Here is a 113166-nt window from a genome sequence, read left to right on the forward strand (position 1 = left end):
GAGGACGGCTCGACCTCCTGGAGCCTGGAGCGGCTCGCCGCCGACCTGGGCGGCGGGCCCGGCCGCCTCGGTCAGTCGGTGCAGGACGGTTGGTCGAAGTGCCCCGGGGTGCCCGGGAAGGCCGCACCGGCCCCCTGATCCTTGTTGTCCCGCGGGTAGACGTAGGACAGCTCCAGGAAGGCGGAGGTGCCCGCCGTGGTCACGTCGGAGGCGCTGCGACCCGCGCCGGTGGCCCAGGCCAGCCGGGTGAGGAAGTCCTGCATCGCCGGGCTGTGCTGGCGGATGTCGTTGAACCCGCCGTACGCCGAGTTGCAGTGGGTGAACAGGTTGTACGCGCCGTTCCAGTCGAAGAGCCGGTCACCGTTGTTCGGGCCGTTGGCGGTGACGTCGCCCTGGAGCACGTCCCGGTCCCAACCGCCGTAGATCCAGTCGGTGCCGTGGTGGTGCTGGTTGTCGGCCACGTCGTCGTTGTCCAGGTTCGTCATCTCGAACCAGCGGCACGGGTCGATCGTCCCCGAGGCGAGGTCGGTCGGCCAGGCTCCGGCCGCGCAGTTGTCCGGGTAGGAGCCGCGCGGACGGAAGTCCAGCAGGTCGGAGCCGAGCACCGCGGTCACCGCCGGGCCGCTGGTCGCGCCGGCCCCGCCGAAGAGGTGATCGACGTACTGGTCGTGGTCACCGCGGGCGGCGGCGCTGAAGGTACCGTTCACCAGGCACTGCGGGTTGGTCGCGTCGAGCACCGGGTCGCAGCCCTTGCCGCCCCAGAGCACGTCCGAGCCCTCCCCGCCGAACACCTCGTCGCCGCCGCTGTCGCCGTTGGCGACGTCGTCGCCGTAGCCGCCGTGGATGTTGTCCGCGCCGGCCCCGCCCCGGATGTAGTCGCCCGCGCCGGCGGTCAGCCCCGCGTGCGGCATGGGCGCCGAGGTGGAGCTGCCGATCCAGGCGTCGCCGTCGGTGTCGTGCAGCAGGTCCACGCGCCGGTCGTACTCGCCGGCCCGGAACCCGGTGTACGTCTCCTGCGGCGGCGAGTTCAACGTGACGGTGAAGCCCAGCGCGGCCACGTCGTCGGCGTTGAGGTACTGGTTCACCACCCCGCCCCGGTCGCCGAGGATGGCGTCGGCGCCGTCGTCGCCGTACAGGGTGTCGGCACCGAGCTCACCGAAGAGGTCGTCGTCGCCGGCACCGCCACGGATCAGGTCGTCGCCGTCCTGGCCCCAGACGCCGTCGTTGCCGCCGTCACCGTAGAGCTGGTCGTTGCCGAAGGCACCGGCCGGCTCGCAGGTGGCCTGCGCGGTGGTGCAGAACCGGGTGGACGGGCCCGGCAGGGCCGGGTCGTGGGTACGGACCACGGTGGCGTCCGCCGGCACCGCGCCGGTCGGGTACCGCTCGGTGTACACCCGCTCGGCCGGCTTCCCGCCGACCGTGGTCACGGTCCGCAGCAGCGAGCCGTTGTCGCCGAGGATCACGTCGTCGCCGCCGTTGCCCTCGACCACGTCCCCGGTGTCCCGGAAGCCCGCCGCCGAGCTGCCACCGATCAGGTCGTCCTGCCCGGCCGGGGCACCGGCCCCGACCAGCTCGGCCGCCGGCGACGGTCCACCCGGCCAGCCCGGGTCGGGCAGCGGCGTGACCGCCCGGCGTCCCGCCGCGCCGAGGGCGCTGTCGCCGCGGAGGTTGTCCGCGCCGCCGTTGCCCTCCAGGTAGTCGCCGTCGCCGTCACCGGTCAGCGCGTCGTCGCCGTCCTGGCCCCAGAGGGCGTCCACGCCGTCGCCGCCGCTGAGCCGGTCGCCGCCGTACCGGTTGGCGGTGGCCGCCGCCCGGTCCAGCAGCACCACGATCCGCGGGCCGAACGGGCTGCCGTCGGCGCCGAGCCGCACGGTCACCGCGGTCGGCTGTTCACCGGGGAGCGGGCGGAGCACCGCGCCGTTGTCGCCGATGATCGCGTCGGACCCGGGTCCGCCGAAGACGGCGTCCGCGGTGTCCGGCTGGCCCGTGGTGGTCGCCCCGGTTCCGTCGTACGCGGTGCTGGATCCGCCGACCAGGTCGTCGTCGCCGGCGTTGCCCTCGACCCAGTCGGAGCCCGGGCCGCCCTCGGCGTAGTCGTTCCCGGCGTCGGCGTGCACCCGGTCCGGTCCGCCCTGGCCGAAGATCACGTCGTCGGCGTCGCCACCGGAGATCAGGTCGCCGCCGCTGGTGCCGGCCGTCGGGGTGAACCCGAGGTCGAGCAGGGTGACCTTCCGCGCCGGGCCGGTCCGGCCCTGGGTGACCCGGGTCGCGTCGGTGGTGGCCGGCGTGAACCGGGCGTTGTCCCCGGCGATCAGGTCGGCGTCGGCGTCGCCGTGGAGCTGGTCGCCGGTGTCCGGCCGGCCGACCCCGGCGGCGGTCTCCTGCGAGGAGCCCCCGATGATCTCGTCCCGGCCGAGGTCACCGTGGATCAGGTCGGCGCCGTTGTTCCCCTCGAGCTGGTCGTCGCCGGCGTCGCCGTTGATCCGGTCGTCACCGAGCCCGCCGTACGCGATGTCGCCGTCGGGGCCACCGGAGATCACGTCGCCCGTGCCGGTCCCGGCCACGTCCCCGGCCAGGTCCAGCGGGTACGGCCCGACGTCCCCGATCCGCGGGGTGCCGTTGTCGCCGACGATCCGGTCGGCGCCCTCCTCGCCGTAGAGGAAGTCCCGGCCGTCGTTCGCGCCGGCGACGCGCGAGCCACCGTAGAGCACGTCGGCGTCGGGACCGCCGAAGACCTGATCGTCGCCCGCGTTGCCCTCGGCGGTGTCCTGGCCGGCGTCGCCGTAGAGGCCGTCGTTGCCGGTGTTGCCGAAGAGCAGGTCGTCGCCGTCGTCGCCGTGCAGCTGGTCGACGCCGGCCCCGCCCCAGGCCCGGTCGTTGCCGCCGCCCAGGTGCAGGGTGTCGTCGCCGAGCTGGCCGCAGGCGCGGTCGTCGCCGCCACCGAGGTCGGCCCGGTCGTCGCCGCTGCCGGCGGAGACCACCTCGGTCCCCGCGCCACCGAGGATCAGGTCTGCGGCGCCCTGGTCGGCGGGGGCCGGCTGGGCGTCGGCGAGGGTGGCGTCGGCGCAGGTCTCGGCGGGCAGGTGCCGGTCACCGAAGATCGTCGCGCCGCCGTCGCCGCCGATCAGGTGGTCGCTGCCGAGGCCACCGACCAGCAGCTTGGTCTGCGACTGCGTACCGGCCGGCAGCGGCTGGTGGGTGACCTGACGGAACCGGCCGTACCCGTCGCCCGCGCCGGGCTCGCCGACCTGCGACGGCTCGGCGATCACGTAGTCGTCGCCGGGGCCGCCGAACAGTTCGTCGGTGCCGTAGCCGCCGACCAGCACGTCGTCGCCGCCGTATCCGTAGAGGTGGCCGGTCTGGCCGTTGGCGGAGTGGGAGACGACCAGGTCGGTGCCGGCGCTGCCGTACACGGTGTCCTGGCCCGCGCCGGTGTCCACCTGGTTGGTGAGCCCGACGTCGCCGCTGCCGGCCTGGTCGACGTCGGCGGGCACGGTCTGGTCGTACGTGTGGATGGTGTCGTCGCCCCGGCCACCGTTGATCGTGTCGCCGCCCGGGCCGCCGACCAGGGTGTTCTTACCGTTCGGCCGGTTGTCGACCAGGACGCCGAGCACGTCGTCGCCGCCGTCGCCGTAGACCCGGTTGCTGCCGTGCCCGACGGTGACATGGTCGTCCTGGCCGGGAATGGCGGTGGTGGGTTCGGTCAGCGTGGTCCAGGAGATCAGGTCGGTGAGGGTCTTGTCGCCGACCGAGGTGTGCACCGTCGTGGGACCCCGGTTGCTGCCGCCGAGGCCGCTGTCGCCGGCCACCACGTTGTTGCCGTCACCGGTGGTGATGGTGTCCTTCCCGGGGCCGCCGGCCACCCAGCTGACCACGCCCGGTGCCTCGGCGGTGACGATGACGTCGTCGCCGCCGCGTCCGTCCACGTACGCCGGTCCGGTGCCAGTGCGAATCCGGTCCCGGCCGTCGGAGCCGAGCACCACCGCGGCCTTGTCGAAGGTGGAGGTCTTCGTGCCATCGCCGCTGGTGTCGCCGTCGCCGAGCAACAGCACCGACAGCGAGACCAGGTCGGGGTCGGCAGCCTGGTAGCCGCGCCCGTCGACCACCACCCGGGTCAGGGACGGGTCGAGGAACTCCTGCTTGCGGCCGAGCGCCTCGACCGCGAAGCCGTCGAAGTCGTCGCTGGCGCCCTCGGTGCCGGCATCGGCGTAGTGCAGCGCGTACACCTTGATCACGTCACCGGCGTAGGTGTCGGCGGTGTTGTCCCAGGCCTTGTGGCCGCGCTGGTCCTTCGTGCCGAACTTGCCGGCGAAGACGACCAGGGTGTCCCCGACGGTGCCGCCGAGTTCCGGAGGCGGCGGAGAGCAGTCGGGTTGCGCCCGGAAGTCGAGCAGGGCCGCGTCGACCAGGGTGAAGTCGAAGGTCTTGGAGAACAGGAACAGGTCGATGGTGACGTAGACCTTGAGGAAGACCGAGAGCTGGCCGCTGGTGGTGAACAGGCAGATCGGGTTCAGCAGCAGCGCCTGGAGGAACTCGCTGGTGCGGAACTTGCCGTCGTTGTTCGGGTCGTTCCAGCTGAACCCGACGGTCAGCCGGATCCCGCCCTGGATGCCCACCTTGACGATCAGCACGCTGACCTCGGCCCCGGCGCCGATCTCGCCGCGCAGGGTGACGACCGGTACCGGCTTGCCGGTGCTGTCGGCGGTCTTGAAGTACAGCCCGTCGAGCAGGCTGACCGCGTCGAGCTTGTCGCCGTCGGTGGCCGCCTCGACGGCGTGCCGGATGCCCGCGGTGTCCAGTCCGGCGATGAACCGGGCGGTGACCGAGGCGCTGCCGGAGAGGGTGACCAGCACCGGCGGCGGGGCGTAGACCGGGCCGAAGGACTGCCGCCAGCTGAAGCCCAGCGCCAGCGGACCGGAGTCGAAGCTGATCAGCTCGACGTCCTGGCCGAGCAGCAGCCCGAACAGCGAGCCCGGGTTGTCGAAGATCGGGAAGCTGAAGCCGGTCTTCTCCGCGTTGGACTTCTCGCCCGGGTTCTTCGGGGTGAACAGCTTCTCCCCGTCGTCACCGGCGGCGGTGTCGACCGCGGACTTCACCTCGCTGGCGGACTTCGCCCGGGTGAACGGGTCGTCCCGCTTGATCAGGCTCTCCGCCGAGGCGGGCGACACCTCGGTGGTGAGGGCCTTGGCCGGGTCTACCAGGAACTGGCCGAGCGGGATCGAGCAGCCGGAGTCGCAGTCGGGTATCCGGTTCACGAAGGTGATCACCGCCCGCACGGTGTCCACGAAGTCGAGCTTCGGGCCGCCGTTGAGGGTGCTGAAGGTCTTCGCGAGCCAAACCAGGGTGATGTCGGGCCCACCGGTGGCCTTCGACAGGTCCGACAGCACCGGGATCGGCGCGTACAGGGTGTCGATGACCGGTTGGAGCGGGCCGGTGACCGTCTTGAGCTTCGCCACCACCGGCTTGAGGATCTTGTCGAAGAAGGCGCCGGCGTCCAGCGCGATGTCGGTGAAGGTCACCTTCAGCGGGGTGGTGACGCCGTCGCCGGTCGCGGTGAGCGCGCCCTGCTTGTGCTCCAGGCCCCAGCTGAGCCCGAAGCGGGCGCTGATGCCGGGCAGGGCGGAGCCGACCTCGTCGCCGGTGTTGACCGTCGCCGCCAGCTTCCAGTCGATGTCGACCTTGGCGGTGAGGTCGGTGGCGAGCAGCGAGCCCAGGTCACCGAACTCGGCGAGGGTGAGCCGGGCGTCCGGGTCGGCCGCGCAGTCCGCGGTGACCGTCGGGTCGAAGCAGCTCTTCTCTCCCGGCGAGCCCTTGACGTCGATGCCGAAGTACGCCCGCACCAGTGGTGGGCGCGGCGCGGCGCCCTGCTTGGTGGCCTTGACCTGGATGAAGGCGAGCTGAGCGGCCAGTTCGCCGGGGGTGCCGTCGGCATTGTCGGACAGGTCGAACTGCCCGCCGATCTGCAGCTCCGGACTGGTGTCGCCGTCGTGGGTGGGGACGTAGAACCCCTCGTCCCGGTCGAGGACCAGGTCCAGGTGCAGCTTCCAGCCCAGCTTGGCCGTGATGCCGTCGGCGGCGCCCTTCCGCGCCTTCAACGACAGGCCGGGGATGCCCAGGTCGAGCGGCACGTTCGCCTCGGCGCAGCCGGTCTGGCAGCCGGCGGCCGGGGACGGGTCGCCCTTGGTCGAGGTCAGCTTGATCCGGATGGACTGGAAGTCCTCCGGCTGGCAGGGGGTGCTCGCCCCGCTACGGCAGGTGACCTCCGCGGCGACGTTGTCGTCGACCGGCTTGAGCGCTTCCTTCAGCGCGGCGTTCAGGCCGGAGCTGTCCAGCTTGGCGTCGGCCAGCGCCGGCCCGATCGCCGCCTTGATGTCCTCGCGCAGCTGCGCCACGAACCGCTGGCCCTGCTGCAGGTCGTCGCCGACCAGGGGCAGCTTGCCGTCGAAGCTGGCCAGCCGCAGCGCCTCCTCCACCTTGGCCAGGTAGCCGTCGATGCCGACGTTGAAGTCGGTGAGCTTCATGGTCAGGTTGGCGAAGCAGGAGTCCAGATTCGGTGTCTTCACCGTGGGCGTGAGGTCCAGGCCGACGGTGAAGGTGAGCAGGTTGGTGGGGTCGGCCGGCTCGCAGTTGTCGACGAAGAGCGGCGCGCGGGCGCAGAGCGGCACGTCGGCGTCGCCAATCCCGCCACCGCAGTCGACGCCCGCGGTGGTGAACTGCGGGGTCACCCCGAGCAGGCCGCTGATCGGCCCGTCGGCGGCGAGCCCGCCGAGGCCGACGGTGAGGTTGGTCTTGACGGTGGCGAAGTCGTCCGGGGCCTTGCCGAGGTCGAGGGCGAGCGGGCCGACCCGGGCGGCGAGGGCCCCGTCGGTGACCCCGCCGGCGATGGTGACGCTGGCCGAGGAGGTGTGGTCCAGCAGCGGCGCGGCGTCGAGCCGCAGCGGCAGCAGCAGGCCGAGCTGGGCCCGGGCGTTGACGTCGAGGGCAAAGGTGCCGGAGCTGTCGAGGCTGATCAGCTTCTTGCCGCCGCCCCAGTCGAGGGCGAGCGGACCGCCGGTGTGGAAGTCGCGCTTCCAGTCCAGCCCGATCCGCAGGAACGGGCCACCCGCGCGCTGGTCCAGGGTGAAGGTGACCCCGCTGCCCGCGCCGATCGACTTGTTGAGCAGGTCGAGGGCGTCCTGGAGGTTGTCCGGCGGGGCGGCGAGCAGCCGGTCGAGCGCGTCGGCCAGCTCCGGGCGCAGGGCGTACGCGCTGCCGTCCTCCGGCTTCGGGGTGCCCGCCGCGTCGATCCGCAGCGTCTGCCCGTCCACCCGCGCCAGCACCCGGTACGCCTTGCTGCCGATCACCACGGTCCGTCCGGCGAGCCGCGCGTCGAACCCGGCGTCGCCGCTGCGCGTACCGTCCTTGAGCAGGAAGTTCGCCCCGTCGGCGACGAAGGTGACGTCCTTGCCGACGCCGCTCTCGTCGGCGCCGAGAAGCTGCCGGGCGGAACGGCCGAGCAACGGGATCGGGGTGTTCAGGGGGCCGCTGCCGCCGTCGGGCTGGGACAGCGCGGCGTTGACCAGCCGCAGCGCCTCGACCACGACCGCGAAGAGCGCCTTCGGGTCGTCGGGGTTGAAGTCGACGGCGAAGAGCCCGCTGAGCCCGGAGGTGTCGACCTGCGGCTGCCCGCCCGCCGTCCAGCTGACGTCGACGCCGACGCCCTGGCCGAGCACGCCGGTGTCGCCGGGGACGCTGACCTTCACCTGGCCGGTGGTCTTGACCGAGGAGGCCACGTCCAGCAACTTGCCCGGCTCGGACTGCAAGCGGCTGAAGAACGCCCCGAGGCTGATGTCCGGGTCCTCCTGGGGCTTGAACCGCACCTCGATCATCCGCTTTCCGGCCTGGGCCGAACCGACGGCCAGCGAGCCGCCGAGCTTGACCTTGAGGAAGCCGGCGGTGGCGTAGAAGTCCACGCCGGTGGTGATCGGGAAGTCCGCGGCGAACAGCGGCACGGCCGGGTCGGTACGCAGCAGCACGCGGTTGGCGTTGGCCTCCGGGCTGCCGAGGTCGTCGCGCAGGTCGAGGACCAGGGTGACGGCGGCGCTGTAGCTGGGCTTCACCTTGGCGAAGCTCGCCTGGGCGTTCGCGGCCCGCAGGCCGACCTTCCGGTCACCGCCGGCGGGTGCGGTGAGCGTGCCGGCCAGCTCGACCGCGCCGATGTTCGGGCTGGATCCGCTGATCACCCAGACGCTGTCGTCGGCCGGCTGGCCGCCGATCCAGTTCTGCGCCAGGGTGACGGAGTTGGCGGTGTTGGCCGCGACGGTGCCGGCGGAGGTGCCGGCCACCACCCGCTGCCCGACGAGCTCGCCGGGGGTGAACCGGTTGCCGTTGACGCTGAAGCCGTTCGCGGTGAAGGCGGCGCCGCGACCGGAGAGCGAGGCCGCGCCCGGGTCGAGCGGCACCTCCACGGTGGACTCCCGCTCCAGCTTGACCCGGAACACCAGCTTCGCGTCGGCGAAGGAGAGGTTGTCGACGGGCAGGCCCTCGGCGGCGAGCAGCGCGAGCAACTGCTGGAGGGAGCTGAACTTCGGCTGCCCGGCCAGGGCCGGGTCGTCGGTGGCGGGGTCGAACTGCGGGTCGTCCGGCCGCGGGTGGACGTACTTCTTGAGGAAGTCGGTGAGCTTCTCGTTGACCTTGACCGCGTCGGCGAAGGTGCCGCGCAGGAACGGCAGGTTCAGGTTGCCCGCCGGCCCGCTCTGCTGCACGCCGCTGAGCAGGGTGGCGAGCTGGGCGAGCCCGGAGGCGAGGTCGAGCGGGCTCATGTTGCGGAACTTGGCGATCGTCTCGTCCAGCCCGGTGGTGGTGACCGTCGGCGTGCCGGCCGAGATGTCGTTCCAGTCGATGTTCACCGTCGCCGCGACCGCGGGCAGGGCGAAGGGCGCGCCGGCGGTGGCCGCGCCCAGCTTGATCACGCCGTGCACCGAGCCCGGGCCCGGCTCGGTCTCGGTGTCGGAGATCCGGCCGCCGCCGGAGCCGTCCAGCGCCACCTGTACGAGGCCGGCGAGGGAACCGGCCGCGGCGAGTTCGCCGGTGCCGGCCCCGGCCGGCGTGTCGAAGGCCAGCCGGCCGTCGCCGTTCGGGTCGGTGAGCGTGACCTTGAGGTGGGTGCGGGCGGTGAGGGTGCTGCCGGCGGTGAGCGTGACGCCGAGGATGCCGACAGAGGCGGTGGCCTGGTCCAGGTCGCCACGCAGCCGGGCGGCCGCGTCGATGTCGATGCGCGGGGTGTCGCCGTCACGGACCAGGTAGGTCTCCCCGGCGGCGGTGTGCCGGGCCCGCAGGTGCAGGGTCGCCCAGCCGGTGACGCTGACCGCCTTGGCGAGGGTGACGCCGTTGACGGTCAACTCCTTATCGGTCACCTCGCGTTTCGTGGTCAGCAGCACGTCGAGCAGGTGGTCGCCGTCGCTGCTGGTCACCGAGCTGGTGAGCCGGGTGCCCCCGCCCAGGTCCACGTCGTCCTTGGTCAGGCCGCCGGCCAGGGCGTCGGACGCCTTCCTGGCGAGCTTGTCGGCGTCGACCAGCGCGCCCGGGCTGACCCCGAGCAGGGGCAGCGGCCTGCCGAGCAGCCCGATCTGGCCGAGTCCACCGTCCGCCCAGGTGGCGGTGCGGGACATCAGGGACTTGAGCGCGGTCTCCCACGCCTCGTCGGCGTGGGCCGGCGCCGCCGTCCACACCAGCGCCAGAGCGGCCGTCACCACTGTCGCGATCGCTGCGGCCAGCAGCCGCCGTAGAGCCACCATGAGCCACCTCGTTCTGATCGATGGCCGTCACCGACGGCGCTGGTCCGCGCCAGCACATCGATCGCGGAGATGACTCACAACTGCAGTGTCGAGATGGTGACAGCGCGTCAACCCGAACGGTCGGAAGGTCCACCGGGACGGACGCAACGATCGTGCGTGGGGCCGGAGCGCGCCGGCCGGACGGCCGTACGGCCGGTTCGAGGCGCGGATCAAGATCCCCCGGGGGCAGGGGCTTTGGCCCGCGTTCTGGATGCTGGGCAACGACATCGCCACCAACCCGTGGCCCAACAGCGGTGAGATCGGCATCAGGGCGAACATCGGCCGCGAGCCGTCCACAGTGCACGGTAGCCGGCAAGGGCCGGGCTACTCCGGCGGCAACGCCCTGACCGGCCAGACCTCGCTGCCCGGCGCCCCGTCCGGTGACCCCGACGGCCGACATCCACCCGGCCCGGCCCCGGGTCGGGCCGGGTGGTGTGTGCGAGGATCAGCGCTCGTGGAGACCAGCGGTGCGTCGCCGTCCGCCGCACGCGAGGTTCGCTCCTCCCGGTACGCCAGGCCGAACTCGTCCGACGCGACGGCCCGCCGCCCGGGCTCAGATCCCGTGGCGGCGGTCGCCCGTCACCAGCTCGCTGATCCGCGCCTCGGATGACCCGGAGAACGGCTCCCGGTGGGCGGCGACCGCCTGCCGGGTCTCCTCGGCGACCAGGTCGGCGTTGATCGCCGCCGCGGCCATGGTGCCGGCCGCAGCGGCGGCACCGACCTGGGCGGCCGGATCGGTGACGTTGCCCGCCGCCCACACCCCGGGCGCCTCGGTACGGCCGGTCGGGTCGGCCGGGATGTGCTCCCCGACCCCGGCAGGGTGCGCCGCCGGCCGCAGCCCGAGCGCCGCCAGGAAGCCGGCGCGGGCCGTCATCCGCGGCGCCACCGCCACGGCGTCCCGGTGAATCAGCCGGCCGTCGCCGAGCCGTACGCCCGTCAGACGGTCCTCGACGATCTCCAGGGACGCCACCTCGCCGCCCACCACGCGGATGCCCCGGGCGGCCAACTGCTCCGCCTGCTCCGCGTCCGGCGGCGGCTGGGTGTGGGTGAAGAAGGTGACATCCTCGCTCCACTGGCGGAACAGCAACGCCTGGTGCACCGACAACGGCCCGGTGGCCAGCACACCGATGGCCCGGTCCCGCACCTCCCAACCGTGACAGTAAGGGCAATGAAGCACATCCCGCCCCCACCGGTCGCGCAGTCCCGGCACGTCCGGCAGTTCGTCCACCAGCCCGGAGGTCACCAGCAGCCGGCGGGCCCGCACCGATCGGCCGTCGGCAAACGCCACCGCGAACCCGTCGTCCCCGCGCGCCGCGGCGGCGACCTCGCCGGAGATCACCTGGCCGCCGTAGCCGCGCACCTCCGCCCGGCCCCGCTCCAGCAGTTCGGCCGGCCGGATCCCCTCCCGGGCCAGCAGGCCGTGCACCCCGTCCGCCGGGGCGTTGCGCGGGGCGCCGGCGTCGACCACCAGCACCGACCGGCGGGCGCGGGCCAGCGTCAGCGCGCCGCTCAACCCCGCGGCGCCGCCGCCGATCACCACCACGTCGTAGCTCTCCCTGAGCTCGGTCATCCTGACCACCTCCCAGGGCAACCATCCGGACCGGCCGCAAAAGTGGCAAGCTATGTTGCTGTTCTGGCAAACTGGGGAGATGGACGACGACCTCAACCAGGCGCTGGACGCCGTCGGCCCCCGGTTACGCGCGCTGCGCCAGCAGCGCAACACCACGCTGGCCGAACTGTCCGCGGCGACCGGCATCTCGGTGAGCACCCTGTCCCGGCTGGAGTCCGGCACCCGCCGGCCCACCCTCGAACTCCTGCTCCCCCTGGCCAGAGCCCACGGGGTCACGCTCGACGAACTCGTCGACGCCCCGCCCACCGGCGACCCGCGCATCCACCTGCGCCCGGTCACCCGGCACGGCATGACCATGCTGCCGCTGACCCGCCGGGCCGGCGGCATCCAGGCGTACAAGCTGGTGATCCCGGCCGACAGCCACCGCCGCCAACCGGACCTCCAGACCCACGAGGGCTACGAGTGGCTCTACGTCCTCAACGGGCGGCTCCGGCTCGTCCTCGGCGATCACGACCTGGTCCTCTCCCCCGGCGAGGCGGCCGAGTTCGACACCCGCGTGCCGCACTGGTTCGGCGCCGCCGGCACCGAGCCGGTCGAGTTCCTCAGCCTCTTCGGCCAGCAGGGCGAACGCGCCCACCTGCGCGCCCGCCCGGCGCCGGGGACCACCGCGCGGTCACCCTGAGCTGTCCACCCTGATGCGCCAGGCCGTCACGCGGGGCGGCAGAAGGCCTCCGGGGGGTGCACACCCGTCGGGTCGGCCTGCCCGGCCGCCCCGACGGGTGTGCTCGCGTCAGAGGGCGCGGGCCCAGGTCAGTCGGGTGCTGTAGTCGTACTCGTCGCCGGGGATCCACCACGACGCGCCGAATCCGTCGGTCGCGACGATGATGTTGCCGCCGTCCGGGTACGGGTTGGTCTCCGGGACCGACAGCGCGGCGCAGTACCGCCCGTCGGGCGAGTACACCGGCGACATGTAGAACCGGGTCTCGTCGGTGAGCCGCTTGAGCCCGGTGCCGTCCACGCGCACCGAGGCGAGCGCGGCCCCACCCGGCACGTCGGTGTCGCGGGTCCACCGGTTGGTGCAGAACACCACCCGCTGGTTGTTCGGCAGGAAGGCCGGCCAGCCGAAAGTCTCGCCGGCCGCCTCGGGCAGGTAGATCCGCCGCATCTTCCCGGTGGCCAGGGTCAGCGTCCGCAGCTGCGGCCCCTCCGAGCGGCTGCGCCACCAGAAGGCGAACATCGAGCCGTCCCGGGACCAGTCGGGCCGGGAGATCGGGTGGCCGCTGATCACCTCCTCGGCGGCCCCGGTGGCCACGTCGATGATGTCGAGCGCCTCGCCGTTCCGGGTCACCGCGACCCGGGTGCCGTCCGGTGACCAGGTCGGCCACTGGTGGCGGACGCCGGCGCGGTCGGTGACCTGACGGACGGCACCGGTGGCCAGGTCCATCAGGAACAGGTCGCCGGCGACGAAGGCCAGCCAGCGCCCGTCGGGCGAGGCGCTGAACTCGTCACCCCAGGAGAGCAACCGCTGCGGCGTCCGCCGGTCCGGGTCGATCCGGAGAACGCCCTGGCCCACGCTGACCAGCCACGGTCCGTTGGCGACGTCGGTGGAGTCCGCGGCGCCGGCCGGCGCCGCCGTGGTCAGCCCACCGGCCAGGCCGGCCGCCGTGGCCATGCCGGCCAGCGCGGCGGTACGCAGCAGGGCACGTCGGTTCAGCTCAGTCATGTGCACACCCCCGTGGTGGATGACGATCCCGTCCACCCTCCTCAAGGGACGGTCATCGCGCATCCGACGATCGGACCAGACCGGGTGGGCCGATCGGGCCACCCGGCGGCTGCCGGGGGGTTCGGCAGCCCCCGCCGCCACGGCCGTCGCACCTGCGGCGTCACGTCGCCGACCCGACCTGCCTCGATAGGCTGACCGGGCAGGTCGGCCGCCGGCGCCGACCATGTTCCACGAGGAGCCGACGGATGACCGGTGCTGCCCGGCGGACCGGCCACGGTCCCGCCGCCGCGTCGGAGCGCGACGCGTGCCTGGCGGCGATCGCCCGGGCCGCCAGCGCCGACGCCGGTGGCGTACCCGTGGACCTGCTCGGCGACTACCTGTGGCTGCTCGCCGAGGCGGCGGTGACCGGGCGCCGGCCCCGGCGGGCCGAGCTCGACGCCGTGGGCGTGCTGGGGCGGCGCGCCGCCGAGCAGGGGGTGTCCGCGGGGCGGGCGGTCCAGCTGTACCTGTCGGCGGCGCGGCGGCTGTGGCAGCAGCTGCCGCAGCTGACCAGCTCCGCCGACAGCGAGGTGGTGCGCGCGGCGGCCGACGCGGTGCTGCACGTCGTCGACAGCGCGGTGGCCACCCTCGCCGACGGCTACGCCCTGGCCCGCCGCGAGCTGGTCCGGCGGGAGGAGACGCTGCGCCGGGAACTCGTCGACGACCTGCTGCGCGGCGACTCCGACCTGGGGGGCCTGGTGGAGCGCGCCGAGCCGTTCGGGCTGGACCTGGCCCGGGTGCACCAGGTGGCGCTGGCCGCGCCGCGCCGGCGTCTGCCGGACACCGAGGCGGCGATCAGCGCGCTGGAAGGCGTCATCTTCGATCGTCTCGGCGACCGTGACGTGCTGGTGGCGACGAAGGAAGGACTGCTCGTGGTGATCGCTCCCGCCGACGCGGTGCCGCCCGACCGGGGTGGTGCCCGTGGGCGGGAGTCGGCCGGCGACCTCGGGCGGCTGATGCACGCCGAGCTGGATCGCCTGCCGCGCGGCGGCCCGTGGCAGGTGGCGGTCGGCCGCCCGCACCCCGGCCTGTACGGCATCGCCCGTTCCTACGAGGAGGCCCGGGAGGCGTTGCTGACGGCGCAGCGGCTGAACGCCGACACACCGGTCATCGACGCCCGCGACCTGCTGGTCTACCGCGTCCTGCTGCGGGACCAGCCCGCCATCGTCGACCTCGTCCAGGCGGCGCTCACACCGCTGCGCCACGCCCGCGGCGGTGCCCAGCCGTTGCTGGACACCCTGGACGCGTACTTCGCCACCGGCGGGGTGGCCACCGAGGCGGCCCTCCGGTTGCACGTGTCCGTCCGGACGGTCACCTACCGGCTGGACCGGATCAGGGTGCTCAGCGGTTACGACCCGAACGACCCGCGCGACCGGTTCACGCTGCAGGCCGCGGTGTACGGCGCGCGGGCGCTGGACTGGCCGCGTCAGCCGCTGCCCGGGCCCGCCTCGTAGTGCGCGGGCCGGGCGGCGTCAGTTCCGGTCGTCGACGGCGACCACGTCGAGCAGGCCCAGCAGGCCGGCCAGCGTGACCGCCTCGGACCGGGTGAGCCGGAGGCCGCAGGTGCTGTCCGGGTCGTCCGCGTCTTCGTAGAAGACGTCCCGGCGGTCCAGCCCGCGGTACTCGACCACGCCGACCCGGCGGCCCTGGGCGGTGATGAAGCTGTGCCGCACCCCGATGCCGGGTAACGGCGTGTGTTCGACGTTCATGTGTTGCTCCGTACGGGAGGGGTGGTGGCGGGCCCGCGGGGTGCGGCCGATCGGCCGGCGACCCCGGCCGGTGGCGCGGGGCGGGCGCGTACGGGTTGGTGGGGGTGTCGGGACGGCGCGCTCAGGCGGCGGGGCCTGGCGGCGCCCGGTCGGCCGACCAGGCCGGAACACATCCCGGGACGGCCCTCGCCAGCCCGCCCGCGATGCACCCGGCCAGCGCGTGGCCAGCCTGCCGGACCGTGGTGAGCACGACCACGACCACGAGCATCGCCCACGCGGTACGCGAGGCGACGTCAAGTCGGAGCCGAAGGTCTGCCATGCGGTCACCATAGCCCTCGGGCCGGCGCCCGTCGCCACCGTCGTCGCTGCGGGTCACCACCGGCTCGCCCGAAGCTCCGCAGGCCGTGACAGGTCGCCGGTGGCCGGCAACCTAGACGCCGGAAGTTGGCCGACGGCAGGCCATGTCGGTCCGTCGCTTCCGGCCGACTCTGGAGGTCCGACACGGTTCCCGACCGGCGAGGAGGTGCGTGATGACGACCAGCGAGGTGGCTCTGCCACCGCTGCCGGCCGGTCGCCGCGGCCTCGCGGCCCGCTCCGGGGGCACCGCGACGTTCCGGTGCCGCCGGCGCAGCCGCCGTCCCAAGCTTCGGCCGCTGTCCCGCCGGCCCGCGCTCCGCTCCCGGTCGGGCCGCCCGGCACCGATCGGCACCACGGGCACGGCCAGCGGCTGACCAGAGCCGGTCGAGCACCGCGCCGCTCAGGTCCACACGCTTCCCCTGTTTCCCACGCCGCCCCCGCCTCGGGGCGGCGCATCGTCATATCCACCGAGAAGAGGTCGGTATGCCCGTCGCCCAGGCCCCCACCGGTCGCCCGCTGGGCACCGCCGGCAGCGTCTCCGCACACAGCGGCACCAACGGCGCGGCCACCACCCGCCCCAGCCCGGTCGCCGTCGACCTCGGCAGCGGCCAGCTGCGGATCCGGCTGGGCGGCCACGAGCCGCTCACCACCCTGGTCACCGACCGGTCGGCCCGGCGGTATCCGCTGGTACGCCGGGGCCGGATCGTCGACGGCTCCGGATGCGCCACGGCGCTGACCCAACTGCTGCGGCACCACCAGGTCAGGGTGCCGTCCCGGCCGCTGGTCGTGGTGTGCCGACCGTTGCTGGCGACGGCCGCCGACCAGGAGGCCACCCGGCGAGTCCTCGACGCGGTCTTCGCGCCCACGCGACTGCTGTTCATCGACACCGTGCGGGCCGCCGCCATCGGCGCCGGAGCCGGTGCCGGCACCCTGCTCGTCGCCGACGTCGGCGCGCAGATCACCGAGGTGGCCGTCCTCCGGGACAGCCAGGTCATCGCCGGCCGGCGGGCGAACCTCGGCACCGGCGACCTCGCCCAGAAAGCCACCGTCGGCATGCTCGCCGACCGGCTCGCCCGCCTGGTGCGGGAGCTGACCCAGGGGGCGGGCGCGGCGCCGGCGGCGGCGACCGCCCTGGCCCGCGGGATCGTCCTGGTCGGGGACGGTGCCACCCGACCCGACCTGCGGGAACGCCTCGCCGCCACGACGGGAGCCCCGGTGCACCGCGCCGCCGGGCCCCGCACGGCCGCGCTGACCGGTGCGAGCCTGGCCGCCGCGGCGGCGGCCCGTCACCCGGCCGGCGACTGAGCCGAGCCCCGACCACCCATTCCCTCCCGCCCGGAAAGGCAGCCACACCATGACCGACACCCTGCGCAGCCGCACCGCGGCCCTGCGCGACATCCTCGAGCGGCAGTTCCAGGCGCACACCGGTCAGCTCATCGAACTCACCGCGCACAGCCGGGAACCGGGGCACGGCGGCCACGACCCCGACACGCTGCGGGCGCTGATGGAGACCGCCCGGCAGGGCATCGCGGACAGCGCGGGGGCGCTGCGCCGCATGTCCGAGGGCACCTACGGCAACTGCGAGGGCTGTGCCGGCCAGATCCCGGTCGCCCGGCTGGAGGTCCGCCCGTCGGCCCGGTACTGCGTACCCTGCCAGGAGCGGCAGCGGTGAGGTCCGACCCCGCCGGTACGGAGGGCGGGGTGGGTCAGCGCGACGAGCCCGGGTGCGGCGTTGACGGACGACGAAGACGGCGTCGCTCCCCGGTCACGGCAGTCGGTCCAGGGCGTCCGGCAACATCGCCAGGGTGGGCGCGACCTGCGAGTGCAGCGGCGTGGGCAGCGCGTCGCGGGTGTACCAGCCGATCCGGTCGAACTTGTGCGGCTCGCCGATGGCGACGGTCCCCGGGTCGACCCGTACCGCGAACACCACCGCCACCCAGTGCGACGGCGGATCGTCGCGCAGCACGTTGCGTACCCCGAGCAGGGTCATCGCCAACGGCGAGCTGTCGTACTCCTCGCGCAGCTCGCGGGTGACCGCGGCCTCGAACGTCTCGCCGAACTCCAGCGCGCCCGCGCCGGTGTCCCAGGTGCCGGGCTCGTCGCGGGCGCCGGCTCCGCGCCGGGCCAGCAGCAGCCGGCCCGCACCGTCGTGGCAGACGAAGACACAGGACACCGAGGGGATACGGGGAGGCACCGGATCATTCTGCCCGATCGATCTCCGTGACCGGCCAAGCACCGGCGATCAACGCCTCGGCGGCGCTGCTCCGGGCGGCCTCCGCCGCTACCCGGTGGTGGTCTCGGGTGTCTCGTAGATCCAGGACTCGGCCGCGCCCTCGGGCGCCCGTTCCACCCGGCGGTACTCGACGTTTTCCGTCACTTCATGGGGCCCGTGCAGTTTCAGCTCGTACGTCATCGGCGGGTCGTCCGCGTCCGGCACGTCCCAGCTCACCGCCACCCCGTCGTACGGCCCGCCCCGCAGCCGCACCCTCACGATCGCCACGCTACTGACGGTAGCGAAGCGACGGGCCGCGCGGGCGCGTTAGCGAACCGCGATCCCGCCGGTGCATCACCGGTCCAAAGGTGGCCGGGGCACCTGAGCGGAGGGACCGGCGCCCACCCCCGTAGGGCGCCGATCGGTTCAGCCCTTCACGCAGACCACCTGCTTGAGGTGTGCCACCACCTCGACCAGGTCCTCCTGCTGCGCCATCACCTGGGTGATGTCCTTGTACGCACCGGGGATCTCGTCGACCACCCCGGCGTCCTTGCGGCACTCCACGCCGGCCGTCTGCGCCACCAGGTCCGCGGTGCTGTACGTCCGCTTCGCCTGCCCGCGCGACATTCGCCGCCCGGCCCCGTGCGATGCCGAGCAGTACGCGTCCGGGTTGCCCTTGCCACGCACGATGTACGAGCCGGTGCCCATCGACCCGGGGATGATGCCAAGATCGCCCTTGCCAGCCCGGATGGCACCCTTGCGGGTCACCAGCACCTCCACCCCGTCGTACGTCTCCTCCGCCACGTAGTTGTGGTGGCAGGAGGTCGGCTCGTCGAAGGTGACGTGCGGGAACCGGTCGCGGAAAACCCCGCAGAGCAGGGCGAGCATGACGGCCCGGTTGCGGCGCGCGTACTCCTGCGCCCACCAGAGGTCCCGGCGGTAGGCGTCCATCTCCGGGGTGCCGGCGAGAAACACGGCGAGGTCCCGGTCGGGCAGGTCGACGTTGTGCGGCAGCCCGCGGGCCACCGCCATGTGCCGCTCGGCCAGTTCCTTGCCGATGTTGCGGGACCCGGAGTGCAGCATCAGCCAGACCTGGCCGTCGTCGGGGCCGCCCTGCTCCAGGCAGACCTCGATGAAGTGGTTGCCGCCGCCGAGGGTGCCCAGCTGGCGCTGGGCCCGGGTCTCCAGTTGCGCGACCTTCCGGTCGAGGGTGGCGAAGCGCCGCCAGAAGTCGGCCCAGCCGCCCTGCTCCAGGCCACGGATCCGGCGCGGGTCGACCGCGTCGTCCCGCATCGCGAAGCCGACCGGGATGGCCGCCTCGATCGCCGTACGCAGCGGGGCGAGGTCGTCGGGCAGGTCGGCCGCGGTGAGCGAGGTGCGTACCGCCGACATGCCGCACCCGATGTCCACGCCGACCGCGGCCGGCGAGACGGCCTGGCGCATCGCGATGACCGAGCCGACGGTGGCGCCCTTGCCGAAGTGCACGTCCGGCATGACGGCGACCCCGTGCACCCACGGCAGCGCACCGATGTTGCGCAGCTGCTTGGCCGCCTGCGCCTCGATGGCGTACGGGTCGGTCCAGACCCGGACCGGCGCCCGGGTGCCGGCCAGCGGGGTGAAACCCATCGTCTTCTCCTTGATCTCGGGTGATGTCCGAGCGGCTGGCCGGATCCGAACCGGCGATCTTCACCACGGCGAGGTGAGGCGCTGCCTGGCTGCGCTACAACCGCGAGGTGGTCCCAGACGCGGGACCGGCGTAGGCCGTACGAACGAAAAAGCCGCCCGATCCCCGGTCGCGGGGCGGGCGGATGCGCGTGTGTGTCGCGCCGGCGCTAGTCGCGCCACCACCCCGGTTGCCACCGCTGCCGTCGGCAGGGGCCCGAGCCGAGTTCGGCCAGCAGGGCACCGCCGCGCGGCGTGGGCCGCTCGGCCTGGGTGCGGTTCTGCTGCGACACGGTGCGCTCCCGGAGTGGTGGAACCGGTTGACGTTGCCCCGCTCACGGTAGGCGGACCGGCGGGCGGACCGCAATGGATATTCGTCCGCCCCGCGTCGGCCGGCACGAGCGCTCAGAGCGGCACCAGCGCTCACGCTTCGCGGGAGAACCGCATGTCCATCCAGTCCACCCAGGTCGCGCCGTCGGGCGAGCGCTCCCACCTCGCGACCATCGTCCTACCGTCCGAGCCGATCGTCAGCGACGCGCGCATCGTCTCCCCGGCGAACGTCCAGACACCGGCCCCGTCGACGCTTGCCCGCATCTCACCGTATCCGCCCTGGTTGTCGAAAGCCCGCATCCGCAGCCGGCCGCCGTCGGTGGGCTCCGGGTCGCCGATCATCTCGATCAACTGCACCCGATCCTCGCCCATCTGCACGTCGACGTGGTGCACCAGGAACCCGCCGCCCGGGAACCACTCGTAGACGTCCGTACCGGCGATCTGCACGCCGTCGACCGTGCGGCCGCTGGACCGCCACCGTCCGACCAGGGGTTCAAGCCGCTCGATCACCAGACTCACTCCCAACACTCGTGTAAGCTCGTAAGCACAAGCTAACACCGGGAGGTGCGGATGGACGAGGTGCTCATTGCCGTGGCCGACCCCACCCGCCGCGGGATCCTCCTTCTCACCCGGGACCGCGAGGTCGCAGCCGGCGAGATCGCCGCGCAGTTCCCGATGATCAGCCGGCCGGCCGTCTCGCAGCACCTGCGCGTCCTGATCCATGCCGGCCTGCTCCACGTGCGACGCGAGGGAAGCCGCCGCCTCTACCGGCTGCGAGCCGAAGGTTTCGCCGAAGCGGCTGGCTTCCTCGACACCATGTGGGCGGCCCGGCTCGACCACCTCAAGCGAGAAGTGGAGAAGGACCAACAGGGATGATCGAGCGCAGCATTCACATCGAAGCCCCGCCCGAGGTGGTCTGGCGCTTCTTCACCGATCCGGCGCGCATGGCCCGCTGGCTCGGCCCGGCCGACCTCGACCCCACGCCGGGCGGCGAGCTGACGTTCCAACTCGCCGCCGGCTCGCGACCTGTCGTGCGCGGCCGCTTCATCGAGCTTCGGCCGTACGAGAGGATCGTCTTCACCTTCGGCTGGGACCGGGCGCCCGGCGTGCCCGACCTGCCGCCTGGCTCCTCCCGAGTCGAGGTGACCCTGTGTGCGCAAGCCGGCGGCACCCTGCTGACCCTGCACCACACCGGCCTGCCGCCCACCCTCGTCACCAACACCCGGACCGGCTGGGCCGGCTTCCTCGACGCGCTCAAAGCTGAGGCCGCGAACGCCTGATCCTGAGACCACCGGCTCACGTCGCGGCCGTACTCGCGCGGACGGTTCGGCGGACACCGAAGAGTGCACCGCCTAGCCTTCCGCCGGTACGGAGGGGAAGGAGCCGGGATGGAGTTGCGGCGCCGGGTGGCGGAGCGGTTCCGCGAGGTCAACGGGGAGCACCCGATGACGGCGGCGGACGACGCGTACGTCAGTGGGCAGTTCGTGGTGCTGGAGGAGTTGTGCGCGGCGACCGGGCGGGACCCGGACGACGTACGCCGGCTGATGCTGGACCGGCGGCTGCCGCTGCCGGGCTATCTGCGCTCGGACGGCGCGGAGATGGTGCCGGCCGACCTGTTCGCGCTGGCGGAGCGGGCGGGCGGCCCGGAACTGCTGGCGGAGTGGTTCGTGGGGCAGTGGGCCGACCCGGCGCAGGGCGCGGCCGAGTGGGACGCCTATCTGAGCGGCCGGTACGTCTGCCTGCACTCGGTGACGCCCGGAAACATCCGGCGCAAGGACGAGCTGACCGCGGCGATCCAGGCGGCACCGGCCGCACCAGACGCGGGGTCGGTGGGCTGGTGGGACCGGCTGCACGCGCTGGTCGACGAGCTGGACGCGCTGGAGCCGGCGTTCACCGGGTACGACCGGCTCCGGTTCGGCGGACCGACCTCGCGGGACACCTGCATCGACGCGGTGCGGGCCCGGTACCCGTGCCGGGTCACCGTCCGGGAGGAGCGGTGACCCGGCGTGCCACGGCGAGCAGGTACTCCTTGCGGTTGAGCGGGTCGTGGTCCCAGCGGGGCCGGCTCGGTTCCGGTCCGCGCACCGGCCGGTAGTGGTCGAACTCGGCCTCCAGGGTTCCCTCGCCCCGGGTCAGCGACGGCAGCCGCTGCTCCAGCGCGTGCACCCGGCCGGCCGGCACCTCCCCCTCGATCAGGTAGGTCGCACCGTGCAGGGTGGACGCCCGGGGCACCGCGTCGAGGCCGGCCAGCACCGGCAGCACGGTGCCGAACAGGTCGGCCGGCACGTCCAGGCGGAACCGGTGCACCGGCTCGTGGACGCGGGTGCCGGCGCGGCTGAGCGCGGCCATCAGCACCAGCGGGGTCAGGTTGCGGAAGTCCCCTGCCGTGCTGGACATGCTCTTGTCGAACACTCCGTGCGAGTGGCTCTGCCGGGCCCAGTAGCCGCCGTGGGTGAGGGTCACCACGCAGTCGATCACCTCCCAGCCGCGCAGTCCCTGCCGCAAGGTCTCCCGGACGGTTTCCTCGATGGCCTTGAGGAAGGCCAGGGGCATCGAGCCGAGTTCGATGCCGAGCCGGAACTCGACGCCGCTGCCGAGCGGCCCGGGTTCGACGCGCAGCCCGACGGTGCCGAGGAACGGGTTGGGTTCCCGGCCGATCCACTCGACGGCGGCGCCGACGCCGACCGGCCGTTCCACGCAGACGGTGGTGGTCTCGCGGAAGCTGACCGGGAGGCCGTGGTCGTCGACGAGGGTGGCCTGGATGACCTCCTTCTGCACCTCGCCATAGAGGGACACCGTGATCTCCTGGCGCAGGTCGTCCTGGCGCAGGTTGATCAGGGGGTCCTGCTCGGCGAGCTGGGCGAGGGCGGCGTGCAGGGCCGGCCGGTCGGCCGCCCGCACCGGCACGACCACGGTCTCCAGGGTCGGCGGGGAGAAGTGGTGCCGGCCGGCGGGCCGATCCGGCGGAACGCCGAGCTGGTCGCCGACCCGGACGTCGGTCAGGCCGCGCAGCCGGGCGATCCGGCCCGCGCCGGCCGAGTCGCGCGGCACCGGGTCGCCGCCGTCGTAGACGTCGATGCCGGTGACCCTCGCCCCGTGGTCGCCTCGGTAGCGGATCCGGTCGCGGACCCGCACGGTGCCGGCGAAGATCCGGGCGTACGCGATCTTCTCGCCGGCCGGGCCGCGCTCGACCTTGAAGACGGTGCCGGAGAGCGGAGCGTGGTCGTCGCCGTCGGCAGCGGGGAGCAGTCCGGCGATGGCGGTGATCAGGTCGTCCACCCCGGCGCCGGTGATGGCCGAGCCGGCCTGGACCGGGTGCACGCGGGCCCGCGCGGTCCAGGTGGCGAGCGCCGCGCGCAGGCGGCTCGGCGTCACCGCCCGCTCGTCCGCGACGTACGCGGCGAGCAGCGCGTCGTCGTGCGTGGTGAGCAGGTCGACCAGCCGTACGCGGTGGTCGGGATCGTCGGGCGCGAACGGCGCCCAGCGGGCGGCCCGGGTGCCGGCGGCCTGGACCCGGCCGAGGGCGACGGCGGCGGGGGTGAGCCGGTCCACGATCTGGCCCAGCACCCGGTCCAGATCGGCCCCGGCCCGGTCCACCTTGTTGACGAAGATGAGGGTGGGGATGCCGAGGCGGTGCAGGGTGCGGGCCAGCACCCGGGTCTGGGCCTGGACCCCCTCGACGGCCGAGACCACGAGCACCGCGCCGTCGAGCACGCCGAGGGCGCGTTCCACCTCGGCGATGAAGTCGGGGTGGCCGGGGGTGTCGATCAGGTTGACGTTGACCCCGGCGACCACGAAGGAGACGACGGCGGAGCGGATGGTGATGCCACGCTGCCGCTCCAGCGCCATGGTGTCGGTGCGGGTGCTGCCCGCGTCGACGCTGCCGAGCTCGTCGATGACCCCGGCGCTGAGCAGCAGCCGTTCGGTCAGGCTCGTCTTACCGGCGTCGACATGGGCGAGGATTCCGAGATTGAGAGTCTTCACGCAGCGTCATGTCCTCTGGGTAGGCGATCGTTCCCTTCTGGTCGGACATCGACGCGGCTCGCATTCTCGGGCTCCTTCTCGGTTGGCGGTCGTCATCGGATTGCAGCAAGGGACCCCGAGGGCCGGCAACCGGTTAACTCGGACGGGTGACGGTCCGGAGCGCCCGTCGGCGGCTCCCGGGGCGCGCACGCCGCCTGCACCTGCTGCTGGCGGAGGTCGAGCAGGACGGCGCCAGAAACGGCACAGCCTGGGCGTCCTCCTCGGTGAGAGAGACGCCCAGGCTGGCGCGATGCGCACGCCGCAGGGTGGCGGTCTGCGGGATCGAGAATCTTCCGGTGGGTGCTCGCTCTAGCCGGCCTGTGCGACCGGGTGGCGCTTCACCGCCTCCATGAACACGAACCGCTCGGTGAGTTCGGCGAGGGTGGCGCCGCCCCGCCAGGCGTCAGCCACCTGTGCCACCTGGACCAGGTCGGTGGCGTCCCCCCGGGCCTGGACCTGCCCGGACACCCGCACATCGATCATGAAGTAGCGGGCCTGGGAGCCGAGCCCCACGCACACGACGCCCTGCTCGGAGCTCAGCTCGGCGCAGGTGAACCGGGCGCGCCCCTGCTGCGGGGCGGTCACCTGGCCGATGTCGAGCTGGTGTCGGGCGGCCGTCTCGGCGAGCGCGGGGGCGAGACCGCCCCGCTCGACCAGGTCCGGGTAGAGGCGCACACCCAGCGCGCTCGACACGTCGCTCATGACTGACTCCCACTTCCTCGTGACAGAGAGCAGCAGCACGCGGGTTACGGGGAGGTTTCCAGCGCGCCTCGCCATCCTGTCCCTCGCGGACCACCCACGGCAATAGGAAGGGTCGATTCGACCGCTATCGGGGGGCGGCGCGTACGATCCGGCCCCATGGCGCGGATCCGGTGTGACTTCTTCTCCGAGGCCCTCGGCATGGGCACGTCGATGACCGTGCTGCTACCCGAGCGGGCTTCGGCCGGGATCGGCATGGCGGGCAGCGCCAGCGCCGGCGACCCGCCGGTGCTCTACCTGCTGCACGGTCTGAGCGACGACGACACCATCTGGACCCGGCGCACCTCCATCGAGCGGTACGCGGCCCCGCTCGGGCTGGCGGTGGTGATGCCGCAGGCCGGGCGCAGCTTCTACACCGACGAGGCGCACGGCAACCGCTACTGGACCTTCCTCAGCGAGGAACTGCCCGAGGTCTGCCGGTCGTACTTCCGGCTCTCGCCGCACCGGGAGGACACCTTTGTGGCCGGTCTGTCGATGGGCGGCTACGGGGCGGTGAAGTGGGCGCTGCGCCACCCGGACCGGTTCGCGGCGGCGGCCAGCCTCTCCGGCGCGCTGGACGTGGCACGACGGCGGGACCACCCGACCAACCCCATAAACCCGGCGGTGTGGCACACCGCCTGGGGCGGCCGGGAGGTGCCGGGCACCGACGACGACACGGTGGCGTTGCTGGAACGGGCCGGCGACGACCTGCCCGCGCTCTACGTCGCCTGCGGCACCGAGGACTTCCTGTACGAGGACAACGTCCGCTTCGTCGACACCGCCCGCCGCCACGGGGTGCCGGTCACCGTGGACTTCTCCCCCGGCGACCACGACTGGGCGTACTGGGACGCGAAGATCCAGGACGTGCTGGCCTGGCTGCCGCTGCGCCCCGACAGCACCGGCTGAGCGCAGGAACGGCACCAGACTTGTCAGCCTCGAACGGCGCTCAGCGCAGCGAGGACCGGGCCACCGGGAAGTCGAAGTAGGTGTCCGGATACGGCTCGGCGGTGTAACGGTAGTGCCACCACTCCCGGGGGTAGTTCTCGAAGCCCTGCGCGGTCATCAGCCGTTTGAGCAGCTCGCGGTTGTCCCGCGCGGCGCCGGTGATCCGACTGTCTGCGGTGTGGGCGCGCGGGTCGAAGCAGTCGAACCCGGTGCCCATGTCGACCGAGTTGTCCGGGAAGCGACGCCCGGCGGGCGCGGTGCAGGGGACCAGCCGCTGCCCGGGGGCGTACGCGGGTTGGTCGGGGGTGGGTACCGGGACCAGGGTGAGGTCGAGGGTACTGCCCCGGCTGTGCGCGGTCGGCGCCCCGATGTAGCCGTCGGTGAAGAGGCGATCCTTGGGCTCGTCGGGGTAGAACTCCCCCTTCATCTGCTGCTCCCCCGGCAGTTTGGCCCAGGCGACGAAGTCGTCGACCGCCCGTTGCGGGCGGTAGCAGTCGTACACCTTGAGGCTGCGCCCCTGGGCGAGCGCCGCGGTCTGCACCCGGTGCAGCGCCTCGGCGGCCTGCCGGGTCAGCAGGCAGAGCGGTTCGGGGTATCCGGTGATCGGCCGGCCGACGAAGTTGTGCGCGGTGGCGTACCGGATGTCGGTGCGGATGCTCGGGTCGACGACGGCGAGATCGACGAAGCCGGCGGGGGCGCGGGGCCCGGACGGCGTGACCGACGGCGACCGGGGCGACGGCGGTGCCGACGTCGGCCGCGGGGGTGACGGCGACGCCGACGGCGGGGGTGACGGGGCGGGGCTCGGTGCGGGCCGCTGGCACGCGGCGGTGAGCAGCACCGCCGCGACGGCCAGCGCCGCCGTCGCGCGGTCCACCGCTCGCCTGCCGGTCTCCACCCTGCCGTGTCTACCAGCACCGGCGGGCCGTCGGGTCGGCAACCCGGTGACGGGCGGGCCACCGCCGCCACGGCCCGGTCGGCGGCGGCAGCGTGGCGGGATCAGCGATGAACGCGCCCGGGCAGACTCCCGGTACGTTTCCGGAACTCGGGGGAACGCCAGAACGGGCCCGATCTGTCGTCAACCCCAGGGGTACGGCAAAATGAGCCGCGGAACGGGCAGGCGCTTCCGGGGCTTCGGCGACAAGGTTTCGGTCGATCTTCCGGCCGATGGAGGAGGCACGGGTGAAGGCGGACATCGGGGGCAGGGTGACGATCACCGCGATCGCGCGGGAGGCCGGTGTCTCGGTGCCCACCGTATCCCGGGTGCTCAACGGCCGCTCGGACGTGGCTCCCGGCACCCGCGAACGGGTCGAGGAGCTGCTGCACCACCACGGTTACCGGCGCCGGGGCAGCCGTACCGTCCGCCGGGCCAACCTGGTGGACCTGGTCTTCAACGACCTGGACAGCCCGTGGGCCGTGGAGATCATCCGGGGCGTGGAGGACGTCGGCCACGCCGCCGGAGTCGGCACGGTCGTCTCGGCGATCCACAGCGAATCCACCTCCACCTCGCAGTGGCTGCAGAACCTGCGAGCCCGCGCCTCCGACGGGGTCATCGTGGTGACCTCGCACCTGAGCTCGCCGGTGCAGGCGCAGCTGCGCCGGCTCAACGTGCCCGTCGTGGTGGTCGACCCGGCCGGCGTGCCGGCGACGGACGTACCCACCATCGGCGCGACCAACTGGGCCGGTGGGCTGTCCGCCACCGAGCACCTGCTGGCGCTCGGGCACCGCCGGATCGGCTTCGTGGCCGGCCCGGCGCACCTGCTGTGCAGCCGGGCCCGGCTGGACGGCTACCGGGCCGCGTTGGAGGCGGCCGGCATACCCGTCGACGACCGGCTCGTGCAGTCCGGCGACTTCTACCACGCCTCCGGTTTCGCCGCGGGATCGACCCTGCTCGACCTCGACGACCCGCCCACCGCGATCTTCGCCGCCAGCGACCAGATGGCCTTCGGCGTGTACGAGGCCGTGCGCCGGCGGGGGCTGCGCGTCGCCGACGATGTCAGCGTGGTCGGCTTCGACGACCTGCCGGAGGCGCGATGGGCATCCCCGCCGCTGACCACGGTGCGGCAGCCGCTCGTCGAGATGGGGCGGCTGGCCGCCCGGACGGTGCTGCGCCTGGGGCAGGGCGAGAAGATCGAGTCGCCCCGCTTCGAACTGGCCACGGAGCTCATGGTGCGGGACAGTTCCGCGGGCCGCTAGCCGCCCGCCCCGCGGACTGGTTCTGCGGCGGGGAATGCGTACCGCATGACGTGCTGCACGGTCGATGGAGGACCGCCGTCAACGATGGTGTGGGTGCCCACCATCGCTGACGACCGTCACCGCTGGCTGCGCCGCTACCTTCGGGCTGGCGTGCGGCGGCGCGGGCCCACCCCGGCGGACGGCCGGCCCACGGCGGCTCCGGCGTCGCGCGCTCGGCGCGCCCGCCGGGCCCGCACCGTCACCAGCGCGGCGACGAGCACCGCGAGCAGCGCGAGGACAGCGGCCGTGCGGTCGAGCGCCGGCCGGAGCGGGGCCGCCGAGACGCGTACCGGCGCGGCGGGGCCGGCGGGCACCAGCCAGGGATGGGTGTCGCTGACCGGCGGCAGGCCGTCCCGGAGCACGGTCACCCCGATCCGCCACTGCCCCGCGGAACGGATGTCGTCGACCGCCACCACCCAGCCGTCGGCGGTCCGGGTGACCGGGCGGACGACCCGTTCCCCGTTCGGCCCGGTGAGCAGCAGCGACACCCCGGTCACCGGGCCGGGGGCGGGCCGGCGGGTGTCCCCGATGCTGATGCTGACGACGTTGCGTCCCGGCCGGTTGGGGCGTACGGCCACCGTGTCGACGAGGTCCGCCACCTGGCCGCTGACCTGCGGCACGGACCGCCCGGCGGCGGCCACCGGGAAGGCGGGGCCCCGGGCCGGGCCGGCGGCGGCCAGCGCCCCGGCCAGGCCGAGTACGCCGGCGAGGAGGCCCGCCTCGGCGAGCAGGCCCCGCCGGGGCAGCTCGGCCCGCCGCAGCCGCCGGGCGGTCCTGGCGCCCAGCAGCCCCGCCCCGCCGACCGCCGCGACCTTGGCGAGCAGCAGCAGCCCGTACGGGGAGCCGAGCAGCGCGTCCACGGTGGCCACCTGGGGGCCGGTGAGCAGCAGCCCGGTGAGCAGGAGCAGGGTGAGGCAGCCGACCGCGAGCGGGGCGAAGGCGCGCAGCAGGGCGCGTGCCTCGGCGCCCCGGTCGGCGGCCCGGCGGACCACCGGCAGCAGGGCGAGGGCACCGGCCAGCAGCGCGCCGGCCCAGCCGCCGGCAGCGAGCACGTGAGCCCCGCCGACCAGCGCGGTGCGCGGCGGGCCACCCATCGGGTGGCCGAGCAGCGCGGTGCCGGCCGCGGCGGCCAGCGCCCCGAGCAGCCCGACGACGAGCGTGCCCCGCGCGCCGCGTACCGCCTCGTCGCGGGCGGCGGCCGGCGTGCCCGGCCCGAGGTCACGGACGGCAGCCGGCGTGCCCGGCTCGAGCGGGCGGGCGGCTGGCCTGACCGGCCCGAGGTCGCGGGCCACCGCCGGCCGGCCCGGCCCGAGCCGGCGGGCGGCGGCCAGCACGGCCGCGAGCAGCAGCGCGGTGCCGGCCTCGCGGAGCAGCCAGCGCCCACTGGTGAGCTGGTCGGCCAGGAGCCACCACCGCCGGCCACCCGCGGCGGAGAGCTGAATGGCCAGTTGCAGCGGCGCGGCGAGCAACGCCACCACCCCCGCGTACCCGGCGACCAGGAGCAACCGACGACGCAGCGCGAGATCCGCGCTGGATCTTGACGAGTTCCCGTTCGTGGCGGACGGCGACTCGCCAAGATCTCCTCCAGCCCGCCTCGGGCGACGGGCGCCGGCCGCGTGCAGCAGGGCAAGGGCGGCACCGCCGATGAGGACGGCGAGGCCGAGCAGCCCGATGGCCCGGGCGGTGGTCTCCCGGGGGCCGGGGCCGACCGGTCGGGCAGCGCCCTCGGCGGTGACCTGCCGGCCCACGCCGAAGACCAGGGTGCCACTGGTGGTGTGCAGGTCGTCGGAGGAGAGGGTCCGCCAGGCGACGTGGTAGGTGTTCGGTGGCAGGGCCGGCAGACCGGCGACCAGCGTGACCGGCTCCTCGGCGCCGGCGTCCGCGCCGGGTACGCCGTCCGCGCCGCGCAGCGCCAGCCCGGTCACGGCCCACGGCCGGCCGTCGCCGTCGACCAGGCTGATCCGGGCGGCGGAGAGCTCCACGTGCTCGGTGAAGGCCAGCGTGAGCGTCTCGGGGGCCCGGTCCAGCACCGCGCCGTCGGCGGGCGCGCTGCGCAGCAGGTACGCGTGGGCCTGCGCCGGCGCGGGCCCGACCAGCACGGTCAGGCCCACCACGGCGAGGGCGGCGAGCAGGCGGCCCAGCCGGCGCACGCCGCTCACCGCACCGGGACGTGGGCCAGGCGGCGCTGGCCGGAGGTGATCTCGATCTTGTCGCCACGCTTGATGGCGTTGTCGTTGTTCAGGTAGAGCAGGTAGTAGCTCTGGCCGGGGCGCAGCTCGTGGCCCTGCTTCATCAGGGTCGCCCGCCAGGCCAGCTTGCCGGAACGCTCGTTGCGCAGCCGGGGTGGGTGTTTGGTGTCGTTCTGGAAGGCCGACGCCTTCTGGGTGTCCAGTACCACGTAGCGCAGCTCCACCAGGCCACCGTCGCCGACCACGGCGGCCTGGGTGAAGCGGATGCCGAGGGCGCTCTCCAACTGCCCGTCCTGCGGGACGGCGTAGCCCTGCCGGGCGTCGGCGTACCCGCCGAAGCGGACGAACGACACCGCGACCAGCGCCAGGACGAGCAGCGGGAGCAGCACCCGGCCAAGGCGGGGACGCGGGAGACGGAACGGGATCGCGACCACAGTCAGGACTCCTCGGGGAGGGTGGGGGCCGGGCGCGTACCCGGCCCCCACGAGGCGGCTCAGGGTGCGGTGTAGCGGGTGGCGGCGTAGTTGTCGAAGCTCAGCGAGCCGGTGGTGGTGGCGGTACGGGCGACCAGGCCCAGTGCCGCCGACTCCACCGAGTAGCCGCTGGTGTCGCCGGTCAGCGTGCCGACCGTGACCGTGCCGACCTTGAGGGTGGCCGAGCCCGTGCTGGCCGACGTCCAGTCCAGCCGGATCGTGCCACCGCCCGCGTTCACCCACGAGGTGTACGCCCAGCCCGCCGGCCGCAGCAGCCCCAGCCGGAACTGGTTGACCCCGTTGCTGCGCCGGTACTGCACCACGGCCACGGCGCCGCCGGAGGCGTTCCGGAGTTCGTGGACGGTGACCACGGCGGTCTGCGGGTTGAACGTGCCGAGGGTGACGTCGGCCCGGGTGTGGATGGTGCGCTCGGCGGCCGGGGTGTCGTCCACGACGTAGCCGACCGTGCCGGCGACCAGCTGACCCGAGCTGACCGACACCGTGCTGGACACCCGCGACCAGGCGCTCGTGCCGCCGCTGAAGGCGTCGGAGAAGATCGCGTTCGGCGGGTCCACGTTGACCGTCACGGTGCCGGCCGGGCCCCAGTTGCCCAGCGCGTCCCGGGCCCGGACGCGCAGGGTGTGGTTGCCCTTGCTGAACCCGTTGAGCGCGACCGTGGTGGTCACGGCGGTGCCGGTGACCGTCATCGGCCGGCCGTGCCCGACGCCCGGGTCGGTGCCCTCGTACCACTCGGCGGCGGTGACCGCGGAGATGTCGGTGGCGGTGGCGGTCAGGGTGAGCGTCGCCGCCCGGGCGGTCGGGTTCGGGGTCGCGCTGACCGCGGTGACCGCCGGCCCGGTCCGGTCGAGCACGAAGGTGAGCGCGGCGAGCGGCCCCCAGTTCCCGGCCGAGTCGCGGGCGTGCACCAGCACCCGGTGGGTGCCGTCGGCGACCCCGGTCAGCTCGCTCAGCGGCAGCAGCCCGTAGGTGTTCTCGGTGCCGCTGTTGAACGACCCGTCCAGGGCGAGGAAGGTGAACCCGGTGCCGTCCGCCCCGCCGACGTCGAGGAAGCCCTCCGCGTCGGCGATCGTCGAGTGCACCCCGCCCCCGACGGGGTCGGTGAACGCCGCGGTGATCCGCAGGTCGTTCGGGTCGGACGCGGAGCCGGTACGACCGTTGGTGACGGCCGGTTCCACCGTCCCGGAGAGCAGGGCCGGCACCGTCCGGTCCACCACCAGGTCGGCGGCGGCGTACGGGCCCCAGAAGCCGAACGAGTCCCGGGTGTGGACCAGTACGGAGTGCCGGCCCTCGGCCAGGGCGGCGGCGACCACCGCGGGGATGCTGCCGGACTCGGCGCTGATCGCCGCGCCCGGGCTGCCCAGGCCGAGCGGGGTGCCGGTGCCGTTGGGCCCGCTGGTGTCCACGAAGTACTCGGCGTCGGTGACCGTGCCGCCGAGGCCGCGGTCGTCGCCGGTGGCGGAGATCGCGATCTCGCCGGTGCCTCCGGTCGGGTTCGGGCTGAGGGTCACTCCGGTGGTGACCGCGCCGGTGACCGCGAGGTTCAAGGTGGCGCTGCCGACCACACCCCAGTTGCCGGCCACGTCGTGGCCGCGTACCCAGATGGTGTGCTTTCCCTGGGCCAGCGTGAGGAGCAGGTCGGCGGGGAGAGTGGCGGTGGCGCCGGTGACGGTCGGGCCGGCGCCGAAGCCGGCGGCGGTGAACGGGATGCCGGTGCCCTCGGCGACCCGCAGGTCGTCGACGACCGCCTCGGCCCGGTCCACCACCGAGTTGCCGTTGCGCTCGTCGGTGAAGTCGGCGGTGATGGTGATCGTGTTCCGTACGCTGGCCGGGTTCGGTGCGACCCGCACGTTCGCCGAGGTCGGGCCGACGTGGTCGCCGCTGACCGGCGGCGGGTTGGTGTCCAGGAAGGTCAGCATGCCGCCGAAGGCCTGCTGCGGGCTGACCCCGGTGACCGTGCTGCCGTAACGCTGGCCGTCGTTGTTGAGCTGCCCGCCCGATTCGAACAGCGGGAAGCGCCGGCCGTCCGGCACGGCCGGCACGCCGACCACGGCGTCGACCGCCTGCCCTGGTTGCAGCGGCACGGTCACCGCCGCCTCCGGGTACGCGGCCGGCCGGGCGTCCTGGCCGACGACCGCCTGGTCCAGCCCGAGCAGGGTCATCGGGTGTGGCTGCAGCCCGGCGGCGACGTAGCGCAGCAGCACCGTACGGCCGGCGTCGGTGGCGACCACGTCGGTCTCCGGGAACGCCTTGCCGTTGACCAGGCGGTAACGCGGGGCGTACGCGCGCAGGTCGTAGGTGCGCGGGGCGGCGTTGAAGGCCGGGTCGACCTCGGTGAGCACCAGCACCGCCTCGTCGTCGTAGGTCGAGGCGGCGTCCCCGTACGCGCTGGGCCGCCCACCGACGGCGGGGGCGCGGACGACCAGCGCGCCGACCAGGCCCATGGCCACCTGGCGGGCTCCGAACGTGGTGTGGCCGGCCTCGTAGAGGTAGGTGCCCGGCCGGACGGCGGTGAAGGTGTAGCTGCGGGTGCCGCCGGGGGCGGCGCCGGTGCGGTCGGGGGCGAGCCCGGTGACGGCCGGGAACGCCAGCGACAGGTTGTCGGTGAGCCCGTTGTGCACGGTGATGGTGACCCGGTCGCCCTGGTCGACCACGAGCACCGGGCCGGGCAGCGTGGCGGGGGCGGAGTCGGCCGAGGCGAAGCCCCAGATCGGCACCGGCGCCGCGGCGCCCGGCAGCACCACCGAGCCGGGCTTGGCCCACAGGTCGCAGGTCGCCGTGCCACCGGCGAGCTGGCAGCCGGTCTGCGGCAGGACGCCCTGCGGCGGGCCGGGCGGTCCGGCGACGGTGGCCGGCGCCCGGTCGGTGGGGGCCGCCGTCTGCGGGGCCGCGGCGTGAGCCGGGGCCGGGCCGAGCGCCAGCAGCGCCGCCGCGATCCCGGCGACCAGCCGAGGCGTACGGATCGGAGTCATCGTCGCCCTCCCCTGCCGTGTCATGCCGGACACCCGGCGGGCGGGTCGATGCGGATCAGCGTCATCATTCCGCCGAAGCTCGCCCCGTAGTTGGTGGCCTGTTCCAGCGCGTGGCTGTGCGCCACGTGGTAGTACTCGCCGCACTGGTTGTTCTGCACCACGCCGGGCGGCAGCTCGCCCAGCTCGCCGCCGAGGTACGGGTTCTCCGCGAACCAGGTCTCCGGCCCGGGTCCGACGATCTGGTCCTGCAACGACGGCAGCGGCACCGGGATCGGGTTGGTGCTCGGGTTCCAGTGCTCGGCGTCCTTCCAGACCATCAGGGTGTCCACGGTCTGGCCGGGCGCCACGTCGATGAGGAAGTTGGAGAACGAGAGGTCCTGTCCGCCGGGGCCCTGTGCGGGCCGGCCGTCCCGGGCGATCAGCTGCTCGTCGCTGCCGTGCGGGTGGAACGGGTAGCTGACCGTGCCGGCGTTCAGGTAGCGGATCAGCGCCGGCTTGGGGTTGAGCACCGGGTCGTACGGCAGGATGTGGATCAATGCCCCGTACGGCTGGTCGGGCAGCCAGTCGGCGTGGTTGGGCGCGATGGTGTCCGGCATGCTGCGCCCGTTGATGGTGAAGTAGCGGGCCTTGTACTTCGTGAAGTCGTACGCCCGCCTGCGCTCGACGGCCAGGTGCAGGTCCGGGTCGATCTCGCCGAGCAGGTAGAGGTACTCGTGGTCGGTGTCGAAGGTCGAGTCGGCCCGGTCGTTCTCCCGGTCGGGGTGGCCGGCCGGGCGGACCACCAGGGCACCGTAAAGCCCCATCTGCACCTGCTTCTGCACGTCGGTGCCGGACTGGTAGAGGTAGGTGCCGGGCGGGCCGGCGGTGAAGGTGTAGGTGACCGAGCCGTTGCCGGCCGCGGCGGTGGTGGTGAGCGAGGTGAGGGTGCCGGCGGCGTCGGTCTCCGGCTGGGCCGGCCGCCCTTCCGCGAGCACCTGGACCTGCCCGGGGAAGGTGATCGAGGTGGGCTCCGGCAGGCTGTTGTGCAGCACGACGGTGACCCTCGCCCCGGAGGTGACGCAGAGCGTCGGGCCGGGCAGCTGGAAGTCGCCGCCGCTGGCGGCGTAGCTCCACATGTAGATGGTGTTGCCGTCCGGCATGGCCGCGTACCCGCCGGTGGCGGTGAGGTCGAAGCCGTTGTCGCCGGACGTGCGGCACTCCAGGCCGGCCGGCGGACTGGCGGCCACCTCGTGCGGCCCGGGAACGAGGAGCACGGCGACGATGGCCGCGACGAGCGGCAGCGCGCTCAGCCGCTTCCACCGGCCGCGGTCGAGACGAAGCATCGGTACCCCCATCTCAGGCGTTCGCCCGGGTCTGCGCCGCGAGCGTGCCGGGCCGCGAGATCCGGATCTCGGTCAACTGCCCGCCCCGTCCGCCACCGGCGTTGGCCAGGGACATCAGGTCGCGGTCGTAGAGCAGGTACGTGCCCGCGTCGGGCGCGGTGAAGATGACGTCGCGGCTCTCCCCCGGTCCGATCTCGACGGTGCTGGTCACCTGGTACTCGGCGCTGCCGTCCCGGCCGCGCAGCAGCGCGGCGTCCTTGCCGACCACCAGCAGGTCGATGCCGTCCACGGTCAGGGTGTGGTTCCAGTAGCCGAGGTTGGCCAGCCGCAGCAGCACCCGCTCCCCCGCGTTCGCGGTGATGAGCGAGGAGATCGGCTGGTAGCGCAGTCGCCCGGCGGCGGGGCTGAGCGGGTCGCCGTTGGGGGCGAGGGTGTCCGGGTAGCAGCGACCGTTGAAGGCGAAGAAGGACGGCTTGTAGTCGGTCCAGTCGGTGGTCTGGATGTGCGCATCGCGGTAGTGCGCCTCGGCCCACACCTCGGTCAGCATCAGTGCGAACTCCCGGTCGTACCCGGTGCTGCCGTCGCCGTCGTTGTAGACGTACTTCCCGGGCGGGACGGCGGAGGTGCCGGCGTTCTGGGTCGGGCGTACGTAGACGATGCCGGTCATGCCCATCTGCACGTGCTCGACGTCCTCGAAGTGGCAGTGGTACATGTAGGTGCCGGCGTCGTGCGGCCGGAAGAAGTAGGTGAACTCGCGGCCGATCGGCACCGAGATGGACAGCTCCGGCACCCCGTCGAAGAGCGGGATGGCGTTGCGGAAGCCGTGCCAGTGCACAGTGTGCCCGTCGACCAGGTCGGGCCGCTGGGCCAGGCCGAGGTTGGTCAGCTTGAGCTTGATGTCGGTCTCCTGGTCGAAGCCGAGCAGCGGGGCGGTCATCTGCGCCTTGCCGCGCTGGGCGGTGACCTCGGTGGCGGACAGGCCGGTGACGTCGCGGAAGCCGAAGACGTACAGGTCGGTGTCGGGCGGTGCGAGCGGGTCGGGCCAGAACGGGCTGATCGCCGGGGAGCCCTGCGGCATGGAGACCCAGCCGTCGGTGGCCGCCAGGTGCAGGGACACCGTCGGATTGGGCACCGCGCGGGGCAGCACCGCCGCCGGGCGGCGCGGCTGGGCGTCGGAGCCGCTCTCCGGCAGGACCGCCCAGGTGCCCAGACCGGTGAGGCCGGCCAGCAGGGCACGCCGGCTGATGCTCGGCTGCCGTACGGGATCGGTCACGATCTCCTCCTCGATGGGTGGGACGGGCGGGGCCCGCGGGCGGCCGGTGTGGGCCGGCCGCCCGCGGACGTTCAGGACAGTTCGTCGGCCCCGGCGTCCGGACGCGTGGCGCTGCGCGCCTGGCCGTCGATGTCGACTGTCGGGGCGGTGACGGTAAACGTGCCGTAGGTGCGGGAGAGCACCCCCAGGTCGCTCGCCGACGAGGTGGCGCCGGCCAGGTGCCAGTCGCCCATCGCGGCCAGCGGGACCTCTTGGAGCACGATCACCGCCTGCCGGAACGACGGGAAGGTGCGCGAGGTGAGGACCTGCACCGACACCGGGAACGGGCTGCGGAACCTCGGGTCGAGGCCGACCCGGTTGGTGATGTTCGGCGCGGTGCCGGTGGTGTCCTGGAGCACCGAGTTGGTCGGGGTCAGCGGGCCCACCCCGTCGACGGAGCCCATGTCCCAGTGCCGGACGGCGTCGCCGGCCGGGGCGTCGGCGGCCCCGATGCCCTTGACGTACTCGCCGGTCCACTTACCGGCCCGGTTGTCCCAGAACACGTTGTTGAACAGCTTCGGCTTGCTGAACGAGGGCGCGTCCGACCGCAGGGTGGCCTGCAGCTGGGCGCTGTTGGCGGTGGTGGACAGGCCGGCCGGGGCGGCGCGCCCGTCGCTGGTGGCGGCGGTCGCGGTGGTGATGTTGCCGGCGACGGTGTTGTTGACGAACCGCACGTCCGGCGCGTCGTCGAGCGCGATCCCACCGCCCTCGTGGGTGGAGATGTTGTCGACCAGCATGTTGTTGGTCACGTCGATCGGCGCGTTGCCGGCCTGGAGCAGCCGGATGCCGCCGCCGTCGTCGTTGGCCAGGTTCGCCTCCACCACGTTGGCGTCGATCTTGACCGCGCCCGAGCCGGGCGACAGCTTCGTCGGATCCGACGGCAGCTCGCCGGCGATCATGACGCCGCCGCCCTCGTCGTACGACTGGTTGAGCCAGATCCGGTTGTTCGCGATCCGGCCGCTGTAGGACTGGCCGTAGTGGCTGACGCCGCCGCCGTACTCGGCCGAGAAGTTGCCGCAGATGGCGTTGTGGTCCACCGAGTACGCGTTGCTGCCGGCGAAGATGCCGATGCCGCCGGCCAGGTTGGTCCCGCCGTTGTCCCGGATCTGGTTGCGGGCGATGGTGACGTGGTCGTTGCCGGTGTTCAGGTAGGGGGTGCCGACCCGGATCCCGCCGCCGTAGGAGCCGCTGTTGGCGACGATGACGTTGTCGGTGATCCGGGTGTAGCGGGCCGCGGCGTGCAGGTAGATGCCGCCGCCCTGGGTGACCACCGCGCCCGGCGCGCCGTACGGAGTGCTCACCCCGCCGGTCCACTGGTTGATGTTGCCCGGGAAGTCGGACTGGTTGCCGCCGGTGATCCGGAACCCGTCGATGGTGATGGCGTTGCTCGAACTGAGCTGACCCGGACGGGGCAGGACGGTCACCACCGCCCCGTCCGGCACCGCCGCCGGCGCCGCGTGCGGAAGGGACCCGATCAGGTTCAGCCACGCCGTGCCGCTCGGGTTGTCGATGCCGAACGCCCGGCCGTCGAGGATGGACCCGGCGACCACGCTGCCGTCGGCGTACCGGCCGCCGGGGCCGACGCCCTGCAGCCGCACCGCGGAGTGCACGACCACGTTCTCCAGGTAGGCGCCGGCCGGATTGTCCGGGCCGGGGGTGTTCGGCCAGACCGCGACGGCCACCGTGTCGCTGAAGCGGGCCGCCGCCTCCAGCGCCGCCTGCACGCTGGAGTAGGTGGTCTCCCCGGTGCGTACCGCCCAGGCGGGCGGTTTGACCTGGAACAGCCGGGGGTTGCCCGCGCTGCCGAGGCCGCTGCCGGTGGTGAGGCCGAGGTTCTGGAAGGTGAGGCCGTTGACCGTGTGCCGGCCGTTGGCGGCGGTGACGCTCACGTCCATCGGGCCGACCGAGCCACCGCTGACGGTGACCTCGATCCGGCGGTCGGACCAGGAGTTGACGGTCACCCTCGGGTCGGTGCCTGCCGAGTCGAAGACGACGGCGCTGCCCGTACCGCGAGCGCCGAACCCGGTGCCGGTGATGGTGACCCGGCGGTCGGTGTCGTTGCTGCGCAGGAAGGGCCGGGAGATCGCGAACAGCTGCGGGTCGTCCCCGGCCGGATCGCAGACCACCGCGCCGAGCTGCCCGGAGCCGGGCGAGATGCCCACCGCCGCGACCGCGGTGGGCGCGGTGTCGGTCACCGTGTAGAGGCCGGGCCAGGCCTGGAAGTTGGTGCCGATGGTGCGGTAGCGGGGGTTGTAGTTGGCGTTCAGGTGCCCGGGCTGGCCGGGGTCGTTGCCGACGAAGCGGTACATGTTCGGGCACGGCCCGGCCGGCAGCGGGCAGTTGTACGTGCTGGTCGACGGCTCGATCGCCTCGTACATGCCGTTGAAGTCCGTGTCGACGGTGTCCACCAGGCGGCCGGCCCAGTCGTACAGGCCGACCGGGATGTTCGGGATGCCCTCGGCCTCGCCGTAGTTGACGCTGCGCTTGTCGCGGCTCAGGCCGAGGTCGTTGATGACCAGGCCCCAGAAGTGGGTGGGCAGTGGCACCGGGGTGAACAGGTTGAAGTTGGGCGCGCTGGCCTGCCCGGCCCGGACCTCGACCAGCTTGGTGTCGCAGAGCGGACGCCGCTGGCCCTCGAACGGGCTGCCGCCGCCGTCGAGGAAAGCCGGGTTGGTGACGTGCACGGTGTGCAGCGCGCCGGCGCACGACGAGTTGATGCCGTTGCCCTGCGACGGCGGCTCACCCGGGTCGGGCTGCGGGTCGGGCGGCGCCGGCTGCTCGGTCGCCTGGTCGGGCGCGGGCGGAAAGTTCTCCTGGGGCAGGAAGCCGTCGCCGTCGAAGACGTTGACGTCCTCCTCCCGGGTGGGCAGGTACATCGACCCGCCGCCGACCGGGTTCTCGTCCAGTTCCACCGACACCAGGTAGTCGTCCGGCACCAGCGGCTGGGTCTGGCCGTCGGGCAGCGGCGCGTACAGCGGCAGGTCGTGATCGGGGCCGGGGTTCGCCGGGTGGCCTGGCGGGATCAGGTTGAGCTTCGAGTCGGCGAACGCGTAGTTGCCGTTGACGGTCTGCCCGAAGTTCGTCGGGTCGTTGTCGGTCGGTGCGGTCTGGAAGCCCATCATCGGCGCCTCGACGCACATCTGGTCCGCCTCGGTGCCGAAGTCCGGCAGGGCGAGCTGGTCGGTCAGCGGGCGCCCGTCGAACATCCGCGCCGTGCAGCCGCGCCCGGGCTCCCAGGTCTCCGAGGTGTACGCGTCGTTGAGCTCCGGGCCCTTCTTCAGCGAGCCGTCCTCCTCGCGGACCGGGTCGCCGTTCGCGTCGCGGACCACCGCGTACAGGTGCAGCTTGAGGCCGGGGATGCCCGGCTGGTACGGCTCGGTCACCGCGTACGCCGGGTCGAGCTCGTTGCGGGTGGTGTCGTAGGTGACGGTGCCGGCGATGCCGCCGTTCTCGGTGCCCCGGTACGGCTGCACGCCCCAGTCCACCCGGCCGGCGAGCCCGATGATCGGCAGCACGTCGACGTCGACGGCGGCGCCGAGCAGGGTGGTCGGTGCGGGGTCGTTGGGCGCCTGGTAGGTGATGCCGGTGGTCCGGTAGCGGGTGTGGAACGCCTCCAGCACCAGCCACTTGCTCAGTGGGTACACCTCTTTGATCGAGTAGTGGCCGTTGCTGTCGGTGACCACGCTGTTGGTGGCCTGGTCCATCAGGGAGTTGTCGCGTTCCTTGACCACCAGCGGGAAACGGGGCACGCCCTTCTCGCCGGGGTCCTGCCGGCCGTTGCCGTTGGTGTCCACGAAGACGGTGCCGGTGATCTCGGTGAACCAGCCCGCGAGCGGCTTGGTGCCGACGTGGACGGTCTTCCCTCCGCTGACCGTGACGTTGAACGAGTCGAGCAGCATCTCCTGGGGGCCGTCCCAGAGGGTCAGCTGGTAGGTGCCGTCGGGCACGTTCGGGATGCGGAAGGAGCCGTCGGCGCCGCCCCGGTCCAGGTAGATCATCTGGTCGCCGTCGCCGAGGTCGGACAGGGCCACCCAGGGCCGGCTCACCGGGCCGGCGATCTTCCCGCCGGCAACCCCGGTCTCCGGCACCGTCACGCCGCCCTGCCCGCCGATGTAGGTGTAGATCTGCACCACCGTGCCGGTGATCGCGCCCTTGGCGGAGCCGGTGAGCGCCTTCGGGGCGACGAAGCCGAAGTCGACGTACGGCACCGTCTCGCCGCCGAGGCTCTGCTCGGTGTCGTAGCCGGTGTCGTTCTCCTGCACCCAGACGTCCCAGTCGTGGCCGCCCTCCAGGGTGGTGGTCTGCACCCAGGTCTGCCCGCTCGGGGCGACGACCGAGGCGGCGTACCGGTTCGGGCCGAGGTTGGGGATGACGATGTCACCGTTCGCGTCGCTGCGGCAGCCGGTGGACTCGCTGGCGATCACCGGCCGGCCGTCGTCGTCGAAGATCACCTGCCCGGCGGGGTGGTTGGCGTCCGGGGCGCTGTGCTTGTACTCCGTGCAGAGCGGGTTGCCGTAGTAGTCGACGGTCACCTCGCCCATCACGTCGGCGAGGTGGGCGGTGAAGCCGGCCAGGCCGCGCTCGGCGCCGACCTCGTACGTGCCGTCGACCGGGACGCTGTCCTCGAAGATCCGGAGCCGGACCGTGCCCAGCGGCAGCGGGTACGGCTGCATGCCGACGGTCACCGGGGTGGTCCGACCCGGCGTGACCGTGAAGTGCTCACCGTCGATCTTGTAGCCGTCGGCGGTGACCGAGATCAGGTAGCGGCCGTCCGGCAGGCCGGCCAGCCCCGTGCCGGCGGCGAGCGTCTCCTGGTCGCCCTGGGCGACCACCGGCACCGCGCCGGGGGTGTTGCGGATGGACGGCCAGCGGCAGTGGTCGGCGAAGTCGGGCGGGCTGGCCACCCTGGCCCGGGCCGGCAGGCAGTGCTCCGGCGCGTCGTGCGGGTCGCCGGCGTCGTCCGCCGTGATCATCCAGCGGTAGTCGGTCACCGGATCACCCTGCTGGATCTGCGGGGCCGCCCCGACGGTCCGGGCGCTGACCACCTTGAGGGTGATTCCGCCCGTGGTGGGCTCGGCGGCGGCCGGACCCGGCGGTACGACGAACCCGACGAGCAGTAGGCAACTGGCGGACACGAACCAGCGTGGCCAGACGGAACGGCGCGGCATGCCCTCACCCCCTCGGTCAGCGGAGAACGGCCGCGGCGGTACGCGGCCGGGCTGGTGTGAGGAGCATCGGCGGTGGCGGCGCACCGGCGACGGTTTATGACGGCCCCGTCATGCGACCGTCATCCGGCCGCCGACCTGCTGTGTCGGAAGCGCGACAGAAAGGCCCGCCGTTCGGCGGTGGCGTGAATGAACGCGAGGCGCGCTTCATAGGGACACCGGAAAGGCACCGACGTCTGTGGGGGCACGGTGGGGCGAGTACTGGTGATCGAGGACGACGAGCGGATCGGACGGTTGGTCACGCGGGCGCTGGAGGGCGGTGGCCTGCTGACCGAGCGGGCGGCTTCCGGCACGGCCGGGTTGGACGCGGCGCTGCGCCGGGACTTCGACCTGGTGGTGCTGGATCTGATGCTGCCCGGCCTGGACGGCCGCCAGGTGCTGGAGCGGTTGCTCCAGCGGCGGCCCGAGCAACCGGTGCTGGTGCTCTCCGCGGTGCCGGAGATCAGCACCCGGGTGGCGGTGCTGGAGGCGGGCGCCGCGGACTTTCTCGGCAAGCCGTTCGCGGTCGCGGAGCTGCTGGCCCGGGTCCGGGCCCGGATGCGCGGGGCACCGGCCGGGGACGCGGGCCGGTGGTTGCGGGTCGGCCCGGTGCAGCTGGACCTGCATCGGCGCCAGGCCACCGTCAACGGGGCACGGGTGGAGCTGCCGCTGCGCGAGTTCCTGCTGTTGCAGCACCTGATGAGCCGCGCCGGCCGCCCGTGCAGCCGCGAGGAACTGCTGGCCGACGTGTGGGGCCTGCACTTCGATCCGGGCAGCAACGTGGTCGACGTGTCGGTCCGCCGGCTGCGTGGCCGGCTGGACCGGCCGGACCGGATCGAGACGGTGCGCGGCGTGGGCTATGCGTACGCCGCAGAATAACCGCCTGCTGGCCGGTGTCTGGGTCGTCTTCGCCGCCGTCAACGTGGCGTTGATGTGGTTCCTGCCCGGGCAGGAGACCGTGCCGTTCCACCTGGTCTGGATCAGTCTGGCCCTGGTCTACGGCTTCACCACCTGGCCGCTGTCCTGGATCGTGGCCACGCTGGTGGCGACGACCACCACCACCGGGGTGATCCTGGCCCACCACGCGGCCGTCGGGGAGATCCGCTGGGAGGAGACGGCCGAGGAACCGCTGATGGCGGTGATCTTCGTCGTGATGGCCTGGCACGTGCACCGCCGCCACGTGCTGCTGCACGAGATGCGCCGGATCAGCGAGGCCGAGCGGGACCGGGCACACCGGCAGGAACTGCTGGTCCGGCTCGCCTCGCACGAGCTGCGGACGCCGCTGACCATCGCCCGCGGCTACACCGAGCTGCTGCGTACCGCCCACGACGACCCGTCGAGCCTGGCGGACACCGCCGTGGTGCTCGACGAACTGGACAAGGCGGCCCGGATCACGCATCGGCTGGTCACCCTGATGCAGTTGGAGCAGCAGCACCCGGTGCGCCCGGTCGACCTGGACACCGAACTGGTCCGGATCGTCCGCCGCTGGGCGCCCACCGCCGACCGGGAGTGGTCCTGCCGGTCGGCGATCGGGCTCACCCGGGTCAGCCCGGAGCGGCTGGAGGCGGCGCTGGACTGCCTGATCGAGAACGCGGTGAAGTTCACCGGGCCCGGGGACCGGATCGCGCTGGTGGGCCACCGGGACGCCGCCGGGTGGACGGTCGAGGTGACCGACTCGGGGGCGGGCATCCCACCGCAGGTCGTGCCCGAGCTGCTCGCCGGCGGGCCCGGTCGCCCCACCGCGACCGGCACTGGTCTCGGCCTGGCCATCGTCCAGGCGGTGGCCGCGACGCTCGGCGGCCGGGTCACCGTCGGGAGCGGGCCCGACGGGGGTGCCCGGATCGGGCTGCGGGTGCCGGAACTGTCGCCCGCCGACGCGGCCCGGCCGGAACCCGCCCGTCCGGCCGCCACCGGCGACCCGGTCCGGCTGGCGTCGGGCTGACCGCCGACGGACGGGCGGCGATGAGTCCCCGGGACGCGGGGAACCAGCGTCCGCCGGCACCCGCGGCGGCGGACTCAGCGGGCGGTGGCCCGCGACGGGGTGCCGGCCAACCAGACACCCACCACGATGGCGGCCACCGCAGCCACCACCAGGACGCTCCGCGCCCCGCCGAGCGACAGCGACTCGCGAAAGGCGGTCGCCCCGACGACCACGCCGGCCACCGGCTCGGTGAGGGTGAGCGCGGTCAGCGGGGCGGCGATCCGCCCGCTCTGGAACGCGTTCTGGTTGACCTGCACGCCGACCAGCGAGACCACCACCAGCGCCGCCAGCCGCGGGTCCGTGACCAGCGCGAGCAGATCGCCGTTGAACCGGGCCACCACCGCCTTGATCAGGGCCGAGGCCAGGCCGTACAGGATCCCGGTGGCCACGCCGAGCAGCGCCCCGCGGGCCGCGCCGGTGCTCGGCCGGGCCCCCACCAGGCAGGCGACCACGGCGCCACCGGCCCCGGCCGCCACCCACCACCAGTCGGCCGCGGGCGGGTCGTCGATCCCCGCCGACGGGGCCGCGGTGGCCAGGAAGGCGGCCAGACCCGCCGTACCGAGCAGGGTCGCCACCAGGTCACGGCGCTGCACCGGCCGCCGGTCCCAGACGGCCTCGATCAGGACGGCCATGAACAGCCCGGTGGCCAGCAACGGCTGCACCACGGCCAACGGGCCGTGGCGCAGGGCCACCGCCTGGGCGATGAGCGCGGCCGCGCTCGGCGTCCAGCCCAGCTGCCACGACCGGGTCCGCAGCAACCGCCACAGCAACCGCAGATCCCACGCTCGCCGTGGTGGCTGCCGCTTCGCCGCCCGCTGCTGGATGGTGGTGGAGAGCGCGTAGCAGAAGGCCGCGCCGAGCGCGGACACCAACGCGATGATCACCTGGCCACGTCCCGGTGTGGCCCGAGCGGGCCGACCATCCAGCCCTGGCGGCGGCACTCGACCAGCAGCCGGGGCAGGGCGGCCAGCCCCGCCCGCCAGGCGCCCGGCGCGGCGCTGCACGAGGAGTCGTGCAGCAGGATCGTGCCCCCGCCGGAGAGCCCCGCCCGGACGGTGTCGTACACCGTGTCGGCCGTGGCCGAGGCGGTCCAGTCCCGGCCCCAGGTGCTCCACAGCACCGGCTCCAGCCCCAGCCGCCACGCCGCCATCAGGGCCGCACCGGTCAGCAGCCCGTACGGCGGGCGCAGGAACCGGGGCGCCCGGCCCGTGACGGCGGTGATCAGCGCGCGGGCGCGGGCCAGCTCGCGCACGGTGGCCGCCGGCCCGCGCAGCAGCAGGTTCTCGTGCCGCCAGCCGTGCACCGCCACCTCGTGGCCGGCGGCGACGATCTCCCGCCCGAGGTCCGGCGACCGCTGGAGCATCGTGCCGAGCAGGAAGAAGGTGGCCCGGACCCGATGCTCGGCCAGCACCTCCAGGAACCGCGGCGTGGACTCCGGGTCGGGGCCGTCGTCGAAGGTGAGCGCGACCCGATGCGGCGGGCCGACCCCGTGCAGGCCGGGAAAGAACCGGCGCCGGACGACCGGCAGCACGGTCACCGCCGGCGCCAGCTGCAGCGCCGGCAGTGCCGCCGCCAGGTGCAGCGCCGGCAGCACCCCCGCCCAGCGGGCCCCCGCCGGACCACCGCTCACCGGGGCCCGCCCGCGGACTGGAGCAGCGCGGCGACCACCGCCGCCGCGTCCCCGACCGAGTCGACGAGGGCCAGCCGGCCGCGCTCCTCGCTTCCCGCGCTCCCGGCCCGGCTGGCCGCCTCGGCGACCACGCCCGCCAGGTCGACGTCCGGCTCGACAAGGTCGGCGCCGACCCGGCGGCCGGGCTGCCCGGCACCCGCGGCGCCCTCGACCGGAGGGGCACCGGTCAGCGCGGCCAGGACCGGGCCGAGCTGCTCACGGTCGGGCACCCACCGGGTGAGGCCGGACCGGGCCAGGATCGAGGCGTTCGCCCGCCCGTGCCCCGGGATCGGGCGGTACGTCACCACGGGCAGCCCGCAGACCAGCGCCTCCTGGCAGGTGAGTCCGCCCGCGTTCTCCACCACCACGTCCACCGCGCGCATCAGCGTCGGCATGTCGTCCACCCAGCCGAAGACGTGCTCGTGGTCGGCCCGCAGCCGCTGCCGCAACTCCTCGTTCCGCCCGCACACCACCACCGGTCGTACGCGGCCGGTCGCGGCCACCTCCGCCACGGTGGTCGCCAGGTCACCCGCGCCCCAGGCGCCCGCCACGACCAGAGCCAGCAGGTCGTCCGGCGGAAGGCCGAAGCGCTGCCGGGCGTGCCGGCGGTCGAGGACCGCCGGGGTGGTGAAGGCCCGGGACACCAGCGGCTGGACCACGGTGACGTCGACACGGCCGGCCACCCGGGCCGGTTGCACCTCGGCGTGCCGCACCGCGCAGTAGACGTCCACGCCCGGGGCGAGCCAGGTGGGATGGACGACGAAGTCGGTCACGTAGGTGATGAGCGGGACGACCAGTCGCCCCTGCCGGCGCAACGGCCCGAGAAGCTGATTGGCGTACGGGTAGGTCGTCACCACCGCCCGGGTGTCGGCGGGGATGGCGCGGCGCATCCGGTGCCGGAACGGTCGAAGCGCCGCCCGGAGCATCGGCACGGACGATCGGGACCGGCTGCCGAGCCCGTACAGCACGTCGTAGCCCCACGGCAGCCACCGGAGCATGCCCCGGTACACCTCCTTGAAGGCCCAGTGGGCCGGGCGGGGCAGCACGTCCAGGAAGTTGACCTGGTCCACCACGAAACCCCGGCCGCGCAGCCGCCGCGTCAGCTCGGCGGCAGCCGTGTCGTGGCCGGCGCCGACATCCGCGGAGACCACCACGATCCGTCCCGGGGACTCCATGCCGCGGCGCATACCCAGGGTCACGCCATCCACGCCGGGTACCGGTCAAACAGCGTGCCGGCGCACCAGCAGGCGCAGTGCCACGTACCCGGGCAGCACCGGCAGCCAGAAGGTGGCGAGCCGGTAGATCAACACGCCGGCGACCGCGGTGTCCGCCGGGACGCCGTAGAGCAGCAGGCCGGAGACCAGCGCGGCCTCGGTGGCGCCCAGCCCACCGGGCGTCGGCGCCGCCGTGGCCACCCCCTCGCCCAGCACCGAGACCAGCACCACCGGCGCGACCAGGGCCGGCTCGGCGGGCAGCCCGACCGCGAGCAGCGAGAGCCAGAACGCGGTCGCGTACGCCAGGGTGAGCGCCAGGCCCACCGGCAGCAGCTGCAGCAGCCGCCCGCTGCGCAGCAGCAGGCGGAGCGCGTCCACCGCCTGGCTGCCGGCGCGCCGGGCGCGGGCCCGCCAGCGGGGCGTGGCGATGACCACGACGGCCAGCGCCACCAGGCCGAGCCCGACGAGCAGCACCATCCAGCCCCGGCCGGCGACCCCGGCGCGGAGGTGCTCCGCCGAGCCCCGCGCGAAGGGCAGCAGGGCCGGTAGCATCAGGGCGACGGCGACGAAGCCGGCGGCCCGGTCGATGGCGACCGTGGTGGCCGCGAGCGGCAGCGGCAGGCCCTGTCGACGCAGGTAGCGCAGGCTGAGCGCGAACCCGCCGACGGCGCCCGGTGCGACCCGGTTGACGAAGCCGGCCGCCACCTGCACCGACACGGTGGTGCCGAAGGGGATCCGGCCGGCCGCGGCAAGGCGCAACGCCAGGGCGCTGACCGGGTACGTCGCCGCGGCGGCCAGCAGCGCACCGACGACCGCACCCGGATTCGCCCGCCCCAGGGCGCCGATCGCCAAGGTGACCTTGCCGAACTCGGTGACCAGGAAATACCCCAGGACGCCGAGCATGACCAGCAGGAAGAGGTCGCGGGCGCTGAACCGGACGACCCGGACGGTGCGTACCGGCCGGCCGGGGCAGTGGTGGGCGATCTCGGCGCGCAGGTCGTCGAGCAGGCCGGGCCGGGCGGCCGACGCCCGCCGGGCGGGCCGGGACAGCAGTGCGGTCTGCAGCCAGGGCAGGGCGTCGGCCACCGACGCGGCGCCCAGGTGGTCGACGGCGGCGGCGACGGTCTGGCGTACGCCGGCCAGCCCGGCGAGCAGGACGAGGGGCTCCACCAGGTCCCGGGCGCGCTGCTCCGGGGTGGCCCGGTCGGTGCCCTCGGCCAGCCCGACGAGTCGGGCCGACGCGTCGGCCACCAGCACGTTGGCGCCGCGCAGATCGCAGTGGGCCAGCCCGGCCCGGTGTAGCGAGGCCAGCTGCCGCCAGACGTCGGCGAGGGCGTCCGCGCCGAGTTCGTCGGGGTGGAGGGTGTCCAGCGGCCGGCCGGGCACGAACTCCTCGACGAGCAGTCCCTCGCCGGCCGGGCCGGCGGCCTCGGTCAGCAGGCGCGGCACCCCGACCCCGGCCCGCGCGGCGAGCCGCAGCAGTTCCGCCTCGTGTCCGGCCTTCCGCACCGCGCTGTCGTACGCCGGATGGTCACCGAGGTGGCGGTACCGCAGCCGCCGGCCCCACCGGTGCAGGCGTCCCGCCTCCCGCTGCCGCCCGGCGGACAGTTTCACGAACAGGTCGTGGCCGTCGGCGGTGGTGACCCGCCACGGCTGCGACCCGCGGCCGTCGCCGGGCAGCGGTGCCACGGCGCCTACCGGCACGCCCTTGTCGGCGAGGAGCAGGCGGACCCGCACGGCGGCCCCGGCCCCGCCGCTGTCCCGCATGCTCCGACCATAGGTCGATTCCGGCGTCCGCCGGGCGGCAACGCCGCCGCTCCGCCCGCCGGGCGCGGCGGCGGACCTAGGCGCGGCGGCGGCCCCGCTCCGCCCGGCGGGCGCAGCGGCGGACCTAGGCGCGGCGGCGGCCGACCCGGCGGGACCGACCGCGGCGTACGACCAGCGCCGTCACGAGACCGCCGACGGCGAGGGCGAGAATGCCGGCGGCCGGCACGATGATCCGCCAGTCGCCGTCGGCCATCCGGCGCAGCGCGGTGCCGGCCGGTCCCCGCCACTGCGGCGGCGGGGTCGGCGTGGGCGCGGCCGGCGGCGAGCTGCCCGCCGCCGCCTCCGCCTCGTCCAGCTCGCCGGGCTCGACCAGCCGACCCACCGACGCGTCGCGAGGCAGCGAGAAACCCCAGTCCAGCAGCTCTGCGCCCTGCTGCCAGCCGCGTACCGGGCGGGCCTCGGCGCCGAGCAGGGCGACCACGAGCCGGCGCCCGTCGCGCTGGGCGGCGCCGACGTAGCTGTGCCGGGCCAGCTGGGTGAAGCCGGTCTTGCCGCCCAGTGCGCCCGGGTAGCGGTAGATGAGCTGGTTCTCGTTCTGGATCTGGAAGCCGCCCTTCTTCAGGGCGGGCTGGGCCGGGATCCGGGTGCGCTCGGTGAGCGCGTACCGGCGGAACAGCGGGTTCGCGAAGCAGGCCCGGGCGATCAGCGCCAGGTCGTACGCGCTGGTGAACTGTCCCTTGCCGTCGAGGCCGGACGGGGTGACGGCGTGGGTCTGCCGGGCGCCGAGCCGCCGGGCCTCCTCGTTCATCGCCCGTACCCCGCCGGGCACGCCGTCGGCACCACCGCCGAGCCGGGCCAGCACGTTTGCGGCCTCGTTGCCCGAGTTGAGCAGCAGGCCGAGCCACACCGTCTCGACGGTGTACTTTCCGCCCACCAGCAGGCCGACGGCGGAACTGCCCGGCTCGATGTCCAGATCGCCGCGGGTCACGGTGACCACCTGCTTCGGGTCGAGCCTCGGCAGCATGGTGGCCGCGAGCAGCAGCTTCTGGGTGCTGGCCGGGGTGCCGTACTCGTGCGGGCCGCAGGCGCCCAGCACGGCCCCGGTGTCCAGGTCGGCGACCAGCCAGGACGTCGCCGTGACAGCCGGCGGCGCGGGTGCGCCGTCGGGCGCCACCAGCCCGGGAGTGTCGAGTTGCTCGCCGCCGACGACCCGGTCCGCCGGCACGTTCGGCGGTGGGACCGGACGGGGCGGGCGGGACACCTTGGGCCTGGGCGCCTTCGGGCACGGTACGGAGGCCCGGGCGGCCGCGGCGGCGGGCGCGAGCGGCGCGGCCGGTCTCGCCAGCACGGGGTGCGCCAGCGTGGCCGACGCGACTCGTCCGGCCGGCGCGGCCTGGGCGGCGGGGGCCGCCGTCCCGGTGCCGAGGAGGACGGCGGCGGTGAGGACGGCCAGGACCCGAGCTCTCATGACCAGGGAGACTAACCTGCAAGATCGTGTCGCGGTGACACCCGCCGGATGCGCCACGCCGCGTCCAGCGGCCGGTCGCGCCGGGTCACCAACCGATCCCCGACCGGCAGCGGAGAGGTCCCTCCGGGTTCACAGCCGGCGCAGCCACCGCCGCTGCCACGGGGTCTCCACCGCGCGCGAGTGGTGGTGCGCGCGCACCCAGGCCACCGCGCGTTCCGGGGCGAGCCCGTCGAGGACGGCGAGCGCGGCGAGGGCGGTACCGGTCCGCCCGACGCCGCCCCGGCAGGCGACCTCCACCCGCTCCCCCGCGTAGGCCCGGCGCCACGCCTCCCGCAGCGCGTCCAGTGCGTCGGCGGTGTCGACCGGCACCCAGAAGTCGGGCCACCGGATCCGCCGGTGCGGCCAGGCCGGAATCGGCCCGGCGGCCAGGACGAGCGCGAAGTCGGCCGGCGTGGCCGGGTCGACGAGGCGGCGCCCGCGTACCGCCGCCCCGCGGGGCAGCACGACGAGCCCGGTCCGGTCCGCCCACCACTGCCCCGCGTCCATCGGTCCATTGTGCGCCCCCGCTCCGGTCACCGGGTGTCCCGCGCCGCAGGGCACCAGTGAGGTTCGCCGGGGCAGCGGTGAGCTCCGCCGGGGAACCGGTGCGGTCCGCCGCCACACGTGGGTGCCCGCCGGACGGTCGTCCGGCGGGCACCCGTTCGGTGGTCCGGGCCCTGCCCGGCGTGCCGAGGGTCAGCGCGAGCCCATCCCGAAGCGGCCCCGACGACGCCAGGCCACGGAGAGCAGCACCAGCAGGGCGCCCACCCCCGCCAGGCCGCCACCGAGCTTCATCGGCGTGCTGAGGCTCGAGCCGGTCACCGGCAGGTGGCCGTCGTGGTGCGGCGGCTTCGTCGGCCGGGGCGGAAGGACGATGCCCGTGGCACTGGCGGTCCGGCCCGAGGTCTCCCCCTCGGCGGTGAAGGTGTAGCGCCCCGGCCGGTTCGGCCGGTACGTGACGGTGAAGCTGCCGCTGCTGTTCGCCTTCACGGTGAACTCCAGCGGCGCCGGCTGCGGCGCGGCGGACAACGGCTGGGCGTAGGCCACCGAGGCCATCGCCACCGTGCTGCCGTCGCTGCGCCGGGCCGTGCCCTCGGCGGGCGCGGCGACCGGCAACGCCGAGATGGAGACGTCGATCTCCACCGTCTCGTTCGGTGCGAAGCCGCTGCCGTGGAGCGTGAAGGTCTCGCCGAGCCTGATGGTGGTCGGGTGGACGGTCAGGGCGGCGACCGGGGGCGGGTAGACCGGTGGCTGCGGCTGTGCCGCCCCGGCCGCGGTCGGCACGGCCGCTCCGGCCAGACCGACCGTGAGCGCCATGATGATGCGGGATAGCCGCATGATGGATTCCCTCCTACTGTTCACAGCTTGGTGCGGTAACAACTTGGGTGGTCCATGGGGTGACGGTGGGCGTGAGCATCAGTTCTGCGCTGCCGCTGGCGGTCTTGCCGGTGAGCAGCGAGACGTCGAGGGTCCGGGTCCGCCCCGGCTTGACCTCCACGTTCGCCACGGTCACCTGGCGGCGACGGTCGGTCCCGCTGCCCATCGCGGTGTCCCGACCGTCCAGCCGGCCGCCGAGCACCGCCCCGCCGGTCGGCGTGTACACCGACACGAAGGTGCGGGCGCTGTACGGGTCGCCGGAGAGGGCGAGCCCGGTGACCGACTTGTCCAGGCCCGACTGCGGGGCGGTGGAGTGCACCGTCACCCGCAGCCGCAGCTCCCGGCGCCCGTCCGACTGGCAGTCGCCGACGGTCAGGGCGGCGGAGAACCGCAGGTAGTAGCCGAGCTTCGCGCCGCTGCCGTCGTTGAGGAAGACGCCGACCGTCGGCACGGTGTCCGTCTCGGGGAGCGTCCCGGTCAACCGGCTGTTGCCAAGAACGCGCTGCTCCTCGGTGCGAGCACTCCAGAACAGTATCCGGCGTTCCTCCACAGAACGGTTAAAAACGGTCAAAAGCTCCCGAGGGTTTACGGCCTTGGTGAAGAACTCGGTGAAGACGGCGGCGGCGGCCTTCGCGAAGTACTCGTCCTGCGCCTGCTCACCGAGGGTTCGGTAGGAGTCGCTGAGCAACGTCCGGACCGCCGTGTCCGCGGAGAGCGCGGGCCGGCCGGGCACGGCCACCGGCCCGATGACGCCGAGCAGGTACGACAGCGCCACCGGATCCACCGCCAGGACGCCGTCGACCGTCGTACCGGTCTTCCGGCGGACCATCTCCCGGTACAACGCCGCGGCGGCGGGGAAGTCCGGGCTGAGGTTGACATCGGCCGGAAAGGTCCCCGGCAGGTCGGACCAGAGGCCGCGCATCTCCTGGTTCACGCGCAGCGGCGGCTCGAACAGCCCAAGCCCGGAGCTGGCGCCCTGTTGGGTCATCCGGATCCGGCCGTTCTCGGCGCTGAGCACGGCGTACGCGCCGAACATGCCTCCGGTGGACCGCAACTCGGCGGGGTTCTGCGAGACGAGCAGGTAGCGGCGGGGACCGTCGGCGCCGAGCAGTGGCGGCAGCAGTCGGGCACCCTGGTCCGCTGCGGCGGTCAGGCCGGCGAGCCGGTCCAGTTCGGTCCGCAGGCCGGTGAGGGCGTCCCGCACCTGCCCGACCAGCTGGCCGGTCGGCACCGCCCGCAGCCGCTCGCCGGTCTCGCGAACCGCCCGGTCGGCGGCGGAGACCTCGGCGGACACCGCGCGGAGCCGGGCCAGGTCCAGGTTTCCCTCGCGGGGCACCAGGGAGGCGACGTCGATCCGCAGCAGCGTCGGGAAGGCGAGGCGGGCGAGGTCGTCCACCGCCACGGCGATCTGGCGCACCGCGGCCAGGTCGTCCCCGGCGTACGGCGCGCGCTGGGCGACCCACCAGGCGGGATCACCCGTCGCACCGCGGGCTGCGCCGGCCTGCTCCTGAAGGGCGGCCAGGGTGCGCTGGGCCCGATCGGCGTCACCGCCGACGACCTGCGAACTCAGCTCGCGGGCCAGACCCGCGGCGTTGAGCAGGTGCGCCCGGGCCTGCCAGCCCCGGAAGGCGACCCAGCCGCCGCCGGTCAGCAGCAGCGAGACGACCACCAGGCCGGTGAGCAGAACCCGCCGCACCCGGGCCCGGGTGCGGCGCCGGGAGCTTCGCCGCCGGCGGCGCGACACACCGCTGTTCGTCACACCACTCCCCCACTCCACAATCGGACAGACAGCATCATTGATCGCTTTCTAGCATGAAACGGCTGATGGAGTGCGCTAACGGGTGTTTTGGGCGATTGGGCGTCCAGCGAATCCCGCTCGGCGTTACCGACGCGGCTGGGCGACTTGCGCGGTTACGTCGCGCAGCATTTCCTCGATGCGGTCGACGCCGGCCCGCAGCGACATCTCCCGCAGATAGGCGTCGCGCCCCCGCCGGCCCATGTCGACCCGCGCGGGCGGCGGGATCGCCGTGGCCAGCCAGAACCGGTCGGCCAGCGCGGCCCAGTCCTCCGGCGGGCAGGAGAGCCCGGCCCGGGCCTGCTCGACGACCGCCACCGTGTCGCCGCCGGCCGAGGCCACCACCGGCGAGGCGCAGGAGAGCGCCGCCTGCAGCTTCCCGGGCACCATGCCGCGCAGTTCCGGCAGGTCCCGCAGCATGACGAGCTGGTAGTCGGCCGCCGCGTAGAGCTCCGGCATGTCCAGCGGCGACCGCCGGTCGACGAACCGCACGTTGTCCGCCCCGAGCTCGGCGGCGAGTCCCCGCACCCGCCGCTCCTCCGCTCCGGAGCCGACCAGGACCAGGTCCATCCGGTCGCCGAGCGCCGCCACCGCGCGTACCGCGGTCTCCAGACCCTGGCGTACGCCGATGGTCCCGGCGTGCATGACCACGCACCGGTCGTCCCGGCGGATCAACCGCCGGGCGGCCCGGCTCGGCTCGGTCGGTCGGAAGATCCGTTCGTCGGTCCAGTTGAGCACCGTCCGCACCCGGTCCCGCTCGGCACCGGCGGCCACCACCAGGTCCCGCATGGACGGCGCGCTGACCGCGATGCCGTCGGCCTCCTGGTAGATCCGGCGCAGGGTGGCACCGAGCCGCCCCGAGAGCCGGCGGGCCTCCCCGTCCCGGACCGGATCCTCCTCCGGCCAGACGTCCTGCACGTGCAGCACGGTCGGCACCCGGCCGAGCAGCCGGAGCAGGCCGGCGGCGGCGAAGGCCACCGCCGGAAGCTGGAAGACGTAGAGGGCGTCCACCTCGCCGAGGTAGCGCCGGCCGATCAGCGCCACGCTGCCGGCGAAGGAGAGCCAGCTGGCCATCCGCGTCCGGGCCGAGCCGTCGCCCCCGGCGTACCGGGGCACGCGACGGACGGTCAGCCGCTCGCTGTGGGTCTGGTGCCGCCAGCGCTGCCGCCAGCCCGGATACACGTGCCCGCCCGGATAGTCCGGGAAGCCGGTGAGCACGCGTACCTCGTGGCCCCGGGCGGCCAGCTCCTCGGCGAGGCTGCCCGGGATGAACGCCGGCTCCGGCGGGAAGTGGTACGACAGTATGCCGATCCTCATGGCCGGGCTCCCCGCGCGACCAGCCGCCACCCGACGCGGCGCACCCCGTACGATGCCCTCATCCCCTCCGCGTCCGGCCGCGTCCGCCGGAACACCGCCGTCGCGGCGCTCCGTCCCGCGACCGTGTCCACGAGAGGGGTGCAGATGGTCGACGGGGTGCTCTTCGTCTGCCACGCCAACATGTGCCGGTCCCCGATGGCGGAGTACATCGCCCGCCGGCTCCTCGCCGACCTGCCGGTCACCGTGGCGAGCGCGGGGACCGACGCCGTCGACGGGGCACTCATGCACCCGTACGCCACCGAGGTCGCGGCCGGGACCGGCGCGGACCCGGCGGCCTTCCGCACCCGCCGGCTACGCGCCGAGCACCTGACCAGGGCCGCGCTGGTGCTGACCGCGACGCGGCGGCAACGTTCCGTCTGCACGGCGCTGGCGCCGGCGGCGCTGCACCGGACCTTCACGCTCCGCCAGTTCGGCCGGCTGGCCGCCGCGGCCGAAGCCACCGGCACCCGCGACCGTTCGCCACTGCGCGCCGCGGTCGAGGCGGCGACCCGCGCCCGGGGGCGGCTGCAACCCGCCGCCCCCGACGCGGACGACCTGAGCGACCCGATCGGTGGCTCACCCGCCGACTTCCGGCGCTGCGCGGAGGAGATCGAGCGGTCCATCCGACCCGTGCTGGCGCTCATCGGGACAGCCGGGTGAGTTCCTGGGTACGGTCGCCGACCCCGGCGGTGGACCCGCGCCGGGCGGCCCGGGCCCGGTCGGTGGGCACGGACGGCGCGGGCGGCACGACCACCTTGTACGCCTCGTACTGGTAGGCGTCCGCCTTGGCGACCTTGGCCATGTTGAGCACGCAGCCGAGCAGGCGCACCGAGACCGCGTGCAGCGCCTGGGCGGCCGCGGCCACCTGACCACGCGAGGTCCGCCCCTGCTGGGTGACCAGCAGCGCCCCGTCGGACTGCACGGCCACCACCACCCCGTCGGTGACGGCGAGCAGCGGCGCGGTGTCGATGATCACGATGTCCGCCGACTCGCGCAGCGCCACCAGCAGGTCCGCCATCGCCTTGGAACCGAGCAGCTCGCTGGGGTTGGGCGGGGTGGCGCCGCTGGGGAGGACCAGCAGCGACTTGTCGCCCCACCGCTGCACCACGTCTCCGACCTGGACGTCGCCCACCAGCACGTCGGTGAGGCCCACGCCGCCGTCGACGCCGAGGTAGTCGGCGACCTTGGGCCGGCGCAGGTCGGCGTCGATGAGCAGCACCCGCCAACCCGCCTCGGCCAGCGCGATGGCGGTGTTGCAGGCCGTGGTGGTCTTCCCCTCGCCCTGCAGGGCGCTGGTGACCGCGATGACCCGGGCCGGCTCGTGCACGTCGACGAAGCGCAGGTTGGTGCGCAGCTTGCGGACCGCCTCGGCGCGTGACGAGCTGGCCGCCTCGCCGACGATGAGCGGGGCCGCCTTGGCCCCGGCCTCGAACGGGATCTCGCCGAGCAGTGGGCTGCCGGTCACCCGCTGGAGCGCGGCTGCGTCCCGCATCCGGACGTCGGCCAGCCCGCGCAGCACGGCCAGTCCCGCGCCGACCAGCAGGCCCAGCAGCCCACCGACGACCAGGTTCCTCACCGGCTGCGGGGACACCGGGCTGGAGGTGACCCGGGGACCGCCCACCACCTCTATCTTGATCGGCGGCGACTTGCCGTCCGACGGCGTCTCCACCTTCTGCACCAGCTCGACGAACTTGGCCGAGAGGGTCTCGGTGGTCTTCAGCGCCCGGGTCTGGTCGGTGTCGGTGAAGGTGGCCTTCAGCAGCACCGTGCCGGCCTCGGTGGCGGTGCTGATCCGCTCCTTCACCTGCTCGGCGGTCAGACCGAGCGGGCTCTCCGCGACCACGCTCCGCGCCAGCCGGTCGCTGGTCAGCAGGTCGGCGTAGGACTTGACCCGCTGCTGAAGGAAGAGGCCGCCCTGGTAGGCGTCGGTGACGCCCTGGCTGGGAGTGGTGACGAAGAACGTCACCGAGGCCTGGTACCGGGCCGGGGCGCGGACCGTGACCAGGGCCGCGGTGCCCAGGGCGAGCATCACGGCGACCAGAACGATCCACCAGTGCCGTCGGATCAGGCGCAGGTAACTGAGAGCCCCCATCACGTTCCCCCTCTCGACACGCGGATCAGCCCATGAAACTGCACGAAAGCCCCCTAAACCGCCTAAAGCACGTGTCAGGATCCATTACGCCTATCCCTCGCGGTAAGCGCCTTGATGAATGTAAACGACCGGAAGCGCATAGACGGCACAAATCCTTCCGTTTCCGGATTCCATGCGAAGGGCAACCATGGATCGCAGACCCAGCACCGCCGAAGTCGCCGCCCGACCCCGCGACCGGCTCACCCACCGAACGGCCGCCCTTTCCCTGTTAACGCTGGACACCGCCGCGTGGTGCGGGGGATTCCTGGCGGCGGCCTGGACCCGCTACGAGTTCCAGCTCACCGCCGACGACTGCACGCGGGTGCTCGGCGTGGCGCTGGCCTGCGCGGCGATCCACTCGGTGCTCACCCTGCTGCGGTTCCGGACGCACGGCCGCCACCCGATCGGCAGCGCCGGCGAGGCGCGCCGGCTGGCCATCACCGTGGCGATCGCCGCCCTGCTCACCCTGGCCGGCCTGCTGCCGTGGGAGCAGCATCCCGCGCCGGCCACCACCCCCCTCGTGGGTGGCACCGTCGCCCTGGTCCTCATGGCGGCCGGGCGCGCCACCTGGCGGTCGCGGCGGGAACGGCACCGCCGGCCGATGCGGGGCGCCGAGCGGTGCCTGATCTACGGCGTGGACGCCGCCAGCGAGCGCCTGGTAAGGCTGCTGCTCGGCGACCCGCACGGCCGGTACCGGCCAGTGGGCCTGCTCGACGACGACCCGGACAACCGGGGGCTGCGCGTGGACGGGCTGCGCGTGCTGGGCGGCCGGGAGCAGCTCGGTACGGCGGTGCGGGCCACCGGGGCGCGTACCGTCATCTTCTCGATGAGCGGCGCGGACCCCGAGCTGCTGCGCGACGTGCGCAGCCAGGCCATCCAGGCCGGTGCCGCGTTCAAGGTGCTGCCCCCGGTACGTGAGCTGCTGGACCGTCCGGTCGCGGTCACCGACGTCCGGGACCTGCAGATCACCGACCTGCTCGGCCGGGCGCAGCGGGTCGCCGAGCTGACGGTGGAGCGCAACGGCCTGGCCGGGCGCCGGGTCCTGGTCACCGGGGCCGGCGGCTCGATCGGCTCGGAGCTCTGCCGACAGATCGCCCGCTGCGAGCCGGGCGAGCTGATGATGCTGGACCGGGACGAGTCCGCGCTGCACGCCCTCCAGATGTCGCTGCACGGCCGGGCGCTGCTGGACAATCCCGAGCTGATCCTGGCTGACATCCGGGACGCGGAGGGCATCGCCCGGATCATCGCCGACCGGCAGCCGGACGTGGTCTTCCACGCGGCGGCGCTCAAGCACCTCACGCTGCTGGAGCGGCACCCCGGCGAGGCGATCAAGACCAACGTCTGGGGCACCCTCAACGTGCTGGAGGCGTGCCGCGACGTGGCCCAGTTCGTGAACATCTCCACCGACAAGGCGGCCAACCCGACCAGCGTCCTCGGCTACTCCAAGCGGATCACCGAGCGGCTCACCGCCCATTACGCCAGCCAGCTCGGCGGGTCGTACCTGAGCGTCCGGTTCGGCAACGTGCTCAGCAGCCGGGGCTCGGTGCTGACCGCGTTCCAGGCGCAGATCAGGGCCGGGGTGCCGATCACCGTCACCCATCCCGAGGTGACGCGCTACTTCATGACCGTCCAGGAGGCCGTGCAGCTGGTGCTCCAGGCGGCCAGCATCGGCCGCGGCGGCGAGGCGCTGGTGCTCGACATGGGTGAGCCGGTACGCATCGCCGACGTCGCCCGCCGGCTCGCCGCCGAGGCGGACACCCCCGTCGACATCGTCTACACCGGGCTACGACCGGGCGAGAAGCTGCACGAGCACCTGTTCGGCGCCGACGAGACCGACGTCCGGCCGCTGCACCCGCTCATCTCGCACGTCCGCGTGCCGGCGCTGGCCGCGGAGGAGGTACGCGGGCTCGACCCGTACGCCGACCCGGACGAGCTGAGCAAGCGGCTGGCGGCGCTCTGCCAGCGCACCGGCGTACCGCTGACGGTGCTGCCCGGCCAACGCTGACGCGGCCGGCGCGCCCAGCCGACGAAGGTCCCACGGTTCGATTCGCAGCGGCAGGCCGGGGTCGGATAGGGTCGGAAGCGGTGTGCCGGGAAGTCTGGTCGGCGATGTTCAGGACGACCCGACTCCCCGAGGTGACACTGCATGACCAACCGCGCGCCGGCGTCCCGCCGGCCACCGCGCCTGCTCTCCCGCCGGTCCTGGCCGGAAGCCCGGTTCCTGGCCGACGTGCTGCGTACCGAGACGGTCGGCGGCGGGCTGCTGCTGCTCGGCGCGGTGCTCGCCCTGGTCTGGGCCAACTCGCCCTGGCGGGCCGGGTACGCCGCACTCGCCGACTGGGTCCCCTGGCCCGGCGGCGCGTCGCTGCACCTGGACCTCAGCCTGGCTACCTGGGCCGCCGACGGGCTGCTGGCGATCTTCTTCTTCGTGGTGGGCCTGGAGCTCAAGCGCGAGTTCGTCGCCGGGGACCTGCGGGATCCCCGGCGGGCGGCGCTGCCGGTGGTGGCCGCCCTGGGCGGCATGCTGCTGCCCGCCCTGTGCTACCTGGCGGTGACCCTCGCCGCGGGCGGGGCGGGGCTGCGCGGTTGGGCCATCCCGACCGCCACCGACATCGCGTTCGCCCTGGCCGTGCTGGCCGTCGTCAGCTCACACCTGCCACAGGGCCTGCGCGCGTTCCTGCTCACCCTCGCGGTGGTCGACGACCTCTTCGCGATCATCATCATCGCGGTCTTCTACACCGCCGACTTCCACCTCCTGCCGCTGCTCGGGGCGCTCGTGCCGATCGCCGTGTTCGCCCTGCTGGTGCAGCGACGCCGCACGTGGTGGTGGGCGCTCCTGCCGCTCGCCGGGCTCGCCTGGGCCCTGGTGCACGCCTCCGGGGTGCACGCCACGGTCGCCGGCGTGCTGCTCGGCTTCACCGTGCCGGTGCTGGCCCGGCGGGGCGGCGGACCGGGGCTGGCCGAGCGGCTGGAGCACCGGTGGCGGCCGGTCTCGGCGGGCCTGGCGGTGCCGGTCTTCGCGTTCTTCGCCGCCGGCGTGTCGCTGGTCGACGTGGACCTGGCCGGCGTGCTCACCGACCCGGTGGTGATCGCGGTGGTCGCCGGGCTCGTGCTCGGCAAGACCGTCGGGGTGTTCGGCTCGACGTTCCTGCTCGCCCGGTTCACCCGGGCGGAGCTCGACGAGGACATCACCTGGGCGGACCTGTTCGGGCTGTCGCTGCTGGCCGGCATCGGCTTCACCGTCTCGCTGCTCATCGGCGAGCTGGCCTTCGGCGCCGGCAGCCCCGAGGACGACCGGGTGAAGGCGGCGGTCCTGCTCGGGTCACTGCTCGCCGCCCTGCTCGCGTCCGGGGTGCTGGTGCGGCGCAACCGGGTCTACCGGCGGATCTCGGAACGGGAGAGCCGGGACAGCGACGGCGACGGCGTGCCGGACGTCTACCAGGAAGAGCTCCGGTAGCGCCGACCCGCCGGTCAGTGCTCGCGCTCGGCCGGGCGCTCCTCCCTGGGCCCCTCGGTCTCCTCCTCCGCCGCCTCGACGTACGGCTCCATCAGGTCGTCGGCCGGCACCGCGACCCACTCGGTCTTGTCCCGCTCGTCGGGGCGCCCGCCGGGTGGCGGCTCGGGAGCCGTGGGGTCACCGGCGAAGCCGTACTCGTTGGGCTCGTCGTGCCTGCTCATGCGCTGAACCTCCCGGTCGTGCCAGTGTTCGCCTCTCGTGGGTCACGCTAGGCGGTGCTCGTCACCGCCGCAGCGTGCCGTGCGGTTCATACCCAGGCGCGGCAGCCACGATCACCCGCGCCGGGCATCGTTCCGCCGCCGCGACCCGCGCCGCGGCGGCGGAACCGCGCGCGGGTCAGGTCAGCTGGGTGACCGCCTCGAAGATCAACCAGAGGCCGGAGATGGCGAACAGGACCGCCGCGCCGTACCGGATGGCCTTCTCCGGCAGGTGCCGGCCGAGCAGCCGTCCCACCACGATCGCCAGGGCGTCGGCGGCAACCATGCCGAGGGTCGAGCCGAGCCAGGTGCCGAACCAGCCGTACTTGGTCGCCAGCGTGATGGTGGCCAGCATGGTCTTGTCGCCGAGCTCGGCCAGGAAGAACGCGACGCCGACGGCGATGACGGCGTTTCGGCTGCTCTTCTCCGCCTTGCGCTTCTCCTCCTCGGTGAGCTTGTCGCCGCGCAGCGTCCACGCGCCGAAGCCGAGGAACGCCAGACCGGCGATGAGCGAGATCCAGGTGGTGGGTAGCGCGGCGTGCAACCCGTACCCGATCGCCACCGACGCCAGGTGCACGATCGCGGTGGCGACGGTGATGCCGATGAGCACCGGTACCGTCTTGAACCGTGTGGCAAACGTGAGGGCCATGAGCTGGGACTTGTCGCCCAGCTCGGCCACGAAGATGACGCCGAAGCTGACCACCAGCGCGACGAGGAAACCGTCCATCCGAACCTTCCCGATCAAGCCGGGAGGAGGTACGGGGCACCCTCGACCCGGCTGCGACAGCCTGAGTCGAAGGTCTCGCCCGCCCCGGAGACCGGGGCCGCGTGGCCGGATGCGGAGGCATCAGTATGTCGACCACGACATTGCGGGCTACTCCCCTTCGCGCCGCAAGCTTAGCCCACCGCGCCACAGGCCCCGCGCGGGGGAACCGCCCACCCACCGCGCCCGCTCAGTCGGCCCGGGCGAGGTTGACGCCGAACAGCCCGTCCGGATCGGTCCAGAACGCCAGCCGCTCGAACCCGGCGTCGGCCAACTCCGCCGCGATCCCCTCCGGCCGGAACTTCGCCGAGATCTCGGTTCGTAGCTCCTCGCCGGCGGCGAACTCGACGTCCAGGCCCAGCACGTGCGCCCGGATCGGGCGCTCGGCGCGCAGCCGCATCTCGATCCACTCGTGCTCCGGATCCCAGATCGCCACATGGGCGAACGCCTCCGGGTCGAGGTCCGTGCCCAGCTCCCGGTTGATCACGCGGAGCACGTTGCGGTTGAAGTCGGCGGTCACTCCGGCCGCGTCGTCGTACGCGGGCACGATCACCTTCGGGTCCTTCACCAGGTCGGTGCCGACCAGAAGCCAGTCGCCGGCCTCCAGGGCGGCGCGCATGGCGGCCAGGAACTCGGCCCGCTCCACCGGGAGCAGGTTGCCGATCGTGCCGCCGAGGAACACCACCAGCCGCCGGCCGCCGGTGGGCAGCCGGTCCAGCTGCCGGGTGAAGTCGCCGACGATCCCGCGTACCCGCAGACCGGGATACTCGGCGGCGATCTGCCCGGTGGACTGGCGCAGCGCGTCGACCGAGACGTCCAGCGGCACGAACGTGCCCAGCTCGCCGTGGCGGGTGAAGGCGTCCAGCAGCAGCCGGGTCTTCTCCGACGAACCGGAGCCCAGCTCGATCAGCGTCTTCGCGCCGGTCAGCTCGACGATCTCGTCGGCGTGCTCGGCCAGCACGGCCCGCTCGGCCCGGGTCGGGTAGTACTCCGGCAGCCGGGTGATCTCCTCGAACAGTTCACTGCCCCGGGCATCGTAGAACCACTTCGGCGGCAGCCACTTCGGCCGCGCCGTCAGCCCGACCTGCACGTCCTCCCGCAGACTGCGGCCCAGGTCCTGCTCCTCCAGGTAGATCTCCAGTGGTTCCGCGCTCATCAGGTGTCCCTTCCGTTGCCCGAACTCCTGCCCCACCTGTGGAAACGTCGCTTCAGGCGACCACCGGGTCCCGGAGCCGCACCCCGGTCGCGGTGGCCACCACCAACCGCCCCTCCGGCACCGACCGCCAGCCCGGGTCGTCGTCGAGGGGTTCCGAGGCCAGCAGCACCGACCCCGGCGTACTGCGCAGCGACAGCGCGTGCCCGGCCGCGCTGGCCACCACCACCGCACCGTCGGTGAGCAGCAGGTTCAGCCGCGACCCGGGGGCGACCGCGGTGACCGCCGCGACGGTCGCGGCCACCGCCCGTGCCGGGTCCTCGCCGGCCCGCAGCCGGTGCCGCACCAGCGCCCAGAGCAGCGCCGCGTCGGTCGGCGCGTCCAGCGTCAGCAGGTCCCGGACCGGCAGCTCGGCGGCGAGCGACACCACCGCGTCCGGCCAGCCCCGGATCACGCCGTTGTGGCTGAACAGCCAGCGCCCCTCGGCGAACGGCGCGGCCGCCGTCTCCTGCACCGGCATGCCGACCGTGGCGGAGCGGACGGCGGCCACCATGGCACCGGCGACCGTCACCGCGGCCAGCCCCGGCAGCGTGGTGTCGCTCCACAGCGGCTGCGCCCGCCGGTAGCGCACCGGTTCGCCACCGTCCGGATACCAGCCGACCCCGAAACCGTCCGCGTTGACGGTGCCGCCGCCGCGCATGTCGCGGGGCGCCCAGGACTGCCGCAGCAGCCCGTACGGCGGGTCGTACAGCAGGCTGCGCAGCCGGACCGGCGGACCGAGGTACGCCAGGTGGCGGCACATCAGCCGGCACCGCCGCTCACGGTTCCGCCTCCTCCGGACGGGCGTCCCGGGCGCAGCGGAAGCCGCTGAAGATCTGCCGGCGGATCGGGTAGTCCCAGTTGCGGAACGTGCCCCGGCAGGCGGCCCGGTCGGTGCCGAACGAGCCGCCACGCAGCACCCGGTAGTCGTCGCCGAAGAAGACCTCGGAATACTCCCGGTAGGGGAAGGCGGCGAAGCCCGGGTGCCCCCGGAAGGTGCTCGAGGTCCACTCCCAGACGTCGCCGACGAGTTGGTGCACGCCGAGCGGCGAGGCGCCCGCCGGGTACGCCCCCACCGGTGCCGGCCACAGGTGCCGCTGGCCCAGGTTGGCGTGCCCGACGCTCGGCTCCTCGTCGCCCCACGGATAGCGCCGGGAGCGGCCACTCGCCGGGTCCCAGCGCGCCGCCTTCTCCCACTCGGCCTCGGTGGGCAGTCGTTTGCCGGCCCAGGCCGCGTACGCCTGCGCCTCGTACCAGCAGACGTGCACCACCGGCTCGTCGTCGCGGACCGGCGACCACCGGCCGAACCGGCGGTACGCCCAGCCGTCGCCGTCCCGCCGCCAGTGCATCGGCGCGACCAGCCCCGCCTCGGCCCGGTGCCGCCAGCCCGCCGCGCTCCACCAACGCGGCTCGTCGTACCCGCCGTCGGCGATGAACGCGCGGTACTGCCCGTTGGTGACCGGTGTCGCGTCGATGACGTACGCCGGCAGCTCGACGGTGTGCGCGGGGCGCTCGTTGTCCAGCGCCCACGGGTCGGTCGAGGTGCCCATGGTGAACGGCCCGGCCGGCACCAGCACCTCCCCGCCCACCCGCACGCGCGGCTCGGGCGGCGGCGGCGCGTCCAGCACCGGCCCACCGGCGCGCAGCTGGTGGGTGGCGAGCATGGTCTCGTCGTGCTGCTGCTCGTGCTGCACGATCATCCCGAACGCGAACCCGTCCTCGACCAGCTTCCGGTCGGTGAACCGGATCCCGTCGAGCAGGTCGTAGACCTTGTCCCGCACGGCCCGCACGTACGCCCGCGCCTCGGCCGGGGGCAGCAGCGGCAGCGCGGGCCGGTCCTTGCGGGGCTGCTTGAACGCGTCGTACAGGTCGTCGATGTCGCGGCGCACCGGTTCCCGGCCACCGACGTCGCGGACCAGCCAGAGTTCCTCCTGGTTGCCGACGTGGGCCAGGTCCCACACCAGCGGCGACATCAGCGTGGAGTGCTGCCGCATCAGGTCGTCGTCGTCCACCGCGTCGGTCAGCAGGGCGGTACGGCCCCGGGTGCGGTCCAGCTCCGCCGCGATCCGGCTGCGCAGCCGCTCGCTGTCCGTACCCGGCCGCTCGGTCGTGGTCACCGGTGCCTCCCCTCCGCGGCGGCGCGGCGCCGCCGGATCTCTCGGCTCGCCTCCTCGTGGATCCCGGCCGGCAGGTCCAGCCCGGGCAGGGCCCCCAGGGCCAGCTCGAACAGCGCCACCGCGGCGCCGGCCAGCGGCCGGTCGGCCAGCCCGTACCGGGCAGCGGCGTACCAGCGGTCGGCCACCGGGGCGGCGACCGTGAGGGCCTCCCGGGTGGTGGCCGGCGCGGCGAAGAGCGCGGCCAGCACCGCGAGCGGCAGCCGCCACTGCCGGCCCGGCTGGGCGTCCAGGTAGCGGATCTCGAGGTAGCCGCGCGGGCGTACCGGGGGGAAGAGCGTGCTGACGTGGTATTCCAGGTCGTCGCTGGTGGGCGGGCGGGGCAGCGCCCCGGCCAGCCAGTCGGCGAAGGTGACGCCGGCCGGCGGGGTCCAGTCGGGACCGCCACGCACGCAGAGCAGGGGCGCGGCGAGCGCGTACTCGGTCCAGGCGGCCACCGGGTCGTGGTCGGGCCGCGCGGGCGACCAGACCGGGCGGGTCCGCGCCGGATCGATGGCCAGCCAGGCGGCCATCCGGGCGGAGGCCCATCCGGTACACCGGCCGGCGTACCGGTCGGCGGTGGCGAAGGCGGCCAGCAGGGGTGGCCCGACGGCGTGGGCGGCGGCCCACCGCTGCGCCAACCGGTCCGGCTCCCCCGCGTCGAGGCAGACCTGGAGGCCTGCGGTGCTGTACATCATGACCCGACCGGCCGCGCCGCGCCGGTCGAAGACACACCGCATGGCCTGGTAGCGGGGCGTTTCCACGACCGGATTCGGGACCCGCCAGGGATCCATCCCGGTCCGGCCGAGGACGAGACCGGCGGCGTCCAGGGCGGTAACCAGTTCGGCCACGTCGGCTTCGGTGGCTCGGATCAGCGCGGCGATCGACGGTCGCGGCGCGGAGGAGATCTCCACCTGCCCGCCCGGCTCGACGGTCACGGTGCCCCCGTGCCGGAGCCTCCGGGCCGGGCTGGTGGGATCGATGGTGACGGGGCAGTGCCCCCCGAGCGCCCGGCGCAGTCGCGCCCGGTCGATCGGGCGGGCCGGGTCCGCGGCGTCGTGCACCGTCCATTCCAGCTCCACACCGGTCAGGGCCGGTGGGCCGGTCTTGAAGCAGATCCTGGCGAGGTGCCCGGCTGCCGCGGCCTCGTCCCGCAGGACGGTGGCCCGGTCCAGCTCCGGCGACATCACCAAGAGACGGCTCCTCTCTCCGGCGGTGGCGACCACGACATCGACCAAACACGCAGCGTCACGCGACAACTACGCACGGTCCCACCACCCTCTGTCTAGCAGACAGAATCGGCGCGTCCGGAGAGATGAATGTTTGTCCGAAATCCGGTTGGGTCCGGGTCAGTCGACAGCCGGCCTGCCGGGCCGGCGGGCGGGAGTCCCTGCCGGTGCGGCCTGCGACGAGCGACTGGAGTTGGCGTTCGGCGACGGCTGGCTGGCCGATTCCGACACGAGCCGGGCGCAGTAGGCGTCGACCTGATCGGCACCGCCGGCCGCGGCGACCAGGTCGGCAAAGCCCGCAGTCTCCAGCGCCTCCACCCGCTCCGGGACCGGCTTCGCCCGGTACGCCCGGCACTGGCCGGTCAGTTTGCCCACGGTCGGCGGCCGGTCGGGGCCGCCGGGACGGGTCGGGTCGGGGGCGGCGGACGGGACCGGAGCCGACGGGCCGTCGGTCGGACTCGGGTCGGCCGACCGGGCCGACGGACCCGGGTTGGCTCCGGCGGTGCCGGCCCCATCGGGACTGCCCGCACTGGCGCTGCCCGCGCTGGTCGACGCCGGCGGCGGCACCGGCACCCCCGGCCGGTCCAGCTTCACCGCGGCGACGGCGACCCCCGCGGTGGCGACGGCGGTGAGGCCGGCCGCCCAGGCCGCCACGCCGACCCGTAACCGTCGCCGCCGTGGTACGCGCGCCGGGGCGACCGGCGGGTTCGCCCGGGCCGCCCGGAACGCGGCGAGCGCCTGCTCCTCACCGGGCAGCTCGCCGGGACCGGCCGGGGCGGCCGCCGCGGCGAGCAGGTGGGCCAGCGGGTCGGCCCCGGGCGACGGTGGCTGTCCGGCGCGGGCCGCGTCGAGGAGACGCTCGTACTCCGCCCGGTCGGCAGGCCCGTCGGACCGGCGAAAGCTCATCCCAAACCCCTCAGAGTCATCAGTCCGCCGGCTCCGCCTTCGGCGCGTTCGGCGTCTGCCGCCCCCGCCCGGTGCGGGGGCGGGGCGGCGCGGCCCGCTCGGACGGCTGCCCGACGTCGACGCGTTCCAGGAGCGCGGCGAGCCGCCGCAGACCCCGGTGCGCCGCGGTACGAACGGCTCCCGCGCGCCGGCCGAGGACCCGCCCGGCGGTTTCCGCGTCGAGCCCGATCACGGCCCGCAGCAGAACCGCCTCCGCCTCCCGCGGTGGCAGGGTCGCGATCAGCGCCAGCGCGCTCTCGGTACCGATGGTCTCGCCGGCCCGCTCGGCGGTGTCCGCGTCCCCGGCCAGGCCGCTGAGCGCCTGCACCGGCACCGGCAGGGACGGCCGCCGGCGCTGCCGGCGCAGATGGTCCATGGCCCGGTTACGGGCGATGGTGACCGTCCAGGCCCGGAACTCGCCGCCGGTGAAGCTGGGCAGGTCACGGGAGATCTGCAACCAGGTCTCGGAGGCCACGTCCTCGGCGTCCCCGCCGACCAGCGCGGTGAGGTAGCGCAGCAGGCCGGGCTGCAGGCTGCGGTAGAGGAAGCGGAACGCCTCCTCGTCGCCTGCCTGCGCCGCGGCGACCACCTCGCTCAGCTCACCGGTCATGGACCCGCCGTTCCCGCCCTGCCGATTCCCGGGACCGGAGCATGCCGGTGCGGGCGCATCCGATGCCCGACCGGTCGGGTGACCGGATCACCACCCGCACCATCAGCCCCCTGCTGACCTGATCGGCGTTCGACGCGCAGCGTGCGGACGCGCATGGACACGTGCCGCGATGTACGGCCGTCGGCGGACACACCGTACCCGCGTGATGGGGTGACCCGAAGCCGGGCTAACGGTAGGAGCCGATGGACCTACGGACAAGGCGGCAGTCCAGCGCACAGAAGTGAGAATTATCGCCCGATGTCAACGGCGAGTCGGCGTAACAAACTCCACCGCGCGGACGCTACGTGCGGGCGAAAGTGTGGTGAACCGGGCCGCGCAGCCGGACATACCGTCGGCGGCGGGCCTTTCCTGGCCGATCGTACCCGGTTCATCACCCTCGGCCGATCGGCGCGACGGCGGCTGGCCGTTCGGCGGATCGAGTCGGACCGCCGACCCGGCCGGCGCAAGAGAGATCGCGGGAAATACTTCGCGACCGTGCTGGGTACGGTATGGGGGTGTTGTCTTCGGGGGTCGTGCTCAGCGGTCGGTACCGCCTGGACGACCGTGTCGCCACCGGCGGCATGGGCGATGTCTGGCGTGCCACGGACCTGGTGCTGGGCCGTCAGGTCGCGGTCAAGGTCCTGCTGCCCGCGCTGGTCTCCGATCCCGACTTCATCGCCCGCTTCCGCGCCGAGGCGCGGATCATGGCGTCCCTGCGCCACCCGGGCGTGGTGCAGGTCTTCGACTGCGGCGAGGACGATCTGCCCGACGGCAGCCGAGCCGACTACCTGGTCATGGAGTTCGTCGAGGGCGAGCCGCTGTCCAGGCGGATCGAGGCGGCCGGCCAGCTCGACGTCGCCGAGACCATGTCCGTCGTGGCGCAGGTCGCCCAGGCCCTGCACGCCGCGCACGCCCGGGGCATCGTCCACCGGGACGTCAAGCCGAGCAACCTGCTGGTCCAGGAGAACGGCAGCGTGGTGCTGGTCGACTTCGGGGTGGCCCGCTCGACCAATGTGACCAGCATCACCAGCACGAACGCGGTGCCGGGCACCGCCCTCTACATGGCCCCCGAGCAGGCCGCCGGCCGCCCGGTCTCCGGCGCCACCGACGTCTACGCGCTCGGCGCGGTGGCCTACTGCTGCCTCACCGGCAGCCCGCCCTTCACCGGGGACAACCCGCTCCAGGTGGCCGTCCGGCACCTGGACGACGAGCCGCCGGAGCTGCCGGCGGCCATCCCGCAGCCGGTCCGCGACCTGGTCGCCCGGGCCCTCGCGAAGGACCCGGCCGAGCGGTTTCCGAGCGGCTCGGCGATGGCCGCCGCCGCCCGTGCGGCTGTCTCCGAGGCGCCGACCTCGATGGTGCCGGTCCGACTACGCAACTCGGCCGGGATGACGGACACCAGGGACGATCTCCCGGTCGTGCCGGCGACGCCGGCCGGGCCCCGGCCCGGTCGCCTGGGCCGGCGGGGGACGCTCGTCGGCGCGCTCGCCGCGGTGCTCGTGGCGATGGCCGCGCTCGGTGCCGCGCTGGGCGCCGCCAACGGCACGGGCGAGCCGGCGACCACCATCGAGAGCACCCCACCGGCCGTCGCGACCAGCGAGGACGCGCCGGCCGCTCCCGAGTCGGCTTCCGCTCAGGAGAGCAGCCGACCGTACCGGCCGGGGCCGACCGGCCGTCCGTCGAAGACGACGAGCCCGACCCCGACCGGATCCCCGAGCGGGTCGGTCGAGCCGTCGCCCACGGAGGAACCGTCGACCGACCCGACCGGTCCGCCGACGACGCCGAGCAGCCCTCCCGCGACGACGCCGAGCAGTTCGCCGTCGAGCGGCACCGCGACGCCGACCACCCCGGGCACCGGCGAGGGCAACCAGCAACCGAACGGCTGAACCACCCGGTGCCTGGCTGGCGCACCGGTCCCGGTGCGCCAGCCAGGTCGCTCTCCGTCACTCCGCGCCGAGCGCCTCCACCACCGGCCGGGACAGCGCCCGCCGGGCCGGGAGGACGCTGGCGGCCAGCGCGGCCAGCACCGCCACGGCCACGACGATGCCGAGCCGCCCCCACGGCATGACCAGGATGAAGTCGCCGCCGATCCGGGCCACGACGGCCATCGCGCCGGCGCCCACGCCGGTGCCCAGCGCGATGCCGAGCAGGGTGCCGACCAGCGCGGTGAGCACCGCCTCGACGGCCAGCGCGGCCCGCATGCCGCCCCGGGTCAGCCCCACCGCCCGCAGCACCGCGTTCTCCCGGGTGCGTTCCACCACGGACAGGGACAGTGTGTTGGCCACCCCGACCAGCGCGATGATCACCGCCAGGCCGAGCAACGCGGTGACGAAGCCCAGCACCATGTCCACCGTGCCGGTGAGCATCTTCTTGTACGCCGCCTGGTCCATCAGGTTGACCGTCGGGTAGTCGGCCAGCACCTGCGTGATCGCCGCCTTCGCGGTCGCCGGGGCGATCCCTGGCGCCGGGTCCACCTCGGCGAGGTAGCCGCGCTGCGCCGGGAAGAGCCGGGTGAAGTCCGAATCCACCACGTCGACCACGTACCCGGCCGGGACCGGGCTGCCGGCCAGCGGGGCGTCGTCGCCGTGCACCACCGCGGCGATCCGGAACTGCCGGCCGGCGAGGGTGACGTTCTGCCCGACGGTCCAGCCGCGCGCCGCGGCCAACTCCCGGTGCACCAGCACCGCGCCGGGCCCCAGCCCGCCCACGTCGCCGGCGTCGACGCCGGTCAGCGTCCGGCGCACCAGCGCCGGGTGCGCCGCGCGCAGCTGCGCCCCGTCGGCCACCCGGCTGCGCTGCTCGTGCACCACGCCCAGCTCGGGGCGGGCGGCCAGCGCGCCGGCCAGCGGGGCGGGCAGGTCGCCACCGATGCCGGTCACCACGAAGTCCACCCCGACCTCGGCGTCGACCCCGTCCTCGATGCCCCGCTTGGCGCTGGCCGCGCCGACCACGAAGGCGGTGACCAGCCCGATCCCGATCACCAGCGCGGTCGCGGTGGCGGCGATCCGGCGTGGGTTGCGTACGGCGTTGGCGACGGCCAGCCCGGCGGTCGCGCCGAGCAGCGGACGGACCGGCAGGCCGAGCAGGCGGACCAGCGCCGGCACCAGCACCGGCCCGAACAGCACGATCCCGAAGAAGGCCAGCACCCCGCCGAGCGCGACCAGCGCCACCTGGCCGGTCGCGCCGGCGCCGAGCAGGGCGGCCACGCCCCCGGCGAGCACCAGCGCGCCGGCCGCGAGCCGGATCCGGCCCGCCCGCCGGGCCGGCTGCACGGCCGCGTCGGTCAGGGCCGCCACCGGGGCGATCCGGGTGCCCTGCCAGCTCGGCACCGCGGCGGCACCGACCGTCATCAGGGTGCCGAGGACGAGACAGAGCAGCACCGTCGCCGGGCTCATCGTGAGCGGGCCGCCCGCCGGTGCGCCCTGGGCGGACATCAGGGCGTCCAGCCCGACGGCCAGACCCGCCCCGGCCAGCACTCCGACGGCCGACGCGACCAGCCCGGTCACCGCCGCCTCCAGCAGCGTGGCCCGGAACACCTGGCCGCGGGTGGCCCCGACCAGCCGGAGCAGCGCGGTACGCCGGGTGCGCTGGGCCAGCACGATGGCGAAGGTGTTGGCGATGACGAAACCGGAGACCACCACGGCCACCGCGGCGAAGGTGAGCAGGAAGGCGCTGAACTGCCGCAGGTTCCGTACGCCGTCCTCCACGGCGTCGTCGAGGATCCGCTGCCGGTCCTTGACCACCACGCCGGGGCCGACCGCCGCCCGGACCCGCTCGACGAGCGCGGCGTGGTCCACCCCGGGCCGAGCGGCGACGACGATCCGGTCGTACCCGCGTTGGCCGCTCACCGTGAGGGCGTCCGCGCCGGCCAGCCCGATGTAGGGCCCGCCGACGTCCCGCGAGGTGCCGTCCACGTCGACGGTGCCGACCAGGGTGTACGGCCGGGCCGCCCCGGTGGCGCCGCCGACGCGGACCGGGGAGCCGAGCCGGAAGCCCTGCTCGGCGACGGTGGGCGCGTCGAGGACCAGCTCGCCCGGGCGCTGCGGCAGCCGGCCGGCCACCACGTCGTACGACTGCACGGCCGGGTCGGTCGGGACGGCGGCGAGGACCGCGTAGCCGAGCACCGGCCGGCCGTCGGCGCCGACGACCCCGCCCGAGCCGAGCAGTTCACCCCCGGCGGCGGCCACCCCGTCGACGGCCCGGACCCGGTCCACCAGGGCGGCCGGCAGGGGCTTGTCGTCCCGGCCGTACACGCCGAGGTCGGTGTGCCGGTCGAAGGTGCCGGCGCGGGCGTACGCCCCGGCGCGGATGCCGTCGGTGAAGATCAGGGTGCCGGCGACGAAGGCGACCCCGAGGACGATCGCCAGCGAGGAGAGCAGCAGGCGCAGCCAGTCGGCGCGAACCTGACGCAGGGTGAGACGCAGCATCCCGGTCACCGCCCCACCGGCACGCCGGCGCCGGCCGGGTCGAGGCGGGTGAGTGCCTCGCGTACCTGACCGACGGTGGGCCGGACCAGCTCGTCGACCATCCGGCCGTCGGCGAGGAAGACGACCCGGTCGGCGTGGCCGGCGGCCACCGGATCGTGGGTCACCATGACCACGGTCTGGCCGAGGGTGTCGACCGCCTCGCGGAGCAGACGCAGCACCTCCGCGCCCGAGCGGGAGTCGAGGTTGCCGGTGGGCTCGTCGGCGAAGAGCACCCAGGGGCGGGTGATCAGCGCGCGGGCCACTGCCACCCGCTGCTGCTGGCCGCCGGAGAGTTCGGCCGGCCGGTGCCCGAGACGGTCGGTGAGCCCGACCGCGGCCACCACCTGCCGCAACCAGGCCGGATCGGGCCGGCGGCCGGCGATGGCCAGCGGCAGCACGATGTTCTCCTCGGCGGTGAGGGTCGGCAGCAGGTTGAACTTCTGGAAGACGAAGCCGATCCGCTCCCGCCGCAGCAGGGTCAGCCGGCGGTCGTCGAGCCGGGCCAGGTCGGCGTCGCCGATCCGGACGGTCCCGGCGGAGGGCCGGTCGAGGCCGGCGAGGCAGTGCATGAGGGTGGACTTGCCGGAGCCGGAGGGGCCCATGACGGCGGTGAACTCGCCGGCGGCGAGGTCGAGGTCGACGCCGTCGAGGGCGACGACGCGGGACTGCGCGGAGCCGTACTCCTTGCGCAGCGCTCGGGCGGTGACGGCGACGCCGGTGGTCGCGGGTGCGACGGACACGTGTTGCTCCCCGTGTGGAGATGTTCATCTGACGCCTCCGACGCTATGGCCGACGCCGCCCGGTTGATCTCCACCTGCGCGCTCGATCCTGGTACGCCGGCGGTCGCCCCCGACGGGGTGGACCCGTACGACCCAGGTCGTACGCCGGCTCAGCCGCCCGGCGTGACCAGGCCGCTCTCGTACGCCAGCACCACCGCCTGCACCCGGTCGCGGAGCTGGAGCTTCGCCAGGATCCGGCCGACGTGGGTCTTCACCGTCGCCTCGGCGACGTGCACCCGGGCGGCGATCTCCGCGTTGGACAACCCCTGCGCCACCAGCAGCAGGATCTCCCGTTCCCGCTCGGTGAGCTGGGTCAACCGGGGGTCCTCAGTGGGTCCGGGGCCGAGCTGACCGGCGAACCGGTCCAACAGCCGCCGGGTGATCGACGGGGCCACCACCGAGTCACCCTCGGCGACCACCCGGATCGCGGCCAGCAACTCCTCCGGCGGGACGTTCTTGAGCAGGAAGCCGCTGGCCCCCGCCTGGAGCGCGGCGAACGCGTCGGCCTCGGTGTCGAAGGTGGTGAGCACCAGCACCCGCGGCCGCCCGGCGGGCGGCCGGGCACAGATCCGTCGGGTCGCCTCCACCCCGTCCATGGTCGGCATCCGCAGGTCCATCACCACCACGTCCGCCTCGACCCGGTCGAGGACCCGCAGCGCGTCGGCGCCGTCGATCGCCTCGCCCACCACCGCCAGATCCGGCTGGGAGTCCAGCACCATGCGGAACCCGGCGCGCACCAGCGCCTGGTCGTCGACGATCAACACCCGGACGGTCATGCCGCCTCCCCCTGCTCGGTCCCCGGCGCCGACGGTAGCGGCAGCCGCGCCTCGACCCGCCAGCCCCCGGCCAGTGTGGGGCCGGCGGTGAGGCTGCCGTCGTACACCCCGACCCGCTCGCGCATGCCGAGCAGGCCGTGCCCGCCGGACGGCGCCGGCCGGACCACCGGCCGGCCGCGCCCGTCGTCCACGGCCCGGACCACGACGGTGGTCGCGGACCAGTCCAGGCTCAGCTCCACCGACGCGCCCACCCCGGCGTGCTTGAGCGCGTTGGTCAGCGACTCCTGCACCACCCGGTAGACCGTCAGCTCCAGCCCGGGCGGCAGGGGCGCCGGATCGCCGGTGACCGCGTAGTCGACCCGCAGGCCGGCGGCGCGGAACCGGTCCAGCAGAGCGGGCAGTTCCACCAGCGCCGGCCGGCGGTGCGCCGGCTCGGCGGAGAGGGCGCCGTCGGGTTCGGCCGCCGCGCCCGGCGCGGCCACCGGCTCCGGCCGGCTCGGCTCCCGCAGTACGCCCACCAGCCGGCGCATCTCCTCCAGCGCCTGCCGGCCGGTGTCCGCCACCACCTTGGCCGCCTCGCGGGCGGTGGCCGGGTCCCGGTCGATGGTGAACCGGACCCCGTCGGCCTGCACGATCATCACTGCCATGCTGTGCGCGACCACGTCGTGCAGCTCCCGGGCGATCCGGGTCCGCTCCTCGGCCACCGCCGCCCGCGCCTCCGCCTCCCGCTCGCGTTCCAGCGTGCTCGCCCGCTCCTCGAGGCTCAGCACGTAGAGCCGGCGGGTCCGCACGTTCAGTCCCATCAGCCACACCGCGCCGGTGATCAGCCCGAAGTAGATCGCGCTGGCCCACCAGGCGGCCGGCCCCCGCACCTGGAGCGCGGCCAGCACCACGCCGACCGCGGCGACCAGCCCGGCGATCACCCCGTCCCGGAGCCGGTCGGCGTACTTGACCACGCTGTAGAGGGCGATCAGCACGGCGATGTCGTAGCCCAGCGGACCCCAACCGAGGACGACCTGGACCAGCGCCAGCGCGCCCACCACCGCCGCCACCGCCGACGGGTGGGTCCGCCGGAACAGCAGGACCAGGGCCATCCCGACCCCGACCAGGGTGGCCTTCCAGCCACCCGGCTGGGCGACGCCCCCGGCGACGGCGAAGAGCGCCACCAGCCCGGAGACGGCGACGTCGAAGGCGACGCTGCGTAGCGGCCGGCCGAAGATGATGCGGTCCACGGTCACCCAGCGTACGAGGGTGCCCGGAGGTGCCCTCCGGCCGCGCCGGGCTCGAACGATCGCTGGGCCGGCAGCTTCGCCCCGGCAGGTACTCCCCCGCATCGCCTTTCGAGCTGATAGCGGTAGCGATATCAGTCGGGAGCTGACCCAGACCTCAGGACGAGGAACGGTCGGCAACGAACACGCCGAGGCCCTGGTGGCCGTACAACTCGCCGGTCTCGATGAGGATCGTGATCGCCTGACGGACGGTGGACTGGCTGCCGACCTCGTACATGTCGGCGAGCGCTTTGGTGGACGGCAGCTTGTGGCCGGGTGGCCACTCGCCCGAGGCGATGCGTCCCCTGATGTCGGCGATGATCCGCCGATAGTGCGGCTCGAACTTCCGTGATGCGGGCATGCGAAGTACTCCCAGCTAGGCACGCCCATCTGATCATGCCGCCGGGAGGACTTCAAGCGCATCGTTGACTTTACCAGTATTATCGGTAAAGTTTGGAGCGAGAAGAGCCCAGCTAGGCACTGTGCACCTTCTCTCGGAGCGGCGTTCGACCGGCGCGGCCGTGTGCTGCTCCGACCTCAGCCACCTCACAGTTCCAGCACGGACAGGCCCGGGGCGGGTGCCGGGCTCCGGCCGGCGCGGACGCGCGGTCGCGCCGGTCGTCCCCGCCCGTCTCGGTGCCGCTCCCATCGACCAGGGAGGGACATGGATTCGATCGACGTTGTTCTCGGCGAGCTTCCCCAGCCGCCGCGCGTGACGGCCGAGGACGTCGGCCTCGCGGTGACCGCAATCGCCGTACACGCAGCGGAGCAGTGGCCGAACGGCCCCCGTTGCCGCAACGACCGCGCCCCGCACCCGTGCCGCCTGCACCGCTGGGGCCGCCGGGTTCTCGACCGGCGCGGCCTCACCGAGCACCAGGTCGCCGGCCTGGTCGCCGAGTGGACGGCGCCCCGGCGGTGATCTACGTGACCGGCCAGCACCTGTACGCTCACCAGCTCCGGGCCGCCACCTTCGACACCCGCTGGCGCGGTTACGACCCCGCGCAGGTCGACGCGCTGCTCGACCGCGCCGCCGACGAACTCGACCGGTTACGCCGCGAGCTGACCACTGCCACCACCGAGGCGGAACGCATCCGGCAGGCCCTGCGCCAGTGGCAGTCCCGGCACACCGGCTGCCGGGACCACCCGGCCTCCCCGAACAGCCGGTGGCCGCAATGAGCGCGCCCCGGTGGATCATCCACCTGCCCACCACGCTGACCCGCTCTGCCGACGCCGCCGCCCTGGCCGTCGCGCTCCGGGTATCGCTCCAGCACGTCACCGCCATCGACTTCGGCGAGACCACCCTCAGCGAGGAGGACCGCCAGTTCGTGCGTACCCGGGTCTGGTGCGACGCCCGGCTGCCCGGCCCCGCCCGCTGCGCCCTGCCGGCCGACCACGACGGCCCCTGCCGCCCCGCGGCGGGCGACCCGCCCGCGCCCGGACGGGGCGGCTGACATCACCAACGACTCAGCTCGAAAGGGCATCAGACATCATCGTCACGCCCGGGAAACCGAGCCGCACCGGGACGCAACCCGCTGCCGTCCAAGAGGTCAGCCCATCGGCAGGCGGTAGGCGCGCTCGCCGGCGCCCCCGGCGGTGACCAGCCGCACCTCGCCCGTCGTCAGGCCGTACACCACGGACCAGCGGGTGTGCGCCTGACGCACCGAGTTGAGCAGGCGCAGCGCGGACGGCGCGTCCACCGCCCCTCCGGCCTGGTCCAGCGCCTCGGCCAGCAGGCCGTACCGGTGGTCCCGGCGCAGGTCGCGGTCGGCAACGCCGACGGCGGGCACGTTGGTCAGCGCCTGCCAGGTGCCCCGACCCTTCTCCGCGCGCATCGCGCCGTCGACGAACTCGACCACCGCCGAGGCGCCGGTGGCGTCGGCGAGCAGGTAGTGCAGCGGCGGCCCGCCGTCGAAGTCGAGGTTGTACCGCTCGAACACGCCGATCGCCTCGTCCACCGTGGCTGCCTCGTCCAGCACCAGCCGGAGGATGCGTACCGACCCCACGGTGGGGCGGCCCGGCACGGGCCGCGCCGTCGCCCCGTCGTCGGCGGCCAGGCCCACCGCCAGGCCGCGCTCGTTCATCCCGTCGAAGGGCAGCAGCGGCGCGTTGAGCAGCCGGCGGTCCCCGGCCGGGTCGTCGCCGACGCCGAGGTACGAGATGTCCACCAGCGAGACGGAGGCGTACGCGTCGGGCGGATCGGTGCGCAGCACCAGCGCCGGGTTCGGGTCCCAGTCGAAGTTGCGGGCGAACAACGGGCGGCTCCGGTCGCCGAGCGCCGCGAACAGCGAGCAGCCGAACGGGCTCGCCTCGGGGGAGCCGGAGATACCGGCCATCGGGTCGTAGTCCCCGACGTAGGTCATCTCGTACAGCGGCAGGTCGTCGACCTTGCGAAGGCTGGCCAGGGTCCGCTCGGCCTGGTCGGCGTCCTGCCGGGAGGCGTTCGGCGTGCCGGTCGAGGACGGCGGGGTCCGTTCGCCGGCGGCGCAGCCGGTGCCAGCGAGCAGCAGAGCGAGGCCGGTGGCGAGCAAAGTCCTCCGCATGCTCGCGACGCTAGAGGCGGCAGCGACGGTTGTCCATCGGCTCAGCAGGCGGGGATGCGGGCCAGCTGCGCGTCGATCGCCGCGGAGGTGAGGGCGGGCCGGCCGCCGGGATGACCGACGGTGGCACCTGCCGCAGCCACCGCGTAGCGGGCGAGGCGCTCGTGCGGCTCGCCGCGCAGCAGGCCCACGGTCAGGGCGGCGACGAAGGCGTCCCCGGCGCCGGTGGTGTCCACCGTGGGCGTGTCGCTGAGCGGCACGAACAGCTCGCCGTCCGGCCAGACGAAGGCGTTCCCCTCCCCCGCCACCTCGACCGCCGCCAGGGACGGCCCCCGGGCGAGCAGCTCCCGGCCGGCCCGCAGGCCCGTTTCGGCGTCCTTCGGCGCGTCGCCCACGATCAGGCCGGCCTCCTGCGCGTCGGCCCGCAGCACGTCGGCGAGGGCGAGCAGTTCGGCCGCGCCGTCCGGGTCCTCCGGAGCGCCGTCCAGCACGACCAGCCGGTCCGCGGCGCGGGCGCACCGGGCCGCCGCGAGCACCGCCGGCAGCGGCTGCTGGAGCTGTACGAGTACGGCCTGGGCCGCCCCCAGCACCTCCGCCGCACCGGTCACGTCCGCCTCGGTCAGCAGGGTAGCCTCGGGGATGTCCTCGAGGTAGCGCCAGTGTGCCCGGGCGTCCACCACGTCCACGATCAGCGCGCTGGGCGTGTCCGGCCGGCGCAGTACCGGGGCGACGTCGATGCCGTCGCTGCGGGCCTGGCCGAGCAGCCGGTCGCCGACCTCGTCCTCGCCGACCACACCGAGCAGCCCGGGCCGCGCGCCGAGCTGGGCGAGCCCGACGGCCTGGTTGGCCCCCTTGCCGCCGAGCAGTTCCCGCCGACGGCGCACCGGCGTCGTACGGGACGGACCGGGCACCTCGTCCACGAGCAGGACGAGATCCCGGCACACCTGGCCCACCACGAGCGCGTCCAGTCCGGCCATGCCCGGCTGATACCCGGGCCACCGCCGGTCACGCCCCCGGACGCGCGACGGCGAACATGAAGCAGCCGTACACCACGTTGCGACTGTGCAGCCGGTCCACCGCCGGATCGGCGAGCAACTCGGCGATGACCCGCTCCGGGTCGCCGCCGTCGTGGAGCCGGCCGCCCACGATCCGGCCCCGGCGGTCGTACGCCCGCAGCACCTGGGGCCGCCCGCGCCAGTCCGGCGGGTAGCCCGTCGGGCGGTCCGGCCCGGGGCAGTCGGCGTCGTGGGCGAAGACCGGCCCCACCTCGCGGTACGGGCCGGCCGGCAGCGGTGGGGCGTACCCGAAGAGCAGCAGCGGCTCGCCCGCTGTGGCGTCACGCAGGCAGCAGCGCAGCGGCTCGCCTCCCTCGGCGGTGAGCCGCTGCGGCGGCTGGCCGGACGCGTCGAGGCCGCCGCGCCGTACGCCGGCCAGCGTCTCGCCCGGCATCGGCTGGATCAGGTACGCGAGTCCCTTCGTCACAACACCCAGCCTGGCCCGTACGCCCGGCGGATGCTGGCGGCGATCGGACCTCGCGTTGCGGCCGTCGGCCGCCCGCTCACACCCCCATCTCGGCTTCGTACGCGCGGCGGAACCGGCGGCGGGCGGTGGGCGCGAGGCAGACGTGCCAGGTCTGCCCCTCGTCGACCACGTTGATCTCGCCGGCCCGCTGCCGGGCCAGCAGCAGCTCGGCCAGGGCGTCGCGCGCTCCGAAGCGGCGGTACCAGGCCAGCTCCAGGTCGGCCGCCCAGCCGAGGCAGTGCCCGCTGGGCATCATGGCGGCGTATCCGAGGCGGCGCAGCCGATGCTGGTGCTCGGCGCTGCGCGCCAGGCTGGTCACCCAGAGCGGCGGGGTGGCCGGCGGGGTGGCCGACGCGAACTCCCGGCCGATGTCGTTGAGCAGGGCCACCACCTCGCGCCGGGTCCGGCGGAACGCCAGCCCGGCGGTGTGCGGGGTGAGGTCCGGCAGGAGCAGGCGCCGCACGGCCCCCCACCCGCGGCCGACGAGGCTCGCGGGCTGTTCCCGATAGCAAAAGGCGAGCAGGCCGCGCCGGCGCAGCCACTCCAGGTCGACCAGGTCGATGCTGGCGTCGACCTGCTGGTCGGTGAGGAAGGTCGGGCTGTCCCGCCACCACATCACGTCGATGCGGGAGAGCAGGTAGATCCGGACCAGGGCGGTGAGGTCGTGGGCCGAGCCGCGGGCGCCGGACTGCTGGCGGGCCATCTCCAGCAGCAGCGTCTCCCGGGCGCCGACGAGTCCCTGCGGGGTGGCGTCGAGGACCGCGGCGATGGCCGGCTCGCGCAGCCGCTGGTCCAGCAGCACCTGGCGGGCGGTGGTCGACGGGGCGTCCGCCAGGGCGCCGACCTCGACCAGCAGCTCGGCCACGGCCGCCCGGTACGCGGCCAGGTCCGGCGCGTCGGCGGCCGGGCGCTCGCCGGCGGCAGTCGGCAGCCGGCGGCTGGGGGCGGTGGCCGCGGTGGCGGGCCCGGGCTGCTGGCCGGGGCTTCGGCTGGGCACTCGCATGGTCGGGCCCCCCTCTCCGGGCAGGACGCGTGTGTTGCGCCTGACCACACCGTAATCGGCCGGACCGGACTACTCCCGAACAATCCTCCTATCCCTCTCTAAGGTGCCTCAATCGGGGCACACCGACCCCTAGCGTCGGGTCAGCTCCTGCACCCAGCCGTACGAGGGGGCCGCGGGCAGGTCGGCTTCCCGGCCGGCGCGGACGGCGTCGGCGAGGTCCAGCGCCGCACCGAGGGCGGCCCGGAACAGCAGAGAGCCGGTGCTGAGCCGGGCCACCCCGAGCCGGGCCAGCTCGGCCAGGCCGGGGCCGCCGGGCCGGTACAGCACGTTCAGCGGCCGGCCGGCCTCGGCCGCGAGCAGCCCGACGCTGTCGTCCGGCGCCCCGGGTACGAACAGCCCGTCGGCCCCCGCCTCGCGGTACGCCCGGGCCCGGAGCAGGGCCTCGTCCAGCGGCTCGGGCACCCCCAGCCACCAGGCGTCGGTGCGGGCGTTGACGAAGAGCCCCGGCACGGCGGCCTTGACCGCCCCGATCTTCGCGGCGGCCAGCCCCGGCGGCGCCAGGCTGCCGTCCGGGCGGCCATCCTCCAGGTTCACCCCGACCACACCGAGCGCGGCCAGCTCGGCGACGTGGTCGGCCACCGCCGCCGGTTCGTCGCTGAAGCCGCCCTCGACGTCAACCGTGAGCAGCACCGGCAGGTCACGCAGCCGGCGGGCGAGTTCGAGGGTCTCCGCCCGGGTGGCCCCCGTCCCGTCCGGCTTCCCGACGGCGGCGGCGACGCCGAGGCTGGTGGTGCCGATCGCCGGGTGCCCGCGGGCCGCCTGGGCCGCGGCAGAGGCGTGGTCCCAGGCGTTCGGCAGCAGCAACGGCTCGCCCGGCCGGTGCAGGGCGTGGAAGGTGGCGGTGCGCTCATTCATCGAATGGTCACCTCGAGGCTCGTCGGGACACGGAGGGTGGGGTGCGACTCTTAGCCGGCCGGGGCCCCGGTGGCGCGGCAGCGAACCGTCCGCCCTGCCACCCCCGCACCCAACCCGCCGCCTGCCCTGTCGATCATGAGGTTGGCGGCCGTCGCGGAGATCGACATCGCCGCCAACGTCATGATCGACGGAGGTGGACGCGGTCAGGCGCGGGCGGGGCCGGTGTCGGGGGTGGCGGGTGGGGCCAGGGCTGCCGGGTCGACGCCGAGGGCGGCGGCGAGGGCGGGTCGGCCGGCCAGGGTGAGGCGGACCGCGCGGCCGGTGCCGCGGACGGTCCAGCCGAGGTCGAGGAAGCGCTGGCACAGCGCCGCGCCGAGCGCGCCGGCCAGGTGCGGGCGGCGCTCGGTCCAGTCCAGGCAGTCCCGGACCAGCGGTCGCCGGCCCGTGCGCAGCGGCTCGACCGGCACCCCCAGCTCCCCGAGCCAGGCCACGCCGGCCGGGGTCAGGGCGAGCCCGCCCGTCCGGTCCAGCACGCCCCGGTCCAGCAGCGCGTCGTGCACCAGCACACCGAGCCGGCCCGCCAGGTGGTCGTAGCAGGTCCGGGCGTATGCCAGGGCGGTGGTGGCGGACGCGGCGCGCAACGTGCGGGGCGGGGCCGGCGGGGCGGGGGCGTGGCCGGCCAGGTCCTCGATGAGCTGGGCCACCGACGGGCCGGCGAGGCGGACGTACCGGTGCCGGCCCTGCCGCTCCTCGGTGAGCAGCCCACCGCGTACCAGCCGGCTGAGGTGTTCGCTCGCCGTCGAGGGTGCCACCCCGGCGGCCCGGGCCAGTTCCCCGGCCGTCCAGGCCCGCCCGTCGAGCAGCGCCAGGCAGAAGGCGGCCCGGGTACGGTCGGCGAGCAGCGCGGCGAGCCCGGCCATTCCCCGGTCGTCGATGCTGGTCGTGGACATGTACCCATGCTGGCACGGGAACGGTTCGGCGCCGACCGACCGGTGCGGCACACCTTTACATCGTTGTATCCAACGTTGTAGAAACGGATGCACCGCAGTGACCTCCGTCCATACCCGAGGCAGGTCTGATGGGACACCTCCACCGTGGCGGCGTGCTCGCCGCCGTACTCGCTCTGATGCTGACCACGACGGCGGCCCCGCCCGCCGCCGGCGCCGCCCCCGACCGCTACCGCAACCCGGTCTCCGCCGGATACGCCGACACCTTCGCCGACCCGGTGGTCGTCCGCGGCGACGACGGCCTCTGGTACGCCTTCGGCACCTCCGACCCGCTGCGCGAGGGCGAACGGCAGGCACACCGGGTGCCGATCGCCCGCTCCGCCGACCTCGTCGACTGGACGTACGTCGGGGACGCCTTCGCCCCCGACCAGCGGCCGTCCTGGGCCGCACCCGGGGCGATGCTCTGGGCTCCCGACGTGCGCCGGGTCGCCGGCCGCTGGGTCATGTACGTGACCGTGACCGACACCACCGTCTCCGCTGACACGTTCGACACCGCCGTCGGAGCGGCCACCGCGCCCACCCCGGCCGGCCCGTGGACGTTCGCCGACGAGCCCGTGGTCGCGCCACGCCCCGGCGGGGGCGGCGGCTACCTGTGGACCATCGACCCGAGCCAGTTCACCGACGTCGACGGCCGCAACTACCTGTACTACGGCAGCTACTACGGCGGGGTGTCGGTCACCGAACTCTCCACCGACGGGCTGCGGGCGGTCGGCGCACCGACCCTGGTGGCGATCGACAACAAGTTCGAGGGCAGCTACGTGGTACGCCGCGACGGCTGGTACTACCTCTTCGCCTCCACCGCCAACTGCTGCGCCGGGCCGGCCACCGGCTACTCCGTCCAGGTCGGGCGCTCGCGCAGCCCACGCGGGCCGTTCGTCGACCGGGACGGCCAGCGGCTGGACGTCTCCCGGGCCGGGGGCACCCCCGTCCTCACCCAGAACGGCAACCGCTGGATCGGCACCGGGCACAACGCCGTGCTGACCGACCTGTCCGGGCAGGACTGGATCGTCTACCACGCGATCGACCGGGCCGATCCGTACCTGGACGAGCCGTTCGGCATCAACGAGCGGCCGATGCTGCTGGACCGCCTCGACTGGGTGGCCGGCTGGCCGACGGTGAACGCGGGCGCGGGCCCCTCCGACGGTCCCCGGCCGGCGCCGGTCACCACCGGGCATCTCGACGCGCGCTTCGACTCGGCCGACCTCACCGGTTGGCGGGCCGAGGGCACCTGGCGGGTGGCCGACGGCCAGGTCATCGGCACCGGTGCGCTGACCAGCCGTACCGCCCTGGGCGGTGACGTGCGGGCGGAGGCCGACCTGCGGTTGACCGGCGCGGACACGGCCGGGCTGCGGCTGGGCCGGGTGGACGTGTGGGTCGGCGGCGGCCGGTTGACGGTCCGGGAGGCCGGCGGGACGGCGACCGAGGTGCCCCTGCCCGCCGGGCTCGACCTCGCCGACCGGCACAACCTGGCCGTCGAGGTACGCGGCCGGCGGCTCGTCGCCGAGCTGAGCCCGGCCCGGCTGGGTGACCAGCTCGCCGTGGTGGCGCTGGAGCTGGCCCGGCCGGCGGCCGGCCCGCTGGCGCTGCTCGCGTCGGGGGCCGCGGGTTTCGACAACGTCAGCCTGGCCCGGCTGTACCGGCCGGTGCGGCACACCGTCGCCCCGCCGGCGGTCGGCCCGCTCCTGCCCGGGTACTCGGACGAGTTCACCGACGGCCTCGATCCCGCCTGGCGCTGGGTCCGGCGCAACCCGGCGGCCACCGTCACCGACGGCGCGCTGCGCTGGCCGGTGGAGTCGACCGACCTGGTCGGCACCGGCAACACGGCCGGCGTGCTGCTGCGCGACGCACCGACCGGGGACTACGTGGCGGAGACGAAGGTGACCCTCGACCTTGGTGCGGACACCGTCCGCAACTACCAGCAGGCCGGCATGATCGCGTACGTGGACGACGACCGGTTCGCCCGGCTGGCCCAGGTGGCCATCTGGAACACCCGTCAGGTCGAGTACGGCTACGAGCTGCCCTTCGCCGGTCAACCGGTGTACGGCGGCAGCATCGTCGGCACCCCGGCCACCACCACCTGGCTACGGCTGGCCCACCACGTCGACCCGGTCACCGGCGAGCACGAGTTCCGGGCCGGCTCCAGCCGGGACGGCGTGCACTGGACCTGGGGCGCGGTGTGGACCTTCCCGGCCGACACCACCCCCCGGATCGGCCTCGTCGCGCAGGGCGGCGCCCAGCCGGCGGTCACCGCCGAGTTCGACTACCTGCGCTTCTACGGCTGAACGCGGGACGGGCCGCCGGGTGCCGGCGGCCCGTCCCGTCAGCCGGCCGGACGCGGGCAGGCGGGGGCCAGGTCGGTCGTCGTGCGGGCGTCGCTGTCGTAGCTGCGCGCCCCGACGAACTCCCCGGCGGGGCGGTCGACGCCGGCCAGCGCCCGGGCCCGACGACGGTCGGCGTCCCGGAACCGCAGCGCCAGACTCAGGTGCGGGATCCACCGCCCCGGCAGGTGCCACGGGCGCGGGCCGGGCGCGCCGGTGAGCACGTCCCAGACCGCGCCGTGCAGGGCGAGCAGCTGCGGCGCGGGCCGGACCAGCCAGACCAGCGGGGCGCTCCCGTCGAGCACCGCCACCCGGCCGAGGCGGGCGGGCAGGGGCAGCGCCGCGTCGCAGAGGTCGGCGAGCCGCTGCTCGGCCCCGGGTGGGAACTCGTCGACGGAGGCGAGCGTCAGGTGCGGTCGGTTGGTGGGGTGGACGTTGCCCGCCAGGCTGGGCAGCCCCGCCTCGGCCAGCCGCTGCCAGGCCGCCCGTACCGCCTCCTCCAGCTCCGGCGAGCAGAGCAGTTCGACCGTACGCACGCCGTCAGGCTAACCGTCGGCGGTGTGCCGGGCGGCCCGGTGGGGGATGATCAGCGGATGAGCGTGCTGACCGAGACCGACGAACGCCACCTGCGCCGGGCCCTCGAACTGGCCGCCGCCGCCCGCGACGCGGGGAACGGCCCGTTCGGCTCACTGCTGGTCGACACGGAGGGGCGGGTGCTGGCCGAGGAGGTCAACACCGAGCGCACCGACGACGACATCACCGCCCATCCCGAGCTGAAGCTGGCCCGCTGGGCGGCCCGGCACCTGACCCCCGACGCGGCGGCCGTCACGACGATGTACACGAGTTGCCAGCCGTGCGGCATGTGCGCCACGGCCATCGAACGCTCGGGCCTGGGTCGGGTGGTGTACGCGCTGAGCGCCGAGCAGTTGGCGGCCCTGCGTCCGGAGCTGCCGCCCACTCCGGTGGCGTACGCCGGCCCGGCGCTGTTCGCCGAGGCCCGGGTGCCCGTCGTGGCGGGCTGAGCCGGTCAGAGCCAGCCGGCCTCCCGGGCGATCCGCACCGCCTCGACTCGGTCGGCGGCGCCGAGCTTCTGCACACAGGCGGCGAGGTGGTTGCGCACAGTCCCGGCCGCCAGGTGGGTACGCCGGGCGATCACCGCGACCGGGGTGCCGTACTCGGCCAAGCGCAGGGTCTCCAGCTCCCGGGCGGTCAACGGGCAGTCGGGCAGGGTCAGCGCGTCGGCGGCGAGCGCCGGGTCGACGTACCGGGCGCCGGAGTGGACCCGGCGGATCACGTCGGCGAGCGCCTCGCCCGGCGCGCCCTTGGGCAGGAACCCCCGGGCGCCGGCGGTCAGCGCCGGACGCAGGTGGCCGGGGCGGCCGTGGCCGGTCAGGATCACCACGGCGCAGGTGGGCAGCAGGCGGGCCAGCTCGGCGGTGGCCTGGATCCCGCCGGGCGGCGGCATCTCCAGGTCCAGGACGGCCACGTCCGGTCGGTGCGCCAGCGCGGCCGTCACGGCGGCGCGGCCGTCGGCGGCGTGCGCGACGACCTCGATGTCCGGCTCCAGGTCCAGCAGGGCCGCGAGGGCGAGCCGGATCAGCTCCTCGTCGTCGGCGAGCAGCACCCGGATCACGACGGCACCGGCAGGGTGGCCACGAGGTGGAACACCCCGCCCTCGGTGTGCGTGCGTACCGTGCCGCCGGCCGGGGCGAGCCGGTCGGCCAGCCCGCGCAGGCCGCCGCTGCGCTCGTCCGGGCCGTCGCCGCGGGCGCCGTCGTTGCGTACGGTCATCGTCACCAGGCCGTCCTCCCGGATGATCTCGATCCGGCACCACTCGGCCCGGCTGTGCCGCAGCACGTTCGTCCCGGCCTCGCGCAGCACCGCGGCCAGGTCGGCGGCGGCCTCCGGGGCCAGGTCACCGTCGGGCGGCACCACGGTGCAGCGCACCCCGCTGGTCCGCAGCACCTCGCCCACCGCGGTCATCTGCTCGGCGAGGTCGACGGTCCGGTAGCCGTGCACGGCCTCCCGTACCCGGTGCAGGGCGACTCCCGCGAGCCGCTGCACCTCGGCCGCCTCCCGGCCGGCGCGGGCGGCGTCGACCGGCGCGAGCCGCGCGGCCAGCTCGGCCTTCAGGGCGAGCACCGTCAGGTCGTGGCCGAGCAGGTCGTGCACGTCCCGGGCGAAGCGCAGCCGCTCCTCGGCGGCGGCCAGCCGGGCCCGGGCGGCCTGACCCTGCCGCGCCTCGACGAGCAGGTCCCAGAACCACACCTGCACCCAACTGATTGCGGCGACCCCGACGCCGACGCCGCCGGTGACGAGCAGGGCGTGGCGCAGCGGCTCGCCGGTCCACCCGGCCACCGCGACGGAGACGACGAGCACGGCGGCCGTCGCGGCGGCGACGGGTGCCGGCCGGAACAGCAGCGGGAACATCCCGACCAGCGACGCGCCCAACCACGCCCAGGTCGGCCAGGCGCCGGCGGCGACCGGCCCGACGAGCGGCACGCTCACCAGGGTGGCCACGCCCAGCGCAAGGTGCCGGCGGCGCCGCCGGTCGCCGGGGAGCCAGGGGGTGACCGCCGCGTGAACCACCCCCGCCTGGGCGGCGACGAACGCGAGGAGCCCGACCACGCCGAGGACCACCCGGACCGCGTCCGGCTCCCGGGCCAGCCCGACGCCGGGCAGCAACAGGGTGGCGCCGAGGTTGATGGCCAGCGACGCCAGGGTGAGCTGCCGGGCCCGGCGCAGCCGGCGGTCCGCCCCCTCGACCGTCATGCCCGTGGATCCTAGATGCGGCGCCCGCCCGGTTCACCCCGGCGAAACTCATGCCGGCACCATGCGTCCCGCACGGCTTTTCCGTGCGGTCCGCGCCTGTCGGCCCGGCGGTCGGTCGGGGCACGGTCGGGACATGACGAAGACGACGGCACGCGTACCCGGAAAATCGGACCACGACGGCCGCGGGCTGGCGCGGCATCTCGCCGAGATGGTCGCCGCGATGCTGGTGGGGATGCTGCTGCTCGACCCGCTGTGGCGGGCGGGTACGGCGGTGCTGGGCGGCGCGGATGTCCTCGCCCGGGCGGACGTGGCGGCGCTGGTGACGGCGACGGACATGTCCCTCGGGATGGTTGCCTGGATGTGGCACCGACGTCACCCCCGGATCGCCGTCGTCGAGATGGTCGCCGCCATGTACGTCCCGTTCCTGCTCCTGCTCCCGCCCTGGTGGGCCGGGCGGGTCGGGGACCGCGGGCTGCTGCTCGGCGGTCACCTGCTGATGGTGCCGGCGATGGTGCTGGTGGCGCTGCGCCACCGCCACACGCCCCCGGCGTCGGCCCGCCGGCACCCGGCCGCCGTGGCTCTGGCGCGCCGGTGGCCGACCGGGGTCGCTCTGCTGATGACGCTGGACCTCTGGATCGCGCCGGCCGTGCTCGCCCCGTGGACGCTGCTGGTGCTGCCGGCCGGCTACCTGCTGCTCGGCACCGGGCGCCGGCAGTGGCGCGACCGGCGGGCCCTCGCGCTCCAGCTCGCCGGGCTGGCCGGCTGGGGCGGGCTGGCGGCGGCCGCCCTCGCGGTGCCGGACGATGTCGGCGGGGGGCTGGTGGCCGCCGGCTGGCTGGGGCACGCCGTCTGGGACCTGGCGCACCACCGCAGCGGCCGGGTGGTCCCCCGGGCGTACGCGGAGTGGTGCGGGGTGCTGGACGTGGCGGTGGGCGTCACCATGGTGCTGGCCCTGCTGCACGGGTGAGTCGGGCGTCGTTGTGCCGGTCGCCGCGCCGGCCGTTCGGTGGTGATGAAAGGCTTGTCGCATGAGTTCCGCACCAACGCCGTCCGACCCCGCCACCCCGGCCGACGCCGACCCGGCCACCACCTTCGCCGACCTCGGGCTGCGCCCCGAGCTGCTGCACGCGCTGACCACCCTCGGCTACGAGGAGCCCACCCCGATCCAGCGGGAGGCGATCCCACCGTTGCTCGCCGGCCGGGACCTGCTGGGGCAGGCGGCGACCGGCACGGGCAAGACCGCCGCCTTCGCCCTGCCGCTGTTGCAGCGGATGCCCGACGAACGGCCGGGTGGGGATCCGGTGTCGCTGGTGCTGGTGCCCACCCGGGAGCTGGCGGTGCAGGTCTCCGAGGCGTTCCACCGGTACGGCAAGGACCTCGGTACCCGGGTCCTGCCCATCTACGGCGGCCAGCCGATCGGCCGCCAGTTGCGTGCCCTCGACTCGGGCGTGGACGTGGTGGTGGCGACGCCGGGCCGCGCCCTGGACCACATCGCCCGGGGCACCCTGCGGCTGGGGTCGCTGGCCACGGTGGTGCTGGACGAGGCCGACGAGATGCTCGACATGGGCTTCGCCGAGGACATCGAGGCGATCCTGGAGCACGTCCCCGCCGACCGGCAGACGGTCCTCTTCTCGGCGACCATGCCGGCGCGGATCGACGGGCTGGCCCGCCAGCACCTGACCGACCCGGTCCGCATCCAGATCGAACGCGAGCGGCCGGTGGCCGGCGCGGCACCCCGGGTGCGGCAGAGCGCGTACCTCGTGGCGCGGGGGCACAAGCCGGCCGCGCTGGGCCGGGTGCTGGACGTCGAGTCGCCGACCGCGGCGATCGTGTTCTGCCGCAGCCGGGAGGAGGTGGACCGGCTCACCGAGACGATGAACGGCCGGGGCTACCGGGCGGAGGCGCTGCACGGCGGGATGAGCCAGGAGCAGCGGGACCGGGTGATGGGCCGGTTGCGGGCGGGCACCGCCGACCTGCTGGTGGCCACCGACGTGGCGGCCCGCGGCCTGGACGTCGAGCAGCTCACCCACGTGGTCAACTACGACGTCCCGTCGGCGCCCGAGTCGTACGTGCACCGGATCGGCCGGGTGGGCCGGGCCGGCCGGGAGGGGGTGGCGATCACCCTCGCCGAGCCGCGCGAGCACCGGATGCTCAAGACCATCGAGCGGGTCACCGGCCAGCGGATCGCCGTCGACAAGATCCCCACGGTGGCGGACCTGCGTACCCGGCGGCTGGAGCTGACCCAGGCGGCGCTGCGGGAGTCGCTGCTGGAGGACGACCTGGAGCCGTTCCGGGCGATCGTCGAGTCGCTGACCGACGAGTTCGACCTGATGGAGGTGGCGCTCGCCGCGGTGAAGCTGGCCCACGAGGCCACTCTCCCGGGCACGGCCGACGAGGAGGAGGAGATCCCGCAGGTCGCGGTCCGGCCGGCCCGCGAGCCCCGGCCCAGGCCCGAGGGCCGGGAGCGGCGCGGCGGCGGCCGCGGCGCGGGCGACACCACGCAGGTCTTCATCGGGCTGGGCCGGCGCGCCGGGGTCCGGCCGCAGGACCTGGTCGGGGCGATCACCGGGGAGACCCGGGTCAGCGGGCGGGACATCGGCTCGATCGAGATCGCCGACCGGTTCTCCCTCGTGGAGGTCCCGTACGCGCTCGCCGACGAGGTGATCCGCGGGCTGCGCGGCAGCACCATCAAGGGCCGCAAGGCCACCGTCCGCCGGGATCGGGAGGGCGACGGTGGCGGCGAGCGCCGCTTCGACGGTGACCGCCGGGAGCGCCGCTGAGAGGTAAGGAAGGGCCCCTTCTTAACGCTTCCGGTAGAGCAGGGGCCCCTTGTTAACGCCCCTGCCACGGTCCACCGGCGCGGGCAGAAGCACGCCCTTGGCAAGCGTGTTAAAAGGGGCCCCCTGCTATACGCGAGGCGTTAACAGGGGGCCCTTCCTTCCCGGGTCAGGCCGCGGCGAGCGGCTGGCCGCCGAGGGTCTCCGCGTCGACGTCGGCGGGGCGCAGCGCCAGGGCGAGCACGTCGGCGACGTCGGTGAGGGCGTGGACGGTCAGCGCCTCGCGGACCTCGGAGGGCAGGTCGTCGAGGTCCGGCTCGTTACGCTTCGGGATGATCACCTCGGTCAGGCCGGCCCGGTGCGCGGCGAGCAGCTTCTGCTTCACGCCGCCGATGGGCAGCACCCGACCGGAGAGGGTCACCTCACCGGTCATCCCGAACTCGGGGCGTACCGGACGGCCGCTGGCCAGCGAGGCCAGCGCCGTGACCATGGTGATGCCGGCGCTGGGGCCGTCCTTGGGCACCGCGCCCGCCGGGACGTGCAGGTGGATCCGCCGCCCGGCGAGGGCGTTCGGGTCCAGCCCGAGCCGCCGCCCGTTCGACCTCAGGTACGACAGGGCGATGTGCGCGGACTCCTTCATCACGTCGCCGAGCTGGCCGGTGAGGGTCAGCCCCGGCTCGCCCTCCATGCTGGTCGCCTCGATGAAGAGCACGTCGCCGCCGGCGCCGGTGACCGCCAGTCCGGTGGCCACGCCGGGCACCGCGGTCCGCTCCGCCGACTCCGGGGTGAACTTGGGCCGGCCCAGGTAGCGGACCAGGTCGTCCACGTCCACCTGGACGGGCGCCGGGTCGGTGGCCAGCGTGACGGCCACCTTGCGGAGGATCTTCGCCAGGGCGCGTTCGAGCTGCCGGACGCCGGCTTCCCGGGTGTACTCCGCCGCGATCCGGGCCAGGGCCTCGTCGGCCACGGTCACCTCGTCGGCGGTCAGCCCGGCCCGCTCCCGCTGCCGGGGCAGCAGGTGGTCCCGGGCGATGGCCACCTTCTCGTCCTCGGTGTAGCCGTCCAGGGTGACCAGCTCCATCCGGTCCAGCAGCGGGCCGGGGACGGTCTCCACCACGTTGGCGGTGGCCAGGAAGAGCACGTCGGACAGATCGAGGTCGACCTCGAGGTAGTGGTCGCGGAAGGTGTGGTTCTGCGCCGGGTCGAGCACCTCCAGCAGGGCCGCCGCCGGGTCGCCGGCGTATCCGGCGGCCAGCTTGTCGACCTCGTCGAGGAGCACGACCGGGTTCATCGACCCGGCCTCACGCAGGGCACGGACGATCCGGCCGGGCAGCGCGCCGACGTAGGTACGGCGGTGGCCGCGGATCTCCGCCTCGTCCCGGACGCCGCCGAGGGAGACCCGGACGAAGTTGCGGCCCAGCGCCCGGGCGACGGACTCGCCGAGGCTGGTCTTCCCGACGCCGGGCGGGCCGGCGAGGGCGAGCACCGCGCCGGAGCCACGGCCGCCGACCACGCCGAGGTTGCGCTCCGCGCGCCGGTTGCGCACCGCCAGGTACTCCAGGATGCGGTCCTTCACGTCGGCCAGGCCGGCGTGGTCGGCGTCGAGCACGGCACGGGCCGCGGCCAGGTCGGTGTTGTCCTCGGTACGCGTGTTCCACGGCATCTCGAGAACGGTGTCGAGCCAGGTACGGATCCAGCCCGCCTCCGGTGAGGCGTCGCTGGCCCGCTCCAGCTTGCCGACCTCGCGCAGGGCCGCCTCGCGGACCTTCTCGGGCAGGTCGGCGGACTCGACCCGGGACCGGTAGTCGGCGGAGCCGTCCGGCTCGTCCTCGCCGAGCTCCTTGCGGATCGCGGCGAGTTGCTGGCGCAGCAGGAACTCGCGCTGGGACTTCTCCAGCCCCTCCCGCACGTCGCTGTTGATCCGCTCGCTGACCTCCTGCTCGGCCAGGTGGTCCTTCACCCAGCCGACGAGCAGCTCCAGCCGGGCGGTGACGTCCGGCGCGGCGAGCAGTTCGGTCTTCTGCGCCAGGCTCAGCCAGGGCGCGTAACCGGCCGAGTCGGCCAGCTCGGAGAGATCGGTCATCCGTTCCATGGCGTCGATGACCTGCCACGCGCCGCGCTGCTGGAGGACGGAGGTCATCAGCGCGCGGTACTCGCGGGCGAGTTCCCGGGCCCGGCCGGCCGGGGCGGGTTCGTCGAGTTCGGTCGCCTCGACCCAGAGCGCGGCGCCCGGTCCGGGCACTCCGGAGCCGATCCGGGCCCGGGTCAGGCCACGGACCACGGCGGCCGGCTCGCCGCTGGGCAGCCGGCCCACCTTCTCGATGGTCGCGACCACACCGACCGAGCCGTAGTCGCCGTCGATGCGGGGCACGGCGAGGAGCTTCTTGTCGCCGCTGGCACGGGCCGCGTCGACCGCGGCCTGGGTGGTCGGGTCGAGGGTCACCGGGATGACCATGCCGGGCAGCAGGACGGCGTCGGTCAGCGGAAGTACCGGAAGAGTTGCCATCGAACACCTGCCATCGTGTGGAGTTGAGCGTGTCAGACTCAAGTACCAAAGGGCTCCCCTTGTTCCAGCCTGTGACCCACACCACTGTCAAGGCGCCGCCAACCCCGGGCGCAGCGCGTCCGCCCGCCATTCCGGGTACGGATTAGCCGACCCGCCGAATGGCGTAGGGCGGATATTGTTGCGAATTCGGCGCGCCATACGTCAAACTCTTAGCCACACCCCGCCCGACACAGGGAGCAATGGCGATGGCAAGGAAAGTAATCACCGTTCTGACCGACGACCTCGACGGCGGAAAGGCGGATCGGACCGTCGAGTTCGCCTTGGACGGCGTGGCGTACACGATCGACGTCTCCGACGAGAACGCGGGCCTCCTGCGCAAGGCCCTGGACCCGTACATCAACGCAGGCAGGCGGATCGGTCGAGGAACGCTGGAGAGCACCCGCGCGGCCCGCCGGACGATCCGTCCGGCCACCTCCGGAATGGATCGCGAGCAGAACCGCGCCATCCGGGAATGGGCCGCCAAGAACGGGTTCGAGATTTCCGAACGGGGCCGCATCCCGGTCTCCGTCGTGGAGGCGTACAAGAACCGCTGAGCCCTCCCGGTTCACCGTCGGGCACACCGGGGTCACGCTGAGAAATCGGCGTGGCCCCGTTGACGTTTCTACCGTCGACAATTTTCGCCCTGGCGGAGAGCGCCGGCATCCAGCGTCAGCGCACCCCGTGAGCGGCACCACCCTGATCGCCCGGTGACCAACCCTTCGCCGTACCCCTAGGTTGTAATGACCGGCACGGCCGGGGCTCATTACGCGAACGACGCACGGGGGTGGCGCATGGCGACCTGGTGGAGGCAGACCGGGGGCGGGCTTCCCCGCACGTTCTGGTATCTCTGGACCGCCACGCTGATCAACCGGCTGGGCAGCTTCGTCGCCATCTACCTCGGCGTCTACCTGGTCTCGGTACGCCACTTCGACCCGTCGTACGCCGGGATGGTGATCGGGCTGCACGGCGCCGGCAGCGCGTTCGGCACGCTGCTCGGCGGCATCGTCGCGGACCGGTGGGGACGGCGGCCGGCGATGCTGTCCGGCAACGTCGCCGCCGCGGCCACCGCCGCCGGGTTGGGCCTCACCGACCATCCCCTCGCCATCGCGGCGCTCACCCTGACCCTCGGGCTCTTCCTCGGCGTGGCCCGGCCGGCCTTCACCGCCACCATCATCGACGTGGTCGGCGAGCGGGACCGGCTACGGGCGCTGACCTTGAACTACTGGGCGATCAACATCGGGTTCTCGGTGGCCGCCACGGTGGCCGGCGTGCTGATCCGCGTCGACCCGCTGCTGCTCTTCGTGATCAACGCGGCCGTGCTGCTCGGCACCGCCGCCCTGATCGCGGTCAAGGTGCCGGAGTCCCGGCCGGCCCCGGAGGCCGTCGGACCCCGCGTCCGGGCCGACCGGGGCGGCCTCGGCGCCGTCCTGCGTGACCGGGTCTTCCTCACCTTCACCGCGCTGACCGGGTTGGTCTGGCTCTGCATCGAGGCGAACGCGATGCTGCCGGTGGCGTTGCAGGCCGACGGGCTGCCCGCCTCGGCGTACGGGCCGGTCATCGCGGTGAACGGGCTGATGATCGTGGCGGGCCAGTTGTTCGTGCCCCGGCTGATCGCCCGCTTCGACCGCTCCCGCACCGTCGCGGTGGCGGCGGTGGTGATCGGCGCCGGTTTCACCGTCACCGCCGTGGCCGACACCGTCCCGCTCTACGGCCTCAGCGTGCTGGTCTGGACGCTCGGCGAGATGATGATGACGCCCGCCAACTCGGCGCTCAGCGCCGACCTCTCCCCGGCCGCGCAACGCGGTCGCTACCAGGGCGTCTACTCGCTGGGGTACGCCTTCGCCAGCTTCGCCGGCCCGACCGTGGGCGGCCTGGTCACCGGCCGGTTCGGCGACACCGCACTCTGGCTCGGGCTGTCCGGGCTGGCCCTGCTCGTGGCGGTGGGCAACCTGCTCGCCGGCCCGGCCCGCACCCGCCGGGTCGAGACGCTGCGGGCACCCGCGCCGCACCGGGTCCACCCCGTGCCCGCGGCGGCGTGACCCGCCCGGCCGGTGCGGCCCGGGGCGGCCGCGCCGGTCAGTCGGCGCAGAGGTGGTCGAAGGCGAAGCCGCCGTCGAACTCGTCCCGCCGGGCGGCCAGCTGCCGGACACGCCCACGCAGCTCGTCCCGGTCGACCAGGGCCGGCTCGACGGCGTCGAGGTCGCGCAGCCGCTCCCCCACCGCCACGGTGGCCAGGTCCTCGGCGAGCTGGCCCGGGTCGACGCCGCAGGAGAAGCGCTGCGCGAAGAGCTCGACCCGTTCGAGCAGGCAACGGCCGGGCCGTACCTCGACCCAGCTCCACCCCTCGGCCGGGCCGTCCGTCCAGTGCACGTGCAGGCCCCGCACGATCGGGTCGGCGAGGCGACGCTCGACGTACGCCTCGACGGCAGCGGCCCGGGCCAGCGCACCGAGGTCGTTCACCGGCCCGCTGCGGCCGTCGGGCAGCCGGCCGACGATCTCCCGGAACCCGACCGCGTACCCGGTCTCCGGTGCCGAGCCGGCCGCGTAGCTCCGCGCGTCGATGACGTACTCGACGAGGCGCCGGGAGTGATCGGCGCCGCGCAGCGTCGACGACTCGACCCGCAGCACCGGCAGGCCGACGGCGGCGCAGACCGTGCTGGTCATCCGCTCGACCCGGCGGGCGGCGGAACCGGCGGGTGCGGGCGGCGCGACCTGCACCGCGAAGACGGGACGGCCGCTGTCGGCAGCGCAGACCACCTGGTCGAAGCACTCCCGCTGGGCGGTGCTCCACTGGTGCCCGGTGATGCCCGGCGGGCGCCCCTGCACCAGCTCACCCAGCCGCCGCGCCGCGTACCCGAGCTGACCGGCCCGGGTGAGCTGCGGGGCGGCCCCGGCCGTGATCGGACGCAGCCAGGAAGCCGCCACGCTGCCGCTGCTCGTCATCTTCGCCAGACCCATCCGTCGCTCGATCGACGCCCGAGTCTAGGCGGCCGATCATGGACGCCGCGTCCCTGGTGGGGTGGAAACCGACCGGTCCAGATCACCGGTGCCACCCGGTGCCGGGTTGGCCGGGTCGTACCCGTTCGTCGCCCTTGCGGCGGTCCGGGTGAACGGTTCCGGGGTCCCGTCCGCGACGACTGCCCGGCGCGGAAACGGGTACGCCCCGGCCGTCCGGTCGGTCGTCGCTGAGCGGAGGTGGGCATGACGCGGCAGCAGTTCGGTTACCTCGCCGGGTTCCTCCTGGTGGCGGTCTGGGCACTCGGCGGGGCCGGTGCCGCGGTGGCCGCCGCCTTCGCCGGGCTGGTCGGCTGGTCGCTGGTCCGGGTCCTCGACGGTGCGGTCACCGTGCCCGGGTTCGCCGACCGGGCTCCCGCGGACCGGCGCCGCTGAGCGGGAGCGCGACGATGACCCGCATCCTGCCCCGTCGGGCCGTGTCCGCGCCCGAGTGCGCCACCCCGGCGCAGCGCTGGACCGCGGAGCGGATCGCCCGGCTGGTCGAGGACGCGGCGCGCGGCACGCCGGCCACCATCGGCACCGGCGCGACCGTCCGGTTGCACGGCGGCGCCGCCCGGATCGACCTGGACCTGGTCGTCGACCACGGCACCCACCTCGCGGCAGCGGCCCAGACGGTACGCCGTCGGGTCGCCGCCCGGATCGAGGCGTGCACCGGGCTCGCCGTCGAGGCGGTCACCGTCACGGTGGTGGACCTGCGCCTGCCCGACCAGGCCCCCACCACTCCACCGTCGACAAGCCGGCGGGTACGCCCGGACGGCGACCTGAGCGGCCGCCCGATGGCCGGGGGCTGACGTGCGGACGGTCAACCGGATCGCCACCCTGCTGCTCGCCGTCGCTCTGCTCACCGGCGGGGCCCTCCTCGCGATCGGGGCGCTGCTCGCCGCCGCCGGCCGTCCCGGCCCGCTGGTCCACCGCTGGTACGCCACGCTGACCACCATCCGCTGGCAGGACGCCCCGGTCCGGGCGGTCGCCGCCGGCGTCACCCTGCTCGGCGTGGTCATGCTCGTCGCCCAGCTGCGCCGGTGGCAGCCGGTCCGGCTGCGACTCGCCGAGCAGGACGGCTGGCACCTGCACCGCCGCTCGGTCGAACGGCGGCTGGCCCGGGCGGCCCGCGCCGTACCGAGCGTCCGCCGGGCCCGGGTACGCGTCCGGCGGCACGGGGACACCTGGCGACCGCGCGTGACGGCCACCGGCGACCCGGCGGCCCGCGGCGACGTCGAGTTCGCGTTGCGCCAGGAGCTCGACCGGCTGGCCGCCCCGCGCCCCGGCCCCATCGAGGTCCGGCTCGTGCCCGCCCGGCGGGCGACGTGAGCAACGCCGCCCACCGGCTGCTCTGGACGGTGCTCGCCCTGCTGCTCGTCGCCGCCGGCGGGGCCGCGTCTGCCGTCGGGCTGGGCTGGCTGCCCGGCGGGGGCGCCCCGCTGCTCGGGGCCGGACCGGTCACCTGGTGGCGGGCCGGAGCGCCGTGGAGCGTCCTCGCGGTGGCGGTCGGCGGGGTGCTGCTGGCCCTGCTCGGGCAGCGCCTGCTCACCGCCGGGCTACGGGTGCCCGGCCGGCTGGCCGGCACCCTGACCCATCCCGGGGACGGCGGTGGGCGTACCCGGGTGGCGAGCGAGGTGCTCACCGGCGCACTGGAACGCGACCTGCTCCGGGCACCGGGCGTGCACCGGGCCCGGGTGCTGCTCACCGGCCCGGTCGCCCGGCCGGACGTCTGGGTCGAGGTGCGGCTGGACCCCGCCGCCGGCCTCGGCGTGGCCCGCGCCGAGGTGGACGCGGCGGTCCGCCGGTTCGCCGCCACCCTCGGATGCCGCCCGGCGCACCTGGACGTGACGGCGGTGGTGGACGAGGCGGAGGCCCGGCACTGACCGGCCCACCCGATGCGGGGACGCCCCGGGTACGCGAGGATGCTCCGGAGCGAGGGAGGGAGCGGCCGTGCGGGTGGTGTCACTGGTGCCGTCGTTGACCGAGGCGGTGGCGCTGACGCGGCCCGAGGTGCTGGTCGGCGCCACCGACTGGTGCGCCCACCCGGCCGGCCTGGACGTCGCCCGGGTCGGCGGGAGCAAGTACCCGGACCTGGACCGCGTGCTCGCGCTCCGGCCCGACCTGGTCCTGCTCAACGAGGAGGAGAACCGGCTCGCCGACGCGGACGCCCTGCGCGCGGCCGGCGTACCGGTGCGGGTCACCTTCCCCCGTACGGTGCCCGAGGCGCTGACCCAGCTCGGCGAGCTGCTCGCCGCGATCGGGGTGTCCGGCGAGCCGGACTGGCTGCGGGCGGCCCGGCGGGCCTGGGGAGCACTGCCCGTCCCGCCGGCACCACGTGCCGCGGTGGTGCCGGTGTGGCGAAGGCCGTGGGTCGTGCTCGGCCGGGACACCTTCGCCGGTGACGTGCTGCGCCGGCTCGGCGTCGCCAACCAGTGGGCCGACCACGAGGAACGCTACCCCCGGCCGAGCCTGGACGAGCTCCGCTCCCGGGCACCCGAGCTGGTGGTGCTGCCGGACGAGCCGTATCGGTTCACCGCCGAGGACGGGCCGGAGGCGTTTCCGGGCGTACCGGCCGCACTCGCCTCGGGCCGGCACCTGACCTGGTACGGCCCGTCCCTCGCCGAGGCTCCCGCGCTGCTCGCCGCCCAGCTCGCCCACCCCGCCTGAGCCGGCTTGTCCGTCCACCGGTCCCCAGCGGCACGGCGGGGACCGACGCGTATCGGCCGGCCACGATCCGGCAGGATCGACGGAGACCACAACCCGGAACCACCGAGGAGACCCGCTCATGGAGAAGCCCGACGTTGGCCCGATCGAGGGCGCGCCGCCCGCCGATCTCGTCATCGAGGACATCACGGTCGGCGAGGGCCCGGAGGCCCGCCCCGGCCAGCTCGCCAACGTGCACTACGTCGGCGTGGCCCACTCGACCGGCCGGGAGTTCGACGCGTCGTGGAACCGGGGTGAGGCGTTCGAGTTCCCGCTCGGCGGCGGGCAGGTCATCGCCGGCTGGGACCAGGGCGTGGTCGGCATGAAGGTGGGCGGCCGGCGCAAGCTGACCATCCCGCCGCACCTGGGCTACGGCCCCCGCGGCGCCGCCGGCGTCATCAAGCCGAATGAGACGCTGATCTTCGTGGTGGATCTGCTCGGCGTCCGCTGACCCGCGACCAACCCGGGCCAGGGCCGTCGGCATCCGTGCCGACGGCCCTGCGCCACTCCGCGGTGGCGGCGGTCAGGCCGGGATCAGCTCCGCCGCCGGGGCCGACTCCACGACCGGCATGACCCGGTGCAACCCGGTGGCGCGCAGCACCCGGCGGACCACCGGGTCGGGGTCGACCAGCAGCAGTTCGCCGCCCCTGGCCCGGATCCGCAGATGCGCGGCGACCAGCGCGCGCACCCCGGCCGCCGACAGCATCCGCACACCGGACAGGTGCAGCCGCAGCACCGGCCGGGCGGGAGCCGCCCAGAGCGCGGCCCGGAACGACCCCACGGTGGCGATGTCGATCTCGCCGACCGCCCGGACGTCCACCACGTGGTCGCCCACGCTGATCTCCACGTGGAACCGGTCGCTGCGCTGCCTCATGCCGACGAACCTATCCGCTGGGACCGGCACTTCCATCGCCCGAGAACCGGGATCCGGGTACGGCCCGGGTGGCGACCCCGAGAACCCTCAGGGTGATCCCGCAGACCGCCGCCGGACCGCTGCGCTCGGGCCACCGGCCAGCTCGCCCCGCTGCTGCCGACGACGCTGCCACGGCCGGACGGCCCGCCACCGAGGTGCCGGGCCGTCCGTCGGTTGTTCCCCCAGGTCCCTCAGCCGCCGCTGATCGACGGGGCCGGTGCGGGCGCCGAGCCGCCGGCCACCGCGCCCGGGTGCGGCGCCGCGCTCTGCGTGGGCTTGAGCCCGGCCGGCACCGGCAGCGCGCTGCCCTTGGCGAAGTCGTCCCAGCTGACGTTCCAGGCCGTGAAGCCGTTGCCCTGGTCCAGCTTGACCTCGGTGCCCTTGACCGTCACCAGGTCGCCGACCTGCGTGATCCCCATCAGCCAGTCCGCCGCGTCCGACGAGACGTTGGTGCAGCCGTGCGAGACGTTGCTGCTGCCCTGGTCCCCCTCCGACCACGGCGCGGCGTGGATGAACTCGCCGCCCCAGGTGAGGCGCTGCGCGTCGTCGACGTCGACCACGTAGCCGCCCATCGGGTCGCCCCGCGTGTCGAAGGTGGTGTGGTCGAACTTCTCCATGATCACCATGTTGCCGCTGGAGGTCGGCGTGCTCTCCTTGCCAAGACTCACCGGAATCTTGCGCAGCAGCTTGCCGTCCTGGTAGACGGACATCTGCTTGGTGGCGTTGTCGATGTCGAGGGAGACCTGCCGGCCGACCGCCGCGGTCGCGGAGTGGTCCGCGTCGCCGATGGCGTCCTTGCCGATCGGCAGCCCCTGCAGGGCGCTCCGCACGCTGATCTTCGTGCCCGGCTTCCAGAAATCGGGCGCGCGGTATTCGACCTGGGTGCCGTCCGCGATCCACGACCACGTGCCCGGCTGCGGCGGATCCGTCTTCACGAACAATCGCCGCTGCACATCCGCCCTGGCCTCTTTTGGAATCGCCGGGTCGAACTTCACGACCAACGGCATCGCCGTCCCGTACGTCTGATTGTCGGTGAAATAGAGTGTGCTGGTGACCGCCGACCTGCTCGACGGCGCCGCCGTGGTGAACGTCGTCTTCTGCGTGGCGGTCTTTCCGGAATCGCCGGTCGCGGTCACCTCCGCGGTGTACGTCCGGGAATTCTGCAACGGCTTGGTCGGCACCCAGCTCGAGCCGTCCTCCCGTGGCTCGGCCGGCACCTGCGCACCCTTGTCGTCGGTGAGCCGGACCCCGGTGATCTTGCCGCCGTTGACCGTGGCGCCCACCTCGGCGCTGATCGGCACGTCCTTCGTGTGGTCCGCCGGTGTCACGGTCAGCGACGGGGGCTTCTTCTCCTGGCCCGACTTAATCGCCTTCGGCCCGGCCGTACAGCCGGCGACCACCAATGGCGTGGTCGCCATGGTTACCGCCAATAGCGTGAATCGTCGCCTCACGTCCATATTCGGCCCCCCATTTCCACTCCCCCTCGGCCACATTCTGTACGGCGTTTCCCAGGTCACGGCGCTCTTCCCCGAGAAATGCCCACGAAACCACGTGCATTTCGTCGCCGATATGCCGGACAGGTCGTTGCGGGAGGCGATGTCCCGGATCGACGCCGCTGGCGCCCCAGCGCACCGCGCGTACCACAGAAGGTCGGTCAGTCCCGGTCCGCGGGTGCCGGGATCCGTCCGGTCTGGGTTGTCTGTGGTGATCGTGCCGGATGGGCAGGGCAGGTGGAGACACGACGGGGCCGGTCACCCACGAGAGGGTGACCGGCCCCGGCCCGGTTCAGACGTTGGCCACCAGCAGCGCGGGCTGCTCGACGCAGTCCGCCACGTGGCGCAGGAAGCCGCCGGCCACCCCGCCGTCGCAGACCCGGTGGTCGAAGGTGAGGCTGAGCTGCGTCACCTTGCGGACCGCGAGCTGCCCGTCGACCACCCAGGGCTTGTCCACGATCCGGCCGACGCCCAGCAGCGCCGCCTCCGGGTGGTTGATGATCGGCGTGGAGCCGTCCACGCCGAACACCCCGTAGTTGTTGAGGGTGAAGGTGCCGCCGGTCAGCCGCGCCGGCGGCAGGGTGCCGGCCCGGGCGGCGGCGGTGGTCTCGGCGAGCGCGGCGGCCAGTTCCCGGGTGGTCAGCCGCTGGGCGTCGCGGAGCACCGGGACGAGCAGGCCCCGGTCGGTCTGCGCGGCGATGCCCAGGTGCACCCCGGCCGACTGGACGATCCGCTGACCCTCGGTGTCCACGTGCGCGTTGAGCTGCGGATACTTCCGCAGGCCGCTGAGGCAGATCCGGGCCAGCAGGGCCAGGATGCTGACCGGCGCGTCCGGGGTCGCCGCGTTGATCGCCGCCCGGGTCGCCAGCAGCCCGGTGGCGTCCACGTCCACCCAGATGGTGACCTCCGGGATCTCCCGCCGGCTGCGGGAGAGCTTGTCGGCGATCGCCTTCCGGATGCCGGTCAGCGGGATGACCACGTCCCCGTCGCCCGCGGGGGCGAGCCCCACGTGCGCCTCGGGGGCGTCCGGCACGCTGGCGAGCCGCGCGGCCGGGGCGGCCGCCGCCCCTTCCACGTCGGCGCGGCGGATCACCCCGCCGGGCCCGGTGCCCCGCAGCGAGGCCAGGTCCACGCCGCGTTCCCGGGCCAGCCGGCGGACGATCGGCGAGATGACCAGGACCGGGCCGGCCGGGTGCCCCGTGGCCACGGCCGGACCGCCGGCCGCCGGGGTGCCTCCGGCGGCCGGCGACCCGACGATCGGGGCCGGGCCGGCCGGGGCCGGCGCGGTGGCGGTGGGCTCCGGGGCCGAGGCCGACCGGGGCCGGCGACGCCGCCGCCCGGAGCCGCCGTGCCCGGTGCCGTACCCGATCAGGACGTTGCCGGAGCCGGCCCGCTCCTCCTCGCGGTAGGTGGCGTGCGGATCGTCCCCGCCCGCGCCGTCGAGCGGGGCGATGGTGATCAGCGGCTGGCCGACCGGGCGGACCTCACCCGCCGCGCCGTGCAGGGCGACGACCCGACCGGCGTACGGGCAGGGCACGTCGACGACCGCCTTCGCGGTCTCCACCTCGACCACGGTCTGGTCCACGGTGACCACGTCGCCGACGGCGACCCGCCACTCGACGATCTCCGCCTCGCTCAACCCCTCGCCCAGGTCGGGCAGGAGGAAGTCCCGGGTGCCGATCGTGGTGCTCATGCCGCCACCCAGCGGGAGTCGGGCTGGTCGTCCCACTGCAGCCGGGCGACGGTGTCCAGCACCCGGTCCACCGACGGCAGGTGGGTGTGCTCGAGCATCGGCGCCGGGTACGGGATGTCCAGGCCGGCCACCCGCAGCACCGGGGCGTGCAACGCGTGGAAGCAGCGCTCCTGCACCCGGGCGGCGATCTCCGCGCCGACGCCGGCGAAGCCCTGCGCCTCCTGGATCACCACGCACCGGCCGGTCCTGCGCACCGACGCGGTGACCGTGGCGTCGTCGAACGGCACGATGCTGCGCACGTCGACGACCTCCAGGTCCCAGCCCTCCTCGCGGGCGGCCTCGGCCGCCTCCAGCGCCACCGGCACCGCCGGGCCGTACGCCACCAGGGTGGCGTCGGTGCCCGCCCGGCGCACCACGGCCGTGCCGAACGGTGCGGTACGGGCCGGCAGTTCCGCCTCGGCGCTGGAGAAGTAGAGCTTCTTCGGCTCCATGAACACGACCGGGTCCGGGTCCTCGATCGCCTCGCGCAGCAGCGAGTACGCGTCCTCGACGGTGGCCGGGGTGACCACCTTCAGGCCGGGGGTGTGCGCGTAGTACGCCTCGGAGGAGTCGCAGTGGTGCTCGACGCCACCGATCCCGCCGGCGTACGGCACACGGATGACGATCGGCACGCTGAGCGCGCCCCGGGTGCGGTTGCGCAGCTTCGCCACGTGCGAGGCGATCTGCTCGAACGCCGGGTACGCGAACGCGTCGAACTGCATCTCGACCACCGGCCGCAGCCCGGACATGGCCAGGCCGACGGCGAAGCCGACGATGCCGGCCTCGGCGAGCGGGGTGTCGAAGCAGCGCTTGTCGCCGAACCGGGCCTGCAGCCCGTCGGTGATCCGGAAGACGCCGCCGAGCTGCCCGACGTCCTCGCCGAAGACGACCACCCGCTCGTCGTCCAGCATCGCGTCGGCGAGCGCGGCGTTGAGCGCCTTCGCCATGGTCATGGTGGCCATCAGGCGTCCCCCTCCTCTTCGCGGGCGGCGGCCAGCTCGGCACGGACCTGCTCGCGCTGCTCGACCAGCTGCGGGGTCGGCTCGGCGTACACGTGGTCGAAGAGGCTGAGCGGTTCGACCGCCGGCTGGGCGTTCATCCGGTCCCGCAGCGCGGCGGCGTACGCCTCGGCCTCGTCGGCGATCACGGCGACCGCGGCGTCGTCCAGCACGCCCCGGTCACGCAGGTACGCCTCCAGCCGGGCGATCGGGTCGCGGTCCCGCCACGCCTCGACCTCCTCGGCGTCCCGGTAGCGGGTCTGGTCGTCCGCGTTGGTGTGCGGCTCCATCCGGTAGGTGTGCGCCTCGACCAGGAACGGCCCCTTGCCCGACCGGGCGTGCTCCACCGCCCGGGTGAGCACCGCGAGCACGGCCACCGGGTCGTTGCCGTCGACCTGGTCGCTCGGCACGCCGTAGCCGACGCCCTTGTACGCCAGGCTCGGCGCGGCGGTCTGCCGGGACAGCGGCACGCTGATCGCGTACTTGTTGTTCTGCACGAAGTAGACGACCGGGGCCTTGAAGACGGCGGCGAAGTTGACCCCCTCGTGGAAGTCGCCCTCGCTGGTGGCGCCGTCGCCGATGAAGGCCAGCGCCACGGTGTCCCGCCCCTGGTACGACTCGCCGTAGGCCAGGCCGGCGGCGTGCACGCACTGGGTGGCGAGCGGGGTGCACTGCGGCGCGGTGTGCCGGGCGGCCGCGTCGTACCCGCAGTGCCAGTCGCCGCGCAGCAGGGTGAGCACCTCGACCGGGTCGATGCCCCGGGCGGTCAGCGCCATCGACTCGCGGTAGGTCGGGAAGACCCAGTCGGTGTCGCGCAGCGCCAGGACGCCGCCGACCTGGCACGCCTCCTGCCCCCGGGAGGACGGGTAGACGGCGAGGCGGCCCTGCTTGGTCAGCGCGGTCGCCTGCACGTCGAAGCGGCGGCCGACGACCATCCGGCGGTACATCTCGCGCAGCGCCTCGACCGGCGGCTCCGGGTAGTCCTCGCGGGCCGGCAGCGGGGTGCCGTCCGGGTTCAGCAGTCGGACCGGCTCGGCCTGCGGCAGCAGTCCGGCCGACGGGTCGGGGGCGGCCGGGGTGGCCTTCCGGCGGGTGCGGGGGGATGCCCTGCGGACCGCCTGGGGTGTGGTCGTCACTGCGGGACCTCCTGGACGTGTGGTGGCCCTATGCTCCTGCCGTCGGATGATTGACTCAACATCCGGGATGAACGCGGGACGAATAGCACGGAGAAGAGGGCTTGATGAGCCAAGAGACCGGGGCCGCAGCGGGCACGGCGGGCGGAACGGGACGTTCGGCCGGGCCCCTCGACGAGGTCGATCGACGGATCCTGCGGGAGCTGGTCCGCGACGGCCGGCTCTCCATCCGTACGCTGGCCGAACGCGTCCACGTGTCCCGCACGAACGCGTACGCGCGGGTGGAGCGGCTGGTCCGGGACGGGGTGATCACCGGCTTCCGGGCCCGGGTGGCACCGGAGCCGGCCGGGCTGGGCACGTCGGCGTACCTGGCGCTGACCATCGAGCAGAACACCTGGCGCGAGGTGTCGGCCGAGCTGGCCCGGGTGCGCTACGTCGAACACGTGGCGCTGCTCAGCGGCGAGCACGATGTGCTGGCCCTGGTGCGGGCACCGGACAACGCCACGCTGCGGGACGTGGTGCTCGACCGGGTGCAGAGCATCGCCGGGGTGCTGTCGACCCGTACCTGGCTGGTCTTCGAGGAGTTCGACGGGGCACAGAGCCCCTGGCCGTAGGTGTCAGCGTTCGGGCGGGGGCTCCAGGCCCTCCCGGTCGGCCAGTTCCAGCAGCGGCGCCAGGGAGAACCGGCGGCCGTCGAGGCCGGCGTGCGGGTCGCCCCGCTCGGCGAAGCGGGCGGGCAGGCTCAGCACGTCGAAGTCCTCCGGCCGCGCGTCGTCCAGTTCCGACCAGTCCAGCGGAGCGGAGACCAGGGCACGCGGGGTGGGCCGGATCGAGTACGCCGAGGTCATCGTGTGGTCGCGGGCCATCTGGTTGTAGTCGACGAAGACCGGCCGGTCCCGCTGCTCCCGCCACCAGGTGGTGGTCACCAGGTCGGGTCGCCGGCGCTGCATCTCCCGGCCCAGCGCGAGCACCGCCCGCCGGCAGTCGCCGAAGCTCCACCTCGGCTCGATGGACAGGTAGATGTGGATGCCCCGGCCGCCGGTGGTCTTCGGGTAGCCCGTCAGCCCCAGCTCGTCGAGGAACGCCCGCACCTCGTGGGCGACCGGGACCACCTGGGCGAAGTCCACGCCCGGCATCGGGTCCAGGTCGATGCGGAGCTGGTCCGGGTGCTCCACGTCGCCGGCCGAGACCGGCCAGGGGTGGAACCGCAGGGTGCCCAGGTTGGCCGCCCACACGACCACGGCCAACTCGCTCGGGGCCACCTCGTCGGCCGTCCGGCCGCTCGGGAAGGTGATGTGTGCGGTCCGTACCCAGTCGGGTGCCCCGGCCGGTAGCCGCTTCTGGTAGAACGCGTCGCCGCGGTTGTCCTGCCGGGTGGCGATCTTCGCGCCCTCGAACACGCCCCGCGGCCACCGCTCCAGCATGGTCGGCCGGTCACGCAGGGCGCGCAGGATGCCGTCGCCGACGGCGAGGAAGTAGCGGACCACATCGAGCTTGGTCAGCCCCCGCTCCGGGAAGTAGGGCTTGTCGGGGCTGGACACGCGGACCACCCGCTGCCCGACCCGGATCTCCTCGGCCGCCGTGGTCGCCACGCCCCACACGGTAGCGGGCGACGGGCCGCCCGGTCGCCCATCGCACCGCGGCGCGGGTCAGGAGATCAGCGTGATGCCCACGACGACGAGCGGGAGCCCGACGAACAGGAAGATCCCGACACCGGTGAGGACCCGGCCGCCGCCCCCGGTCTCCCGCTCGGGTGCGAGCCCGAAGGTGGCCCGGGCGCCGAGCATGCCCACCCGGCTCAGCGTCAGGTCGCCGGTGACCCCCAGCAGCGCCCCGACGACGATCAGGGAGATGCCGAACCGGGCGACGAAGTCACCACCGGACACCGCGACCCAGACGCCGGCCGCGACCGCGACCGCCACCAGCGCGATCACCAACAGCACCAGGGCTTCCCGCAGCCCCTTGAGGACCGTCATCGATGGCTCCATCCCGTCGTGGCGGACGAGACATTGTGCGCCATCGAATGGGACGGCCGCTGCCCCGGTCGGGGCAGCGGCCGTCGGTGCGCCGACGATCCGGACGGTGCCGAAGTCGCGGCTGCGGGTGCTCAGCGGCCTTCCTGCTGCATGCGCGTCATGAGCATCTGCTTGCCCTGGTCACCGGCCTTGCGGTTGTTCTCCTGGATCTTGCGGAACCAGTTGGCGAGCTCGGTGTCGCCGCGCGCGTCCGCGTCGGCGATGTAGGTGTCCATCCGGTAGATGTTCTCCAACGACATCTGCACCGTGTGGATCAGGTCGTAGTTCTTGTCCCGCACCGGGCTCAGCTGTTCCTTGGTCATCGTGGCCACGACATGAACCTCCCCGTGTCTCGACTCCGGTCGCCCAGCGCTTACCCGGCTACGGACGGTTCACGCCCCGCCCGGCCGGCCCGTCCACGGCTACCCTCCGTAGCCGCTGGACGAGCCACCGGGACGTTCGCCACCGTCTGACGGTTGTTGTTCATCCGTTCGGCTGTGTGTAACACAACACCACATCCCTACGCTGAACCCCGGAAAACGAGCAACCTGCTCGTTTTCCGCCGGCCCGCTTCCCGCCAGGCAGTGGGGTCGGCTGGATCACCCCCTGGGAGTCTGTGTGAAGAACCTGCGTCGCAAGACACTCGCCGCCGCGTCCGTGGTGACGCTCGGCGTCGGCCTCGCCCTCACCGGCGGGTTGGCGCCGGCCGCGGCGGCCGGACCGGAGACCACGTTCCTGGTCCTCGCCCCGCAGGGCGGCAAGACCGACAAGGCCGCCGCCCGCGTGGCGGCCGCCAACGGCACCGTGGTGGCCAGCTACGACCAGATCGGCGTGCTCGTCGTCCGCTCGACCAACCCGAACTTCGCCACCCAGGTGGCGGGCGCGGGCGTCGAGTCGGTCGCGGCCACCGCCGGCCTGGGCACCGCCCTCGACGAGGGCGAGACCGTGGAGGTTTCCGCGGCCGAGGTCGCCGAGGCCACCGGCGACCCGACCAAGGAGCCGCGCTACCGCGACCAGTGGGACATGGACATGATCCACGTCCCGCAGGCCCACGCGATCACCACCGGAAGCCCGAACGTGGTCGTGGGCGTGCTGGACAGCGGCATCTCCAGCACCCACCCCGACCTGGCCACCCAGATCGCCAAGGACAAGAGCGTGTCCTGCATCGGCGGTGCCACCGACACCACCGAGGCGGCCTGGAACCCGACCAACTCCGACCACGGCACCCACGTGGCCGGCACCATCGCCGCCGCCGTCAACGGCGTCGGCGTCACCGGCATCGCGCCGGGGGTGAAGGTGGCGGCGGTCAAGGTCGTCAACAACGACGGCTACATCTTCCCGGAGGCCGCGGTCTGCGGGTTCATGTGGGCCGCCGACCACGGGTTCCAGCTGACCAACAACAGCTACTACATCGACCCGTGGGAGCTGAACTGCCGCAACGACGCGCGCCAGCGTCCGGTGTGGCAGGCGGTGCAGCGAGCGATCCGTTACTCGCAGTCCAAGGGCGTGCTGAACATCGCGTCCGCGGGTAACTCGAACTACGACCTCGCTCACAAGATCACCGACACGGAGAGCCCGAACAACGGGACTCCGGAGAACCGCGAGAACCTCACCAACGCCTGCCTCGACCTGCCGGCCGAGGCCCCGGGCGTGGTGACCGTCGGTGCGGTGGGCCCGACCGGGGAGAAGAGCTACTACTCCTCGTACGGCCAGGGCGTGATCGACGTGACGGCGCCGGGTGGCGACAGCCGGGTCCGCACCCAGGGTGCGCGCTCGACCAGCACCGACGCCATCCTGTCGACCACCTTCAACACCGCCACCCGGACCAACGGGTGGGGGTACAAGCAGGGCACGTCGATGTCCGGCCCGCACGCCACCGGTGTCGCGGCGCTGGCTCTGTCGGCGCACCCGGGGATGACCCCGGGCCAGCTGTCGTCGTTCCTGGAGCGCACGGCCGTGGCCCAGTCCTGCCCGGCGGGCGTCTACAACCCGACGCCGCTGTGGCCGAACAACGCGAACACCTACGAGGCGACCTGCTCCGGCGGTGCGCGTAACGGGTTCTACGGCTTCGGCATGGTCGACGCGTACAACGCGGTCAAGTAACACCCGCACCACCAGCGACGGGGTCCGGCGTTCCCACGCCGGGCCCCGTCCTGCTGTTTGTGCAGGTCCTCGCGCGGGTACGGGTGGCGGCACCAGCCGACTCGAGGAGGTCACCGGTGTCCACCGATGCCATCGTCCTGCTGAAAGAGGACCACGCCGAGATGCGCCGCCTGTTCAAGGCGTTCCAGGACGCCGAGGAGGCCCCGCCGAGCGAGCGGAAGAAGCTGGTCAGGCAGATCATCGAGGCGCTGACGGTGCACACCTACCTCGAGAACGAGGTGATGTACCCGGAGGTCCGCCGGCTCGTGCCGGACGTCGAGGACGACGTCCTGGAGTCGTACGAGGAGCACCACGTCGCGGACGTGCTCTGCCTCGAGCTCTTCACCATGGCCCCGGACGACGAGCGGTACAACGCCAAGACGACGGTGCTGATCGAGAGCGTGCTGCACCACATCCAGGAGGAAGAGGAGGAGTGGTTCCCCACGGTGCGCGAGGCGCTCGGGCGTAACCAGCTGCAGGAGATCGGCCAGCGCATGATCGAGCTGCGCCGCAAGGCGCCGAAGACCCCGACCGCCCCGAAGGCGCTCAAGAAGTCGCTGGACGCCGTGACGGCCTGAGCAGCCCCACGTGACCCACCCGGACGGCCGGAGGTGCGCCGGGCGGGCTGCGGCGTACCCGGTAGGATCGGCGCGGGCCGTGACTGGCGCATGGGATGGAGCACCATCGGGGAGCGGTCCCGTCACGAGGACGCATGCCGAGCGCCTGGGCCTTCCGCACGTCATCAGGAGGTCTCATGTCGCTGAACGCCGAATCCACCGCCTTCCGCAGCGCGCTCGAGGTGATCCGCGCCGTCGAGCCGCGGGTGGCGGACGCCATCGGGGCGGAGCTGGCCGACCAGCGCGAGTCACTCAAGCTCATCGCCAGCGAGAACTACGCCTCCCCCGCCACGCTGCTGGCGATGGGCAACTGGTTCAGCGACAAGTACGCCGAGGGCACCGTCGGCCGCCGCTTCTACGCGGGCTGCCAGAACGTGGACACCGTCGAGGCGCTCGCCGCCGAGCACGCCCGGGAGCTGTTCGGCGCGGCCCACGCGTACGCGCAGCCGCACTCCGGCATCGACGCCAACCTGGTCGCCTTCTGGGCGATCCTGGCCGACCGGGTGGAGTCCCCGGCCCTGAAGAAGGCCCAGGTACGCCAGGTCAACGAGCTGACCGAGGCGGACTGGTTCGCGCTGCGCCGGGAGCTGGGCAACCAGCGGATGCTCGGCATGTCGCTGGACGCCGGCGGCCACCTGACCCACGGCTTCCGGCCGAACATCTCCGGCAAGATGTTCGACCAGCGCAGCTACGGCACCGACCCGGCCACCGGGCTGGTCGACTACGACAAGGTCGCCGAGGCGGCTCGGGAGTTCAAGCCGCTGATCCTGGTCGCCGGCTACTCGGCGTACCCCCGGAAGGTCAACTTCCGGATCATGCGGGAGATCGCCGACGAGGTCGGCGCCACCTTCATGGTCGACATGGCGCACTTCGCCGGCCTGGTCGCGGGCAAGGTCTTCACCGGCGACTTCGACCCGGTGCCGCACGCCCACATCGTCACCACCACCACCCACAAGTCGCTGCGCGGCCCGCGCGGCGGCCTGGTGCTCTGCGGCCCGGAGCTGGCCGACCAGGTCGACCGGGGCTGCCCGATGGTGCTCGGCGGCCCGCTGCCGCACGTGATGGCCGCCAAGGCGGTCGCCCTCGCCGAGGCCCGCCGCCCCGAGTTCGCCGACTACGCGCAGCGCATCGTCGCCAACGCCCAGGCGCTCGCCGAGGGGCTGCTGCGCCGGGGCGCGAAGCTGGTCACCGGTGGCACCGACAACCACCTGGTGCTGATCGACGTCTCCGGGTACGGCCTCACGGGCCGGCAGGCCGAGCAGGCGCTGCTCGACTCGGGCATCGTGACCAACCGCAACTCCGTGCCGCAGGACCCGAACGGCGCCTGGTACACCTCCGGCATCCGGATCGGCACCCCGGCGCTGACCACCCGGGGCCTCGGCACCGCCGAGATGGACGCCACCGCCGAGCTGATCCACACCGTGCTCAACCAGACCACGCCCGGGTCGAACCCGGACGGGACCCCCTCCAAGGCGAAGTACGTGCTCGACCCGGCCCTGGCCGACAAGGTGAGCAAGCAGGCCAGCGACCTGCTGACCAACTTCCCCCTCTACCCCGCAGTCGACCTCGGCTGACCGTGTCGATCATGGAGTTGTGGTGCCGGGCACAGCCGATTTTGCGGCTTACCGCCCCCGCCACAACTCCATGATCGGCTGAGGGGCCGTCAGCGCAGGGGGCGCTTGAGGTGGTAGCGGTGGACTTCGGTGCTGCCCTGGACGTTGTTCACGTCCTCGGCGGCGGAGACCAGCTCCCAGCCGTCCCGGCCGACCCGGTTGAGGTGCGCGATCGCGGTGTCGCCGTACGCGGTCACGTCGGTCCGCGACCCGTCCGGGCCGTACCAGACGAACGAGACATGGAAATTGCGGCCCTGCCCCTGATAGCGGCGGACCAGCAGCGCGTACTCCCAGGCAACCATCCGTCCATTATCTACGGTCGAGCCGGCGACCGGGAACACGGGGGGTGGCGCACCGGCGACCCTGCGGCGTCACGCCGGGGCGGGCCGCCGAGCTGGCGCGGTCGGTACGGCCAACTCGTCGGTGACCAGCGCGGCGAGCCGGTCCAGCCCCTGGTCGATCTGCTCCGGGGTGACCGCGCTGACCGACAGCCGCAGCGCGTTCACCGGCGCGCCGTCGTCGTAGAAGTGGGCCATCGGGGTCCAGAGCACCCCGTACTCACGGGCCGAGCGGTGCAGCAGCGCGTCGTCCACGGCGAACGGCACGGTCACCACCACGAAGAAGCCGCCGGCCGGCACGTTCCATCGCACCGGACCACCGGCCGGGAAGCGGCGGGCCAGCCCGTCGACCATGTGCCGCAGGTTGCGGGCGTACGCGGCCCGTTCCCGGACGTTCGCCGCGACCAGCGAGCAGTCGTGGGCCAGCAGCGCCCCGCCGATCACCGCCTGGGCGATCGGCGAGGTGTTCACGGTGATCATGCTCTTGATCTTCGCGAGTTGGTCGGCGAGCGGGCCGACGGTCCCGTCTGAGCCGGCCACCCGCTGGTCGGCGACCACGTAGCCGACCCGGGCGCCCGGCAGCACGGTCTTGGCGAACGACCCGAGGTAGACCACCCGCCGCCGGGTGTCCAGCGCCTTGAGCGTGGGTGTTCGGTCGGCGCCTCCGGCCGGGAAGAGGCCGTACGGGTTGTCCTCGATCAGCAGCAGGTCCTCGGTGGCGGCGAGGTCGAGCAGCCGCCGCCGCTGGGCCGGGTCCATGCTGACCCCGGAGGGGTTGGCGAAGTCGGGCATCACGTAGCAGGCGCGCGGGCACAGCCCCTCGGCCCGGGCCCGGCGCAGCTGCGCGCGCAGGTCGGCGAGGTCGATCCCGTCCGGGCCGTCGGCCACCGGGCGCACCGGCAGGTCGACCAGGCGGGCCGCGCCGGTCAGCCCGACGTACGTGGGGGCGACGGCGAGCAGCACGTCCTCCGGCCCGGCCCGCAGCGCCCGCAGCACCAGGAACATCGCCTCCTGGCAGCCGACGGTCACCACGATCGCCTCCGGGTCGACGGTGATCTGCTCGTCCACGGCGAGGTTGCGGGCGATCAGGTGGTGCACGATCCCCTTTGTCCGGCCGTACTGGAGCAGCGTGCGGTCGACCTGGGCGGGACTCAGTCCGAGGTCGTCCGCCAGGTGCCGGCGGAAGGTGTCCAGGTGCCGGTGCAGCTCGGCGGAGTCGAAGAACTCCTCGTACGGCCGGCCGGCGGCGAGCGAGACCGCGTCCGGGTAGTGCTGCGCCACCTCGTTGAGGAAGTTCATCGAGTTCAACGCGGGGTCGTCGACGCTGCGGTGCAGGGCGGCGACGGTCAGGTCCACCGACTCCACGTCAACCTCCCGGGCGAGTGCGCAGGTGCCGCGCCGCCGCCGGATCGGCGCAGCCGGTCAGGGTGAGCGCGTCGCGCAGCTCGGTGGCGAGCAGCGCCAGGGCCGCCTCGGCGCCGGCCCGGCCACCGGACGCCAGGGCCCAGAGCAACGGCCGGCCGACCAGTACGCCGGCCGCGCCGAGCGCGAGGGCGCGCAGCACGTCCGTGCCGCTGCGTACGCCGCTGTCCAGCAGCACCGCGCAGCGCTCCCCCACCGCCGCGACCACCTCGGGCAGCGCGGTGGCGGAGGCCGGGGCGCCGTCGAGCTGCCGGCCGCCGTGGTTGGAGACCACGACCGCGTCCGCGCCGACCTCGGCCGCGCGGACCGCGTCGCGCGGGTCGAGGACCCCCTTGACCAGCAGCGGCAGCGGGGTACGCTCCCGCAGCCAGGCCAGGTCGGCCCAGCTCAGCGCCGGAGCGAAGACGGCGCCGGTGTGCACGGCGACCGCGGACACCCCGGGTGTGCCCTGGTGAGCCAGGTCGTCCCGGCCGCGGGGCAGGTTCGCCGCGGTGACGTGCGGCGGCAGGGCGAATCCGTTGCGGACGTCGCGCAGCCGCCGGCCGAGGACCGGCACGTCGACGGTGACCATCAGGGCGGTGCAGCCGGCGGCGTGCGCCCGGTCCAGCAGCTCGGCCACCAGGCCGCGCTCGCGCAGCCAGTAGAGCTGGAACCAGACCGTGCCGCCGGCCGCGGCGATCTCCTCGATCGGCGTGCTGCTCAGCGTGCTCGCCACGTAGGGCACCCCGGCCACCCGGGCGGCAGCGGCCAGGGCCGGCTCCCCGTCCGGGTGCAGCAGCTTCTGGTACGCCATCGGCGCGACCGCCACCGGCATGGCGTACGCCCCGCCGGGCAGCGTGGCGTCGGTGCGCGGGCGGTCCACGCCGGTCAGCACCCGGGGCAGCACCGCCACCCGGTCCAGAGCGGCCCGGTTGGCCGCGAGGGTGCTCTCGGTGCCACTGCCGCCGGCCACGAAGTCCCACACCTCGGCGGGCAGCACGGCCCGGGCCAGCTCGGCGAAGTCGGCCAGGCAGGCCGGCGGGACGAAGCCGATGGTCGAGCCACCCGCGGCCGGCACCGGCCCGGTCGGGGCCACCGGTTCCGCGACGGCTGTCCCGTCCGCCGGGGCCGGCGGGGCGGATCGGTCCGGTCCGGGCGACGCTGGCCGGGAGCCCACGGCCAGGCCGTCACTCGGGTCAGCCATGGTCCGGCCCGACCGTCGCCGCCCCGGCCGTCGAGCCGACCGGGTCCGTCCCGAACCGTCGCCGCAGGAAGGCCGCCGCCTGCTCCTGCGCCCGCCGCCCGGCGTCGAACACGCCCGGCATGGCGAAGAACCCGTGGATCATCCCGTCGTACCGGGTCAGCTCGGTGGGGACCCCGGCCTCCCGCAGCCGCGCGGCGTACCGCTCCCCCTCGTCGCGCAGCGGGTCGTGCTCGGCGGTGATGACCAGCGCCGGGGGCAGCCCGGACAGGTCCTCGGCGAGCAGCGGTGAGGCCAGCGGGTGGGCGGCGACTGCGGGGTCGGCCAGGTAGTGCCGCCGGTACCACGCCACGGAGTGCCGGTTGAACAGCAGCGGGTCCTCGTCACCGGCCGGCGCCGGGCCGGGCCGCTGGTCGGTGTTCGGGTAGACCAGCAGCTGGGCGGCGAGCCGGGGGCCGCCGTCGGCGCGGGCCAGCAGGGTCACCGCGGCGGCCAGGTTGCCGCCGGCGCTGTCCCCGCCGACCGCGAGCCGGTCCGGGTCGACCCGGTACTCGTCGGCGTGTGCGGCCAGCCAGCGCAGCGCGGCGTGGCCGTCGTCCACCGCCGCCGGGAAACGGTGCTCGGGGGCCAGCCGGTAGCCGACGGTCACCGTCTGGCAGGGCGTGGCGTTGACCAGCCGGCGGCAGATCCCGTCGGCGGTGTCCACGCTGCCCAGCGTCCAGCCGCCGCCGAAGAAGTAGACCAGGGTGGGCAGCGGGCCGTCGCCGACCGGCCGGTGGATGCGTACCGGCAGCGGCCCGCCCGGGCCGGGCACGTGCGTGTCGCGTACCTCTCCGACCGGCTCGACCGCGCCGGCGCCGGCGCGGATCGCGGCGAGGTCGGCGGCGCGGGCCTCCGCC

Annotated in this window: 99 protein-coding genes, 1 tRNA gene, 1 pseudogene and 1 riboswitch (1 of these 102 only partly in view); of the genes and pseudogenes, 36 read left to right on the forward strand and 65 right to left on the reverse strand. The window is 74.2% G+C overall.

All coding sequences use genetic code 11. The annotated features are described in order from the left end of the window. Positions 1-71: 71 nt before the first annotated feature. Entirely contained in the window at positions 72-9776 is a 9705-nt protein-coding gene (locus tag ABZ570_RS00005) for a hypothetical protein (RefSeq protein ID WP_358054952.1), read from the reverse strand. Between the two features lie 199 nt (positions 9777-9975). Between ABZ570_RS00005 and ABZ570_RS00010 the strand changes: the two are divergent. Then, positions 9976-10425, forward strand: a pseudogene (locus ABZ570_RS00010) (family 16 glycosylhydrolase); the annotation flags it as partial. Here the strand turns inward: ABZ570_RS00010 and ABZ570_RS00015 are convergent. Next, complete coding sequence (locus ABZ570_RS00015) at positions 10369-11385, reverse strand: NAD(P)/FAD-dependent oxidoreductase (RefSeq protein WP_358054954.1); 1017 nt, start codon at positions 11383-11385, stop codon at positions 10369-10371. The pseudogene ABZ570_RS00010 and the gene ABZ570_RS00015 overlap by 57 nt on opposite strands. A gap of 79 nt (positions 11386-11464) precedes the next feature. Here ABZ570_RS00015 and ABZ570_RS00020 point away from each other — a divergent pair, with 79 nt between their 5' ends. Further along, the gene (locus ABZ570_RS00020) at positions 11465-12067 is read left to right on the forward strand and encodes an XRE family transcriptional regulator (protein WP_358054956.1); all 603 of its coding nucleotides are present in this window, start codon (positions 11465-11467) and stop codon (positions 12065-12067) included. A 108-nt stretch (positions 12068-12175) separates the two neighbouring features. Here the strand turns inward: ABZ570_RS00020 and ABZ570_RS00025 are convergent, their stop codons facing one another. Then, complete coding sequence (locus ABZ570_RS00025) at positions 12176-13108, reverse strand: hypothetical protein (protein ID WP_358054958.1); 933 nt, start codon at positions 13106-13108, stop codon at positions 12176-12178. A gap of 245 nt (positions 13109-13353) precedes the next feature. Between ABZ570_RS00025 and ABZ570_RS00030 the strand changes: the two genes are divergently transcribed. Further along, positions 13354-14601: a helix-turn-helix domain-containing protein gene (locus ABZ570_RS00030; protein ID WP_358054960.1), complete on the forward strand. Its 1248-nt coding sequence runs from the start codon at positions 13354-13356 to the stop codon at positions 14599-14601. Positions 14602-14619: 18 nt separating this feature from the next. Here ABZ570_RS00030 and ABZ570_RS00035 read toward each other — a convergent pair whose 3' ends face one another. Then, on the reverse strand, positions 14620-14856 hold the full coding sequence (locus tag ABZ570_RS00035) for a potassium transporter TrkA (protein WP_358054962.1): 237 nt from the start codon (positions 14854-14856) through the stop codon (positions 14620-14622). A 530-nt stretch (positions 14857-15386) separates the two neighbouring features. Here ABZ570_RS00035 and ABZ570_RS00040 point away from each other — a divergent pair. The 3 genes from ABZ570_RS00040 to ABZ570_RS00050 all read left to right on the forward strand — a co-directional run bounded on the left by ABZ570_RS00040 (position 15387) and on the right by ABZ570_RS00050 (position 16885). Beyond that, a complete protein-coding gene (locus ABZ570_RS00040; protein WP_358054964.1) occupies positions 15387-15587 on the forward strand; it encodes a hypothetical protein in 201 nt (66 codons plus the stop codon). A gap of 109 nt (positions 15588-15696) precedes the next feature. Then, a complete protein-coding gene (locus tag ABZ570_RS00045) occupies positions 15697-16518 on the forward strand; it encodes a rod shape-determining protein (protein WP_358054966.1) in 822 nt (273 codons plus the stop codon). Positions 16519-16567: 49 nt separating this feature from the next. Further along, positions 16568-16885 carry a TraR/DksA C4-type zinc finger protein gene (locus tag ABZ570_RS00050; protein ID WP_358054968.1) on the forward strand — a complete coding sequence of 106 codons (318 nt, stop codon included), beginning with the start codon at positions 16568-16570 and terminating at the stop codon, positions 16883-16885. Positions 16886-16978: 93 nt separating this feature from the next. On the opposite strand, the gene ABZ570_RS00055 is transcribed toward ABZ570_RS00050, so the two are convergent. From ABZ570_RS00055 to ABZ570_RS00080, 6 genes are all read right to left on the reverse strand, one after another. Beyond that, positions 16979-17407 (reverse strand): NUDIX domain-containing protein, encoded by a 429-nt coding sequence (locus tag ABZ570_RS00055; RefSeq protein WP_358054970.1) that lies wholly within the window; start codon positions 17405-17407, stop codon positions 16979-16981. 87 nt (positions 17408-17494) lie between these two features. Beyond that, positions 17495-17713 (reverse strand): hypothetical protein, encoded by a 219-nt coding sequence (locus ABZ570_RS00060; protein WP_358054972.1) that lies wholly within the window; start codon positions 17711-17713, stop codon positions 17495-17497. A 138-nt stretch (positions 17714-17851) separates the two neighbouring features. Next, positions 17852-19051: an RtcB family protein gene (locus tag ABZ570_RS00065; RefSeq protein WP_358054974.1), complete on the reverse strand. Its 1200-nt coding sequence runs from the start codon at positions 19049-19051 to the stop codon at positions 17852-17854. 30 nt (positions 19052-19081) lie between these two features. Continuing rightward, a tRNA-Gly gene (locus tag ABZ570_RS00070) sits at positions 19082-19155 on the reverse strand. A gap of 102 nt (positions 19156-19257) precedes the next feature. Further along, on the reverse strand, positions 19258-19380 hold the full coding sequence (locus tag ABZ570_RS00075) for a hypothetical protein (protein ID WP_358054976.1): 123 nt from the start codon (positions 19378-19380) through the stop codon (positions 19258-19260). Positions 19381-19510: 130 nt separating this feature from the next. Beyond that, entirely contained in the window at positions 19511-19927 is a 417-nt protein-coding gene (locus ABZ570_RS00080; protein WP_358054978.1) for a hypothetical protein, read from the reverse strand. Between the two features lie 60 nt (positions 19928-19987). On the opposite strand from ABZ570_RS00080, the gene ABZ570_RS00085 reads away from it, so the two are divergent. The 3 genes from ABZ570_RS00085 (at position 19988) to ABZ570_RS00095 (ending at position 21417) form a co-directional block, all read left to right on the forward strand. After that, positions 19988-20293: a metalloregulator ArsR/SmtB family transcription factor gene (locus tag ABZ570_RS00085; RefSeq protein ID WP_358054980.1), complete on the forward strand. Its 306-nt coding sequence runs from the start codon at positions 19988-19990 to the stop codon at positions 20291-20293. After that, positions 20290-20697, forward strand: coding sequence for an SRPBCC domain-containing protein (locus ABZ570_RS00090; protein ID WP_358054982.1), 408 nt, complete (start codon positions 20290-20292; stop codon positions 20695-20697). Before ABZ570_RS00085 ends, ABZ570_RS00090 begins: the two co-directional genes overlap by 4 nt. A gap of 108 nt (positions 20698-20805) precedes the next feature. Further along, positions 20806-21417, forward strand: a complete 612-nt coding sequence (locus tag ABZ570_RS00095; RefSeq protein WP_358054984.1) for a DUF6058 family natural product biosynthesis protein — start codon at positions 20806-20808, stop codon at positions 21415-21417. On the opposite strand, the gene ABZ570_RS00100 is transcribed toward ABZ570_RS00095, so the two are convergent. Together ABZ570_RS00100 and ABZ570_RS00105 are read right to left on the reverse strand one after the other, a co-directional pair. After that, the gene (locus ABZ570_RS00100) at positions 21395-23401 is read right to left on the reverse strand and encodes a translation factor GTPase family protein (protein WP_358054986.1); all 2007 of its coding nucleotides are present in this window, start codon (positions 23399-23401) and stop codon (positions 21395-21397) included. The genes ABZ570_RS00095 and ABZ570_RS00100 overlap by 23 nt on opposite strands. A gap of 348 nt (positions 23402-23749) precedes the next feature. Continuing rightward, positions 23750-24142, reverse strand: a complete 393-nt coding sequence (locus tag ABZ570_RS00105; protein WP_358054988.1) for a hypothetical protein — start codon at positions 24140-24142, stop codon at positions 23750-23752. Between the two features lie 156 nt (positions 24143-24298). Between ABZ570_RS00105 and ABZ570_RS00110 the strand changes: the two genes are divergently transcribed. After that, the gene (locus ABZ570_RS00110; protein WP_358054990.1) at positions 24299-25084 is read left to right on the forward strand and encodes an alpha/beta hydrolase family protein; all 786 of its coding nucleotides are present in this window, start codon (positions 24299-24301) and stop codon (positions 25082-25084) included. Positions 25085-25124: 40 nt separating this feature from the next. Here the strand turns inward: ABZ570_RS00110 and ABZ570_RS00115 are convergent, their stop codons facing one another. Continuing rightward, positions 25125-26018: a M15 family metallopeptidase gene (locus tag ABZ570_RS00115; protein WP_358054992.1), complete on the reverse strand. Its 894-nt coding sequence runs from the start codon at positions 26016-26018 to the stop codon at positions 25125-25127. Positions 26019-26302: 284 nt separating this feature from the next. On the opposite strand from ABZ570_RS00115, the gene ABZ570_RS00120 reads away from it, so the two are divergent. Continuing rightward, a complete protein-coding gene (locus ABZ570_RS00120; protein ID WP_358054994.1) occupies positions 26303-27316 on the forward strand; it encodes a LacI family DNA-binding transcriptional regulator in 1014 nt (337 codons plus the stop codon). Between the two features lie 134 nt (positions 27317-27450). Here ABZ570_RS00120 and ABZ570_RS00125 read toward each other — a convergent pair whose 3' ends face one another. From ABZ570_RS00125 to ABZ570_RS00150, 6 genes are all read right to left on the reverse strand, one after another. Further along, entirely contained in the window at positions 27451-29505 is a 2055-nt protein-coding gene (locus ABZ570_RS00125) for a copper resistance CopC family protein (protein WP_358054996.1), read from the reverse strand. A 5-nt stretch (positions 29506-29510) separates the two neighbouring features. Then, positions 29511-29978, reverse strand: coding sequence for a hypothetical protein (locus ABZ570_RS00130; RefSeq protein ID WP_358054998.1), 468 nt, complete (start codon positions 29976-29978; stop codon positions 29511-29513). Between the two features lie 59 nt (positions 29979-30037). Then, positions 30038-33007, reverse strand: coding sequence for a multicopper oxidase domain-containing protein (locus tag ABZ570_RS00135; protein WP_358055000.1), 2970 nt, complete (start codon positions 33005-33007; stop codon positions 30038-30040). 20 nt (positions 33008-33027) lie between these two features. Beyond that, positions 33028-34329 carry a multicopper oxidase domain-containing protein gene (locus ABZ570_RS00140; protein WP_358055002.1) on the reverse strand — a complete coding sequence of 434 codons (1302 nt, stop codon included), beginning with the start codon at positions 34327-34329 and terminating at the stop codon, positions 33028-33030. A 13-nt stretch (positions 34330-34342) separates the two neighbouring features. Next, positions 34343-35602 (reverse strand): multicopper oxidase domain-containing protein, encoded by a 1260-nt coding sequence (locus tag ABZ570_RS00145; RefSeq protein WP_358055004.1) that lies wholly within the window; start codon positions 35600-35602, stop codon positions 34343-34345. A 71-nt stretch (positions 35603-35673) separates the two neighbouring features. Beyond that, positions 35674-40809, reverse strand: a complete 5136-nt coding sequence (locus ABZ570_RS00150) for an IPT/TIG domain-containing protein (protein WP_358055006.1) — start codon at positions 40807-40809, stop codon at positions 35674-35676. A gap of 261 nt (positions 40810-41070) precedes the next feature. Here ABZ570_RS00150 and ABZ570_RS00155 point away from each other — a divergent pair, with 261 nt between their 5' ends. Next, the gene (locus tag ABZ570_RS00155; RefSeq protein ID WP_358055008.1) at positions 41071-41724 is read left to right on the forward strand and encodes a response regulator transcription factor; all 654 of its coding nucleotides are present in this window, start codon (positions 41071-41073) and stop codon (positions 41722-41724) included. After that, entirely contained in the window at positions 41705-42787 is a 1083-nt protein-coding gene (locus ABZ570_RS00160) for a HAMP domain-containing sensor histidine kinase (RefSeq protein WP_358055010.1), read from the forward strand. The genes ABZ570_RS00155 and ABZ570_RS00160 overlap by 20 nt, the downstream gene beginning before the upstream one ends. A gap of 74 nt (positions 42788-42861) precedes the next feature. Here the strand turns inward: ABZ570_RS00160 and ABZ570_RS00165 are convergent, their stop codons facing one another. The 9 genes from ABZ570_RS00165 to ABZ570_RS00205 all read right to left on the reverse strand — a co-directional run bounded on the left by ABZ570_RS00165 (position 42862) and on the right by ABZ570_RS00205 (position 53472). Further along, entirely contained in the window at positions 42862-43710 is an 849-nt protein-coding gene (locus tag ABZ570_RS00165) for a DMT family transporter (RefSeq protein ID WP_358055012.1), read from the reverse strand. Continuing rightward, positions 43707-44456, reverse strand: coding sequence for a polysaccharide deacetylase family protein (locus tag ABZ570_RS00170; protein WP_358055014.1), 750 nt, complete (start codon positions 44454-44456; stop codon positions 43707-43709). The genes ABZ570_RS00165 and ABZ570_RS00170 overlap by 4 nt, the downstream gene beginning before the upstream one ends. Then, a complete protein-coding gene (locus tag ABZ570_RS00175) occupies positions 44453-45670 on the reverse strand; it encodes a glycosyltransferase (RefSeq protein WP_358055016.1) in 1218 nt (405 codons plus the stop codon). Before ABZ570_RS00175 ends, ABZ570_RS00170 begins: the two co-directional genes overlap by 4 nt. A gap of 45 nt (positions 45671-45715) precedes the next feature. Continuing rightward, on the reverse strand, positions 45716-47476 hold the full coding sequence (locus ABZ570_RS00180; protein ID WP_358055018.1) for a lysylphosphatidylglycerol synthase transmembrane domain-containing protein: 1761 nt from the start codon (positions 47474-47476) through the stop codon (positions 45716-45718). A 124-nt stretch (positions 47477-47600) separates the two neighbouring features. Further along, positions 47601-48944, reverse strand: coding sequence for a D-alanyl-D-alanine carboxypeptidase (locus tag ABZ570_RS00185; protein WP_358055020.1), 1344 nt, complete (start codon positions 48942-48944; stop codon positions 47601-47603). Positions 48945-49073: 129 nt separating this feature from the next. Beyond that, a complete protein-coding gene (locus ABZ570_RS00190; RefSeq protein WP_358055022.1) occupies positions 49074-49490 on the reverse strand; it encodes a protein-tyrosine phosphatase family protein in 417 nt (138 codons plus the stop codon). Positions 49491-49679: 189 nt separating this feature from the next. After that, a complete protein-coding gene (locus ABZ570_RS00195) occupies positions 49680-50321 on the reverse strand; it encodes a hypothetical protein (protein ID WP_358055024.1) in 642 nt (213 codons plus the stop codon). Between the two features lie 13 nt (positions 50322-50334). Further along, complete coding sequence (locus ABZ570_RS00200; protein WP_358055026.1) at positions 50335-52119, reverse strand: DUF4012 domain-containing protein; 1785 nt, start codon at positions 52117-52119, stop codon at positions 50335-50337. A 123-nt stretch (positions 52120-52242) separates the two neighbouring features. Continuing rightward, positions 52243-53472 (reverse strand): glycosyltransferase family 4 protein, encoded by a 1230-nt coding sequence (locus ABZ570_RS00205; RefSeq protein ID WP_358055028.1) that lies wholly within the window; start codon positions 53470-53472, stop codon positions 52243-52245. Positions 53473-53595: 123 nt separating this feature from the next. Here ABZ570_RS00205 and ABZ570_RS00210 point away from each other — a divergent pair, with 123 nt between their 5' ends. Then, on the forward strand, positions 53596-54171 hold the full coding sequence (locus ABZ570_RS00210) for a low molecular weight phosphatase family protein (protein WP_358055030.1): 576 nt from the start codon (positions 53596-53598) through the stop codon (positions 54169-54171). Here the strand turns inward: ABZ570_RS00210 and ABZ570_RS00215 are convergent. Beyond that, complete coding sequence (locus ABZ570_RS00215) at positions 54152-55603, reverse strand: polysaccharide biosynthesis tyrosine autokinase (RefSeq protein WP_358055032.1); 1452 nt, start codon at positions 55601-55603, stop codon at positions 54152-54154. The two genes, ABZ570_RS00210 and ABZ570_RS00215, sit on opposite strands and share 20 nt — an antisense overlap. 187 nt (positions 55604-55790) lie before the next feature. Between ABZ570_RS00215 and ABZ570_RS00220 the strand changes: the two genes are divergently transcribed. Continuing rightward, positions 55791-57647: a nucleoside-diphosphate sugar epimerase/dehydratase gene (locus ABZ570_RS00220; protein WP_358055034.1), complete on the forward strand. Its 1857-nt coding sequence runs from the start codon at positions 55791-55793 to the stop codon at positions 57645-57647. Between the two features lie 141 nt (positions 57648-57788). Continuing rightward, on the forward strand, positions 57789-59099 hold the full coding sequence (nhaA, locus tag ABZ570_RS00225) for a Na+/H+ antiporter NhaA (protein ID WP_358055036.1): 1311 nt from the start codon (positions 57789-57791) through the stop codon (positions 59097-59099). A 14-nt stretch (positions 59100-59113) separates the two neighbouring features. Here nhaA and ABZ570_RS00230 read toward each other — a convergent pair whose 3' ends face one another. From ABZ570_RS00230 to ABZ570_RS00265, 8 genes are all read right to left on the reverse strand, one after another. Next, a complete protein-coding gene (locus tag ABZ570_RS00230; protein ID WP_358055038.1) occupies positions 59114-59320 on the reverse strand; it encodes a hypothetical protein in 207 nt (68 codons plus the stop codon). Between the two features lie 175 nt (positions 59321-59495). Continuing rightward, entirely contained in the window at positions 59496-60083 is a 588-nt protein-coding gene (locus ABZ570_RS00235) for a TMEM165/GDT1 family protein (protein ID WP_358055040.1), read from the reverse strand. A gap of 226 nt (positions 60084-60309) precedes the next feature. Continuing rightward, the gene (gene egtD / locus ABZ570_RS00240) at positions 60310-61275 is read right to left on the reverse strand and encodes an L-histidine N(alpha)-methyltransferase (protein ID WP_358055042.1); all 966 of its coding nucleotides are present in this window, start codon (positions 61273-61275) and stop codon (positions 60310-60312) included. 52 nt (positions 61276-61327) lie between these two features. Next, positions 61328-62074 carry an ergothioneine biosynthesis protein EgtC gene (gene egtC, locus ABZ570_RS00245; RefSeq protein ID WP_358055044.1) on the reverse strand — a complete coding sequence of 249 codons (747 nt, stop codon included), beginning with the start codon at positions 62072-62074 and terminating at the stop codon, positions 61328-61330. A gap of 16 nt (positions 62075-62090) precedes the next feature. After that, complete coding sequence (egtB, locus tag ABZ570_RS00250; protein ID WP_358055046.1) at positions 62091-63428, reverse strand: ergothioneine biosynthesis protein EgtB; 1338 nt, start codon at positions 63426-63428, stop codon at positions 62091-62093. Beyond that, positions 63425-64657: an ergothioneine biosynthesis glutamate--cysteine ligase EgtA gene (gene egtA, locus ABZ570_RS00255; RefSeq protein ID WP_358055048.1), complete on the reverse strand. Its 1233-nt coding sequence runs from the start codon at positions 64655-64657 to the stop codon at positions 63425-63427. The genes egtB and egtA overlap by 4 nt, the downstream gene beginning before the upstream one ends. Positions 64658-64813: 156 nt before the next feature. Beyond that, positions 64814-65599 (reverse strand): hypothetical protein, encoded by a 786-nt coding sequence (locus ABZ570_RS00260; protein ID WP_358055050.1) that lies wholly within the window; start codon positions 65597-65599, stop codon positions 64814-64816. A gap of 19 nt (positions 65600-65618) precedes the next feature. Then, on the reverse strand, positions 65619-66248 hold the full coding sequence (locus ABZ570_RS00265) for an RNA polymerase sigma factor (RefSeq protein ID WP_358055052.1): 630 nt from the start codon (positions 66246-66248) through the stop codon (positions 65619-65621). 548 nt (positions 66249-66796) lie between these two features. Between ABZ570_RS00265 and ABZ570_RS00270 the strand changes: the two genes are divergently transcribed. Continuing rightward, complete coding sequence (locus ABZ570_RS00270) at positions 66797-68173, forward strand: serine/threonine-protein kinase (protein WP_358055054.1); 1377 nt, start codon at positions 66797-66799, stop codon at positions 68171-68173. A 57-nt stretch (positions 68174-68230) separates the two neighbouring features. Here ABZ570_RS00270 and ABZ570_RS00275 read toward each other — a convergent pair whose 3' ends face one another. From ABZ570_RS00275 to ABZ570_RS00295, 5 genes are all read right to left on the reverse strand, one after another. Beyond that, positions 68231-70714, reverse strand: a complete 2484-nt coding sequence (locus ABZ570_RS00275) for an ABC transporter permease (protein ID WP_358055056.1) — start codon at positions 70712-70714, stop codon at positions 68231-68233. Positions 70715-70719: 5 nt separating this feature from the next. Then, positions 70720-71493 carry an ABC transporter ATP-binding protein gene (locus ABZ570_RS00280; protein WP_358055058.1) on the reverse strand — a complete coding sequence of 258 codons (774 nt, stop codon included), beginning with the start codon at positions 71491-71493 and terminating at the stop codon, positions 70720-70722. Positions 71494-71642: 149 nt separating this feature from the next. Further along, positions 71643-72308, reverse strand: coding sequence for a response regulator transcription factor (locus ABZ570_RS00285; RefSeq protein WP_358055060.1), 666 nt, complete (start codon positions 72306-72308; stop codon positions 71643-71645). Then, positions 72305-73546 carry a histidine kinase gene (locus tag ABZ570_RS00290; protein ID WP_358055062.1) on the reverse strand — a complete coding sequence of 414 codons (1242 nt, stop codon included), beginning with the start codon at positions 73544-73546 and terminating at the stop codon, positions 72305-72307. The genes ABZ570_RS00285 and ABZ570_RS00290 overlap by 4 nt, the downstream gene beginning before the upstream one ends. A gap of 148 nt (positions 73547-73694) precedes the next feature. Beyond that, positions 73695-73937 carry a GntR family transcriptional regulator gene (locus ABZ570_RS00295; protein WP_358055064.1) on the reverse strand — a complete coding sequence of 81 codons (243 nt, stop codon included), beginning with the start codon at positions 73935-73937 and terminating at the stop codon, positions 73695-73697. 303 nt (positions 73938-74240) lie between these two features. On the opposite strand from ABZ570_RS00295, the gene ABZ570_RS00300 reads away from it, so the two are divergent. From ABZ570_RS00300 to ABZ570_RS00310, 3 genes are read left to right on the forward strand one after another with little or no spacing between them, the layout of a single operon-like run. Continuing rightward, a complete protein-coding gene (locus tag ABZ570_RS00300) occupies positions 74241-74495 on the forward strand; it encodes a hypothetical protein (RefSeq protein ID WP_358055066.1) in 255 nt (84 codons plus the stop codon). Next, the gene (locus tag ABZ570_RS00305) at positions 74492-74752 is read left to right on the forward strand and encodes a DivIVA domain-containing protein (protein WP_358055308.1); all 261 of its coding nucleotides are present in this window, start codon (positions 74492-74494) and stop codon (positions 74750-74752) included. The genes ABZ570_RS00300 and ABZ570_RS00305 overlap by 4 nt, the downstream gene beginning before the upstream one ends. Further along, positions 74749-75027: a hypothetical protein gene (locus ABZ570_RS00310; protein WP_358055068.1), complete on the forward strand. Its 279-nt coding sequence runs from the start codon at positions 74749-74751 to the stop codon at positions 75025-75027. The genes ABZ570_RS00305 and ABZ570_RS00310 overlap by 4 nt, the downstream gene beginning before the upstream one ends. Before the next feature lie 96 nt (positions 75028-75123). Here the strand turns inward: ABZ570_RS00310 and ABZ570_RS00315 are convergent, their stop codons facing one another. From ABZ570_RS00315 to ABZ570_RS00340, 6 genes are all read right to left on the reverse strand, one after another. Next, a complete protein-coding gene (locus ABZ570_RS00315) occupies positions 75124-76116 on the reverse strand; it encodes a carcinine hydrolase/isopenicillin-N N-acyltransferase family protein (RefSeq protein WP_358055070.1) in 993 nt (330 codons plus the stop codon). Between the two features lie 41 nt (positions 76117-76157). Then, complete coding sequence (locus ABZ570_RS00320) at positions 76158-77090, reverse strand: PfkB family carbohydrate kinase (protein ID WP_358055072.1); 933 nt, start codon at positions 77088-77090, stop codon at positions 76158-76160. Positions 77091-77118: 28 nt separating this feature from the next. Beyond that, a complete protein-coding gene (locus ABZ570_RS00325; protein ID WP_358055074.1) occupies positions 77119-77595 on the reverse strand; it encodes a DUF1203 domain-containing protein in 477 nt (158 codons plus the stop codon). Positions 77596-77671: 76 nt separating this feature from the next. After that, the gene (locus ABZ570_RS00330; RefSeq protein ID WP_358055076.1) at positions 77672-78637 is read right to left on the reverse strand and encodes a hypothetical protein; all 966 of its coding nucleotides are present in this window, start codon (positions 78635-78637) and stop codon (positions 77672-77674) included. Between the two features lie 129 nt (positions 78638-78766). Continuing rightward, positions 78767-79552, reverse strand: a complete 786-nt coding sequence (locus ABZ570_RS00335; RefSeq protein ID WP_358055078.1) for an isocitrate lyase/phosphoenolpyruvate mutase family protein — start codon at positions 79550-79552, stop codon at positions 78767-78769. A gap of 203 nt (positions 79553-79755) precedes the next feature. Continuing rightward, positions 79756-80502 (reverse strand): winged helix-turn-helix domain-containing protein, encoded by a 747-nt coding sequence (locus tag ABZ570_RS00340; RefSeq protein WP_358055080.1) that lies wholly within the window; start codon positions 80500-80502, stop codon positions 79756-79758. Between the two features lie 128 nt (positions 80503-80630). On the opposite strand from ABZ570_RS00340, the gene ABZ570_RS00345 reads away from it, so the two are divergent. After that, complete coding sequence (locus tag ABZ570_RS00345) at positions 80631-82841, forward strand: family 43 glycosylhydrolase (RefSeq protein ID WP_358055082.1); 2211 nt, start codon at positions 80631-80633, stop codon at positions 82839-82841. A 38-nt stretch (positions 82842-82879) separates the two neighbouring features. Here the strand turns inward: ABZ570_RS00345 and ABZ570_RS00350 are convergent, their stop codons facing one another. Continuing rightward, positions 82880-83413 carry a 2'-5' RNA ligase family protein gene (locus ABZ570_RS00350; RefSeq protein ID WP_358055084.1) on the reverse strand — a complete coding sequence of 178 codons (534 nt, stop codon included), beginning with the start codon at positions 83411-83413 and terminating at the stop codon, positions 82880-82882. A 57-nt stretch (positions 83414-83470) separates the two neighbouring features. On the opposite strand from ABZ570_RS00350, the gene ABZ570_RS00355 reads away from it, so the two are divergent. Then, positions 83471-83899: a nucleoside deaminase gene (locus ABZ570_RS00355; protein WP_358055086.1), complete on the forward strand. Its 429-nt coding sequence runs from the start codon at positions 83471-83473 to the stop codon at positions 83897-83899. 5 nt (positions 83900-83904) lie between these two features. Here ABZ570_RS00355 and ABZ570_RS00360 read toward each other — a convergent pair whose 3' ends face one another. Together ABZ570_RS00360 and ABZ570_RS00365 are read right to left on the reverse strand one after the other, a co-directional pair. Beyond that, a complete protein-coding gene (locus ABZ570_RS00360; protein WP_358055088.1) occupies positions 83905-84510 on the reverse strand; it encodes a response regulator transcription factor in 606 nt (201 codons plus the stop codon). Beyond that, positions 84507-85649 (reverse strand): histidine kinase, encoded by a 1143-nt coding sequence (locus ABZ570_RS00365; RefSeq protein ID WP_358055090.1) that lies wholly within the window; start codon positions 85647-85649, stop codon positions 84507-84509. The genes ABZ570_RS00360 and ABZ570_RS00365 overlap by 4 nt, the downstream gene beginning before the upstream one ends. Before the next feature lie 133 nt (positions 85650-85782). On the opposite strand from ABZ570_RS00365, the gene ABZ570_RS00370 reads away from it, so the two are divergent. Further along, the gene (locus ABZ570_RS00370; protein ID WP_358055092.1) at positions 85783-86616 is read left to right on the forward strand and encodes a hypothetical protein; all 834 of its coding nucleotides are present in this window, start codon (positions 85783-85785) and stop codon (positions 86614-86616) included. 61 nt (positions 86617-86677) lie between these two features. After that, positions 86678-88429 (forward strand): DEAD/DEAH box helicase, encoded by a 1752-nt coding sequence (locus ABZ570_RS00375; RefSeq protein ID WP_358055094.1) that lies wholly within the window; start codon positions 86678-86680, stop codon positions 88427-88429. 166 nt (positions 88430-88595) lie between these two features. Here ABZ570_RS00375 and lon read toward each other — a convergent pair whose 3' ends face one another. Next, a complete protein-coding gene (lon, locus tag ABZ570_RS00380) occupies positions 88596-90932 on the reverse strand; it encodes an endopeptidase La (protein WP_358055096.1) in 2337 nt (778 codons plus the stop codon). Positions 90933-91177: 245 nt separating this feature from the next. On the opposite strand from lon, the gene ABZ570_RS00385 reads away from it, so the two are divergent. Continuing rightward, positions 91178-91525: an Lsr2 family protein gene (locus tag ABZ570_RS00385; RefSeq protein WP_358055098.1), complete on the forward strand. Its 348-nt coding sequence runs from the start codon at positions 91178-91180 to the stop codon at positions 91523-91525. A gap of 237 nt (positions 91526-91762) precedes the next feature. Then, a complete protein-coding gene (locus ABZ570_RS00390) occupies positions 91763-93010 on the forward strand; it encodes an MFS transporter (RefSeq protein ID WP_358055100.1) in 1248 nt (415 codons plus the stop codon). A 37-nt stretch (positions 93011-93047) separates the two neighbouring features. Here the strand turns inward: ABZ570_RS00390 and ABZ570_RS00395 are convergent, their stop codons facing one another. After that, on the reverse strand, positions 93048-93929 hold the full coding sequence (locus tag ABZ570_RS00395; RefSeq protein ID WP_358055102.1) for a DUF2726 domain-containing protein: 882 nt from the start codon (positions 93927-93929) through the stop codon (positions 93048-93050). A 243-nt stretch (positions 93930-94172) separates the two neighbouring features. Here ABZ570_RS00395 and ABZ570_RS00400 point away from each other — a divergent pair, with 243 nt between their 5' ends. From ABZ570_RS00400 to ABZ570_RS00425, 6 genes are all read left to right on the forward strand, one after another. Then, the gene (locus ABZ570_RS00400) at positions 94173-94361 is read left to right on the forward strand and encodes a hypothetical protein (RefSeq protein ID WP_358055104.1); all 189 of its coding nucleotides are present in this window, start codon (positions 94173-94175) and stop codon (positions 94359-94361) included. A 14-nt stretch (positions 94362-94375) separates the two neighbouring features. Continuing rightward, positions 94376-94777, forward strand: a complete 402-nt coding sequence (locus tag ABZ570_RS00405; protein WP_358055106.1) for an Asp23/Gls24 family envelope stress response protein — start codon at positions 94376-94378, stop codon at positions 94775-94777. 1 nt (position 94778) lies between these two features. After that, positions 94779-95297 carry a hypothetical protein gene (locus ABZ570_RS00410; RefSeq protein ID WP_358055108.1) on the forward strand — a complete coding sequence of 173 codons (519 nt, stop codon included), beginning with the start codon at positions 94779-94781 and terminating at the stop codon, positions 95295-95297. Beyond that, on the forward strand, positions 95294-95851 hold the full coding sequence (locus tag ABZ570_RS00415; protein WP_358055110.1) for a hypothetical protein: 558 nt from the start codon (positions 95294-95296) through the stop codon (positions 95849-95851). Before ABZ570_RS00410 ends, ABZ570_RS00415 begins: the two co-directional genes overlap by 4 nt. Before the next feature lie 67 nt (positions 95852-95918). Beyond that, complete coding sequence (locus tag ABZ570_RS00420) at positions 95919-96635, forward strand: helical backbone metal receptor (protein WP_358055112.1); 717 nt, start codon at positions 95919-95921, stop codon at positions 96633-96635. A gap of 118 nt (positions 96636-96753) precedes the next feature. After that, the gene (locus tag ABZ570_RS00425; protein ID WP_358055114.1) at positions 96754-97122 is read left to right on the forward strand and encodes an FKBP-type peptidyl-prolyl cis-trans isomerase; all 369 of its coding nucleotides are present in this window, start codon (positions 96754-96756) and stop codon (positions 97120-97122) included. Between the two features lie 72 nt (positions 97123-97194). Here the strand turns inward: ABZ570_RS00425 and ABZ570_RS00430 are convergent, their stop codons facing one another. The 5 genes from ABZ570_RS00430 to pdhA all read right to left on the reverse strand — a co-directional run bounded on the left by ABZ570_RS00430 (position 97195) and on the right by pdhA (position 102943). Next, complete coding sequence (locus ABZ570_RS00430) at positions 97195-97545, reverse strand: STAS domain-containing protein (RefSeq protein WP_358055116.1); 351 nt, start codon at positions 97543-97545, stop codon at positions 97195-97197. Positions 97546-97775: 230 nt separating this feature from the next. Then, complete coding sequence (locus ABZ570_RS00435; protein ID WP_358055118.1) at positions 97776-99041, reverse strand: Ig-like domain-containing protein; 1266 nt, start codon at positions 99039-99041, stop codon at positions 97776-97778. Positions 99042-99369: 328 nt separating this feature from the next. Continuing rightward, on the reverse strand, positions 99370-100782 hold the full coding sequence (locus ABZ570_RS00440) for a dihydrolipoamide acetyltransferase family protein (RefSeq protein WP_358055310.1): 1413 nt from the start codon (positions 100780-100782) through the stop codon (positions 99370-99372). Beyond that, positions 100767-101771, reverse strand: coding sequence for an alpha-ketoacid dehydrogenase subunit beta (locus tag ABZ570_RS00445; protein WP_358055120.1), 1005 nt, complete (start codon positions 101769-101771; stop codon positions 100767-100769). The genes ABZ570_RS00440 and ABZ570_RS00445 overlap by 16 nt, the downstream gene beginning before the upstream one ends. Beyond that, positions 101771-102943: a pyruvate dehydrogenase (acetyl-transferring) E1 component subunit alpha gene (pdhA, locus tag ABZ570_RS00450; RefSeq protein WP_358055122.1), complete on the reverse strand. Its 1173-nt coding sequence runs from the start codon at positions 102941-102943 to the stop codon at positions 101771-101773. The genes ABZ570_RS00445 and pdhA overlap by 1 nt, the downstream gene beginning before the upstream one ends. Before the next feature lie 104 nt (positions 102944-103047). Between pdhA and ABZ570_RS00455 the strand changes: the two genes are divergently transcribed. After that, positions 103048-103554, forward strand: coding sequence for an Lrp/AsnC family transcriptional regulator (locus ABZ570_RS00455; protein ID WP_358055124.1), 507 nt, complete (start codon positions 103048-103050; stop codon positions 103552-103554). 3 nt (positions 103555-103557) lie between these two features. On the opposite strand, the gene ABZ570_RS00460 is transcribed toward ABZ570_RS00455, so the two are convergent. The 3 genes from ABZ570_RS00460 to ABZ570_RS00470 all read right to left on the reverse strand — a co-directional run bounded on the left by ABZ570_RS00460 (position 103558) and on the right by ABZ570_RS00470 (position 105278). Beyond that, positions 103558-104541, reverse strand: a complete 984-nt coding sequence (locus ABZ570_RS00460) for a DNA primase small subunit domain-containing protein (RefSeq protein WP_358055126.1) — start codon at positions 104539-104541, stop codon at positions 103558-103560. A 48-nt stretch (positions 104542-104589) separates the two neighbouring features. Next, on the reverse strand, positions 104590-104916 hold the full coding sequence (locus ABZ570_RS00465) for a hypothetical protein (protein WP_358055128.1): 327 nt from the start codon (positions 104914-104916) through the stop codon (positions 104590-104592). Between the two features lie 131 nt (positions 104917-105047). Next, complete coding sequence (locus tag ABZ570_RS00470) at positions 105048-105278, reverse strand: hypothetical protein (RefSeq protein ID WP_358055313.1); 231 nt, start codon at positions 105276-105278, stop codon at positions 105048-105050. A 295-nt stretch (positions 105279-105573) separates the two neighbouring features. Here ABZ570_RS00470 and ABZ570_RS00475 point away from each other — a divergent pair, with 295 nt between their 5' ends. From ABZ570_RS00475 to ABZ570_RS00485, 3 genes are all read left to right on the forward strand, one after another. Beyond that, complete coding sequence (locus ABZ570_RS00475) at positions 105574-107058, forward strand: S8 family serine peptidase (RefSeq protein ID WP_358055130.1); 1485 nt, start codon at positions 105574-105576, stop codon at positions 107056-107058. A 116-nt stretch (positions 107059-107174) separates the two neighbouring features. Continuing rightward, positions 107175-107675 carry a hemerythrin domain-containing protein gene (locus tag ABZ570_RS00480; RefSeq protein WP_358055132.1) on the forward strand — a complete coding sequence of 167 codons (501 nt, stop codon included), beginning with the start codon at positions 107175-107177 and terminating at the stop codon, positions 107673-107675. Positions 107676-107744: 69 nt separating this feature from the next. Next, positions 107745-107833: riboswitch (ZMP/ZTP riboswitch) on the forward strand. Between the two features lie 18 nt (positions 107834-107851). After that, complete coding sequence (locus ABZ570_RS00485) at positions 107852-109288, forward strand: glycine hydroxymethyltransferase (protein ID WP_358055134.1); 1437 nt, start codon at positions 107852-107854, stop codon at positions 109286-109288. A gap of 89 nt (positions 109289-109377) precedes the next feature. Here ABZ570_RS00485 and ABZ570_RS00490 read toward each other — a convergent pair whose 3' ends face one another. The 4 genes from ABZ570_RS00490 to ABZ570_RS00505 all read right to left on the reverse strand — a co-directional run. Continuing rightward, on the reverse strand, positions 109378-109629 hold the full coding sequence (locus ABZ570_RS00490) for a hypothetical protein (protein WP_358055136.1): 252 nt from the start codon (positions 109627-109629) through the stop codon (positions 109378-109380). A gap of 69 nt (positions 109630-109698) precedes the next feature. Then, a complete protein-coding gene (locus tag ABZ570_RS00495; RefSeq protein WP_358055138.1) occupies positions 109699-111030 on the reverse strand; it encodes a PLP-dependent aminotransferase family protein in 1332 nt (443 codons plus the stop codon). 1 nt (position 111031) lies between these two features. Continuing rightward, positions 111032-112270, reverse strand: coding sequence for an alpha-hydroxy acid oxidase (locus ABZ570_RS00500; RefSeq protein ID WP_358055140.1), 1239 nt, complete (start codon positions 112268-112270; stop codon positions 111032-111034). Then, on the reverse strand, positions 112263-113166 hold the 3' portion of the coding sequence (locus tag ABZ570_RS00505) for an alpha/beta hydrolase (protein ID WP_358055142.1). The gene runs 80 nt beyond the window's last position; 904 of the gene's 984 nt are visible here — the last part of the coding sequence; its start codon lies off the right edge, out of view; the stop codon is at positions 112263-112265. Before ABZ570_RS00505 ends, ABZ570_RS00500 begins: the two co-directional genes overlap by 8 nt.

This window comes from Micromonospora sp. NPDC007271 (genome assembly GCF_040634005.1).
GTDB lineage: Bacteria > Actinomycetota > Actinomycetes > Mycobacteriales > Micromonosporaceae > Micromonospora.

What these genes read in the sequence shown, in the direction of transcription:
- ABZ570_RS00490 (WP_358055136.1), bottom strand. Translation starts at nt 109,629, where the DNA reads ATGGTTGCCTGGGAGTACGCGCTGCTGGTCCGCCGCTATCAGGGGCAG.
- ABZ570_RS00485 (WP_358055134.1), top strand. Translation starts at nt 107,852, where the DNA reads ATGTCGCTGAACGCCGAATCCACCGCCTTCCGCAGCGCGCTCGAGGTG.
- ABZ570_RS00005 (WP_358054952.1), bottom strand. Translation starts at nt 9,776, where the DNA reads ATGGTGGCTCTACGGCGGCTGCTGGCCGCAGCGATCGCGACAGTGGTG.
- ABZ570_RS00425 (WP_358055114.1), top strand. Translation starts at nt 96,754, where the DNA reads ATGGAGAAGCCCGACGTTGGCCCGATCGAGGGCGCGCCGCCCGCCGAT.
- ABZ570_RS00340 (WP_358055080.1), bottom strand. Translation starts at nt 80,502, where the DNA reads ATGTCCACGACCAGCATCGACGACCGGGGAATGGCCGGGCTCGCCGCG.
- ABZ570_RS00385 (WP_358055098.1), top strand. Translation starts at nt 91,178, where the DNA reads ATGGCAAGGAAAGTAATCACCGTTCTGACCGACGACCTCGACGGCGGA.
- ABZ570_RS00455 (WP_358055124.1), top strand. Translation starts at nt 103,048, where the DNA reads ATGAGCCAAGAGACCGGGGCCGCAGCGGGCACGGCGGGCGGAACGGGA.
- ABZ570_RS00205 (WP_358055028.1), bottom strand. Translation starts at nt 53,472, where the DNA reads ATGAGGATCGGCATACTGTCGTACCACTTCCCGCCGGAGCCGGCGTTC.
- ABZ570_RS00140 (WP_358055002.1), bottom strand. Translation starts at nt 34,329, where the DNA reads ATGCTTCGTCTCGACCGCGGCCGGTGGAAGCGGCTGAGCGCGCTGCCG.
- ABZ570_RS00405 (WP_358055106.1), top strand. Translation starts at nt 94,376, where the DNA reads ATGACCCGCATCCTGCCCCGTCGGGCCGTGTCCGCGCCCGAGTGCGCC.
- ABZ570_RS00085 (WP_358054980.1), top strand. Translation starts at nt 19,988, where the DNA reads ATGGACGAGGTGCTCATTGCCGTGGCCGACCCCACCCGCCGCGGGATC.
- ABZ570_RS00300 (WP_358055066.1), top strand. Translation starts at nt 74,241, where the DNA reads ATGGATTCGATCGACGTTGTTCTCGGCGAGCTTCCCCAGCCGCCGCGC.
- ABZ570_RS00035 (WP_358054962.1), bottom strand. Translation starts at nt 14,856, where the DNA reads ATGAACGTCGAACACACGCCGTTACCCGGCATCGGGGTGCGGCACAGC.
- ABZ570_RS00285 (WP_358055060.1), bottom strand. Translation starts at nt 72,308, where the DNA reads ATGACCGTCCGGGTGTTGATCGTCGACGACCAGGCGCTGGTGCGCGCC.
- ABZ570_RS00355 (WP_358055086.1), top strand. Translation starts at nt 83,471, where the DNA reads ATGAGCGTGCTGACCGAGACCGACGAACGCCACCTGCGCCGGGCCCTC.
- ABZ570_RS00160 (WP_358055010.1), top strand. Translation starts at nt 41,705, where the DNA reads ATGCGTACGCCGCAGAATAACCGCCTGCTGGCCGGTGTCTGGGTCGTC.
- ABZ570_RS00220 (WP_358055034.1), top strand. Translation starts at nt 55,791, where the DNA reads ATGGATCGCAGACCCAGCACCGCCGAAGTCGCCGCCCGACCCCGCGAC.
- ABZ570_RS00500 (WP_358055140.1), bottom strand. Translation starts at nt 112,270, where the DNA reads ATGGCTGACCCGAGTGACGGCCTGGCCGTGGGCTCCCGGCCAGCGTCG.
- ABZ570_RS00215 (WP_358055032.1), bottom strand. Translation starts at nt 55,603, where the DNA reads ATGGGGGCTCTCAGTTACCTGCGCCTGATCCGACGGCACTGGTGGATC.
- nhaA (WP_358055036.1), top strand. Translation starts at nt 57,789, where the DNA reads ATGACCAACCGCGCGCCGGCGTCCCGCCGGCCACCGCGCCTGCTCTCC.
- ABZ570_RS00260 (WP_358055050.1), bottom strand. Translation starts at nt 65,599, where the DNA reads ATGAGCTTTCGCCGGTCCGACGGGCCTGCCGACCGGGCGGAGTACGAG.
- ABZ570_RS00045 (WP_358054966.1), top strand. Translation starts at nt 15,697, where the DNA reads ATGCCCGTCGCCCAGGCCCCCACCGGTCGCCCGCTGGGCACCGCCGGC.
- ABZ570_RS00090 (WP_358054982.1), top strand. Translation starts at nt 20,290, where the DNA reads ATGATCGAGCGCAGCATTCACATCGAAGCCCCGCCCGAGGTGGTCTGG.
- egtD (WP_358055042.1), bottom strand. Translation starts at nt 61,275, where the DNA reads ATGAGCGCGGAACCACTGGAGATCTACCTGGAGGAGCAGGACCTGGGC.
- ABZ570_RS00435 (WP_358055118.1), bottom strand. Translation starts at nt 99,041, where the DNA reads ATGGACGTGAGGCGACGATTCACGCTATTGGCGGTAACCATGGCGACC.
- ABZ570_RS00135 (WP_358055000.1), bottom strand. Translation starts at nt 33,007, where the DNA reads ATGACTCCGATCCGTACGCCTCGGCTGGTCGCCGGGATCGCGGCGGCG.
- ABZ570_RS00445 (WP_358055120.1), bottom strand. Translation starts at nt 101,771, where the DNA reads ATGGCCACCATGACCATGGCGAAGGCGCTCAACGCCGCGCTCGCCGAC.
- ABZ570_RS00150 (WP_358055006.1), bottom strand. Translation starts at nt 40,809, where the DNA reads ATGCCGCGCCGTTCCGTCTGGCCACGCTGGTTCGTGTCCGCCAGTTGC.
- ABZ570_RS00185 (WP_358055020.1), bottom strand. Translation starts at nt 48,944, where the DNA reads ATGAGAGCTCGGGTCCTGGCCGTCCTCACCGCCGCCGTCCTCCTCGGC.
- ABZ570_RS00470 (WP_358055313.1), bottom strand. Translation starts at nt 105,278, where the DNA reads ATGACCAAGGAACAGCTGAGCCCGGTGCGGGACAAGAACTACGACCTG.
- ABZ570_RS00315 (WP_358055070.1), bottom strand. Translation starts at nt 76,116, where the DNA reads ATGCGGAGGACTTTGCTCGCCACCGGCCTCGCTCTGCTGCTCGCTGGC.
- ABZ570_RS00195 (WP_358055024.1), bottom strand. Translation starts at nt 50,321, where the DNA reads ATGCGGCTATCCCGCATCATCATGGCGCTCACGGTCGGTCTGGCCGGA.
- ABZ570_RS00310 (WP_358055068.1), top strand. Translation starts at nt 74,749, where the DNA reads ATGAGCGCGCCCCGGTGGATCATCCACCTGCCCACCACGCTGACCCGC.
- egtC (WP_358055044.1), bottom strand. Translation starts at nt 62,074, where the DNA reads ATGTGCCGCCACCTGGCGTACCTCGGTCCGCCGGTCCGGCTGCGCAGC.
- ABZ570_RS00375 (WP_358055094.1), top strand. Translation starts at nt 86,678, where the DNA reads ATGAGTTCCGCACCAACGCCGTCCGACCCCGCCACCCCGGCCGACGCC.
- ABZ570_RS00295 (WP_358055064.1), bottom strand. Translation starts at nt 73,937, where the DNA reads ATGCCCGCATCACGGAAGTTCGAGCCGCACTATCGGCGGATCATCGCC.
- ABZ570_RS00050 (WP_358054968.1), top strand. Translation starts at nt 16,568, where the DNA reads ATGACCGACACCCTGCGCAGCCGCACCGCGGCCCTGCGCGACATCCTC.
- ABZ570_RS00230 (WP_358055038.1), bottom strand. Translation starts at nt 59,320, where the DNA reads ATGAGCAGGCACGACGAGCCCAACGAGTACGGCTTCGCCGGTGACCCC.
- ABZ570_RS00095 (WP_358054984.1), top strand. Translation starts at nt 20,806, where the DNA reads ATGGAGTTGCGGCGCCGGGTGGCGGAGCGGTTCCGCGAGGTCAACGGG.
- ABZ570_RS00430 (WP_358055116.1), bottom strand. Translation starts at nt 97,545, where the DNA reads ATGAGGCAGCGCAGCGACCGGTTCCACGTGGAGATCAGCGTGGGCGAC.
- ABZ570_RS00175 (WP_358055016.1), bottom strand. Translation starts at nt 45,670, where the DNA reads ATGGAGTCCCCGGGACGGATCGTGGTGGTCTCCGCGGATGTCGGCGCC.
- ABZ570_RS00365 (WP_358055090.1), bottom strand. Translation starts at nt 85,649, where the DNA reads ATGACGGTCGAGGGGGCGGACCGCCGGCTGCGCCGGGCCCGGCAGCTC.
- ABZ570_RS00395 (WP_358055102.1), bottom strand. Translation starts at nt 93,929, where the DNA reads ATGGGTCTGGCGAAGATGACGAGCAGCGGCAGCGTGGCGGCTTCCTGG.
- ABZ570_RS00235 (WP_358055040.1), bottom strand. Translation starts at nt 60,083, where the DNA reads ATGGACGGTTTCCTCGTCGCGCTGGTGGTCAGCTTCGGCGTCATCTTC.
- ABZ570_RS00190 (WP_358055022.1), bottom strand. Translation starts at nt 49,490, where the DNA reads ATGGACGCGGGGCAGTGGTGGGCGGACCGGACCGGGCTCGTCGTGCTG.
- ABZ570_RS00040 (WP_358054964.1), top strand. Translation starts at nt 15,387, where the DNA reads ATGACGACCAGCGAGGTGGCTCTGCCACCGCTGCCGGCCGGTCGCCGC.
- ABZ570_RS00335 (WP_358055078.1), bottom strand. Translation starts at nt 79,552, where the DNA reads ATGAATGAGCGCACCGCCACCTTCCACGCCCTGCACCGGCCGGGCGAG.
- ABZ570_RS00270 (WP_358055054.1), top strand. Translation starts at nt 66,797, where the DNA reads ATGGGGGTGTTGTCTTCGGGGGTCGTGCTCAGCGGTCGGTACCGCCTG.
- ABZ570_RS00110 (WP_358054990.1), top strand. Translation starts at nt 24,299, where the DNA reads ATGGCGCGGATCCGGTGTGACTTCTTCTCCGAGGCCCTCGGCATGGGC.
- ABZ570_RS00065 (WP_358054974.1), bottom strand. Translation starts at nt 19,051, where the DNA reads ATGGGTTTCACCCCGCTGGCCGGCACCCGGGCGCCGGTCCGGGTCTGG.
- ABZ570_RS00020 (WP_358054956.1), top strand. Translation starts at nt 11,465, where the DNA reads ATGGACGACGACCTCAACCAGGCGCTGGACGCCGTCGGCCCCCGGTTA.
- ABZ570_RS00400 (WP_358055104.1), top strand. Translation starts at nt 94,173, where the DNA reads ATGACGCGGCAGCAGTTCGGTTACCTCGCCGGGTTCCTCCTGGTGGCG.
- ABZ570_RS00015 (WP_358054954.1), bottom strand. Translation starts at nt 11,385, where the DNA reads ATGACCGAGCTCAGGGAGAGCTACGACGTGGTGGTGATCGGCGGCGGC.
- ABZ570_RS00180 (WP_358055018.1), bottom strand. Translation starts at nt 47,476, where the DNA reads ATGCGGGACAGCGGCGGGGCCGGGGCCGCCGTGCGGGTCCGCCTGCTC.
- ABZ570_RS00320 (WP_358055072.1), bottom strand. Translation starts at nt 77,090, where the DNA reads ATGGCCGGACTGGACGCGCTCGTGGTGGGCCAGGTGTGCCGGGATCTC.
- ABZ570_RS00275 (WP_358055056.1), bottom strand. Translation starts at nt 70,714, where the DNA reads ATGCTGCGTCTCACCCTGCGTCAGGTTCGCGCCGACTGGCTGCGCCTG.
- lon (WP_358055096.1), bottom strand. Translation starts at nt 90,932, where the DNA reads ATGGCAACTCTTCCGGTACTTCCGCTGACCGACGCCGTCCTGCTGCCC.
- ABZ570_RS00345 (WP_358055082.1), top strand. Translation starts at nt 80,631, where the DNA reads ATGGGACACCTCCACCGTGGCGGCGTGCTCGCCGCCGTACTCGCTCTG.
- ABZ570_RS00030 (WP_358054960.1), top strand. Translation starts at nt 13,354, where the DNA reads ATGACCGGTGCTGCCCGGCGGACCGGCCACGGTCCCGCCGCCGCGTCG.
- ABZ570_RS00105 (WP_358054988.1), bottom strand. Translation starts at nt 24,142, where the DNA reads ATGAGCGACGTGTCGAGCGCGCTGGGTGTGCGCCTCTACCCGGACCTG.
- ABZ570_RS00025 (WP_358054958.1), bottom strand. Translation starts at nt 13,108, where the DNA reads ATGACTGAGCTGAACCGACGTGCCCTGCTGCGTACCGCCGCGCTGGCC.
- ABZ570_RS00370 (WP_358055092.1), top strand. Translation starts at nt 85,783, where the DNA reads ATGACGAAGACGACGGCACGCGTACCCGGAAAATCGGACCACGACGGC.
- ABZ570_RS00465 (WP_358055128.1), bottom strand. Translation starts at nt 104,916, where the DNA reads ATGACGGTCCTCAAGGGGCTGCGGGAAGCCCTGGTGCTGTTGGTGATC.
- ABZ570_RS00330 (WP_358055076.1), bottom strand. Translation starts at nt 78,637, where the DNA reads ATGCGAGTGCCCAGCCGAAGCCCCGGCCAGCAGCCCGGGCCCGCCACC.
- ABZ570_RS00265 (WP_358055052.1), bottom strand. Translation starts at nt 66,248, where the DNA reads ATGACCGGTGAGCTGAGCGAGGTGGTCGCCGCGGCGCAGGCAGGCGAC.
- ABZ570_RS00390 (WP_358055100.1), top strand. Translation starts at nt 91,763, where the DNA reads ATGGCGACCTGGTGGAGGCAGACCGGGGGCGGGCTTCCCCGCACGTTC.